70 protein-coding genes and 2 rRNA genes (1 of these 72 cut by a window edge) are annotated in these 83,508 nt (G+C 36.1%); 45 read left to right on the top strand and 27 right to left on the bottom strand.

What is annotated here, in order from left to right; genetic code table 11:
• The 8 genes from SP041_RS06595 to SP041_RS06560 form a co-directional block, all read left to right on the top strand.
• Positions 1-93: ribosomal RNA gene (locus SP041_RS06595) — 23S ribosomal RNA — on the top strand; the annotation flags it as partial.
• Positions 94-250: 157 nt separating this feature from the next.
• Positions 251-366 (top strand): 5S ribosomal RNA (gene rrf / locus SP041_RS06590).
• Positions 367-536: 170 nt separating this feature from the next.
• Positions 537-1,560 (top strand): IS630 family transposase gene (locus tag SP041_RS06585; protein ID WP_137297476.1). Its coding sequence is split into 2 segments (ribosomal slippage): positions 537-983 and positions 985-1,560, totalling 1,023 coding nucleotides; the frame shifts between segments, so codons are not numbered across the junction.
• Positions 1,561-2,315: 755 nt separating this feature from the next.
• A complete protein-coding gene (gene hemC, locus SP041_RS06580) occupies positions 2,316-3,242 on the top strand; it encodes a hydroxymethylbilane synthase (protein WP_025564781.1) in 927 nt (308 codons plus the stop codon).
• Positions 3,239-3,991 carry a uroporphyrinogen-III synthase gene (locus tag SP041_RS06575; protein WP_025564780.1) on the top strand — a complete coding sequence of 251 codons (753 nt, stop codon included), beginning with the start codon at positions 3,239-3,241 and terminating at the stop codon, positions 3,989-3,991. Before hemC ends, SP041_RS06575 begins: the two co-directional genes overlap by 4 nt.
• A 24-nt stretch (positions 3,992-4,015) precedes the next feature.
• On the top strand, positions 4,016-5,149 hold the full coding sequence (locus tag SP041_RS06570) for a uroporphyrinogen-III C-methyltransferase (protein WP_025564779.1): 1,134 nt from the start codon (positions 4,016-4,018) through the stop codon (positions 5,147-5,149).
• Between the two features lie 5 nt (positions 5,150-5,154).
• Positions 5,155-6,336 carry a heme biosynthesis HemY N-terminal domain-containing protein gene (locus tag SP041_RS06565; RefSeq protein WP_025564778.1) on the top strand — a complete coding sequence of 394 codons (1,182 nt, stop codon included), beginning with the start codon at positions 5,155-5,157 and terminating at the stop codon, positions 6,334-6,336.
• Positions 6,337-6,898: 562 nt separating this feature from the next.
• Positions 6,899-8,923, top strand: coding sequence for a permease (locus SP041_RS06560; protein ID WP_025563513.1), 2,025 nt, complete (start codon positions 6,899-6,901; stop codon positions 8,921-8,923).
• 51 nt (positions 8,924-8,974) lie between these two features.
• On the opposite strand, the gene SP041_RS06555 is transcribed toward SP041_RS06560, so the two are convergent.
• Positions 8,975-9,331 (bottom strand): glutathione S-transferase N-terminal domain-containing protein, encoded by a 357-nt coding sequence (locus SP041_RS06555; RefSeq protein WP_025563514.1) that lies wholly within the window; start codon positions 9,329-9,331, stop codon positions 8,975-8,977.
• A gap of 99 nt (positions 9,332-9,430) precedes the next feature.
• Between SP041_RS06555 and SP041_RS06550 the strand changes: the two genes are divergently transcribed.
• The 5 genes from SP041_RS06550 to SP041_RS06530 all read left to right on the top strand — a co-directional run bounded on the left by SP041_RS06550 (position 9,431) and on the right by SP041_RS06530 (position 14,559).
• Entirely contained in the window at positions 9,431-9,622 is a 192-nt protein-coding gene (locus SP041_RS06550) for a DUF1289 domain-containing protein (protein WP_025563515.1), read from the top strand.
• Between the two features lie 24 nt (positions 9,623-9,646).
• The gene (locus SP041_RS06545; RefSeq protein WP_025563516.1) at positions 9,647-10,456 is read left to right on the top strand and encodes a hypothetical protein; all 810 of its coding nucleotides are present in this window, start codon (positions 9,647-9,649) and stop codon (positions 10,454-10,456) included.
• Between the two features lie 255 nt (positions 10,457-10,711).
• On the top strand, positions 10,712-13,258 hold the full coding sequence (gene nirB, locus SP041_RS06540) for a nitrite reductase large subunit NirB (RefSeq protein ID WP_025563517.1): 2,547 nt from the start codon (positions 10,712-10,714) through the stop codon (positions 13,256-13,258).
• Positions 13,258-13,584, top strand: coding sequence for a nitrite reductase small subunit NirD (gene nirD, locus SP041_RS06535; protein ID WP_025563518.1), 327 nt, complete (start codon positions 13,258-13,260; stop codon positions 13,582-13,584). The genes nirB and nirD overlap by 1 nt, the downstream gene beginning before the upstream one ends.
• A 162-nt stretch (positions 13,585-13,746) precedes the next feature.
• Positions 13,747-14,559 carry a formate/nitrite transporter family protein gene (locus SP041_RS06530; protein WP_025563519.1) on the top strand — a complete coding sequence of 271 codons (813 nt, stop codon included), beginning with the start codon at positions 13,747-13,749 and terminating at the stop codon, positions 14,557-14,559.
• A 197-nt stretch (positions 14,560-14,756) separates the two neighbouring features.
• On the opposite strand, the gene SP041_RS06525 is transcribed toward SP041_RS06530, so the two are convergent.
• The 6 genes from SP041_RS06525 to SP041_RS06500 all read right to left on the bottom strand — a co-directional run bounded on the left by SP041_RS06525 (position 14,757) and on the right by SP041_RS06500 (position 23,031).
• Positions 14,757-15,746, bottom strand: a complete 990-nt coding sequence (locus SP041_RS06525; RefSeq protein ID WP_025563520.1) for a calcium/sodium antiporter — start codon at positions 15,744-15,746, stop codon at positions 14,757-14,759.
• 89 nt (positions 15,747-15,835) lie between these two features.
• The gene (gene rpoZ, locus SP041_RS06520) at positions 15,836-16,111 is read right to left on the bottom strand and encodes a DNA-directed RNA polymerase subunit omega (protein WP_025563521.1); all 276 of its coding nucleotides are present in this window, start codon (positions 16,109-16,111) and stop codon (positions 15,836-15,838) included.
• An 86-nt stretch (positions 16,112-16,197) separates the two neighbouring features.
• A complete protein-coding gene (gene gmk / locus SP041_RS06515; protein WP_025563522.1) occupies positions 16,198-16,824 on the bottom strand; it encodes a guanylate kinase in 627 nt (208 codons plus the stop codon).
• Positions 16,825-17,023: 199 nt separating this feature from the next.
• Positions 17,024-18,007 (bottom strand): two-component system response regulator, encoded by a 984-nt coding sequence (locus SP041_RS06510; protein WP_025563523.1) that lies wholly within the window; start codon positions 18,005-18,007, stop codon positions 17,024-17,026.
• 23 nt (positions 18,008-18,030) lie between these two features.
• The gene (locus SP041_RS06505; RefSeq protein ID WP_025563524.1) at positions 18,031-21,354 is read right to left on the bottom strand and encodes an MHYT domain-containing protein; all 3,324 of its coding nucleotides are present in this window, start codon (positions 21,352-21,354) and stop codon (positions 18,031-18,033) included.
• A 696-nt stretch (positions 21,355-22,050) separates the two neighbouring features.
• The gene (locus tag SP041_RS06500) at positions 22,051-23,031 is read right to left on the bottom strand and encodes a rhodanese-related sulfurtransferase (protein ID WP_025563465.1); all 981 of its coding nucleotides are present in this window, start codon (positions 23,029-23,031) and stop codon (positions 22,051-22,053) included.
• Between the two features lie 627 nt (positions 23,032-23,658).
• On the opposite strand from SP041_RS06500, the gene SP041_RS06495 reads away from it, so the two are divergent.
• Together SP041_RS06495 and SP041_RS06490 are read left to right on the top strand one after the other, a co-directional pair.
• Positions 23,659-24,672: an AraC family transcriptional regulator gene (locus SP041_RS06495; protein WP_025563466.1), complete on the top strand. Its 1,014-nt coding sequence runs from the start codon at positions 23,659-23,661 to the stop codon at positions 24,670-24,672.
• Positions 24,673-24,740: 68 nt separating this feature from the next.
• Positions 24,741-25,277 carry a lipocalin family protein gene (locus SP041_RS06490; protein WP_025563467.1) on the top strand — a complete coding sequence of 179 codons (537 nt, stop codon included), beginning with the start codon at positions 24,741-24,743 and terminating at the stop codon, positions 25,275-25,277.
• Between the two features lie 31 nt (positions 25,278-25,308).
• Here SP041_RS06490 and SP041_RS06485 read toward each other — a convergent pair whose 3' ends face one another.
• Positions 25,309-25,974: an HAD family phosphatase gene (locus SP041_RS06485; RefSeq protein ID WP_025563468.1), complete on the bottom strand. Its 666-nt coding sequence runs from the start codon at positions 25,972-25,974 to the stop codon at positions 25,309-25,311.
• 88 nt (positions 25,975-26,062) lie between these two features.
• Positions 26,063-26,932, bottom strand: a complete 870-nt coding sequence (locus SP041_RS06480) for an EamA family transporter (RefSeq protein WP_025563469.1) — start codon at positions 26,930-26,932, stop codon at positions 26,063-26,065.
• Between the two features lie 106 nt (positions 26,933-27,038).
• Here SP041_RS06480 and SP041_RS06475 point away from each other — a divergent pair, with 106 nt between their 5' ends.
• From SP041_RS06475 to SP041_RS06435, 9 genes are all read left to right on the top strand, one after another.
• Positions 27,039-28,448: a PLP-dependent aminotransferase family protein gene (locus tag SP041_RS06475; protein ID WP_025563470.1), complete on the top strand. Its 1,410-nt coding sequence runs from the start codon at positions 27,039-27,041 to the stop codon at positions 28,446-28,448.
• Positions 28,442-28,663, top strand: coding sequence for a DUF3820 family protein (locus SP041_RS06470; protein WP_025563471.1), 222 nt, complete (start codon positions 28,442-28,444; stop codon positions 28,661-28,663). The genes SP041_RS06475 and SP041_RS06470 overlap by 7 nt, the downstream gene beginning before the upstream one ends.
• 343 nt (positions 28,664-29,006) lie before the next feature.
• Positions 29,007-29,960 carry a DUF2860 domain-containing protein gene (locus SP041_RS06465; RefSeq protein ID WP_240791426.1) on the top strand — a complete coding sequence of 318 codons (954 nt, stop codon included), beginning with the start codon at positions 29,007-29,009 and terminating at the stop codon, positions 29,958-29,960.
• Between the two features lie 308 nt (positions 29,961-30,268).
• Positions 30,269-31,762 carry a sodium/proline symporter PutP gene (gene putP, locus SP041_RS06460; RefSeq protein ID WP_025563473.1) on the top strand — a complete coding sequence of 498 codons (1,494 nt, stop codon included), beginning with the start codon at positions 30,269-30,271 and terminating at the stop codon, positions 31,760-31,762.
• Between the two features lie 264 nt (positions 31,763-32,026).
• Complete coding sequence (locus SP041_RS06455; RefSeq protein WP_025563474.1) at positions 32,027-32,482, top strand: YHS domain-containing (seleno)protein; 456 nt, start codon at positions 32,027-32,029, stop codon at positions 32,480-32,482.
• A 2-nt stretch (positions 32,483-32,484) separates the two neighbouring features.
• The gene (locus SP041_RS06450) at positions 32,485-32,976 is read left to right on the top strand and encodes a hypothetical protein (protein ID WP_037048393.1); all 492 of its coding nucleotides are present in this window, start codon (positions 32,485-32,487) and stop codon (positions 32,974-32,976) included.
• 18 nt (positions 32,977-32,994) lie between these two features.
• On the top strand, positions 32,995-33,843 hold the full coding sequence (locus tag SP041_RS06445; RefSeq protein ID WP_025563476.1) for a hypothetical protein: 849 nt from the start codon (positions 32,995-32,997) through the stop codon (positions 33,841-33,843).
• On the top strand, positions 33,843-34,748 hold the full coding sequence (locus SP041_RS06440) for a cyanophycin synthetase (protein WP_025563477.1): 906 nt from the start codon (positions 33,843-33,845) through the stop codon (positions 34,746-34,748). Before SP041_RS06445 ends, SP041_RS06440 begins: the two co-directional genes overlap by 1 nt.
• Positions 34,749-35,939, top strand: a complete 1,191-nt coding sequence (locus SP041_RS06435) for an MFS transporter (protein ID WP_025563478.1) — start codon at positions 34,749-34,751, stop codon at positions 35,937-35,939.
• A gap of 93 nt (positions 35,940-36,032) precedes the next feature.
• On the opposite strand, the gene dapB is transcribed toward SP041_RS06435, so the two are convergent.
• The 3 genes from dapB to SP041_RS06420 all read right to left on the bottom strand — a co-directional run bounded on the left by dapB (position 36,033) and on the right by SP041_RS06420 (position 37,406).
• Positions 36,033-36,764 carry a 4-hydroxy-tetrahydrodipicolinate reductase gene (gene dapB / locus SP041_RS06430; RefSeq protein WP_025563479.1) on the bottom strand — a complete coding sequence of 244 codons (732 nt, stop codon included), beginning with the start codon at positions 36,762-36,764 and terminating at the stop codon, positions 36,033-36,035.
• A 19-nt stretch (positions 36,765-36,783) separates the two neighbouring features.
• Entirely contained in the window at positions 36,784-37,110 is a 327-nt protein-coding gene (locus SP041_RS06425) for a DUF2956 domain-containing protein (RefSeq protein ID WP_025563480.1), read from the bottom strand.
• Positions 37,111-37,190: 80 nt separating this feature from the next.
• Positions 37,191-37,406, bottom strand: coding sequence for a DUF1289 domain-containing protein (locus SP041_RS06420; RefSeq protein ID WP_025563481.1), 216 nt, complete (start codon positions 37,404-37,406; stop codon positions 37,191-37,193).
• Positions 37,407-37,598: 192 nt separating this feature from the next.
• Between SP041_RS06420 and SP041_RS06415 the strand changes: the two genes are divergently transcribed.
• The 3 genes from SP041_RS06415 (at position 37,599) to SP041_RS06405 (ending at position 43,316) form a co-directional block, all read left to right on the top strand.
• Positions 37,599-39,941, top strand: a complete 2,343-nt coding sequence (locus SP041_RS06415; RefSeq protein ID WP_025563482.1) for a fatty acid cis/trans isomerase — start codon at positions 37,599-37,601, stop codon at positions 39,939-39,941.
• 286 nt (positions 39,942-40,227) lie between these two features.
• A complete protein-coding gene (locus SP041_RS06410; RefSeq protein WP_025563483.1) occupies positions 40,228-42,117 on the top strand; it encodes a bifunctional diguanylate cyclase/phosphodiesterase in 1,890 nt (629 codons plus the stop codon).
• A 368-nt stretch (positions 42,118-42,485) separates the two neighbouring features.
• Positions 42,486-43,316: an HDOD domain-containing protein gene (locus tag SP041_RS06405; RefSeq protein WP_025563484.1), complete on the top strand. Its 831-nt coding sequence runs from the start codon at positions 42,486-42,488 to the stop codon at positions 43,314-43,316.
• A 48-nt stretch (positions 43,317-43,364) separates the two neighbouring features.
• Here the strand turns inward: SP041_RS06405 and SP041_RS06400 are convergent, their stop codons facing one another.
• On the bottom strand, positions 43,365-43,940 hold the full coding sequence (locus tag SP041_RS06400; RefSeq protein ID WP_025563485.1) for a GTP-binding protein: 576 nt from the start codon (positions 43,938-43,940) through the stop codon (positions 43,365-43,367).
• A gap of 84 nt (positions 43,941-44,024) precedes the next feature.
• On the opposite strand from SP041_RS06400, the gene SP041_RS06395 reads away from it, so the two are divergent.
• From SP041_RS06395 to SP041_RS06375, 5 genes are all read left to right on the top strand, one after another.
• Positions 44,025-44,888 (top strand): YicC/YloC family endoribonuclease, encoded by an 864-nt coding sequence (locus SP041_RS06395; RefSeq protein ID WP_025563486.1) that lies wholly within the window; start codon positions 44,025-44,027, stop codon positions 44,886-44,888.
• 197 nt (positions 44,889-45,085) lie between these two features.
• The gene (locus SP041_RS06390; protein WP_025563487.1) at positions 45,086-46,294 is read left to right on the top strand and encodes a site-specific integrase; all 1,209 of its coding nucleotides are present in this window, start codon (positions 45,086-45,088) and stop codon (positions 46,292-46,294) included.
• 474 nt (positions 46,295-46,768) lie between these two features.
• Positions 46,769-48,766 carry an ATP-binding protein gene (locus SP041_RS06385; RefSeq protein ID WP_025563488.1) on the top strand — a complete coding sequence of 666 codons (1,998 nt, stop codon included), beginning with the start codon at positions 46,769-46,771 and terminating at the stop codon, positions 48,764-48,766.
• Positions 48,767-48,770: 4 nt separating this feature from the next.
• Entirely contained in the window at positions 48,771-49,943 is a 1,173-nt protein-coding gene (locus tag SP041_RS06380) for a hypothetical protein (protein ID WP_025563489.1), read from the top strand.
• A 63-nt stretch (positions 49,944-50,006) separates the two neighbouring features.
• Entirely contained in the window at positions 50,007-50,279 is a 273-nt protein-coding gene (locus SP041_RS06375; RefSeq protein ID WP_025563490.1) for a hypothetical protein, read from the top strand.
• On the opposite strand, the gene SP041_RS06370 is transcribed toward SP041_RS06375, so the two are convergent.
• Positions 50,264-51,709: an MvaI/BcnI family restriction endonuclease gene (locus SP041_RS06370; RefSeq protein WP_025563491.1), complete on the bottom strand. Its 1,446-nt coding sequence runs from the start codon at positions 51,707-51,709 to the stop codon at positions 50,264-50,266. The two genes, SP041_RS06375 and SP041_RS06370, sit on opposite strands and share 16 nt — an antisense overlap.
• 401 nt (positions 51,710-52,110) lie before the next feature.
• On the opposite strand from SP041_RS06370, the gene dcm reads away from it, so the two are divergent.
• On the top strand, positions 52,111-53,688 hold the full coding sequence (gene dcm / locus SP041_RS06365) for a DNA (cytosine-5-)-methyltransferase (protein WP_025563492.1): 1,578 nt from the start codon (positions 52,111-52,113) through the stop codon (positions 53,686-53,688).
• A gap of 52 nt (positions 53,689-53,740) precedes the next feature.
• Here dcm and SP041_RS06360 read toward each other — a convergent pair whose 3' ends face one another.
• Positions 53,741-53,944, bottom strand: coding sequence for an AlpA family transcriptional regulator (locus SP041_RS06360; RefSeq protein ID WP_025563493.1), 204 nt, complete (start codon positions 53,942-53,944; stop codon positions 53,741-53,743).
• A gap of 151 nt (positions 53,945-54,095) precedes the next feature.
• Between SP041_RS06360 and radC the strand changes: the two genes are divergently transcribed.
• The 3 genes from radC to SP041_RS06345 all read left to right on the top strand — a co-directional run bounded on the left by radC (position 54,096) and on the right by SP041_RS06345 (position 55,691).
• Positions 54,096-54,578, top strand: a complete 483-nt coding sequence (radC, locus tag SP041_RS06355) for a DNA repair protein RadC (protein WP_025563494.1) — start codon at positions 54,096-54,098, stop codon at positions 54,576-54,578.
• The gene (locus SP041_RS06350; RefSeq protein ID WP_137297475.1) at positions 54,578-55,006 is read left to right on the top strand and encodes a DUF2787 family protein; all 429 of its coding nucleotides are present in this window, start codon (positions 54,578-54,580) and stop codon (positions 55,004-55,006) included. The genes radC and SP041_RS06350 overlap by 1 nt, the downstream gene beginning before the upstream one ends.
• A gap of 124 nt (positions 55,007-55,130) precedes the next feature.
• Complete coding sequence (locus SP041_RS06345) at positions 55,131-55,691, top strand: tyrosine-type recombinase/integrase (RefSeq protein WP_137297474.1); 561 nt, start codon at positions 55,131-55,133, stop codon at positions 55,689-55,691.
• A 411-nt stretch (positions 55,692-56,102) separates the two neighbouring features.
• Here SP041_RS06345 and SP041_RS06340 read toward each other — a convergent pair whose 3' ends face one another.
• Positions 56,103-56,594 (bottom strand): inovirus-type Gp2 protein, encoded by a 492-nt coding sequence (locus SP041_RS06340; RefSeq protein WP_137297473.1) that lies wholly within the window; start codon positions 56,592-56,594, stop codon positions 56,103-56,105.
• Positions 56,595-56,858: 264 nt separating this feature from the next.
• Between SP041_RS06340 and SP041_RS06335 the strand changes: the two genes are divergently transcribed.
• Complete coding sequence (locus SP041_RS06335; RefSeq protein WP_137297472.1) at positions 56,859-57,353, top strand: lecithin retinol acyltransferase family protein; 495 nt, start codon at positions 56,859-56,861, stop codon at positions 57,351-57,353.
• Positions 57,354-57,441: 88 nt separating this feature from the next.
• On the opposite strand, the gene SP041_RS06330 is transcribed toward SP041_RS06335, so the two are convergent.
• Together SP041_RS06330 and SP041_RS06325 are read right to left on the bottom strand one after the other, a co-directional pair.
• Positions 57,442-58,098, bottom strand: a complete 657-nt coding sequence (locus SP041_RS06330) for an inovirus Gp2 family protein (RefSeq protein WP_170968524.1) — start codon at positions 58,096-58,098, stop codon at positions 57,442-57,444.
• 303 nt (positions 58,099-58,401) lie between these two features.
• Positions 58,402-59,181, bottom strand: coding sequence for a hypothetical protein (locus tag SP041_RS06325; RefSeq protein WP_137297470.1), 780 nt, complete (start codon positions 59,179-59,181; stop codon positions 58,402-58,404).
• A gap of 295 nt (positions 59,182-59,476) precedes the next feature.
• Between SP041_RS06325 and SP041_RS06320 the strand changes: the two genes are divergently transcribed.
• Positions 59,477-60,328, top strand: coding sequence for a hypothetical protein (locus SP041_RS06320; protein WP_137297469.1), 852 nt, complete (start codon positions 59,477-59,479; stop codon positions 60,326-60,328).
• 959 nt (positions 60,329-61,287) lie between these two features.
• Here SP041_RS06320 and SP041_RS06315 read toward each other — a convergent pair.
• Positions 61,288-62,286, bottom strand: a complete 999-nt coding sequence (locus SP041_RS06315; protein WP_137297468.1) for an SEC-C domain-containing protein — start codon at positions 62,284-62,286, stop codon at positions 61,288-61,290.
• A 775-nt stretch (positions 62,287-63,061) separates the two neighbouring features.
• Between SP041_RS06315 and SP041_RS06310 the strand changes: the two genes are divergently transcribed.
• The 5 genes from SP041_RS06310 (at position 63,062) to SP041_RS06290 (ending at position 68,108) form a co-directional block, all read left to right on the top strand.
• Complete coding sequence (locus SP041_RS06310; RefSeq protein WP_137297467.1) at positions 63,062-63,367, top strand: PTS sugar transporter subunit IIB; 306 nt, start codon at positions 63,062-63,064, stop codon at positions 63,365-63,367.
• Positions 63,368-63,380: 13 nt separating this feature from the next.
• Positions 63,381-64,673: a PTS sugar transporter subunit IIC gene (locus SP041_RS06305; protein WP_137297466.1), complete on the top strand. Its 1,293-nt coding sequence runs from the start codon at positions 63,381-63,383 to the stop codon at positions 64,671-64,673.
• A gap of 92 nt (positions 64,674-64,765) precedes the next feature.
• Positions 64,766-65,059 carry a PTS lactose/cellobiose transporter subunit IIA gene (locus SP041_RS06300; RefSeq protein ID WP_240791425.1) on the top strand — a complete coding sequence of 98 codons (294 nt, stop codon included), beginning with the start codon at positions 64,766-64,768 and terminating at the stop codon, positions 65,057-65,059.
• 64 nt (positions 65,060-65,123) lie between these two features.
• Positions 65,124-66,527, top strand: coding sequence for a glycoside hydrolase family 1 protein (locus SP041_RS06295; RefSeq protein WP_137297464.1), 1,404 nt, complete (start codon positions 65,124-65,126; stop codon positions 66,525-66,527).
• 171 nt (positions 66,528-66,698) lie between these two features.
• Entirely contained in the window at positions 66,699-68,108 is a 1,410-nt protein-coding gene (locus SP041_RS06290; protein WP_137297463.1) for a glycoside hydrolase family 1 protein, read from the top strand.
• A 52-nt stretch (positions 68,109-68,160) separates the two neighbouring features.
• On the opposite strand, the gene SP041_RS06285 is transcribed toward SP041_RS06290, so the two are convergent.
• From SP041_RS06285 to poxB, 3 genes are all read right to left on the bottom strand, one after another.
• The gene (locus tag SP041_RS06285) at positions 68,161-69,174 is read right to left on the bottom strand and encodes a LacI family DNA-binding transcriptional regulator (protein ID WP_137297462.1); all 1,014 of its coding nucleotides are present in this window, start codon (positions 69,172-69,174) and stop codon (positions 68,161-68,163) included.
• A 540-nt stretch (positions 69,175-69,714) separates the two neighbouring features.
• On the bottom strand, positions 69,715-70,137 hold the full coding sequence (locus tag SP041_RS06280) for a DM13 domain-containing protein (protein WP_137297461.1): 423 nt from the start codon (positions 70,135-70,137) through the stop codon (positions 69,715-69,717).
• A 547-nt stretch (positions 70,138-70,684) separates the two neighbouring features.
• Entirely contained in the window at positions 70,685-72,409 is a 1,725-nt protein-coding gene (gene poxB, locus SP041_RS06275) for a ubiquinone-dependent pyruvate dehydrogenase (RefSeq protein ID WP_025562817.1), read from the bottom strand.
• A 542-nt stretch (positions 72,410-72,951) separates the two neighbouring features.
• Between poxB and SP041_RS06270 the strand changes: the two genes are divergently transcribed.
• Complete coding sequence (locus tag SP041_RS06270) at positions 72,952-75,084, top strand: MFS transporter (protein WP_081695322.1); 2,133 nt, start codon at positions 72,952-72,954, stop codon at positions 75,082-75,084.
• An 88-nt stretch (positions 75,085-75,172) separates the two neighbouring features.
• Here the strand turns inward: SP041_RS06270 and SP041_RS06265 are convergent, their stop codons facing one another.
• Together SP041_RS06265 and SP041_RS06260 are read right to left on the bottom strand one after the other, a co-directional pair.
• Positions 75,173-75,988: an FCD domain-containing protein gene (locus tag SP041_RS06265; RefSeq protein ID WP_025562814.1), complete on the bottom strand. Its 816-nt coding sequence runs from the start codon at positions 75,986-75,988 to the stop codon at positions 75,173-75,175.
• A gap of 228 nt (positions 75,989-76,216) precedes the next feature.
• Positions 76,217-77,677: a fructuronate reductase gene (locus SP041_RS06260; protein ID WP_025562813.1), complete on the bottom strand. Its 1,461-nt coding sequence runs from the start codon at positions 77,675-77,677 to the stop codon at positions 76,217-76,219.
• Between the two features lie 370 nt (positions 77,678-78,047).
• Between SP041_RS06260 and uxuA the strand changes: the two genes are divergently transcribed.
• Complete coding sequence (gene uxuA / locus SP041_RS06255) at positions 78,048-79,232, top strand: mannonate dehydratase (protein ID WP_025562812.1); 1,185 nt, start codon at positions 78,048-78,050, stop codon at positions 79,230-79,232.
• A 211-nt stretch (positions 79,233-79,443) separates the two neighbouring features.
• Here the strand turns inward: uxuA and SP041_RS06250 are convergent, their stop codons facing one another.
• From SP041_RS06250 to SP041_RS06240, 3 genes are all read right to left on the bottom strand, one after another.
• Positions 79,444-80,532, bottom strand: a complete 1,089-nt coding sequence (locus SP041_RS06250) for a class I mannose-6-phosphate isomerase (protein WP_025562811.1) — start codon at positions 80,530-80,532, stop codon at positions 79,444-79,446.
• Between the two features lie 877 nt (positions 80,533-81,409).
• Positions 81,410-82,456, bottom strand: a complete 1,047-nt coding sequence (locus SP041_RS06245; RefSeq protein WP_025562810.1) for a polysaccharide lyase family 7 protein — start codon at positions 82,454-82,456, stop codon at positions 81,410-81,412.
• A gap of 332 nt (positions 82,457-82,788) precedes the next feature.
• Positions 82,789-83,508, bottom strand: the 3' portion of a protein-coding gene (locus SP041_RS06240; protein ID WP_081695321.1) for an MATE family efflux transporter. 654 nt of this gene lie beyond the right edge of the window; only the last 720 of its 1,374 coding nucleotides appear in the window; the start codon falls outside the window, past its right edge — the gene reads right to left on this strand; the stop codon is at positions 82,789-82,791.

Below are 83,508 nucleotides of genomic sequence, written 5' to 3'. Positions count from 1 at the left end.
GGCCGTTGGAGACTACAACGTTGATAGGCAAGGTGTGTAAGTGCAGTAATGTATTGAGCTAACTTGTACTAATTACCCGTGAGGCTTAACCATACAACACCTAAGTGGTGTTGGTGTTTACCAAGACGAGAGTGGGCACTCTTTAAACTAGCGCTTGTGAAGTATATTTACATATATATAAGTTTGTAAGATGAAACAATTTCAGAATTAGAACATATCGACTATTAGCTTTTCTAATTTATTTTTTATGCTTGGCGATAATAGCGCTGTGGTACCACCTGATCCCATGCCGAACTCAGAAGTGAAACGCAGCTGCGCCGATGATAGTGTGAGGTCTCCTCATGTGAAAGTAGGTCATTGCCAAGCGCCTAATACGATAATCCCTGTTGACTGACGTCAGCAGGGATTTTTTCGTTTTAGCGGTTAAATGATTCGAGAGTAGAAACAGGAAGTAGGACGAGTTTACCGACAGGCAGGTTTATGATACCAATTCCGATAATTTTGTGATCTAATATGCCTTTAATAAAGGAGTTGTTATGGACCATGATTTCCCTAAATTAATTGCATCTACATCTAATGCAAGACTTCGTATGAGGCTTCTAGCCGTTTCACACTTTACTGAAGGCCTTAGTCGAACACAGATTGCTAAGTATTTAAAAGTGAGTCGCGTCAGTGTTAATAAATGGGTTAAAGCTTATTTAACTTATGGTCTTAATGGATTAAAAGAAAAGTCTCATTCCGGGAGACCATCTCGATTAACCCAGGAGCAGTTAAGGGAAATTAAAACATATGTAATTGATAACGCAGTAAAAAAAGGTGGAGGTCGTTTACAAGGGAATGATATAAAAGAATATATTGAAACCAACTTCAACGTCACTTATCAAAAAACTAATATCTATCATTTACTCCATGAACTAAACCTTAGTTGGATAACAACACGTTCAATGCACCCGAAACAATCAATTGAAGCACAGGAAACTTTTAAAAAAATTCCAAATAGAAACGATCCTTAAGATCCCAGGGCATATCAGCTTGGATAACGTCAATGTATGGTTCCAAGATGAAGCAAGATTTGGACAACGCAATACAACAACACGTATTTGGGCGGAAAAAGGCTCAAGACCTAGAGCAATTCAGCAACAACAATTTCAAAATGCTTATCTTTTTGGTGCGGTTTGTGTGAATACAGGTCAAACAGAAGCAATTGTTGCACCTGTTAGTAATATGGAAGTGATGACGAAGCACTTACAATTAATTTCAGATGCGACGCCAGTTGGTAAGCATTCAGTTATCATTATGGATCAGGCTAGCTGGCATCAAACTTATTTAGAAGAGCAATTTTCTAACCTCACTATCATTCATCTTCCACCTTATTCACCGGAGCTTAATCCAATTGAACAAGTGTGGAGTTGGTTACGACAGAATGAAATTGCAAATCGTTGTTTTAAAGACTACAACGACATTGTTGATAAATGCTGTATTGCTTGGAATCGATTTTGTGAAGATCAAAAACGAGTTATTTCACTTTGCTATCGTGATTGGACGAATCTGATAAGTTAATTATCGGAATTGGTATGAGTACTGGAGCGCTGCGTCGCCTTTGCATTGCCAAGCTTGCTATACTTTAAATACGCGACAATTCCTGTTGACTGACGTCAGCAGGGATTTTTTCGTTTTAGTGTTTAGAGCCTTGAAGTTAATGGGGTGAAATATAGCACTTGTTGAAAACCTTATTGGCTAGAAGAAAGTTTAGCTTTGACTTTGTGGCGCTTGCTTTAGGCTGCGGGGTTTTGGTGTGTGTACTTATACCAATGGAATTAAATAAGTGATCAGAAATTGCACTGGAAAAATTAACACTAATAAGGCGTGAGTTGTAGAAGATAGTTGTTCTCACTTCAAAACTCAGAACGTAGTTAGGGGGGATTTTAACCAGCAAGGATGATCACCTTATTAATTCTTTTGGTATTATACCTTACGTTAAACCATCTCTCCTGCTCAATATTTAGATCGCTTATTTAATGCAATTGGCATTAGAGTGTTCGAAACCTCTATGTGCTTTTAATTTTCTCATTATTTCTAATTCGACTTCTATAGATAAACACCTCTTTTTTTACCGCATTCTTTGCAATAATGTGATTATTTTTAGATTTGATTAGATTACGACTTTAATTAAATCTAAAGTGGTTTAAGGTTTTTCTTATATATATGTATTAAATTTATACTTTAATGTCAACTTTGACAGTTTCTATGATATTTGTATGGATCATTAATTTGTTTTTGTTAGCATTAATTATCCTTTTGTTAGAGAGAATACAATGTCTAAAAAAATAATCCGTATTGCAACTCGTCACAGCCCTTTAGCAATGTGGCAGGCTAATTTTGTTAAAGATGAGTTAATGAAGCACCATAAAGACTTAACTGTTGAATTATTACCAATGAAAACAAAAGGCGATATTCTTTTAGATACTCCTTTAGCAAAGGTAGGTGGTAAAGGCTTGTTCGTTAAAGAATTAGAAGTCGCTATTTTAGAAAAGCGTGCTGATATAGCCGTTCATTCTATGAAAGATGTACCTGTGGAATTTCCTGAAGGGTTAGGATTAAGCATTATTTGCGAACGTGAAGATCCACGTGATGCTTTTGTTTCTAATCATTTTAAGCAATTATCAGATCTACCTGAAGGTGCGGTTGTTGGTACTTGCAGTCTAAGACGCCAATGCCAAATCAGTGAATTACGTCCAGATATAAAAATTAAAGACTTACGTGGTAATGTAAATACACGTCTACGTAAATTAGATGATGGTGAATACGATGCTATTATTCTTGCAGCGGCTGGTTTAATTCGTTTAGAGATGGAATCACGTATTGCGAGTTTTATTGAACCAGAAGTAAGTTTACCTGCTGTAGGACAAGGTGCTGTCGGTATTGAATGTCGACTAGATGACGCTGAAACTATTGCTTTACTTGCTCCTTTGGAACATCGCGAAACACGTGTACGAGTAACCGCTGAACGCGCTATGAATTTAGCACTTGAAGGTGGTTGCCAAGTACCTATTGGTAGTTTTGCTTTAATGAACGGTGATCAGCTGTTTTTGCGTGGATTAGTGGGTAGTGTTGATGGTACTAATATCATCAGAAAAGAATTAATCGGTCATGTTGATCAAGCTCATGAGCTTGGTGAAACATTAGCACAGCAACTATTAAACGCTGGAGCAAAAGAAATTTTAAGTGAAGTTTATAAGTGATAATTGAACCACGATTGTTAGTGACTCGTTTTGCTCCACATGCAGAGCGACTTGCTAATAGTTTAAACGATAGTGGATGCTTCTCTATTGCACAGCCACTATTAACGGTGACTTCATTAGATGATCCTAAAACACTTAATACATTTTTATCTGGTTATTATGATTATGTTATCGCCGTAAGTGGTAATGCAGTTAGATATGCTCAACAGCAGATAAATATTGATTGGCCTAAAGCTTGTTATTTGGCAGTCGGTCAATCAACACAAAATATATTAAATGAAGTGACAGACCAAGATGTTTTATGCCCTTTAACTCGATTTGATAGTGAAGGTTTATTAGATCTTGATGTACTACAATCAATTAAAAATAAACGTGTTTTAATTTTACGTGGTGAAGGTGGGCGAGACTTACTTGAAACAACGTTAATTGAACGTGGTGCAAAAGTTGATTTCTTTCAAACATATAAACGTATCAAGATTGATCTTAATGGTCACGAATTAGTTAATAATTGGCAACAAGCGTCTATAAATGGTGCTATTATCAGTAGTGTGGAAATTTTAAATCAATTATTTATGCTTGTGCCAAAGGAATATACAAGTTGGATAGGTGAGTTAATATTTTATGTCCCAAGTGAACGTGTCGCTAAACAGGCGACACTATTAGGTGTTCAACATATTGTGTTGTTACCAAGCTTACATACAGATCAAATTGTGGAATTTTTTAAAGTAAATAATGGCAACTGTATATAGCCCATTAGTTTAAATAGGAATGTTATGACTGATACTAATACTGAAAATCAAAATATATCAACAACACCTGATTCAGAAGAAGATGTTGTTAATAAAAAGCGTAAAAAATCTTCTCGGCTATTAGTCATTATTGCTCTGATTTTTATTATCATATTATTATGTATTATAGGCTATGGCTTTTATTTTTATAAAAATAATGTCGTAAATAATACAACTTACCAACAAAAAATTGAAACATTAGCGAGCAAATTAGAATCCCAAGTCACACAACAAAATACTCAGTTCCTACAGAGTAAGTCATTAAATGACAACTTTAAAACACAAATTGAACGACTCAATATTCAATTATTAGATGCTCAAAATAAAAGCAAATTATACAGTTCAGATATGGAAGCCCTACAACGTAGTGTTGCTGAAACTAATATTCGTCATCCAAGCGATTGGATCTTGTCTGAAGTTGAATATTTAATTAATTTATCGGGTCGTAAACTTTGGTTAGAGCATGACCTTAAGTCAACTATTGCTTTATTAAGTACGGCAGATAAACGCATTGTTGAAATGGGTGATCCTAGTTTAAATCCTTTACGTCGAGCATTACTTGAAGATATTAATATGCTTGAAGCATTACCTCAACGTGATGTTGATGGGGTTATTTTGGCCTTATCTAGTTTAGAGCGTCGTATCGATAAATTGGTTGTAGCTGGCTTAGAAGTCCCTGAAATTAATCAGACTAAAGATAAAGAAGTATCTGATGATGTTGCTGACTGGGAAATGAATGTTGATAAATCTTGGAATTCATTTATTGAAAGCTTTATCGTTATTTCACACCGAGATAAACCTGTTGAAGCTTTACTCTCACCAGAACAATCTTGGTACTTAAAAGAAAACCTAAGAAATGCATTATCGAAAGCTGAATTTGCTGTGTATAGAGAACAGCAAGATATCTATGACTTAGCATTACAGAATGCATTGAAGTTGGTTGCTCTTTATTACGATATGGAAGATAAAAGTACACAGCAATTTTATACATCAGTTAAAAGATTAACTAAGCAAAACGTATCAATAGATTATCCAGATCAATTCAAGAGTGCGCCTTTACTTTCTAGTATTCTTAAACAACGCATTAGTAAGTCATTCACTATTGAAAATGCGGAGTAACGATTATGATTGGACTTTTAATTATTGTTATATTCTTACTCACCGGATTAATTTTTGCGCCTGAGTTAAGTGCGCATAAAGGCTATATTTTAGTTTCATTCGATAGCTACACGACTTATGAAACAACGATTATTAATGCCGCTTTTATTGCAATCTTATTCTATTTTTTATTGCTAGTTGTAGAGTGGGTTTTACGAAAACTACTATCGATGAGTAGTGTTACCCGTGGTTGGTTTGGGCAGCGAAAAACGCGTAAAGCACAAAAAAATAGCTTATTAGGTATGCTTGCTTTACTAGAAGGAAATACTAAACAAGCACAAAAATTATTATCTAAATCAGCTGACCGTAGTGAATCACCTGCATTGACTTATATTGCTGCAGCACGTGCTTCACATAAAAATGGTGAGTTTAATAAGCGTGATGATTACTTACAGCTCGCGAACGAACATCCAGGTTGTAAATTAGCTGTTGGATTAGTATCGGCGGAACTACAACTTGATGCTAAACAGTATGAAAATGCGTTAGCGACCATGACTGAATTAGATCAACGATTCCCTAAAAACAGACAAATATTACAACATTACTTAACGCTTTATCCTGCAATCAATGAATGGGGGAAACTAATCTCTCTACTTAATTCACAACGTAAACTGACTGGATTAAATGAACAGGAATTTGCAACGTTAGAGCTTCATGCTCATCAACAACTATTCCAAAAATTAGCTTCAGAAAGCGGGCAGCTGCTTAATGACTATTGGTATAAAGATGTTGCTCGTTGGATGCGTAAAGAACTGTCTTATCAACAAGCTGTATTGGAAGCTTTTGTTGATAACGGTCATGGGAAGTTGGCACAAGAGTTTTTACTGGATAAACTACAACGTCAATTTTCGTTACCATTATTACCTTATCTTCAAAAAATAAAAGTGACGGATTATTATCCTATTATTACTTTTCTTGAAAAGCAGTTAAAAAAATCAACACATGCTGATTATATCAATCAAGCATTAGCACATTTAAAACTAAAAGAAGGCAATCAAGATGCAGCTATTAAGCACCTTACGGAAAGCCTTAAGACGTTACCTAATGTTGCTGACTATCAGCTATTAGCTTCTCTATTAGAGCAGCAAGATAAAGTTGAAGAGGCTAACTTATATTATCGTGAAGGTTTGGTGTTTGCGGCAAAGTAAGTTTTTAGCTTGATGTTTTTTTTGATGCTTGGGTAATAAATCTATCATTAGAAATTATTTTATTTGAAAGTAAGCTTCGGCTTACTTTTTTATTTTTAATGCATTCCTATCAACCTCAGATCGATACTTTATTTAATACCAAAAGAATTAATAAGGTGATCATTCTTGCTGGTTAAAATCCCCCCTAACTGCGTTGTGAGTTTTGAAGTGAGAACAACTATCTCCTACAACTCACGCCTTATTAGTGTTAATTTTTCCTGCGCAATCTCTGATCACTTATTTAATTCCATTGGTATAACTATTACATGAGATTAATTAATGCAGTCGCATTACTCTAGAACGTTATGCACATCATTAGTTTTAAATTCATAGGACACTCTTCTCACTTCTACAGAATAAATCGAAAAGAGATATCTTTAGTCATCGGTATTGGTATGTTTTCTGAGTCATGAGATAAATAATTTTATGCTAACCATAGTTTAAATTATTTTTATCGTTATTTCTGATAGCCAGTTATTTTCAGATGTTATATTATAACATCTTTAAATTAATTGGTTTTTTTATGTTACTCATTTTAAGCATTTTGGCCTTATTCTTAGGCCCTGTTACTTACCGACTATTACAACGACAACCTGGTTGGTTAGATCTATTAGATGCTTTTATATTTGTTAGCATATCTGGCCTTGTACTCTTTCATATTCTCCCTGAATTATTATATGAAGGTGGTTTATTAGTTCTGGTCTTAACAGGCTTAGGGCTATTAACACCCTCTCTGATAGAAAAATACTTCCATAAAGCGGCTAATAAAGCGCATAACACAACCTTGTTTCTTGGTGTATTAGGGTTAGTACTACATGCTAGCCTTGATGGTACTGTGTTATTAGCAAATCAATCTGACCATACAGAATGGTTATTAGCATTAGGTGTTTTATTACATCGTTTTCCAGTTGGTTTGACTATCTGGTGGTTGTTACGCCCACAATATGGTGTCGTTTTACCCTTTATTGTATTAATTAGTATGGCAGCAGCCACTTTACTGGGGGCTTCTTATGCAGAGCTGTCTATGGCTCAATTAGATGGACAGTTACTTGCTTGGTTCCAAGCTTTTGTTATGGGCTCTATTATGCATGTTGTATTGCATAGACCTTATTTACAGCATCATAAAAAACATCAACAAGGTAATACAAAAGAACATAAATATGCTGCTGGTATCGGTAGTTTCTTCGGTTTAGTGGTTTTAGGGTTTGTATTGTTACCACATTGGCTTGGCTATATAGAACATAACCATGATCATGCTGTATCGAATGAGCATGAAGCTCACGAGTCTCACCTTCTTGTACAAGAAGTTGAACATGACGGGGTGCACTTAGAAAATCTTATTCATGATCATGATGCTGAAGAACATGCACAAGCTAATGAGCCGCAACATGTAGAAGAAGGGACAGGGCGCCATGAACATCTGCACGAGGATGAAGTCCATGACGAACATGAGCATGAAGATATACATCATAATCAAAGTATCGAAGAAAGCGAGGCGCTACATCAACAACACAATACAGCATTAACACTAGTTAACTTCGGTAAATTAGCTTTATACAGTGCACCTATGTTGTTATTTGCTTACTTGTTAAGTGGGTTAATGCATTACTTTAAACCGGCATTAAATGTGTTACCTGCCCAGGGAAATAAAGGTCACTTTAAAGATGCCATTAAAGGTGTTTTATATGGGCTTCCTTTACCTATTTGTTCACCTGCCGCGAGTAAAATGCACCAACAATTATTAAGCTTAGGAGCGAATCAAACTTTTGCGACTGCGTTCTTAATTGCGACTCCAATCATTGGTTTTGACGCTATTTTAATTTCTATACCGTTATTAGGTGAGCAATTAGTTCTACTGCGTATTGTATTTGCGGTTTTATTTGCTGCGATAATCGCATGGTTATTAGGAAGACACTTTAAAAATCCAATCTCTGCTGTTGTCGCACAAAGTTGTCAGGGTGGACATCCAACTTCACGCTTTATAACGGCGATAAAACAAGGTTATCAACACCAATTAGATCACACTGCACCTTGGGTTATTTTTGGTTGGGCGTTAGCGGCTACTTTATCTGCTACACCTGCTTGGGCTTTCTTTGAGCAAGCCTTATGGTTACAGGTGTTAGTGATGGTGCTTATCGCTTTCCCATTTGCATTATGTGCAACGGGAATGACACCTATTATTGCAGTGATGTTAATTGCGGGTTTATCGCCAGGAGCGGCCATTGCTTGTTTATTAATTGGACCAAGTATTAGTTTAGATTTATTAAAACAATTAAAGCTTCAACAAGGTTACTTTGCCGCTTTTGCTTTTGCGATGGTGATGCTGGTGACTGCTTTCTTAATTGGATTATCGTTAAATGAGTATATTGATGCTTTCCCATTGCCGTGGTTAGGTGAGTTAGATGCTGATTTTTCTTGGTGGCATTTTGTTAGTTTGGCCATTATTCTTGTTTTGTATTTTGCTTCATTATTACGTAGAGGCGCGCGTGCGTTTATTGCGGAGTTATTACCTAAAAGCTTATTAGAACATCGCCATCATCATCACTAAAAATATTAAAAGTACGCCAATCATATTGTTATGATTCGCGTACTCAAGTTATTAAGCGAATCTTTTATCTAGATAGCTAACAATGTCTGATGACTCATACATCCAAGTAACGGTGTTATTTTCTTCTATACGTAAACAAGGTACTTTTACGTGACCGCCTTGTTCAGCAAGTACCTTTTTGTGTTCAGGTTGTTGTGCATCGACTAATTCAATATTTAACGCATTACGTCGCATCGCACGTCGAACCTTGACGCAAAAAGGGCAAGCAGCAAATTGATATAATTGTAGGCTCTTTGTTTCTTGGTCAACTTTTTGTTGTAAATCGTCTTTGCGTTTTACTTTCTTAGGTGCAAAAATAAAGTTCAGTACTAAAATTAAACGGCCTAATAGCCAGCGAATTATTTTCATTTTTTTCTCTTTGTAATTGACTGTTGAGAGTAAAATTGTAACCGATCCAAGAGGTTCATAAAAGATGATTACCCCCCGAATATTAATTAAGGAAGATAAATGAGTACTCCTGCCTCTCCATGCGTTTCAAATTGCTGTTTAAATGAAGAAGATATCTGTTTAGGTTGTTTTCGTAGTTTGACTGAAATCACTGGCTGGTCACAAGCATCAGACTCAGGTAAGCAAGATATTGTTGTTAATACAAAAATACGCCGTGAGAAGATTAAAGCCTCTCAATCATTTCCATCGTAGTTAATATTTAAATAGGTTATGAGTATGAATCAGAACGATACGGTGAGTATATTGGGCAGCGGTTGGTTAGGTTTGCCATTAGCGAGTAGTTTACAGGTTGCAGGGAAAACGGTGCGCTTATCAACTCGAACGGCAAGCAAAGCGAAACAGTTAACTGATTTGAACTTTAAATCTTATGTGGTTGATATAGAAAGTAGCTTATATAACCTAGATGACCTCGATAATTTAAATAACGCCCAAGATTTTTTACAAGCTAATACACTTATTATCAATATTACTAGTAAGTCATTACCTGCATTTCAAAAACTTGTGGCTGAAATCGAAACAAGTCCCATTGAACACGTTTTATTTATTAGCTCTACTTCGGTTTATGGAAATAACCAAGGAATATGTAAAGAAAGTGACCTCTTAGAAACTGAAACTAATTTACGAAAAATAGAAAAGTTATTTACAGATAATGCACACTTTGATTGTTCAGTTATTCGCTTCGCTGGGTTAATTGGACGTAAGCGCCATCCCGGTAGATTCTTCGCTGGAGGTAAAAGTATTAAAGATGGTTATGCTAAGGTGAACCTAATTCATCAATTTGATTGCATTAAATTAATTGAAACTATTTTACAGCAACAAGCATGGGGTGAAGTGTTTAATGGTTGTGCTGATAATCATCCCACTAAAAAGTCATATTATACCAAAATGGCATTATCATTAGGATATCCAGAACCTGAGTGCCTTATTACAGAGCCAAGTGCCTCTAAAATAGTGTGCAATGAAAAAATAAAAACACAGCTAGGTTATCAATTTATTTATCCTGATATATTTAATATCATCTGTTAACTTCATTTCTTTTGATTCGCAAATAATATCTTCTTATGAGGCTGTATTAATAATGAAATTAATACAGCCTCACGCCTATATTACTTATCCCATACCATAAAAAGACCGCAAATAAAGTAGGGTTTATAGCATTTCTTAAAATAAACGTACTTATTTTAAGCGTTATGTGATTTCTATTGATATCTATCAAGTTCTGTTTGAAGGGGTAGGTTATCTTTCACTTGAATTTAGTTTTAGCTGGTGGATGAGGAAATTATGAGTAAACAAAAGTTAGTCATTATTGGTAATGGCATGGTCGGGCACCGTTTTATTGAAGAGTTTGTTGATAAAGGTGGTCTAGCGCATTTTGATATCGTTACTTTCTGTGAAGAGCCGCGTGTTGCATACGATCGCGTACATCTTTCTTCATACTTTTCTCATCATACTGCTGATGAATTGTCATTAGTAAAAGAAGGTTATTACCAAAAACATAATATCGAAGTGTTTGTTGGTGAACGTGCCTTAACCATTAATCGTGCTGAAAAAGTGATTCATTCTCAAACGGGTCGTGCCATCGTTTACGATAAGCTTATCATGGCGACAGGTTCTTATCCGTGGGTACCAACCATTAAAGGCAACGAAAGCAAAGATTGTTTTGTCTATCGTACTATTGAAGATTTAAATGCTATAGAAAGTACTGCTCGTCGTAGTAAAAGTGGTGCAGTTATCGGCGGTGGTTTATTAGGGCTAGAAGCTGCTGGAGCATTAAAAGCATTGGGAGTGGAAACACACGTTGTTGAATTTGCGCCTGTATTAATGGCTGAACAACTTGATCAACAAGGTGGTCAAATATTACGTAGTAAAATTGAAAGTATCGGCGTGAACGTACATACCGGTAAAAATACCAAAGAAATTATTGCATCAGGCGAGACAGCACGTAATACCATGCAATTTGCCGATGGTAGTGAATTAGAAGTCGATTTTATCGTTTTCTCTACTGGTGTTCGCCCGCAAGATAAATTAGCAAAACAATGTGGCCTAGCAACTGCGCCGCGTGGTGGTATTCAGATTAATGATCAATGTATTACGTCTGATCCAAATATCTTTGCCATTGGAGAATGTGCTTCTTGGAATGAAAAATTCTTTGGTTTAGTGGCACCGGGTTACAACATGGCAAAAGTAGCTGTAGATACATTATTAGGCAACGAAAATACATTTACTGGCGCAGACATGAGCGCAAAATTAAAACTGTTAGGTGTTGATGTTGGTAGCATTGGTGATGCGAATGGCCGTACACCAAACTGTCAAAGTTATGTGTATTTAGATGGCAGTAAATCAATCTATAAACGTCTTATTGTTTCAGAAGACGGTAAAAAATTATTAGGGGCTGTATTAGTTGGCGATAGCAGTAGCTACAGTGATTTATTGCAATATAAGCTAAATGATATTGAGTTACCAAAACACCCCGATGCACTTATTTTACCGAGTCATTCTGGTGCTGAAAAAGTGGGTTTAGGTGTAGATGCTTTACCTGAAACAGCCCAAGTTTGCTCATGTTTTGATGTTAAAAAATCAGATATCTCTGAAGCAGTCGCCGCTGGTCATACAACCATTGGTGCTGTCAAAATGGAAACCAAAGCAGGTACTGGCTGCGGTGGTTGTGTTCCGCTTATTACACAAATATTGAATGCAGAATTAAAAAAACAAGGCGTGGAAGTTAAAAACCATATTTGTGAACATTTTGAGTACTCTCGTCAAGAGCTGTTTCATTTGATTCGTGTTGGCGGCATTAAAACCTTTAAAACGTTATTAGATAAATACGGTAAAGGTTACGGTTGTGAAGTCTGTAAACCTACGGTGGGATCTATTTTAGCGTCTTGCTGGAATGATTTTGTGTTAACTCAAGACCATAACGGTTTACAAGATACCAACGATATTTTCTTAGGCAATATGCAAAAAGACGGAACTTATTCTGTTATTCCTCGCATGGCTGGTGGTGAAGTGACGCCAAAGGCATTAGGTGTCGTCGCTAAAGTAGCTGAACAATATGCACTTTATACCAAAATAACAGGTGCACAACGCATCGGTTTATTTGGCGCTCACAAAAGTGACTTACCTGATATTTGGCAACAACTAATCGATGCAGGTTTTGAAACGGGTCAAGCTTATGCAAAAGCATTGCGCATGGTTAAAACCTGTGTAGGAAGCACGTGGTGTCGTTTTGGTGTGCAAGATAGTGTTGGTCTTGGTGTTGAGCTTGAAAATCGTTACAAAGGCTTACGTACACCACACAAGATAAAATTTGGTGTATCAGGTTGTACTCGTGAATGTGCTGAAGCACAGGGTAAAGATGTCGGCATTATTGCAACAGACTCTGGTTGGAATCTTTACGTATGCGGTAATGGCGGTATGAAGCCACAACATGCATCATTATTAGCTTCTGATTTAGATAAAGAAACGTTAGTTAAATACTTAGACCGTTTCATGATGTTTTATGTACGTACAGCCGATAAGTTAACACGCACGTCAGTATGGTTACAGAATCTTGAAGGTGGGATTGAATACTTACAAGAAGTGATCATGAATGACAAATTAGGTATTAATGATCAGCTCGAAAGAGAGATGGCTGAAGCCATTAATAGCTTCCAATGTGAATGGACAACTGCGCTATCAGACCAACAGCAGTTATCGCGTTTCTCACACTTCATTAATAGTGATCAACAAGATGATAATGTTGTGTTCACGCCTGCACGTGGTCAAAAACGCCCAGCATTTATTGAAGAAAAAGCCCCAACTTACACTATTAACTTGGAGGAAATATAATGAGTAAATGGAACCAAGTTTGTGCATTAGGCAGTATTTACCCAGCAACAGGCGTTTGTGCCTTAATTGATGGTAAGCAAGTTGCTATCTTCCGTCCTCGTGATGATCAACAGATATTTGCAATGGATAATATGGACCCCTTTGCACGATCAAATGTCCTATCTCGCGGTATTCTTTGTGAGCATAAAGATCAGTTATGGGTTGCTTCACCATTAAAAAAACAACGTTTTAATTTAATTGATGGTTCATGTTTAGAAAGTGATCAAGTCTCAGTGGCGACTTATAAAACACGTGTTAAAGAGGGCAATATCGAGGTTCAATTATAAAAAATCCTAGCTATAAAAAACTTAGTTATTAAAGGTGCGACTGTAAAGATTACATAGCTTAAATGCTTCTTACTTATGATGGTACAACCCTTGTCCATAAAGTAAGTAAGGAGCCTTTCACTATTCAATTTTAACTTCAAACTTAACAATAGGGACTTAATTATGTCTTACATTAAACCAGCTGAATTTGTTCAAACCATGATCGATGCAGGCGAAAATAAAGTGTTCATGTCAACTCGAGACACTATTCTGCGAGGCATCATGGCTGGCGCTATTTTAGCTGTTGCGGTTGTTGTCGCCATTACCGCAGCTGTTCAAACAGGGTTACCGATTGTGGGCGCTTTAGTCTTTCCTGTTGGGTTTGTTGTGTTAAATCTAATGGGATTTGATTTATTAACGGCTGTTTTTGCATTAGCGCCATTAGCATTATTTGATAAACGAAAAGGGGTGACTAAAGCGGGGGTATTACGCAACTGGCTATTAGTTGGCTTAGGTAACTTGATTGGTGCAGTGAGCGTCGCCTTTCTAATAACCTTAACCTTTACTATGAATTTTAGTGTTGAACCAGGTGCGGTAGGGCAAGCTTTTATTAAAGCATCAACAGCCCGTTCACTTGGTTTCGCTGCGCACGGTATGGATGGTTGGATCACGGCTTTTGTGAAAGGTGTTTTATGTAATTGGTTTGTTTGTTTAGGTGTGGTTGGCGCAATGGTTTCAAAATCAGTGAGTGGTAAAACACTAGCAATGTGGTTCCCTATCTTTATCTTCTTTGCATTAGTGTTTGAGCATGCGGTTGTTAATATGTTCTTGTTCCCAATCGGTATGATGTTAGGCGCAGAATTTACTATTATGGACTGGTTAACATGGAATCAACTACCGGTTACTTTAGGCAATATAGTTGGTGGCTTGGTCTTTACTGGTATGACGCTGTACATTACGCATGCTAAAACAAAACCTGCACGTAACTTAGTATAATTTTTAAAGTCTGATCTTGAGCCTCTCATCATTTTTTAAATAAATACGACGAGAGGTTAAAGCGTTTCTTGGATTATGACTGTTTTGATCTGTTATCAAAAAAAATAAGGCCGTAAACTAATGGTCGTTTACGGCCTTATTTTTTATTAGGCATTTAAAAGTAATTAACTCAATTCTTACTCTTAATACACAAGTCGTTAGAGGGCAGTTGCCATCGTATCTTTATACAGCCAAAACATATAAGCAAGATATCCCGCTAATAATAAAGCTCCTTCAAGTCGACTTAATATTCCTGTTTTTCCTTTACGCCATGCAATAGAGAAAATGATTAAAACAACGGTTAAAGCAAGCATAACAGGGTAGTCACGTGTTAATACGGCTGCATCAAAACTTCCTGGGTTAATAAGGCCAGGTAATGCCATTACTCCGAGGATATTAAATATATTGGAGCCAATAATATTTCCTACGGCTAAATCAAATTCTCTTTTTCGTGCCGCTGCGATAGTCGTTGCAAGCTCAGGCAAACTTGTCCCGATTGCGACAACGGTTAAGCCGATAATTAAGTCACTGACTTTGAAGTATTCAGCAACCTCAACAGCACCCCATACTAATAAACGAGAAGAGCCTATCAGTACTAGAATACCAATGATTAACCATTTTAATGCGTGTCCTTTGCTTACTTCTTCAGGTAATTCGTCTAGAATTTCTTGCGCTAAACTATCTTCATTATGTTTTTTGGCTTCCCAGATAGTAAACCCTAACATCGCAAACATCATGGCAATTAGTAATAAGCCATTTAAAAAACTAAGGTATTGATCCCAAAGAAGGCAGTAACTCAATCCTAGAATGATTAATAGCAGAGGCATTTCGCGTTTAAGTAGCTTTGAATGTATGTGTAAGGGGTAAAATAAAGCCGTAAGGCCTAACATCAAGCCAACATTAGTAATGTTAGAGCCAATAGCATTACCAATTGAAAGGCCTGTATTGCCTTCTGCCGCAGCGATCGCTGACACTAACATTTCAGGTGCTGAGGTGCCTAAGCCGACAATGACAACGCCTACAATTAAGGGAGATATTGAAAAACTGCGTGCGGTATTTGATGCCCCTAATACAAACTTATCTGCACTCCAGATAAGTAAGGCGAAGCCAACCAAAATAGCAAGAGCGGGATATAATAGAGTAAACAAAATGTATTCCTGAATATTTTAAACTTATAAAAAAACGCTGAGCATTTTCATGGTCAGCGTTTTTTTAAATTGAGAAGGTTATTCGGTGTTTAACCACGACCTTCTGCAATTGCAGCAACAGCCGCTAATTCAGCCGCTTGCTTTTCATGTCTTTCTTGGCGATCTTGAATATCCATTAATTCATTAGTAATTAAATTTTCTTCAATTTCACGTAAAGCAATTACGGTTGGTTTGTCATTCTCTGGATCAACTAAAGGTGTTTTACCTCCAGTAGCAAGCTGGCGAGCTCGGCGAGAAGCCATTAAGATTAGATCAAAACGGTTGCCTACTACATTTACTGCATCTTCAACGGTTACTCGTGCCATTGCTGAACTCCAAAAATTAATTACATAAAAAAGGGCGGTTATTATATGTGCTAAATACGAATTGATCCAGCATCTTAGTATAGAGATTATACTTCTAATAACTCTCTGATTGTTTCGCGGTGTTTAATCGCTTGTTTTTCTTGCTCATTACGCAATGCGCGTACAATAGCAGAAAACTCTTGTGTAGCTGTATCAAAATCGTCATTGACGATTAAATAATCGTATTCATTATAGTGTGACATCTCTGATTGTGCTTTTTCCATGCGTTTAGCGATAACTTCCGCACTATCTTGTCCACGTTTGTTTAAACGCGCTTCTAATTCTGCTCGGCTTGGCGGCAAAATGAAAATACCTTTCGCATTTGGCATCACACTATGTACTTGACGAGCACCTTGCCAGTCAATATCTAACATCACATCAATACCTTGTGCTAAAGATTGCTCAATAGTCACACGAGAGGTACCGTAATAATTACCAAATACTTCAGCCCATTCAAAAAAAGCATTCTCAGCAATTAATTGTTTAAATTCAGCTTCAGTAACAAAGTGATAATGTTCACCATTCACTTCACCTGGTCTTGGTGAACGAGTTGTATGTGAAATTGATACTTGAGCAGGGTAATCTCGTTTTTCAGCAAGTAGTGCTGTGATTAAACTCGATTTTCCTGCGCCACTTGGGGCGGATACAATAAAAAGAGTGCCAACTTGGGACATAGTTAAATTTCCTGAAACAGTTTTTGTAAATCAAGTACAGGCTGGTGGAATTTTAAGCACTTGAATTTTTGTAAGCGCGGATTATCGCTTATTTTATGAATGAAGTCTTTTTAATGATCAACTATTTTTATAAAAAATGGGATTATTACTCACTGATATTTAATATATAAAATATCGTGTATTAATAACCCAATGAAGACTAATCTTTCCAGCGGTTTTTTATTTCGATAATTTTATCCAGTTGTGATTCAAATAAATCAACCAATTCTGGGTCAAAGTGTTTACTCTTTTGAGAGTGAATTAACTCTAATGCTTTTTGAACTGGCCATGCTTCTTTGTAAGGGCGCACACTGGTTAATGCATCAAAGACATCGGCAAGTGCAACTATGCGGCCTTCAATTGGGATATCAGTCCCTTTTAATTGATTAGGGTAACCTGTTCCATCCCATTTCTCATGGTGTGTCATTGCAACTATTTTAGCTAATTCAATTAAATCTGAATCGGATTCACCTAATATCTCAGCGCCTATTTCAGGATGCTTTTGCATTATTGAAAATTCTTCATCGGTTAGTTTTCCTGGTTTAAGCATGATGCTATCAGGAATACCAATTTTACCTATATCGTGCATCGGAGCGGCTAAAAATAATGCGTCTGCTTCTTTTGCTGAATGACCATAAGCTAAGGCAATGACTTTAGAGTAATGACTCATGCGCATAACGTGCATACCCGTTTCATTATCTTTGTATTCGGCTGCTCGACCTAATCGTTGAATGACTTGTAATCTAGTGCGCTTCAGTTCATCTATATCAACTAAAGACAAATGTGTTTTTACTCGTGCTTTTACGACGGCAGGGGTTACTGGCTTAGAAATATAATCGACCGCTCCTACATTAAGCCCTTTTGCTTCATCAACGGCATCATTTAAAGCAGTGACGAATATAACTGGAATTGTTTTATATACAGGATCTTGTTTAAGGTGTTCACACACTTCATACCCAGTCATTTCAGGCATCATGACATCGAGTAAAATTAAGTCTGGCTTTTCTTTTTCAATTAAACGTAATGCCTCAGCGCCGCTTTTAGCGAAAATGAGTTTATAAATGTCTTTTAAAATATTGTTTAAGACCTTTAAATTAATAGGTTCATCATCAACAATAAGTATTTTTTGTTTACTATTTGGCATCTAAATTACTCGTTTGCACTTATTTAAACAGCAGATTTTAGCGATTGAATAAGCACTTTAATATGGTTCAAAGCTAATTCAAAATCAAAGTCATTACATGCGGTAATGATAGATTTAATGTCTTTATTATAATCAGAACGAACAGTTTGTAATATATCTAACTGATCGTCATCAAATTCATTATTTTCAACAGAAATTTCAAGTTTTAATAGTGTTTCCAGTAACACTGCATGGGAAGTATTCTCTAGTTTCACTTCTTGATATGTTCTGGTACTCATTTTTTTAGTGCATTCAGTGATTGAATTAATTTCAAATTCAATACTCTCAAGCGATGCTAGTGCTTCTTTTTCTTTATGTTTACGACTTGCACTTTCTAACGAAGTTAATGCTAACATCAATCGGTTTAATGCGAGGTTTCCTGCTGCTCCTTTATATTTGTGGGCAGTACTTTCTATTGATTCCCATTCCGCATTTTTGATGAGTTGAGGTAGCGCTGAAATATTAGCTTTAGATTGGCTTAAAAATTGTATTATTTCACTAAATAACGTTGTTTTTGAACCCCATAAATCAATTCCTTTCTCAATATCAATCGATACTTGTTGTGTTGGTTTACTCTCATTCACATCAACTATTGCTTTGTTTAAGGTTAATACTCTCGCTATTTCATTTAATAATTGGCGAAGGTCAATTGGTTTGTTAGCAAAACCATCCATGCCAGATTCTTCAGCAGATTTTCTATCTTGGGGCAATACACTGGCTGTTAAAGCAATAATAGGTAGCCTAGGAAGTCCATTTTCTACTTCATATTCACGTCTTTTCTTTGAGGCTGTTAATCCATCCATAACTGGCATTTGAATATCCATTAGCACAATATCAAAACGCTCACTTTTCATTTTATGCAGAGCTTGTTCGCCATTTCTTGCAACCGCAAAAGAGTGATCATTACGTTTCAATATTAAACTCATCAAATCAATATTTTGTTCAATATCATCAACGATTAATATGCTGAGTTGTGGTAACTCAGTATAAATTTCTTTCAATTTTGATTGAGTAGGAGTATTAGCTAATTTAAGCGGAACACTGAATTCAAAAGTTGAGCCTTTACCTTTCTCACTTGTAGCAGAAATAGTTCCTCCCATGAGTTCAATTAACTGCTTACTAATGGTTGTTCCTAAACCAGTTCCACCAAAGCGACGACTCATTGACTCATCTGCTTGTGCAAAGGGTTCAAATACAGAGTCTAATTGAGTTTGCGTCATGCCAATACCAGTATCAGAAACAGCAAAGTGTAAAAAGCCTAATTGAGTATTTTTTATGGTAATGGTTACACTGCCTGCTTCTGTAAACTTGACTGAGTTACCTATGATATTTGTGAGCACTTGTCTTAATCTATCAGGCACGCCGTTATAGAAGCATTGTGCGTCTTTGTCTATATTAAGGTTAATTTGTAAACCTTTATGCTGTGCTTGTAGCCACAAAGTAGATACTACTGAATCGACTTCTTCTACTAAATAAAAATCACGGTATTCTAATTGGAATTTACCTTTGTCTAATTTTGCACTATCAAGTACATCATTAAGAATATGTAGAAGTGATTTTGCAGACTGATTAATCGTATTAAGTTGTTTTCTTTGATTATTATTTAGTTCTTCATCTAATAAAATATCACTAAAGCCGATAATAGCATTCATTGGGGTGCGGATTTCATGGCTCATGTTTGCTAAAAAGGCTGCGCGTGTTGTTGCGGCTTGTTCTGCTTTTTCTTTTGCTGAAATTAACGCTGATTCCATTTTTTTGCGATCACTAATATCCATAATGAAACCATCAAAGTATCTATCTTCAGGTGTTTCTCCTTGCACTGCTCTACCATAAGTGAGGACCCACTTCATATTTTTGTAGCGGTCAATAAGTCTCAGTTCAAGCTGGAAACCATCTTCATGATACAAATCAGTACCAAGAATCATTTGTATATCATCAGGATGTATAAAATCGGCAATGGTACGTTTAGGCGTAGGCAATAAAAAATCTTCGGCAGGGTAGCCCAACATCTTTTCTACTTCATCATTAATGAAGATGCTAGGCCAGCCTGGAGCATCTAAATTGCGGTAAGCAACGCCAGGAATGTTGGCAACTAAAGAACGAATTTTAGATTCTTTATTGCGTAGTGAACTTTCCATTGCTTTTCGCTCGCGTAAGTCAGAAATAAAAGCAACAAACATGTGCTCATTATTTAATTCTACATGCCCGATACCGAGGCGCACTGGGATTGTCACACCATCTTTAGTAAGCGCGTCTACTTCTCGGGCTTTGCCTATAATTTTAGCTTCTCTTGTTTGTAGATAATTATCAATAAACTGGTCATTACTCTGTTGATTAGGCATTGGCACGATCATTTTAACATTTTTGCCAATAAGCTCTTCAGACTGCCAACCTAATAGAACCGATACAGCACTATTGACGCTAATGATAATACCTTTTGAATCAATGGTTATAATGCCATCTATTGCCGTGTCCATTGTTGCGATTAAACGACGTTCATTATTCATCGCTTTTGCCGAAATATCTTTATGGCGAAAAATGATATTCGCGCCTAAAACGATGAAGATAAGGACAACGGTAATACCCGTGACACTTAACGCTAATATCGTGGAAATTTCACTTGTTTGCTCAGAAAGTTCCATACCTGGCGGTAATACAAAGCGAGTCGCAACCATGCCAACATAATGCATACCAGTAATAGCGGCACCCATGACGCAGCTTGAAATAGCTATTTTTATATTTTTGTTAAAGCGAGGATCACTATGCTTATCTAAACCAAAGCTGATCCATAACGCTAATATGGCAAGAACAACAGCCACTAAAATAGAAATGATAAACATAATAGGGTCGTATCGTAGCAACGGCGCCATTTCCATTGCTGCCATTCCAATATAATGCATCGCACCGATACCCGAACCAACTAGTATTCCTCCAAACACTAATTGACAACCCTTTATTTCTTTACGAGTTATTAAATTAAGTGTTACCCAAGATGCCGCAATAGAAGGAAAAACGGAGATTAGTGTCGTATCTATTTGATAGGTTATATTAGTACAAAGATCGAGTGCTAGCATGCCAATAAAGTGCATTGACCAAACACCACCACCTAAAACGATACTACCAATAATAAGAGATATTTTTTTACGTAGAGGTGCAGCATATTGTGCTTGATGAGCAACTTGAAAGCCCATAAAAGAAGCAAGAATAGCAATAGATATTGATAATAAAACAAGCCATGGATTGTACTTGGAGAGTACAAACAAGCTGGATTCATTATAATGAAAAATCTCTAGGATCTGTTCTAACATATATTAAGTACCGCTATTAAATTAAAAAGCATTCTGTTTTTATAAAAAGGATAAGTTATTTATGCAAATGTCATTAAATAGCAGATCGATATTCTTGATAAAAATAAGAGTTCATTGAAAATACATAAAAATGGGTGTTATTGGTTCATATTTTTTACTAAGAACTTACTTTTTTATTATTTGAATTGAGTTCTATTTTATTACTATCGGCGATCTTTCAATAAAGTTGAACTTTATTGAGCAGTTTTGATGTATTTTTATGGTTTATGATGAAATTGTTATTTATGTTTGTTGCCACTGTTGGTTTGTTTTCAATAAAGCCAATAATTTCATGGCTAGAGACTGTAGTAGTGGTTTGCTTATTAAGCAAAAATTCAAAATATTAATTTAATCTTAGTCTGATTTATCGCGATTAGACCGATAGTATTGTTGTTTTAAAGTGATGATACAGAAGGTAATATCTAAATCTAAGGAAGGTAATACCAATTACATTCAATAAGTGTTCTAAGTTTTTCGCAGGAAAAATGACTTAGTTTAAGGCGTAAATTGAGCTAAATGGTTGTTTCATTTACGAAGTTTACAACGAAAAAATAAGTTGTTTTAACAAGTAAAATAGATCAGTTAATGAGTGTGATTGGTATAGCATAAGCAGGAAGCTACCAACAGTTAAGGCTAACTGTTGGTATTATTTACAAGCTACACTTTTTCGCGTTGTTGTTCTTTTTGAGCTTGTTTTTTGGCTTTATTTTCTTCTAGTTGCGTTACCGCTTCCGAGCCAATGTGCGCTTGCCCACGTTCAAGTGATAAACGGATTTGTTTTTCACGTTCTAGGAAACGCTGTTTTTGCTCTTCAGATATACTGTCGTGACATTGATGGCAACTAACACCTTGCATGTACTTTTCTGACTTCTTATCTTCTTCAGTAATAGGTAAACGACAACCATGGCATTGGTCGTATTGACCTTTTTCTAATTGGTGGTTAACGGATACGCGATTATCAAAGACAAAACACTCACCTTTCCACATCGTTTCTTCTTCAGGCACTTCTTCAAGGTACTTAAGCACGCCACCTTCAAGGTGATAAACTTCATCAAAACCTTGTTCTTTCAAGTAAGCTGTTGATTTTTCACAACGAATACCACCAGTACAAAACATAGCTACTTTTTTATGCTTTGCAGGATCAAGGTTTTCTTTTACGTATTTTGGAAATTCACGGAAATTAGTTGTTTTTGGGTCAACTGCATTTTCAAAAGTACCAATACTGATTTCGTAATCGTTACGCGTATCAACCAATAAAACCTCAGGGTCGCTTATTAAGGCATTCCAATCTTTTGGTTTTACATAAGTGCCCACAACACGATTTGGGTCAATACCTTCGATACCCATCGTCACGATTTCTTTTTTAAGTTTTACTTTAGTACGGTAAAAAGGGTTTTCTGTATCAAATGAAAACTTCGCCGTTAGCTCAGCTAAACGAGGATCAAATTTTAACCAGTTGAGCACATTATCGATACCTTCTTGATCGCCTGCGATCGTACCGTTAATACCTTCACTTGCTAACAACAAAGTGCCTTTAACTTGGTTTGCATTTAATATATTAAGTAGTGGGGTTTGGATCTCTTCGTAATTTGCTAGATCAACAAACCTATATAAAGCACAAACAACAGTATTTGACATGTTTTTTTCCTCGTTCTACGAACTGAAACGTAAATTTAGCAACGCATTATACGAATAGAAATGCTATAAGCAATTTTTATATTGTTTTTATCCTATCAATCAATGTGCCTAGAAGCCTTGAGATTACTAGCTTCTTTGGGTTAACGTTTGAAACGTAACATGTTTTAAGATAACTCCTTGCCGCACTAAACACTTTTTTTGTGATGATATATTTTCAAGCATTCAATATTATTTATTCTTATTTAAGTTAATCAATCGATGGATTATTGATTCTTTTAAACAGTCACTCGTGTGTTATCAGTCTAATGATACGTTTTTGGCTACATTAATGAAAAAAGATAAACGCTTCTATTTTATAACCTATCCTTATCGATCAAGCTAAAGAGGGTTTTCTCCATTATTGTCTAATGCCTTGTTTTATTTGATATTAATAACTACTTTCAACTGTAAGGTGTTTTAAGCGATCAAAATGACAAAAATGAAAGTTAATGGTCAATTTTAAATTTAATTACCCTTTTTGAGGTATTAATCGATAGGGAATTAACAATTAATGTTTATACTGCTTTAGCGCTTAATACGCTTTTTACTTAAAAAGTAAATTCTGATTCATCAACATGGAGGGGTAAAATGCCAACGCGATTACATTTGATTAGAGCAAGTCACCTAAGTCCTGTTATTCAGTATATGCAAACTTTATCGATGCCAGTAGAGTCTTTGCTTGAGCAAGCAGAGTTAAGCCTAGATTTATTAATAGAACCTAACCAATTGATTCTAGAAAATAAAGTCTGGCACTTTTTAGAACTCGCTGCTGAGTTCAATAATATGCCGCACTTAGCGACATCTTTAACAGAGCAGAGCCATTTGTCACAATATGGTGAATTCACTGAGCAACTGTTAAAAGCAGAAAATCTTTATCAGGCCTTACAATTTTTAATCCAAGAAATTAGTTTGCACCATAATAATAACTATTTTTGGATCAAAGAAAGCGAACAGTGCATTTGGATTTGTCGTCCTCAACACCCTTATGTTAAAGATAACCAATGGCAAGTTGAACAACATGTAATGAGTTTAATTTGCATGCTAATCGAACATTATGCTGGCCCGGGTTGGATCCCAAAACAAATAAAGCTACAAGATAATCAAGCAATTGGAATAGAACAGTCTCGTTTTTTTAAAAACGCTGACATTATATTAGGGCAACCCTACTCTGCAATTGCAATCGATCATATCTTATTAAAGGAACGTTCATTAGAAACCAAGCTTTCTAAGCCGTCTGGCCTTGATTATATTCCAGACTCTTTTGTACAAGGTTTTAAGTTACTCCTAAGGCAAAATTACTTTGGGCAAGGATGGTTAGCTGAAAATATAGCTTCTATTTTAAATACGAGTGTTCGCACTTTAAAAAGAAAGTTACATGCTCAAGGCACTTCATTACGACAGGTGTTCGATGAAGTACGTTTTCAGCAAGCATGTGATTTGATTGAGCAAGATATACATGATTATGAGGTGTTAGCGAAAAAGCTTTCTTATACTCATGCCAATAATTTTGTACGCGCTTTCAAACGTTGGAGCGGCATTACGCCAAGAGAATATATACGCTTACGCAATGTAGAATTATTGAAAAAGAATGTGTCATGGTGAGCTTTATCTGAGACTAATACGTACTAAGCTATATAAATCTATGATGGCTTAATTATTAGGGGGTAAAAATGAAATTCTTATTATTAATCGCAGCAATTTTATTACAAACAGCTTGTACAGGCGTTCCAGATGGCATGAAAGCCGTTAAAAATTTTGAAAGTGAGCGTTACTTAGGGACTTGGTTTGAAATAGCACGTTTAGACCACTCCTTTGAACGTGGACTTGAACAAGTTTCAGCGACTTATTCAATGCGTGATGATGGCGGCATTAAAGTCGTTAACAAAGGATACTCTGCAGAAGATAAAGAATGGAAAGAAGCGGTTGGTAAAGCGTACTTTGTTGATGATAAAAACACTGGCCACTTAAAAGTGTCTTTCTTTGGCCCATTTTATGGTTCGTACATTATTTTTAAAATGGACCAAGTAAATTATCAGTATGCTTTCATTAGTAGCTATAACCACGAATATCTATGGTTGCTATCTCGTACGCCACAGATAAGTGATGAAGTGAAGCAAGACTTTATTAATACTGCCGCTGAATATGGTTTTTCAACCGATCAACTTATTTTTGTTGATCAAATGCCAACCAATACAGACACCAAATAAAGCAGCTATCATACAGCAGGTGCTTTCATCATTAATCAGCTTTTTTCTGGTGTTTAAGCTGAGTTAAAACAACATCAAGTGATGGTTGAATTTGATGGCCTAAAGCAATGATCTCCTGATCTGGTATGACTAGGTCAGGGACTTGGTAAACTTGCATTTTTGCTGCTAGCGCGGATAAAACCCCATTACTTGAATCTTCAAAAGCTAAGCATTGTTCTGCTGGAACATTTAAACGTTTTGCTGCTAACAAAAAAATCTCAGGGTGTGGTTTGCCATGAGTGACTTCGCAACCACTACTGATATGTTCAAAATAATGATCTATTTTAGCCAGTCTTAACTTAGTCGCTGCTAACTTATTGTGTGTTGAAGTCGCAACAGCCACGGGAATGTTTTGTGCTTTAAACCATTCTAGTAAATCAATGACGCCAGATTTTACTGGGATAGCGTGGTTTTCAACGACAGGCCAGTAACCATCCATCCAAGCTTTACGTAAAGGTGCATACTCAATGTACTGTGCATAATGAGACATAATTGCTTCTTCAATCCCTTTGGCATTGCGACCAATTATTTTCAAATAAGCACTTTTAACAAAAGGCAGTGATAGTTGTACACAAGCTTGTTCGAAAGCTTGCATACAAACACGTTCGGTATCTAGTAGTAGGCCATCCATATCAAAAATAGCAGCTTGGTAGGACATAAACTTCTCAATCAATAATTAACATTGCGAGCTAGTGTACCTACTTTTTATGATCTATAAAGTGAGTGATTATTAATGGTCTCTACTTTTAAATTTTCTTAAGTTTTCTAACATTAACAAAGCCAATTAAAATGCCACTGATCACACACAAACTTGCAACTAACTTAATTATTCCAACTTCTTCTTGATAAAAAAAAACACCTCCTAATAAACCAAAAATAGGAACGAGTAAGGTCAGTGGGGCCACAGTCGTTAGTGGATAGGTAACTAGTAGTCGGTTCCAAATCCAATAGCCCAATAAAGTTACCGGATAAGCTTGAAATAACACCGAGAAAATAACACGCTCATTAAACTGTGTTGATAATTGTACGAAAGCATCACTACCTGATTGAAAGTAGACGATTAAGAACAGAGGAATAGGCGCAAAAGCCATGGCCCATAAACTAAATGCAAAGACCTGTTTTGTACCTGCTTTTTTGACCGTAATACTCGCTAAACTCCACGATATAGCAGCGAATAAAATTAGCATGAATCCTAATTGCGTTACTGAACCATCTGTTACGGTTAAACTTAATAATAAACCTGCTAAAGCAATACCACTACCAATCACTTTATTGAGAGGAAGCGGCTCTTTTAATAAAAAACAACCTAAGAATAAACCAAATACCACGTTCATCTGTAATAGAACAGAGGCCATACCGGCACTTAACCCTGCTTGGATAGACCACGTAGCCATACCCCAAATACCAATCGCGAATAACCAGCCATAAACGATCAGGTACCACCATGAGACATCTGGTTTTTTGACAAAAAATATAGCGGGTAATGTTGCTAAAGTGAACCTTAATGCCGTTAATAACAAAGGATCAATTTCGTTTACGCCTAACTTGATCACTGAGAAATTTAACCCCCAGACAATCATGACTAAAATACCTAGTATCAAATCGTTCTTTTTCATTACTGACCCTTTAGTTTACATAATGTGTTCTTGCGCTTATGTGTATTATCAAACAAACTAAAAAAGATAACAGATACAAAAATTTAAAAATAAAGCGGTACAATTTATGCGTTATAAACAATTAGCTAAACAATGTGTGCAACAGATTGAATCTGGGCAACTTGCTGTAAACAGTAAAATGCCTTCATTGCGTAACTTTAAACAATTACATAATGTCAGCATGACAACGGCGTTAAATTGCTATCAATATTTAGAGTCTTTGGGATGGTTACTAGCAAAGCCACAGTCAGGGTATTACGTCGCTAAAAAATCATTGTTAGTTGAAAAACTGCAAACGCCTACTTTTATTCGCTTTCAAAGTGCTATTACACAGCCGCAATTACCTGCTTTGTATAATCCGTTTGTTGATCCCTGTCCATTTGGCATTGCACGTTACGATCCTAATTTAATGCCTGTGGATAAATTACAACAAAGCTTTCGGCGTGCAATGAAACAACAAGGCAATAGACTTAGTCATTATCCTAATCCACAAGGAGAAATAATATTACGTGATAACTTGAGTGAGCACTTTAAAACGGTTGATTTTCACTTTTCTGCTGCAGAGTGCGTGATCACACATGGTTGTTTAGATGCGATTAGAACAGCCATTGAAATCACCACAGAAGTCGGTGATGCTATTGCTATCAGTTCACCGTGTTTTTCTGGTTTATTAGAATTATTAGGTGTGATGGGGCGGCGTGTGGTTGAGATCCCTTCGGTTGTCGAGGGTATTGACCTTGAACAATTACAAAAGCAGATGCAATTAGGGGCGATAAAAGCAGGTTTGTTTTGTACTTCACACATGAACCCACAAGGAACGTCAATGAGTTCGCTGCAAAAGCAAAAACTTGTTGAATTAGCGACTCAGTATAAAATTCCCATTATTGAAGATGATGTCTATCTTGAGTTAGGTTATGAAAAGGTGATTCCATTACCTGCAAAACATTGGGATCGAGAGGGTTATATCCTATGGTGTGGTTCTATTTCTAAAACCATTGCTGCAGGCTATCGTTTAGGCTGGTGTTTACCAGGACGGTATTTACAGGCTTATTTACAACAACGTTTATTTGCAAATCAAGGTGTGACATCTCCACTACAGCTTGCTATTGCTGATTTTATTCAACGTGGTGATTATATCAATCACCTTAAAAAAGTACGTTTACACTTACATCAACAAACATTGCAGTTTATTGCTTATTTACAACAGCATTTACCCGTTAACAGTAAAATTAGTCAACCTGCTGGTGGTTTTGTTTTATGGATTGAGGTTGCTGATCTTAATACGTCTAAATTAAGAGAGCTTGGCATACAAAAGAAACTAGATATACGTGTGGGTAATAGCTTTAGTACGTTAGGTTTGTACCCACATTGCTTTAGATTGAATATTGGTTTTAGTATGACTGCTGCAGAGGTTAAATTACAATTAAGTCATTTAATTAAATTAGTTAAAATTTGTTCAGAGGATACAACATGTTAGATAACCCTAAAGCCCTTAGTGATGCGATTAACCAAACGATGCCATTTGGCAAATACGCAGGCCGAAAGCTGATCCATTTACCTGAACCTTATTTAGTGTGGTTTCATGGTAAAGGTTTTCCTGAAGGCAAATTAGGCGAACAATTAGCCTTGATGTATGAAGTTAAATTAAATGGGCTGGAGACAATGTTAGCACCATTAATTAAACCCTTTTAATGATGCAAAATAAAATAGAGTTAAAGGGAAAATGAAAGATTAGATGGCTTATTAAGTGCTGACACTTGTTTCTCGTCGTAAGGATTAGACTAACGTTAATGTTGATCTTCTTTATGACTAAAATCTACCTTATAAATAAAGAGATGAACTTTAAAGAATTCATTACGTACTAATATGATAATGATAAGACGTTTCATCGTATTATTCTGCCATCGCTACATTACATTCTATTAATTACATTATTTAACACTGAAATAGTGACCAAAAAACAATAGTGGTCAAAAAATAATAGGGACAAAAGATCATGTTAAAAGGAATAAGTTGTTTCACTGTAGGTATTTTCATGAGCTGCTCTATTGTTGCTCAACCGTTAAGTAAAGAAGCAGGGTGGGAGTTTACCTTAAGTGTAAATGTTGGTTACAGCGGTGGAGAGTCTCAATTTGATACGGACAGTGATAACGAGACCACTAATGATTTAAATAATAGTGGGCAATCGGAGTCTTCTGCATTGGCTTATCCATTAGGTCGAGCGCAATACACATTAGATAGTCTTAAAACTCAGTTTTTCTTAGGTAACAGCCGTGAACAAGTTTCAACAGCACAATTTCAATATGAGATTGGTGTTGTTCATCAATTCAATGATGACAGTCAGTTAACCTTTGCCGTTTTTCCTAAATTATCAATATTGAATGAAACTTGGGAAGACCCTTTCTTAGTGGGTAGTGACCGACAAACTACCGATGAAAAAGTGGGAGGAGGGCGAATTGCTGTAGAGAGAATTTTTGGTAGTCCATTGACGTTAAAGTATGCGATTGCCAGTAGTAGTATTGATAATGAACGCAGTGGACAAAGTCAATTAACTGATGCTGCTGAAATTGCTTCACTACAACGTGATAGCCTTTATCAAAGGGTCGATGTTGAAACCTTATTCCCAGTAGCAAAAGGTATATTGTTAAAACCTAACCTTCAATATACTCACCGTAATGCAGAGGGTAACGCTAATAGTTATGATCAATATACGGCACAACTGTCTATCTTGATTTTCCGTGATCGACATACTTTAATTACTACAATTAATGCAGGTACTCGTGTGTATCAGCAAATTAATCCCATTTTTGATGCTAAGCAAAATCTAAACCATACCGGTATTTTTTCTATTTATAGCTATAAAAGACCATTTGATTGGGATCGTTGGGTTTGGACTATGATGGCAGGATATAGCCAAGAAAATTCTGATATTAGTTTTTATGATACTAAGAGTTTTATTGTTTCTACTGGTTTGTTATATAAATTTTAAACAGAGTGTTTCTGATTGATTAATCGACTATTTTTGTTTGTAAATGGGCAGTTTTATAGATTATTTTGTTCTTTTTACGTTTAAATAATCATCGTACTGTCATTTTTTACTCGAGAATAAAGTGTGATCTGGATCGCACAAAAATTGTTAAAAGCAACCTAATCAAATTTAATCCTCTGTGAAATATCAATAGACTGGATTAGTAACTAGTGATTTTGTTAGGGTATTGTTAGGAACTGTGATTAAGGAATGATTGTGTTCTTATTAATACTAATTATCACAAGGCTGTGTTTAGGAGTTTAATTTTTATGATAGAACAAAATTTTGCGGTTATTGGGACTTTTATCCTTTATCTAGCAATGATGATGGGTATTGGCTATTGGGCTTTCAGAAAGACCGTTAATTCTTCGGATTATTTTTTAGGTGGACGTCAACTAGGACCTTGGCCAACAGCTATATCAGCAGGCGCATCTGATATGAGTGGGTGGCTATTACTTGGTTTACCTGGTTATGCACTGGTTGCTGGTTATGGATCGTTCTGGCTTGCTGGTGGTTTATTAGTCGGTAGTTGGTTAAATTGGATAATATGTTCGAAACGTTTACGTACTTATACCATTATTACTAATGACTCATTAACCTTACCTGATTATTTTGCTCGTCGTTTTGAAGATAAAAGCAAAATGTTACAAACTATTTCAGCTTTTTTTATCCTGTTATTTTTCCTTTTTTATACCAGTGCAGGATTAGTGGCTGGCGGTAAATTATTCCAAACTGTGTTTGACCTTAACTATCAGTTAGCCGTTATCATCGGTACTGTTTGTGTTGTGTCTTATACTTTATTTGGTGGTTTCTTAGCGGTATCTTGGACCGATTTAGTCCAAGGCTTATTAATGGCTGCTGCACTAATGTTAGTGCCGATTCTGGCTTTAGATGGTTCAATAAGTGATTTAACCACGTCATTAGCGGCTAAAAATCCAGAGTTATTAGATGCTTTTACTAATAATGATGGTACGCCAATGAGCGTTATTGCTATTATTTCATTACTTGCATGGGGTTTAGGTTACTTTGGACAGCCACATATTTTGGCGCGCTTCCAAGCTGCAAGCAGTAATAAATCATTAACAACAGCACGTCGTATCTCAGTAATTTGGACGATTCTTTCAATCATTGGTGCTATTTTTGTTGGGTTAATCGGTATCACTTATGTAGATTCTCACTTAGGTGGTGTGTTAGAAGATAGTGAAACTATCTTTATGATTTTAGTGAATGGTATGTTCCATCCTGTGATAGCTGGTATTTTATTAGCGGCAATTCTTGCTGCAATAATGAGTACGGCTGATTCGCAGTTACTTGTATCGTCTTCAGCGTTAGCAGAGGATTTTTACAAACAACATATTAATCCTGAAGCAAGTTCTGAAAAAGTCGTATTAGTGGGGCGTTTAGGGGTAGTTGGTTTATCACTGATTGCATTAGCACTTGCGTTTAACCCTGAGAGTTCAGTACTCGGCTTAGTATCGTATGCTTGGGCTGGTTTCGGTGCTGCATTTGGACCTGTTATTATATTAAGCTTGTACTGGTCTCGTATGACGCGTTATGGCGCTTTAGCAGGCATCCTTGTTGGTGGTGTGACTATCGTCGTTTGGAAACAATTAACTGGCGGCTGGTTTGATGTTTATGAAATTGTACCTGGCATTATATTCGCACTAATAGCGATTGTTGTTGTGAGCTTGTTAAGCAAAACACCAAGTCAGAGTATCTTAGCAAAACACCAAGAAATGAAAGATAAGCTATCAGTGTTATAACTCTGATTGTAGTTTTACCGTTATAACTTAGTTTTTAGCTGACTTCTAAAACCTCACTTGATTAATTAAGTGAGGTTTTTTTATGCCTTTTAAAAAATAATAATAAGCGTATTTTGCTGCCATATTGGCTCCTGCAGATACTTTGCATCTCCCTGTTTAAATAAAAAATATAAATAAATTTTTATTTTTTAACTAAACTAAGCAATAAAAAAGTATCTTTTGTGGTCTGTTAGATATATTAATTCAAAAATGGTGGAACTAAACATGAAAAAAATATTTTCTATTTTACAAGTTATCGCATTAATGAGCTTTGCAGTTTTTCAAAGTGCAAATGCTGCTGATGCGGTTTATACAAGTTACTTTAGCGATAAAGCCGCTGGTGGTTACGATGTTGTGGCTTACTTTACTGAAAATAAGCCAGTAGAAGGCAGCAGTAAATATCAATTAGAATATAACGGAGCAGACTGGTATTTTTCGAGTGAAGAGCATTTAACTTTGTTTAAAAATAACCCTGAAAAATATGCACCACAATACGGTGGTTACTGTGCATGGGCAATCGCAGGAAATGAAACAGCACCAGGTAAACCTGCATTTTGGACTGTTTATAATGATAAACTATACTTAAACTATGATCAGTCTGTCCAAGATACATGGGTTGCTGATAAAGACGGTTTTATTAAAAAAGCTGACCTTAATTGGTCTAAATTAGACAAGGAATAAAAATGAGAGTGTTACCTATTTTTAGTTGGGTTGTAGTGTTGTGGATAGCGAAGGTTTTTGTATTATCGTTGCCTTATAAGTTTACGTTACATCCAGATACACAACATATTTTTGGTACGATTGGTGTATGGATGCAAGGTTTATTTGGTAATCCAATTGGAACCTTATTCGCAAATTATGGTTCTTATGCTGTAGGGACTGTTGAGTTGATCACATCAATTGTTTTATTAATACCGGTTTTATTTTGGTTATTGAAGAAAATTGGTCTTTTACAATGTGCACCAAGCCGTAGTTTGATGCATGCAATTGGTGGTTTAATGGCTTTTGGCGTGATGACGGGTGCCGCTTTCTTTCACCTGTTTACACCATTAGGTATTGAAGTTATTCATGAAGGCCAAAGTGACGGCGGTAGTTTGTTTTATACTGCAGTGTCTATCGTAATATTAGGGTTCATCCTTTTTGTTACTAATTACCGTGACTATAAAAATAAATAAAATCAATAAGGTACAATTTTGCTAATACGTATACTGCTAGTGCTTTCTTATATTCTATGGTGTTGTCGATTTCTGATTGCACCTTGGAAGTACTTTCAATTAAATGCCAATTATTTCAATCAGCATCGACATATTTTTTCTAAGCTAGATATGGATCTGCTTATACCTGAAAAATGGCGTTTAATGCAGTTCGTTGATCAAGGTGACGAGCAAAATAATAAACAACCTGATGGTTATCCTGTGTTTCTAAAACCTGAATGGGGACAGAATTCACAGGGTGTTTGTCGTGTTGATAGTTTTGCAGCGCTACAAGAACATCGCCAACATCGCGCAGAAAAAAGCCCTCGTTATTTGATACAAGCTGCTGCAAAAGGGAAACGAGAGTTCGAAATATTCTATATCCCAGGAGCGACGGTGAATAAGTCTTCTGCGATTATTTCAGTGACTGAAACGTGTAATAATAGCGACGATCTCATGCCAGTAAATGGTATTTACAACAGCGATACTTATTATCAATCTTGTATGTCGGAATTGAATGCGGAACAAGTACAAAAAATCGAATCCTTATTCTCTACTATTGGTAATTTCAAAATTGCCCGTTTTTGCGCCAGAGCAGATTCCTTACAAGCTTTGCTTGATGAACAGTTTTCTATTGTAGAAATTAATGTGTATGTGCCTATGCCACTGGTATTGTTAACAAAAGAAATGAACTTAAAAGCAAAACTTAAATTTGTATTTTTAGGCATGAAACAATTAGCATTAGTGACTAAAGACATTCCTGCTTCACAGCCTGTTAAGTCTATTTTCTTTCAAAAATTACAATCAGCTCGGTTACTAAAATCGAATATAAAAAATGAGCCCTCTTAATGAATATTAAAAAAATAATATATGCTTGGATCAGTAAAAAATTTATGGGTGGTTGTAGTAACTACAATAGCTTAGAGGTCCGTAGAAGTTGTCGTAGTAAGGAACAAGCTCGCGACAAGTTTAAATCAGGGGGTATTCCTCATGCACAAGGTTTAATTTTTTTAAACCCTTTTGCTGCGATTCGCTTTGCTAAACAGCATGGTTTTCCTTTAGTTATTAAGCCTAATGTCAGCGGCTTTTCTCGTGGCAGCCATTTTCCTATTCGAGACTATAAAGCATTATGGAAAGCTATTTTCTTAGCGAAACTTTGGTGGCCATTTACGGTTGTTGAGGAATTCTTAGAAGGTAACAACTACCGTGTTGTTGTGGCGAATGGCGAAATTTTTTCTGTATTACAACGTTATGCACCCGCTGTAAAAGGCGATGGTACTTCAACAATTCGTGAATTGATGTTGAAAGAAAATACCATTCGTGAAGAAATGAAATTATACCCAGTTATTTATCCGTTAAAAGAAAGTGCACAAACAAAAGCCTTCTTAGCAAAACAAGGCTTAAATTTTGAGTCTGTTCCTACAGCAGAGCAACGAGTGACTTTATTTTATCGTATCTCTTTAGCGCCAGGTGGTGTGGTTGAAGTGATTAATAAACAGTTATTACCAGAAGCTAATAATGACTTGTTTAAAAATGTACTCAATTTATTTGATGCCAATATTCTAGGTATCGATGTGATCTTGGAGAAAGGAATTGAATTTGATTATCGCGATCAAAAATGTATTTTCCTTGAGGTGAATTCTCGCCCATATTTAAAAATGCATGCTTACCCACGTTACGGTAAAGCTGAAGATTTAAGTGATGACTTTAATCAATTAGATGCGTTAGATATTAAACAGTCTGATACTTTCTAGGTGTCAGGTTTAACACGTACCTTTTATCTTTTTACAGGGTTTCATTCTTTCTTATTAGGGTTACTGCCTTTATTTATTGCCGTTATTTTATGGGATAAAGGCCTAACCATTAGCCATATTGCTTATTTTATTGCGCTGACTGCCGCAGGGTTTGTTGTTGCATTATATTATTGGGATCGCCTTCGTGCTGCCCATCGTTGGCGTAAGTTAATAAGCTTATCGTTTATTTTTCAAAGTGTGTTTGTGTTGTTATTAGTGTGGGATAACCAACTCGCACTAGTGACAATTGGTGCGTTAATTAATGGCGCTGCAGGCTGTTTTTATTGGTCAACACAGCGCCTCTTATTTCAAGCCATTACTGAAGATAAAAATACCGGTAACACTTTTGGTAACTTCCAGATATTAGTCGTCTTTGCGTTAAAAATAGGTGTGTTAGTTGGCAGTTACCTTTTAGGCATGGAATATTTTATTGGCTTACTTGTACTGTCGTTATTACTGTCTTTGTTAGGGTTTAGTCTGGTTAATAACAGCTTGCAAGAGAAAAGTGAGTTATACGAACTAAAACAAGTACCTGCCTTTAGTTTAAAAAAAATCATTGGGTTTAAAGACTCACATCGTTCAATACTGATTTTTATTGTTGATGGCTTATTTTTGTTTTTAGAAAGTTATTTTTGGATGCTAACGATCTACATGCTGACACAGGAAAACGTGATGCAGTTAGGGTTGATTTTAATTGCACTCAGTATTTTATTAGCGTTGATTTTCTTTTTTATAAAAAAACAAATTGACCGCATTAATGTGCAGGTTATTTATAGCATTGCAGTCATTGGATATGCTTGTTCATGGCTGTTCCGAGCTCAGTTAAACCAAGAGTCGAGCACGGTTATGTTATACAGTGGTTTATTATTGATCGCTTTCTTGAGTAACTTTTTTAGACTGGCTTTCAATAAACGCTTTTATGATATTGCTCGTCGTGAACAACCGACACGTTACATTATTTGTAAAAGCTACTACTCACAATTTATGTTGATTCTATTCTTTAGTGTTATTGGATTTTTTACCGTATCGACAGGGCAAGCGTTACAACAATTACAGGTATTATATTACCTGTGTATCCCACTTGTTTTTATCTATTTTGTTTATGGCAATCAATTATTTAATCACTTGGCTTCTGATCCTTTAAAAGAATAACTAGTACTGTACATTAAGCTATAAACATTGATGCCGACATACAAAAGCGCCAGCAAGAAGCTGGCGTTTTATTAACTAGAACCTAACGAACTATTAATCCATTAAATATTCTAAACCGTAAACTAACTCAGAACGTTTCACGACTTCTTTACAGGCTAAACAAATACCAGGCATAAACGATTCACGATGTTGTGAATTATGCTCAATTTTTAGGGTTTCACTTAATCCACCAAAGAACACCGTTTGCTGAGCCACAACACCCGGTAAACGGATTGAATGCAATTTAACGCCATTTAATTCTGCGCCACGAGCACCTTCAATTAACTCTTTGTCACTACAAGGTGTTGCTGCTTTCGTGCGCGCTGCGGCAATTAACTCAGCGGTACGAATACCAGTGCCTGATGGGCTTTCTTCTTTCTGTGGGCTATGCGCTTCAATCACTTCTACGTCAGGTAAGTATTTTGCTGCTTGTACAGCAAATTGCATCATTAATACGGCACCTATTGAAAAGTTAGGTGCAATTAATCCACCTAGTTGTTTTTCTTTAGCAAGTGCTTGTAATTCTTCTACTTGTTGCTCTAAAAAACCACTGGTACCAATAACAGGGCATGCGCCAGCATTAAGAATAGTTTGTGTATTATTAAATCCAGCAGAGGCTGCAGTTAAATCAACAACAACCTGGGCGCCTGTTTGCTTTATTAAGGCCGCTAAATCGTCACCAAAATCACAAGCACCGACTAACTCTAACTCACTGTCATTATTAACGGCTTTAACGGCTTCTCCGCCCATACGACCTTTTGCGCCGTTTACAATTACTTTAACCATGTTTATTCCTTTACTTCATTTATAAATTTAAAAAATGGTAGCCAATAAATCCAATCCAGCTCAACACAAGTAGTGCCCAAGGTAGGAAGTGTTTTTTAGATTTATGCTCGTTAGTATTTATGTCTGATTCAATATCTACAACAGGCGCTTTCTTCTTTTTGGCTTTATCTGCATCTCGCTGTTTACTTTTTGCGAGTTTCTTATATTCAGCAATGCCTTTTTGAATACCTAATGTAATTAACCGGGTTTGCTCTTTCGTCTGCCCTGGTTTTTGCACTTTTTTTGCCATGGCTAACGCTTCATCTTGTGTTTCTTGCGATACCGTTTCTTTATGATGTTTAGCCATTTAACATTTTCCGTATTGTAGAGTGCTTATGTGCTTTTAGTTGAGTTTTAACTGCCTTATCGACTTTATTGTCCACAACCTTAACTCTGTTCTTGCGCCTTTTTCGAGCGTTTAATCGCTTTTCTATTGACATTTTCTAAAAATTTTTCAGGATCATCATATTTATATTTAACTAAATGCTCTACCAGTTGCTTGGTGATCAATTGTGTTTCAGTGATCTCTTCTCTGCTTCTGCCACAACCGCCACAGCGATCTTCATTACTCGTACAGTCACCTGTGCATGGGCTAAATTTCATTCGATGTATCCTGTCTCTTTCATACTAAATTATCTGATTATTGTACTAATTTTTTGCTTCCATGCATTTTTTAGCATCTATAATGGTTTATTTACTTATCTAAATACATCAAGCTGTATAGTAACTTAGATAATTGTTAACATTCGCATTAACAACTGAATATATATTCTAGCAATTTTAGAGAACAGCTTCATGACTTTTAAAGCATTAATTATATTACTATGCACTGTACTTATTAGTGCTTGCTCTGACACGGAAGATCAATTGAATGAAGATTATGGTAAAGACCAAGCTCGGCCTAGACAATTATCAGTAGATGACTTATTAGCACAAGAATATCGAGATCAAGTTATGCCGATTCTTGAGAAACGTTGTGTGGTTTGTCATGGTTGTTACGATGCACCTTGTCAGCTAAAGCTGTCTTCTCCTGAAGGTATTGATCGTGGTGCGAGTAAAGATCAAGTTTATAACGGGCAACGATTATTAGGTGCGAAACCTTCACGTTTGTTTATCGATGCACATGATACGGAGCAATGGCGTGAAAAAGGCTTTTCATCAGTCTTGAATGAGCGTGACCAAACTATGCTTGCTAATTTACAAGGCAGCATCATGTATAAGCTGCTGTTACAAAAAGAAAACAATCCTCAACTACAAGGCATCTTACCAGAAGAGTTTAATTATTCCTTAGATCGCCAAGATCAATGTCCAGACATTAATCAATTAGATGATTACCAAGAAGATTTCCCATTAGGTGGGATGCCTTACGGTTTACCTAACTTAAGCAATGATGAGTTCAAAACATTAGAAGCATGGATCGCGAAGGGCGCACCAATGTCAGAGCCATTACCTTTGTCCGAGGAAACGTCAAAATTAGTTGCCCATTGGGAACAAAAGCTAAATGGAGACTCGCTTAAAGAGCAATTAGTTGGTCGCTATATTTATGAGCACCTATTTATTGGCCATATTTATTTTGATGCATTGCCTATTAGCACTGACACGCCTCCTCGATTTTTTAAACTCGTGCGTTCATCAACACCACCAGGTGAGCCACTAAAAATAATCCCATCACGCCGTCCTTACGATGACCCTAAAGTAGATCGTGTTTACTATCGTTTAATGCTAGATCGTGCAACAACATTAGCTAAAACTAACTTACCTTATGTGTTTAATGAGCAGCGAGAACAGTTATGGGATACATTATTTTATAACGCTGATTTTACGATTGATACGTTACCTGGTTATAAAGACTTCAATCCTTTCGTCGTGTTTAAAGATATTCCAACCAGTGCGCGCTATCAATTTATGTTGAAAGAGGCTTATTTCACGATTAGCGGCTTTATTAAAGGGCCAGTTTGTCGTGGGCAAGTGGCTGTAAATGTTATCAATGATAAGTTCTGGGTATTTTTTGTAGAGCCTGACTCCACAAGCAATGCCGATGTGGATCATTTTGTTTACGAACAAGCCAATAATTTAAGACTACCGGCAGAATCAAGTAGTAATAATTTATCTGTTATCGAATGGCTTTCTTATGCAAAAGGCAGTCGTCAGTATGTGAAAGCAAAAAGTGATTATATTAAGCGCTTTATGAACCATGATACCGGTTTAAATTTTTCTAATATTTGGTCTGGTAATGAAAATGCGGCATTAACCGTTTTCAGACATATTGATAGTGCTACAGTCGTCAAAGGGGCATTAGGTAAGCAACCTAAAACTGCTTGGTTAATTGATTACCCAATTCTAGAGCGAATTCATTATCTATTAGTGGCGGGGTTTGATGTTTACGGCAATGTTGGACATCAAATAACGACCCGTTTATACATGGACTTCTTGCGTATTGAGTCAGAAACTAACTTTATCTCTTTTATACCGAATGAGTTTAGAAAGCCGGTACTCGCTAGTTGGTACTTAGGGGCAACTAAAGAGTTAAAAGAATATTTGAATGATAGGAACCTGATGCATGCTCGCCCATCTGGTATTAAATATCAAACGGAATTCCCAAAAGAAGAGTTACTAAATCGTTTAAAACACTATGTTTATACACAGCCTATGTTGAAAGCCAAAAACGAGCAATATCGAGTGCCAGAGCAAGATCTTGAGCTAAAGCGTTTGAATAACTTAGGTAACTCAGTGGTTGTGGCATTACCTCAAGTCTCTTTTGTTATTATTGAAGATAAAAAGAATGATGACAGGGCGTATACATTGATACGTGATAATGCGCATAAAAACGTTTCTTCCTTACTGAATGAAGCGGCAAATCGAAGTGTTTCTGAAGATACCGCTGAGATATACAAAGGCTTCTTAGGCACCTATCCAGGGATTATTTTTAAAGTGTCAGCCGCTGATAAAGGAGACTTTGTTAGTCTATTCTTGCAAGCTAATGACTCGCAAAAATTTCAAGAGTTAATCACTCGATATGGTGTAAGACGTAGTGATACTCAGTTTTGGGAAGTCAGCGATCATCTACATGATTTATACTTACAACAAGATCCAATTGAATATGGCTTATTTGATTATAATCGATTAATTAATCGATAGTTTATTAACTGAAAGGCAGCCTTTAGGATCAACAAATGATGCTGCTTTAAGTGATAAACAAGTTCTTCATTGCTTAAACCGTATGTTGAAAAGCGATAAGTAAACTAATAAAGTTAGCTCATGAAGTTAATCAATAACATAAGTAAAAAATTAGAAGCACATTAGAAACATAGTACCTTCGCACTTTTAACTCTATATGAGTATGAAATGAGAAGGTACACTATTTAAAGCTTTGTAATTTAAGTAAACTGCTAGTATCAATGGACTGACCCTTTAAGTAACAAATATGACAATGAAAAAAAATAGCTTTAACGACAAGCGGTTAGCCTTTGTTAGCTCTTATTTTGGCTCTGCTATTATTATCAATACAATCGTTTCCTGCGTTGTTGTGTTCAGTGGCATTAACCATAGTGGTGCCACAGAGAAGCTATATTGGTTTGCCATCTTAACGTTCATCTCACTTCTTCGTCTTGTTAATCATTTTTATGTCAGTGATAACAATAAAAACAAATACAATTTTTATTTTATTGGTGTTTTATTAACAGCTTTTACATGGGGGCTTTTCCCTATTTTGTTTTTTGAACAAATGTTGATGCAGGAAAAATTTATATCGCTAGTGGTATTTAGTTCACTCGCTGGCGGTGGTGTCAATGTGTTAGCGTCAGATATCCGATCTTCTATTTCCTATATCACTTTTTTACTCGTTCCTTTTAGTGTTCTCTTGTTATTTCAGCCGATTGGCGATGAACAAATGTTAGGTGTATTAGGCCTCGTATTATGGTTTATTCTTTGTTTTGTAACCGCTGTACGTACCGCTAAAGATGTTAAATCATCAATAATGAATGAGTTAAAATTAGATCTTTTCATTGATGATTTAGAAAAAGAAGTACAATTACGCACCGATAAAATCATCCTATTAGAGCAGAGAGATAACTTAACGCAGCTATTTAATCGAGAAAGCTTTGTCTCTAATGTTGCATTAGATTTAGCTGAAAGTAATCATGATATCAAAGCGATTCTATTCTTAGACATGGATTATTTTAAAGTTATTAATGATAAATATGGTCATGACTTTGGGGATTTTGTATTAGCAGAAACAGGTCGTCGATTAGTTGGATCAGAAAAAAATAATGGCTTTATTGCTTGTCGATGGGGCGGTGATGAATTCATTTTCTACACACGGCAGGACTCTAAAGAACATTTGTTTGATTGTATTCATCGGTTGGTTGATGAATTGACCAAGCCTGTTAACAACATGCACTATCAGGTAAAACCTTCTTTTAAAATTGGACTGTATTTTACACATGATGCATTCAATCTTACTCAAGCAATAAAATATGCCGACGTTGCTATGTATGAAGGCAAAAAAAGTCGTAATGGTATTTCTGTGTTTGATGAGCGCATGTATGCTTCTCTAAAAAGAGAGGAAACATTACGTAGTTCTATTACAGACTGTGTTGAAAAAGGTAACTTTCATCTTTGTTATCAACCTATTGTCGACATAGCCGCTAATAAAATAACCTCATTTGAAGTGTTACTCAGATGGCAATTTAACGATGAATTTATTCCGCCATCTGAATTTATCGATATCGCAGAAAGATACGGAAAAATTAACTTCTTAGGTGAGTTTGTTCTAGAACAAGCGATTCAAAGTTTGAGACAGTTAAATGAATTAGATAGCACACTTGCGCTCTCAATTAACGTCTCTGTACTGCAATTAGAAAATCATAATTTCTTAACCCTTTTAACTGGTTTAATAGGAAAGTATGCTATTGAGGCAAGTAACGTGCACTTAGAAATAACCGAAACGGTGATGATTAAAAACTTAGAGTATTTATCTAAAGTTATTACGCAAATAAAGAATACTGGCGTACATATCTCGATTGATGACTTTGGGACAGGTTTCTCTTCAATCTCTGTGTTAAAAGAATTGTCTGTTGATTATATTAAAATTGATAAGTCTTATATTGATAATATTTGTGATCGCTCAAAAGATGAAAGTATCGTCTCCGCAGTCACTAAAATGTCGCATATGATTGGTTGTAAAGTGATAGCCGAAGGCGTTGAAAAGAAAGAACAGTTAACAATTTTAGAAAAGTTAAGTGTTGATAAATACCAAGGCTTTTTATTTAGTAAACCAATTCTATTTTCAGAGGCGGTTAAATTAATCAGTTAACTTATACAATTGATTTAACCTCAGTTCTGAATAAGTAAAGCAACATCACTATTTCCACGGGTTTCTGCGTTAAATTATTTCTCAATAACCCGTAATTGCTTCAATAATTCGCCTTTCATTAACCAGAATTGAGGTTATTTATTGTCGACCTATTTTTTGTTTAATTGTTAGGGCGATCTTATACCTTTTCCATTATTAAGCTTTTGACATGTTTAGGTGCTGATATTAATTACCTTTTTATAGGGTATCTAACGAATAACACTATCGTCTAAATGAACTAAATAATACCTATTAAGAGTTAATGTTTGATTTTATCTCTATTTCCGATTATTTTGTCTGATTAATTATTCAATGGACAAAATATCGACATGGAGTTAACCGCCCAACTTTTTAAAGATGTAAAAAAATTACCCGTTTTACCGTATATATTACTCGAGTTAATGGATTCATTTTCAAATGAAGAAACTCGTGTAGAAGAAATAGCAGAGAAGGTCGCACAAGATCAGTCGATTAGCGCAAAAGTCATTCGTATGGCTAATTCAGTGACTTACCGTAGAGGTAAAGAAGTCGAGTCAATCGAAGAAGCGGTGATCCGTTTAGGCTTTAATCAAGTAAGAAGTATTGTAGTTGCTGCATCTTTCTCTAATGTTTTTCCTGATATTACTGGATTTGATAAAGATAAATTTTGGGAAGAAACATTCATAACCGCCAGTATTGCAAAAAATTTAGCGAAACATACCACTACTAATAATGAAACGGCCTTCACCTGCGCCATGATGCATAATATTGGTGAATTATTATTACAAACAATTAAGCCAGTTGAGTGCGAATTAATTAGAGAAGCAATAGATTCTGGCCATCCTCGTTTATATGCGCAACGTGACTTTTTCGGTTTTGATTACACCGAAGTAGGGGCGGCACTCGCTAAACATTGGAACTTTTCATCGACTTTTTGTGATGCGATTGAACAACAACTTGATCCTCTATCTTATGATAATCCTTCACAAGCCGCTATTTTGATCCGCTTGTCAGTCTTTATGCGTTTTGCATGGTCGCTAGGGTTACCGCCTGAAGTCATTATTCAACGCTTTCCTGAACCACTAACTAATGCCATTAAGTTAGATAAAGAAGGCGTATTAGCCACTTTCACTAACATGATAGAGGAAGGCCAAGATTTAGCTCGTATGATCAAAGGGTAATTGATAAATAACCATTAATTATTTTAAGTAAATATTGCCCCGTCTTATTTAATCGTTCGCATTCAATAGGCGGGAGTCTTGTTTATTTCCCTGTAAAATCGTTAATGGTTTAGCAAAGCGATCAGCCATGACTTCTGCTTGTTTAACACCTTCACCTGAATAAATTAACAACGTATCAGATTGTTGTATTAATTGTAGATAGCTTTCATGCTCGGAAAATGTAACATCATTTAAATGCGCTGTATTTAATAAGCATTGAGTAGGAGTGATATTAATAATCGGTTGATAAAACTGACCTGTTAATAACGTCTTAATATTGTCTAAATGTCCGGCTCCAGCAGGCTCAATAAAAATACGATCGGGTTTGTTATCCCTAATCATCTCATTTAAGGCAACGCGGAAAGGTAAACCTGCAGTACAACATAAACATCCACCTAATACTGTTTTAACCGCTATGTTTTGTGCTTTCAGTTGATCAATTGGATAACTTTGCTGTCCCACTTCATTAACTAAAATGACCCAACGTTCATTAATTGGTTTGTTAGCGGTTAATTGTTTAATAAAGTGTGTTTTCCCTGCTCCTAAAAAACCAGCGATTAGGTGGCAGCTTATTTTTTGTTGCATTAAATCGACTCCAAAATGAAGCGCATCGTAGCATGTTTAGTGGTTAGTCAGTTATACTCTGAATTCAAATTTAAAGGGGAAAATATGATTTACAGCATGACGGCGTTTGCACGCAAACAATTAAAAGGTGATTGGGGTACTGCAGTTTGGGAAATTCGCTCAGTGAACCAGCGTTATCTTGAAACATATTTTCGCTTACCAGAACAATTTCGTGGTTTAGAAACTAAATTAAAAGAAACATTCCGACAACGTTTAGAGCGCGGAAAAATCGAATGTAGTTTACGCTTTGAAACAAACTCAGAAAGCAGCTCATCATTAAGCATGAATAAAGAGTTAGCTGCCCAATTGATGCAAAATGCACAATGGGTTGTTGAACAAATGGGCTCGGGTTCAGTAAACCCTGTAGATATCTTAAAATGGCCGGGCGTGATGCAAGCACCAGAGCAAGATGCTGACGCGGTTAGTGCAGAATTAATGGCTGGTTTTCAAACAACTTTAAACGAGTTTGTTGAAGCGCGTGCCGCAGAAGGTGCAAACCTAGCAGTATTTATCGACCAACGTTTGGTAAGCATTGGCGAACAAGCCGCTAAAGTCCGTGACTTTATGCCTGAGGTACACGCTTGGCAAAAAGCACGCATTCTAAAAAAATTCGAAGATGCTAAAGTTGATTTAGACAGCACACGTGTTGAACAAGAGCTGGTATTGTTAGCACAAAAATCAGACGTAGCAGAAGAATTAGATCGTCTAGATTCACATATATCAGAAGCGCGTAATGTGCTTAAAAAAGGTGGCGCAGTAGGTCGCCGTTTAGACTTCATGATGCAAGAGTTTAACCGTGAAGCCAACACCCTAGGCTCTAAAGCAATTAACACAGACATCACCGCTGCAGCGGTAGAGTGTAAAGTGTTGATTGAGCAAATGAGAGAACAGGTACAGAATATCGAATAATGTTCGCTTGAGTTTTTCGTTGTTCTTTGTTCGTTGTTTTTACTGGGTTTGTGTTGTTTTGTTGTCCGTCATAGTTCGTGTTGATATGGTGGGTTCCAAGTCTTGGTGGTGGGTTTGTTGGTGGGTATGTTATACTTTGGTTGATCGTGGGTGGTGGGTGACTGTCATCCCTCTATTTAACTGGAGTGGACGCACTAATGGGCAAGCTAACAGCAAAAGAAGTAGAAGCTAAAGCAAAGGGTAAGATTGGACGATTCGCAGATGGGGACGGCTTGTATTTTGTTGTCCCTAAATCTGGTAAGCCACATTGGATGCTAAGATTTACCTCCAATAAAAAACGTAAAGAGATGACCTTAGCGAAGTATACAGATCTGTCTCTTGCAGATGCACGAGTTACTGCATCACTTAAAATGCAACAACTCCGTCAAGGCGTTGATCCCCTCTTAGAAAAGCGTCGTACCGAACAAGGTACAATTAAAACCGTTGATGATCTTTTTGTTGATTGGCAAGAAGGTAATATAAAACGTTTAAAACATCCCTCAATTCCTGCACGTGTTTATCGCAAAGATATTTCTCCTATTATTGGCGAAATTAAACTTGATAGTATTAATGCCCGAGATATCAGACGAGTAATAACTTCCATTAATGATTCAGGCCGTCCAGCGATTTCTAATGATGCATTAGGCTACTGCAAACAACTTTTTAATCACGGCATAAAGTTAGACCTGCTAGGCGCTAACCCAGCAAGTGCATTTACTGTAACGGATGCTGGTGGCATCGAGAAAAGTAAAGATAGAGCGTTAAGCATTATTGAACTTAAATTCTTCTTTGAAAAGGCGCGAGAGAATCGTGATAGCTTTAGTCGAGATAATTATTTAGCGTGTGCATTACTAGTAGTGTTGGGTGTTAGGAAAGGGGAATTAACTGAGGCGTTATGGGAGGAGTTTGACTTGGAAGAGGGTAAGTGGAGGCTTCCTAAGGAACGTAGTAAGTCAGGTGTTGGCATTGTTATGCCGTTATCAGAATCTGTCTTAGAATGGCTTAAAGAGCTTCAGATAAGAGCCTGTGGGTCTGATCATGTTTTTCCTAGCCGTAGAAGAAGCAAACGCCCTTGTATGGGTAAAGATACGCTTAATCGTGCTATTACCAAGTTGTTTGGCCATGAGGCTGGTAAGAAGAAACAACCACCTAACCAAATGGGTGAAATGGAGCATTTTACAGTGCATGATTTACGTCGAACCTGTCGGAGTCTATTAGCATCACAAGGAACGCCCGGTCATGTAGCCGAGCGTTGCTTAAATCATAAGTTAAAAGGTGTTGAAGGTATTTATGATAGGTATGATTATTTTGATGAGAGGGAAGAAGAATTAGAAAAGTTATCTATAAAACTAAGTACGTTCATTTGATGATTGTCAAAATTTTATGATTCATTAGAAAACCAAAAAATTGAAGTTAGTTCACATATAAAAATCACAGTTAAAATAGCATGGTGATTTTATTGAAATTTATAAAAGTCCATAGGCAATAAAAACATAGGTTTAACGCGTGTTGTTGAGATGTGTGAGATATTTTGTTTTACATAAATGTTTTACAATCGCACTATATATTTTTTGAAATTAACAGCACATAAATAGTTAGCTGATATAAAAGTTAAACAGATTTAATAATAGTTTTTCTTAAATAAAAGTGATCTTATTTTTTAATTTTCAGTTGAATGCTATGTACACCAATAATATCAGCTTCAGAACGGAGCTTCTATAATACGTGATGATTAAAGGACACAATAATGTCCTTAGATACATAAGTAAGAAATGCAGTGCCATTTGTAGGGTAAGTTTGGGGCTGTCCTTATGAAATAAACTATACAGTAGAGTGATGAAATGGATTTAAAGGCAGAGATCGAACTAGAAAATAAATTGATACAGAATATATCTGATGGAAAAGTTGAGAAAACTAAGCTTGAAACAGATGATAAAGTATTAGCAAGAGTAACTGATGGTATTTATCGGTTGCCGGGTTCTGCCCTTAGGGAACTAATATCGAATGCTTATGATGCCGATGCTGAAAATGTATTTGTTGAGACTGATGCTCCAAGGTTTAACTCCATCACAATAAGAGATGATGGTAATGGTATGTCGATAGGTACTTTAGTCAATATGTTACGACATATTGGTGGGAGTGCAAAACGCACTGAAAAAGGTAAAGAGTTAAAAGTGACTGATGACAAAGATAATTCTTTGAGTCTTAATAAAAAACGAAAATTAATTGGGAAAATTGGTATTGGTCTCTTCAGTGTGGCACAACTTACAAGGGACTTTGAAATTGTTACTAAACAAGCCGGTAATGATTTTTACTTAAAAGCTAAAGTTCAACTATTTAACTTCTCCGATGATGCAGATAAACATGACTCGTCATCAAATGAAGAGCGAGGAAAAAGCTTTCAAACTGGTAGTGTTAGAATATGGAAGGAAGTAACAGAAAATATATCCGCGCATGGCACTGATATTTTACTTTTCAATATTAAGCAAAGTGCAAAGGAGCAGTTGAAAAGTGTTGATGTTTGGGGACAAACTGAAAATGAAACAGATGCTGAAGCAGGTATCGAAGAAGATAGTTTTATGGATTCATCAAAAGCAACTCTTCCAGACTTTCATATTGGATATTTAACAAATAAAAAAGGTATTCAAGAGTATGACGGAAAATTTGCAATGTTGCCTTCTCTACCTTGGGAAGTGGAAGATAAACCGAATGTTAAGTTTTTAAAGCTTTATGACGCTATTTTAGATAAAACAAAAAACGCAGTAAGTCCCAAATTAAATTTAGTATTAGATAATTACCTCAATATGATATGGACTTTAGGTCTTTCAATTCCTCTGGATTATGTCGAAAAACATCCTTTTAGCCTAACGCTGAATGACTTGGCTGATGTTTACAGCTTGAGTAACAAGAAAAAAGGTCAGGCAGAAAGTTTGCTCAAACATTTAAAACCAAATGTACCTTTTGGTACAACATTAGGATTTAATTCACAAAACTCTAAACCTGACTTTAATGTTTGTGTTGATGGTATAAAGTTATTTAGACCGTTGAAATTCACCAATCTTCCCAAATCTAAAGCACTTGTAAAAAAGCCAATTTTATTCTTAGGTAAATATAAACCCGATTTATCTAAAGTTGATATTAAAGAAAGTGGTGGAGAGCTAGAGTTTGAAGCTTATTGTTTATGGACACCGAAAGTCAGCCCAAAAGACCACAACGGTAGTTTAATTAGAATACATAATGCGTCTGGTATTTCATTCGATGAAACATTTATGAAGCATCAAGTGGCTGAGCATACGATCAAAAGTCAATTGACAGTCGAAATATTTGTTTCTAAAGGGTTAGATTCTGCTCTTAATATTGATCGAGAGTCCTTTAATATTGCTCACCCTCATTACCAAATTGTAATGCGTTGGTTACATAGTGCGATTAGGCAAGTGGTTAATAAATATAAACTGATTAAAAAGGACTTGCGAAGTAAGTCGATAGAAGAAGGAAATGATGATTTTTCGAGACAGATAAAAAAAATTGTTTCATCTTCGGTTGAATCCAATTCAAAAGACCCATTGGAGCTATCCAGACTTGTGGTGTTAAATGAGAATGGAGAAAATATAAATGAGAATGATATTACTCATGCTGAGAGTTATGTTATATCAAAGAAAAACTTTGATGAATTTATTCCAAGTCGGAACCAAAATTCAATAAAAAATAAGAAACTAATGAAAAAGTCTGAAGCACTACTTCAAGTTCTTGATGGTTATGGTTTGCTAGATAATTTGACTGTTAATACTCAAGAAAACTTACTTCTAGATATTGTTCAAATTTTAAGTCTAGAGGAGTAATTTCATGGAGGATATTTTTTCGTCAGACGACGACTTATATAATTTATCAGAGGTCACTGGCAAGGTTGATGAGGAGATGGAAAACCCATTTAAACCTTGGCATAAACCAAGAAAACAATATATTAGGGAAAAGCAGTGGTTTGATCCCTTAAAAAGAATAGCCAAAAGCAATAAATACAATACTGTAAATACTATCAATTACTTCGGTCTTCCAGGTGGAGATCTTTTGGATGTTACTTATATTAGTCAAAGATTATTAGCGCATGCGGAACTTAAAAATAAACTTTTTCTTATACACGGATTTACTAATGATGAATCTGAGTTTAAAAAAGCACAGTCAGGTTTATCTCAACTATTGGATGTTGCAAACGTATGTAGCAACTCGAAGATTGAAAACTTTGAATTTGAAGCGTTAAGTAAAGAAAACTCTGAGGCTTGGAAAAGAATAATGAGTGTTGGGCATTATCATTTCGTCAACTTAGATTTCTGCGACTGTATTTTAAATGATAGAACACTCCCTGCTATATACAGATTACTTGACTATCAAACAAAGAGAGTCATAGGCACACCTTGGTTGCTGTGTATAACGACAAGGTTAAATAAATCAGGTGTAACAACTGCTCTACTTGAAAAGTTTGATATTGTTTTAGAAGAAGTCAAATCAAATCAGGATTTAGTAGCTGTAATTGAGGATGCTTTTAATGAATCCTTACTAACGGTTGAAAAATTAAGTGACTTGAATGAGTCTCAAAAGAGTTTAATAAATGAGTTACTCCAAGTTTGTTTGATTTTTTGGTTAGTAAATGAAGCGATTAAGAAAAATTGCACTATCGAGCTTAAAAGTAGCTATAAATATTCTGTCAATTTACATAATAGAGAACAAGATATGCATTCATTTGTATTTTCGCTAGAAAGAAAAGATATTGTCGCTCCAGATACATTAGGCCTAATTTCTCAGAGCGAAAATGTAGGCCTCACAGAAGAGAAAATAGCAAAATTAAAAGAAAATTCCATAAGTAAGTTAGGGCGAAGCATGAATTTAGATGAGCATTTAGAGGGCGATAATGAAATGTTAAATGAATTTGCTGACAACATGATGGAACTGTTAAGCAAATGTGGCTATGACGTTTCTACTTATAAACAAGTCATGAGCCAGGACTTTGGTTATTCCTTTTAAGCTTACCGCTAATAAAATTTGACTATTTGGGTGTGTTATTAATAAGTTAAGGAATCAGAAGTTGTGAATATACCTTCAGATGTGCAGCTAAAAAAGATTAGTAAGTTTAAAAGAATGTCATGGGAAAAATTTACGGTTCCATTCTTGATGGAAGACCAATCTAATTTAGAGGCATTTTTGTATAGTACATTATTATTTAAATTTCCTCACAATGAGAGGAAAGCGTTGTTAAATGAGTTAGAAAAAAAGGCTCTGGATACTGAGGAAAAACTTTCTTTTAAATCACTAAGGCCTAGTACTGTTATACAGACGTCACATTACTATATTAAAGAGTAGGTAATAGGCTTTGGAAATAGCAACTCCAGATCACGTTTGTTGATCTTGAACAACGGACCTTTTTCACTGACTCGATTATTTTGACCATTACGTTTTATTAAGTGATCCATTGTCACCACTCCTGATTGTATAAGAGGTAAAAGTTGACTAAGGATTGGTGATTTAGTGTGGGTCACTTTAAGTAGTTGGAACTGCTCTACACCATTAACGACTTCACTTTTAGCTTCTACCCAGAAAGTCTCGGCATGTTTTTCTTTCAGCCTTTTCCGTAACAAAGCACCGGGCCATACTGCAACGAGATCTGTTTTGTTATACCACTCTTGTAATTGGTCCTTGGTTTGGTCGTAAATAAAGCTAAGGCCTTGGGGATTTTCTCTCTGCGTAGTGATAGTACAATACAATTTAAAGTCATCGTCACGTTCATAACCGTATTTATTAAGAATTTCAGCGCTCTTTTTACAAGGACTAATACTCCAATCTGCAACTTGTGCAAACAGTGTTGTACGAGTCTTGTTACCACGGCCTGATTTTAATTCGATACCTTTATAGTCTGGTAGTTTGCTTGAGTTAGCTGCTATTCCAAGCTTTTCTTCTAATGTAAACCCAATTGCTGTATCACCTATGCGAAGAGCTGAAAATGGTGATTTAGCGAGTTCTTTTAGCTTATCTAATAATTCTTTTGCAATCGTATTGTGTTGTGTGACAAAGCTTTCTAGGAAGGTTTTAATATGGGATTTGTCATTACTTAATGATTCTTCAATAACGACAATACTTAGGTTAATAAGATAAGTCGCATCATCTTTAATTATTATTGCGACTTGATCACCGGGAGTAGAGTAAGAAGGTAGTTTTCTAAACCATATTCTTGGATCACCTTGCTTTGTTTTTGGTCTATATAAACTGGCTTTTGATTTAGTGACTTCATCATCACTTAATAGGTAAGCATCTTTCATTACTTTATATTCTGGGCCTTGGCCTTGCTCCCAGTAATAGTGAAAGCCTTCTAACTCAAAATGAACCCTAACTTGTTGTGTCGCATCTAGTATCGACTTTTTTAAGCCTGTTATCGTTGGCTCAAATACAGAAAACTCGATACCTAGCTTGGTAAGCTGTCGCTTATTGTTTGCGACTCTCTTTTTAATACCTTCGGCTAACTCTGCTTCTCGTTCTTGATCAAGCATTTTGTAATCATCATCACTCATTTCAACATCATCATATTCGACGAATGTTATCGAAGGTTGAGGAGTTGGGGCTTTGGCTTGCTCGTTATTTTTCAGCTCTTCTTGAAATGATTTCCAATCAGAAAAACCATGTTCATTACTTATCAGTAAAAGGGCTTCAGAGTGTGAAATATTGCATTCTTTTTTTAGCTTTTTAGCGCGTTGCTTGACTCGGCTGATTGTTGGTTGAGTTGTATTGTGGTTTGTCATTAGGTAATACCCAAATTATTTCTGCGTAGAAATATAGAAACATTGGGTACGCTGAGGCGTTTGTTTTAAGAGGCTCCCCTTTAAAGCCTGAATTGACAAAAGCATGGGGGACGCAGAATGAAAACCACCTATACAAATGTCTAGGTAGATAAATTACAGAGGAGTTGTCTTGTTAGAGTTATGCTCAACTGCAAAGCACCAACAATATTGTTGGTTTATCTACAGAGAGGACCGGAAGGGGTCTTTACTTATAAAGGTTGGCTTCTCTCAGAAGCCTTTAAGAACAATACATTACATTGTTTATAAGTGTCAACGGTATTGCGGTTAAAAATTAACCCTGGACTTTTGATCGTAGTTTGAATAGAATCCACCCTGTAAAATTATAATTATCGAGGTTGTGTGTGAATCATATTGAGCTATTTTCTGGTTGTGGTGGACTTTCTTTAGGCTTAGAGCAAAGCGGCTTTGAGTTAACGATGGCCAATGAGCTTTCACCAATGGCGGCAGAGTCATTTGCATACAACTTCTTTAATGAAAATTTAGAAGAGTTAGCAGATAAAGGGGAGACAGCTCAACATACACTTTGGTTGAATAGTAATTTTTCTGAGTTAAAGCCCCGTTTACGTGAAAACCCTTTCACCTTTCCTGCTTATGGTATTGATGCTAATAGTGATATACCTAATGACGGCTTAGATCTAAAAGGTAAGCTAGTTGTTGGCAGTATCGTTGAATTAAATCGTCTATTAGACTCTGATGAAAACTTAGTAGCACAATTGCGAACTTCTTTTGGTTCACAACGAGGCCTTGATTTAGTTTCCGGTGGTCCACCATGTCAAAGCTTTAGCATGGCTGGATTACGTCAAATGGATAATGAAAAAAACACTCTTCCTTGGGAATTTGCAAAGTTTGTTCAACATACGCAGCCTAAAATTGCGATGCTTGAGAATGTAACTGGAATTCTACGCGCTTTTAAAGATGCTGAAGGCAATAGCTTCCATGCATGGTATGAAGTAGCAAAAGTGTTTGCTTCAATTGGTTATGTACCTCTTTGCTTGCATATCAATGCACGCTTAGCTGGTATTGCACAAAATCGCCCACGATTCATTATGATGGCAGTTAGATTTGATCATTATGAGAATATAGCTCAGGAATTTGAGGTGGGTAGTGCTAACGATCAGTTGTTTACTCCTTCACTTAAGTTCTATCAATTAGTACGAGAATTAGGCGAGTCATTACCATTTGGTCATCTTGATTACTTTGATGCAACCAAACCTATTCACAGTAAGTTATTTGAAGAGTCGTTTTTATCTAATTTAGCAAATGGTGAAACAGTAACTGTTCAAGATGCATTGGATGATTTAAAACAAACGCACCCATCAGAGCCTTCTAACTTTATCAATACGCTTAACTCGACATTTGAAGCGTTACCAAGAAGAAATTCTTTGTCAAACCATGAGTTTCGTAAAAATGGGGAAGTTGTTCAACGTCGTTTTAGGTTGTATCAGGTTCTTCAGGCTATTGGTGAACGTCCAATAACACAGGCGGTATTTACCGTTTTAAAAGGTAATGAGACAAAATTATCTGATGATGTATGGAACATATGCCGTCAACATAAATACCTTCAGGTTGATGGTGAGTTATGTGCATTCGACTCCAAGCAAGAATTTATAGAGTACCTTCGTGCTCACCCAACAAAGAAACAAACGCAGAAAGCTTTAGTAGCCGATGCACCAGCGCCTGCTGCTTTGTCTATCCCAGATGATGCTTGTCACTATGATGAACATGAGCTTAGAGTGTTAACTGTTCGAGAAATGGCAAGGATTCAATCCTTCCCTGATGATTTTGTCTTTCGCTCAAAGGTTACAACAGGAGGCAAGATGCGTAGGTTTGAAGTGCCACAGTACACTCAAGTGGGTAATGCTGTTCCGCCATTATTGGGGCTAAGATTGGGGCAGTGTTTGTCTAGGCTATTAACCTAAGTTGAAAGACATAAAGATAAGAAGCTTGTAGCCTCTTGTCTTTATGTTCTATTTATTCTGTTACCTTTAACACTGATTCATCACGCTGTTCAATCTTATCAAATATCCATTCTTGTACTTCACCCTCTACCCATGCTACTGATTTGCCTATTTGTGTAACAGGCTTAGGGAATACCCCTTCTTTCATATATTTGTAAACGCTTGAACGGCCTAGTGCTGTTTGGTTCATTACTTCTGTTAGTTTAATTAATCGCATTTGATTTTCCTTATCTCGTGTATGTGCTCATTTGATAAGGGGCTATGTAAAAATTTACTGGTGACTCTGCGTCTGAAAGGTCGATTAAAAATACTTTCAGATATATTTCATTTATGTGCATAACCAAACCACCAGCTAAAAGGAGCTATATATGCACACTAAAACAAACCAGAGCTATCGATTCTCAAAACCTATGACAGAACATCAGATACTTGAGAAAGCCGCTGAGATTGTCGCTACTAAGTTTATTAGTAGCGAGGGCGATGCATTTACTAATGTAGGGAACACTAAGGATTTTTTATCGTTTAAATTAGCTAACTATGAGAGAGAGGTGTTTGCAGTGATGTTGTTGAATACACAACACCAGCTAATTGAATATAGAGAGCTGTTCTTTGGCACTATTGATAGTGCTTCTGTTCATCCTCGTGAAGTGGTGAAAGTCGCACTTGAGGTTAACGCGAGTGCCATTATCTTTGCTCATAACCATCCTTCAGGGATAGCAGAGCCCTCAGAGTCTGATAAGCGCATAACAAAGCGCCTCACGGACGCTTTAGGATTAATTGACGTTAGAGTGTTAGATCATGTTGTAGTTGGTCGCACGCCTGTGTCATTCGCTGATAGAGGGTTAATCTGATGAATATTAAACTTAATAAAAGCTCGTTAAATGTTTCATCTAAATTACTCAAGCAATTAAATAAGCAGATTGAACTTAATGGCGTAACTGATGAAGATTCTGAAATAACAATTAATTTTAGAGATCTTTCTTATAGTGCCAAGGAAGGGGGATATCACCCTGTAGAAATATCTATGAGGAAAGATCTATTTACATCTAATTGGGATTTGTTGTATATCACCGACTTTGCTTTTTACGGACTCCATTATCCGGAGTTATGTATGGAGTTTGATTTCAACTTTGAGTTAAAAGCATTTTTCATGATTAATTGTGGGAGCAGGTCATTATCTGATTCAGAAGTAAAGGGATTTTATAAACTGTGGCAAACCAGTTTTATAAGCTCTCTGGAAAGTGATGTTTTTGATGAAATTGAGGTTAGTTCTTATTGATATAAGTCCAGCTTCCCAAATTAGTCTTTTGGGAAGTTGCGAAGCCTATTAAATAGGACTCTACCTTTTAAATCCCCTCTGAAGTTCCCAAAATGACACCCTACCGTTAAAAAGGAAGCTGACAATGTCAGAAGTTCAAGCAGTTAAAAACCTTGATACCGTTAAGTTAATTAGTCACCTGTTAGAAAGGACCTATAGCAAGCAAATGTCCGATGTTTGGAATATAGGGTTAAATCTAGCTCTACGAATATCTGACTTATTAGCGATTCGATTTGAAGATATTCATGATGATAGGTTAAGGGTTAAAGAATCTAAAACTGGAAAGTTAGCGAATATAAAGCTTAATCAAAAAGCCTTATCTGCTATTAGGCAAATACAATCCGAGCATCCTGACCATATTTACTTATTTCAATCGTATCGAAATCAACAAGCACTCAATAGCATACCTAGGCCCTTATCAAGAAGGGCCGTAAGTCAAGCGTTCGCAATGATTGGTACTGAAGTACAGGTCTCGTTAGGCACACACTCAATGCGTAAGACCCGTGGTTACCATCTTTATCAAAACACTAAAGATATTGCCCGAGTAATGAAAATGCTTCGTCATAGTAGTGAAGGGGTCACGTTGCGTTATATTGGAATAACGCAGGATGATATTGATAAGGATTTTGTTGAGTTGGAAATTTGATAGTGTCATTTTAATGTGAGTCGATATTTTTGTGTTTAGACTATCCCCTCCAAGGAGCCAGTGCATTGCACTGGCTCCTTGCTTTACTTTATGGCGTAAATTAACCGGGTTCTTTTGTTAGTGTGCTTTTTTTGTTAAGGAGTCTAGCTATATTTCTCTTTTATGGAGTTTTGGAATTTGTTAATAGGTCGAAGGTCCTTTTACTTTTCTTTCTTCATTTCTTTTTTTCGATTAGTTGCACTATTTATCTATTTTCTCAATTTTATTTTAGGCTATCTATTTTTCTGCCAGTTTGGATATGTATCTTAATGGTTGATGCTTATTAAATGATTATTATGCTGAATCTATACATTGATGCTATTTAGCTGATTGCTCTGTTATGGAGTAATTTCTTTCTTGCTCTAGTTTAGCTTATTGGTAACTCATTAATGGATGAACGTCTCTTATTTTATTATTCAATACATGAATTGGATTCGTTGGAAAGATTACTTTCCCTATTAGTTTATTAGCATTACCGTCTATTGCGGCGGCCCATGCTTTTTCTATATTTGAAATGAGGCTCAATCCTGTTGTACCGTGATTACTGATATCAGGATACGCAGCTCTGTTGAGTAAGAGTGTCACTCTATTCTTCTTTTTATTCCACACTTGTTGATGGTAGGTGAGCGCAGGCTCATTCACGTGTTCTTTATTCACCACTTCTTGAAACGCTTTATAAAACTGAGTTGATATATCGCTATTAATATCATTTATTCCGTTAGTGGTTGATAAATCTAAGTGTATCAATAACGTTTGGTCAAACTGTACGAGTGCTAGTTGTACTTGTTGCTGCAATGCACTTTGATATTCCTCTGGAGTAAAGCATATTGAAGGCTCTGGTGTCGCTAGTTTATATTGTTTCATTTTGTATCTCCTGTGTTTAGTACAAGATGACTTCCTCTGTGAAAAATAACCGGAATTGGCCCTGATTATAAAAAGGCTTAGATATATTTTATCTGTGTGGATAACCCAATCACCAGCTAAGAAGCCATCTATGCACGCCTATAACCTAATCACTTATCTGCATGACGGTTATTCAAATCTAATATGCAACGGCATTGTAGTGGTCAAGTAAAATCACCTTTAAACAAGTGACGCTGTCTAACACATTTATCTACAGGAAATAAAATGAATACTTCATCGTTATTATTGTTTTCCCCATTGTTTGGTCTTGCACAAAGCCTATCCAGTAATCTATTTAGAAAAACCAATGGGCCTATACGCGGCAGTCTCGTGTATTGCGATCTTGCCTTTGGGTATGCCGAGCATTCTGGTATCTATATTGGGAACGACAAGATTGTACATAAGACAGGAAAAGGAAAAGTTGAGATAGTTTCATCTAGGCAGTTTGTAGACAACACAACTGCAGTCACTATTTATGTCAGCTGTGATAGTGACGGTCAAGCGATAGGAGGTGAAGATATCGCACTTGTAGCAGAGGCTGAAGTAGGCCGTATAAGTCAGTACAAGTTACTCGGTGAAAACTGTCATCAATTCTGTAGTTATTGCCTAACAGGTGATTTCTATAATCAAACCTCTTTATTACTTTCTTTGAAAAGAGAAGCTAATGACTACCTTGGTGCAACACACTGGAGGGCCTGGGACCTTCTTAATCGACCTTAAGATAATTCGACAAGGTTAACTATCAACCAATCCAACGTATAAGGAGAGCGGCTAAACGTCCCCCTAAAACGTTGGGCTCATCAATCTATTAACTTATACTACAGCCAAATGAACGACCTGCTCTATTAAATACTTTTGTATCAACTTTAGCTAAATAGCTTATGCGATAAAACAAAGCGTTTAATTCATCTTGATATGAGTTCCTGTTCTTGTTGACTGAATAAGTATTGTTCTTAGGGAAATGAGCGAGCCCATCTATATCATCAATATGATAACGAAGTGCTCTTGCCCACGCTTTTTTGATACGTGCAGCCATATTTCCAGATAGAGCTTTATAATCGCCAAGTGCGTTATAGGCATGCCCATTGAAAAAGAGAACAACATGGTAATGATAATTTAATGCTTCATTTTTCTCCTTTACCCAAATGTACCGTAAGTTACAAGAATGCACCCGCTTCACTTCTCTTTTTTTTTTATTAAGATCAGCAGATATTTGTGCCTTAAGAGAAGCAAAGAAATTACTAATCAGACTTTGTCCAACAACTTCAATATTAAGAGGGATGCATAAGTCAATTCTAATAGCTGTTGTACGGGGATATTCATCTAAAGCAAAACCAATAACATGATAGGCCTTGTCTAAGTACTCTGTAATCAGTCCATTATCAAAGTTCTGAACAGGCATATTTTCAAATGAACTTCTACGGTGAATGGATAAGTTACGATTTGATGGTAGGCGGTCTTTCATTTTAACACTCCTTATGATTTTTCTCATAAGAAGTACATGCTGGTTATTTATTACTGGTTTTATCTTCTTTTCTATTCAAATACTCATACTGCCATACTGAGAGTACTGGCTAAACACTATACCCCTATAATGATCTCTAGTTAGTCTTTAGGACTAACAGATAAGGATGATATGAATACTTAATATAACTATAACCTACACGTTTTTACTAAGAATAAGATTCGAAGTTAGACTGTAACCCTCGTGCTCTATGAACTTCATTCCTTTAAATTACTGCAAAGCGGCTCTGGAGATATATTGTTTTCATTCAAAATTTAATAATAAGTAAATATGCTCTTTAACTTTATCATGTGTCCCTTTTGCTCTTAATATATTAAGAAGCTTATTTTTTAGCTCAGCCATATGACTTAGATACGAAAAATATTCTTCAATAGGATTTTCATAACGCGCTATAAGGTCTTTAGTTTTTAAGTTTCTAAGTGTTTTCTTAATATTTTCAATTTCTATAAGCATCTTATCTTTATTCCCTTCATGAAACTCATCATAAAACGTTAAGAAGAAATCAGGTTTAATTAGGATAATACCAGGTAAAGAAAGGCCATTATATTTTTGAGTGATTAATGTTGCTAAGTTCAGTTTATTCAATTCAGCTAATGTTTCAGATACCCTTCTTGTGCTCATCCCCAGAAGACTTGAAAGCTGATTAATTGTTAGTACAACCCCTAGTATTTCTCGTTTTATTTTTCGCGACAAAAAAATAGCAATCGTAATTAACGCCTCTCTCTTTTCTGCTCGATATGCTTTTTTTTCAAAGTAACTAATTATCTTCTGAGTATTAACCTTGATAGTGTAACGAGTAAACCTAAAGTTAGTTTGTGATAAGCAGACTTCAGGCAAAAACAAAACGTCATGTACATTTGGATCGTCGATTTCACTTTCGCTTAAACATGCTAACAACCCATCTGGGCTATCGCCTTTTTCTCGCTTTATACTTTTCGCAATTAAACATTCACCTTTATTATTAAATAGAAAATATTTAAATTCATTACTTTTTTTGTTAGATACTATATTTATAGAATTCATTTATTAAAACAACCAAATTAAACCATCGGATTCCTTTTATAATAAACGTAATCCGTCGTTAATGTGTAATTAAATTTACAATAATTTTATTATTAATATCAATAACACACTAAAAAACATTATCAAAAACATTAATTAAAATGCCATTTAAAACATCACATAAATAACTACTTTAATAAATTATAAAATAACAACTAAAACATTAATTAAAATATTAAAATTAATAATATCTAAAATAATTTTTTAAATGTACATTATTACCTATTTAGATATACTTTTATAACAAGGAATTGCAATGAATAGTGCAGGTAGTGAATCAACAATATTCAATGAAATACTAGATGACTTATCCTCAAATGAAGATAACCATAAAATTGAAGAAGCAATGAAGTTAATACAAAAAAAGTTAAAAGCATTGAAGAAAAATGACAAACAACGCTGCTCATGGACATATGAGTATATTAAATCTGAAAAAGGTTTAACTAATAATGACTTTCCCAACGCCAAACAAATCCGTTTTCCAAGACGACCTACCTCTAGAGATGAAAATAAAAAAACTGATTACGATAATATCTTTTATTCTTTTAGGTATTCACTTAAAAAGATGTGTGGAACCCCAGATTACGATTTAAATATATTTGTTCGTTACATAGAAACAATGAATGCGAAGTGGAGGCAGCACAAACTAAGAGTTAAACGCCAGGAAGACAATTCTAAAAAAAATAGTTATTACTTTATAGATAAATCAATAGTGAAGCTTGTTGATAGGTATTCCAATAGTGAGGGTATAGATAGAAATAAAGCAGTTGAATTACTTTTAACTAGCTCAATAAAACAAAAAGACCTCCCAAAAGATAGAATTATTGTTGATATTAAATTTAAAAGAGAGCTTCAAGATGTAAAAGAAAATAATGAAGACCTACAAAATACCATCACTGATTTACAATCTAAATTAGAGACTCAAATAAAACAGATTGAAGAATTAACAAAAAAATACGATGATTTATTGTCTACTCATACTAATCATACCGAGGAGTTAAAAGAAGCGGAAACAATTGATATGAAATCAACTGATGAACCAAAAGAAACAGAAAAGTTAAAAGATAAGGTGCTCAATAATAATCAACCATCGAATAGATATCTCTAGCTTATCTTATATTTTCTGGATGTTAGGCTTTATAAATTATGACGTCTAAATACGCCTAACGCCAGAAACAAGGAGTAACCTAAACGTACAACAAGTTTAAATCACACTTCATCTTTGTTAAATAACTCATACAATCTATCAATTACCGGATGAAGAGTTATTGCATTTCAAAAAAGGCTATAGAGCCACTAATTTTATTATTACTTTTATAAGTCATCATTCAGTTGGTAACGGCCTAGATTTAGGCTTATTAGATGAACCTACAAGAAATAAAAGATCTTATTGATATTCGTTATGAAAATATAAAAAAATACATAGTGGTGGTTTAAATGGTGGTTAATATGGGTTGTTTTCATTTATTTTTATGTAATGTATTGATATTTATTGTTTTTATTTACTAATCATTATTCAGGTACAGAACATAGAATAGCATTTTGCATTAAGCCGTTATTAAAACGTTATAACGGCTTAAAAATTCATTAAATAAAAACTTAAAACTTCACGCTTAATAGCACTGTACACCGTTAAATACCGCAAGCTATACAGGTTCATCGATTCCAAACCTTTATTTACAGTTCTATGCATTATTATGTGATTGGCATTAAAAGCGGTAAAAGAACCTGCGCTAAATCTCTTGATGTTTATGCCCGACGTTACCAACCTAAAAAACGATAAAGTTAATTGGTTCTCAGGGAGCTTTAGATAACGCTAATGCGTTAGTGTTGCCGTTGTATTATGAATCTAATATAGTTTTTTATAAATATATAATTTATGCAGAAAGTACAGTGAGTCTAGGAAGCCTCTTTTTATTAATGCTTTAAGAAATAATGTTTTGTGAGCATTGGCCGCGTCAACTCTGTAAAGTATGAGGGCAGCCAACTCATGATTTCATATCTATATATTTATAGCATGAGACGACCAAATTGGCAGTTGGTTAATCTTCTTTAATATTCCAAAAGCTATACACTAAACTGAAAGGTTTGTGTTAATAATGGTTGTATTTCTACTTTTTGAGGTGTTTCATCCCTATTAAATCCTTGTTTTTGATCCGTGATAATAAACCCCCAAAATTGTAAAAAACGGTCAATAAAGCGTGATGTAATCAAAAGGCTGAGTAACTGTTCTTCTGTAAAGTAAGGATCTTGAGATATCTCTGCCAATAAATCTGGAAATGCGACCTTGAGTTCTTTGAGTAGTTGATTAACGCAAGAGTGGTTCTGTAAGCGCCAAAGCATAAACACCCAGAAGGCTCCTAAATGAATCTCTTGTTCCCAATTATCTAAATATCCCCAATTGTATTGGTAGATTGCTGTTTCGAGCATCGGTTTAAAGAAGGCTTGAATGCCTTGCTCTTGGTATGTTTTTTGTACTGATTTTTTAATATGGTAGTGACCATTTCGTCGATAAATTAACTCTGCTATTTCAGCTAAAATTCGAGTGTAATGAAGCGCATTAAATTTATTTTCATTTACCCCTGCGTAGTCACTGATACTTTCGTGGATGTTAAATTTAGCAACTGCAAATTGTGGTAATAAAGTACTCGCTTTTTTTACTAATTTTACAGGCAAGTTGCCAGTTGCTGTTGCTTTAAACGAGCCGTTATTTTGCATGGCTTCATCTAAGATTATCTTTAAATAACTCATCACAGGACTGCTTGATAAATCATTTGGTGTGTTGATGGTAATATCGGTTAATTCATTAAATGGTGCGTATATCCAATTAGCTAATTGCGAGGGAGAAAGGCTACAAAAATCGATATTAGGTCGATTATTATGCTCATGTGCTTTATGTTCAGCAACGACATGTAATTCATCGAGTGTTAAATTAGGATTCGTAGCCGCAATATTTGATAAATCATCTAGAGCTTCTGCTTGTTGTTTGGATTTATTGTCCATACAACAACGTTTATACTTCTTACCACTGCCACATGGGCAGATTTCATTTCGTCCTAGCTTCATATCAAAGCACTCTTTTTTAAAAGTTGATTAAACATTAAAAGTTTCTTATTTTATGGTTTACTTCTATTTTTTCAGTCTGAAAAAAGTCTATCACATCAAACACAAGTTGATAATTAAGTACGATACCATCATGTAAAAAAGATAATAAATCATCTGTTGAGAGGAAAACTAAACCTAGAGAGGTTAATGTTCTCCTTCTTTATCAAGTCTCTTTTAACTTCTAGAAAGCATTTAATTCTTATGTTTAGCGATAGGTTACCAGTAAAGTAACTTACATAGCGGTTCATTAATATAATAATTAGTACTCCCTACTTTCTTTGTTTGTTTAAAAAGCTTATCGGGAATATCTTGTTTTATGTTTGTCATTAATATCTTCATTTGGGTGATGATCGAAATTTTTACACTTGTTGGTTTTTATATGCATAGATTCCTCATTTATTGCTAGCGGTATCAATATCGAAAATCTGCGATCACAACAGGTTATTGTTGCTTGTCAGTTGTAGTCTAGGGGCTTGGTACTGATGGCTTGTGATAACGTATTTTATTACTTTTCTTTGCTTTATTAAAACAAGCACACCTTACTTAGTCTTATCTGTGATCTACCTTTTAAAATGCTTATAAATTGAGCGAAACTAATTATTAATAGTAATTAAAAGAACTTAATCACAAAAATGTAACCGCTTTCTGTAACCGGTTACATTTTAGTATTAGATTAAGATGTAGATATAAATATCTGATAGTTTTTTAATTATTCAATCCATAAAAGGTAAATCTTATGACTAAAATTCTACTTTGCTGTGCTGCTGGTATGTCAACCAGTATGGTTGTTAAAAAGATGCGTGAATCTGCTACTAATAAAGGCATTGAAGTTCAAATTGATGCTATCGGTTTGGAAGAGTTTGATTCACATCTTGCGGAATATGATTGTTTTTTATTGGGGCCTCAAATCAAATATAAATTAAATGATTTTAAGATTAAGGCTGATCAAGCAGGTAAGCCGATCGCCGTAATTAACCAAATGGATTACGGCATGATGAAAGGCGAAAAAATCTTAGCTGATGCATTAGCGATGATTAATTAAAGAGGGCTATACAATGTCTAACAAATTTTTTGAATTTTTAGAAAATACGTTAACGCCGATCGCAGGTAAGTTCGCTGCTCAAAGGCATATTTGTGCTATTCGTGACGGATTTATAGGTGCAATGCCTTTTATGATTGTAGGTTCCTTTCTCCTCGTATTTGCTTTCCCACCATTTTCCCCAGAAACCACTTTTGGTTTTGGTCAATGGTGGCTAGGGTTATCTAAGCAGTACTTTGGTGAGATAATGACGCCTTTCCATATGACGATGGGCATTATGTCCTGTTATATCTGTACTTGTATCGCTTACAACTTAGCAAAAACCTACAAACTCGATGGTTTATCAATAGGTATGTTAGCGTTAATGACGTTTCTATTAATTTCTGCACCGATGGAAGAGGGAGTACTTCCTGCCTCATATCTAGGAGGTACAGGGATATTTACTGCCATTATCATCTCAATTTTAGTAACAGAATTAGCTTATTTCCTTCATCGAAAAAACATTGGCTTTAAAATGCCAGAGCAAGTACCAGATAAGATTCGTGAGTCATTTAATTTATTAATTCCTGCATTGATTATCATCTTAACCATTTATCCAATTAATTTATTAGTACAGCATGAATTCAACTTGATTATCCCAGGTGCAATCATGGCAGTGTTCCAACCTTTAATCTCTGCATCTGACACACTTCCGGCTATTTTGTTAGCGGTATTAGTCGCACACGTACTTTGGTTTACAGGCATTCATGGAGCTGCGATTGTTGGCGGTATTATGGCACCGTTCTTCCTTTCTAACTTAGGTGCAAACCAAGAAGCATTAGCGGCTGGTATGGAGTTGCCACATATTTTTATAGAATCATTCTGGTCTTTCTTTGTGACCTTGGGCGGCTCTGGGGCAACATTTGGTTTGGTATTGATGTATTTACGCAGTAAATCAGCTCACCTAAAAGCCATTGGTAAATTAAGCTTAGTACCTTCCATATTTAACATTAATGAGCCGATTATCTTTGGTACGCCATTTGTGATGAACCCAACTATGTTTATTCCGTTTGTTTGTATTCCAATGGTCAATGCGACTATCGCTTATTGTGCAGCAAGCTGGGATTTAATTGGTAAAACGATTTCATTAGTACCTTGGACTGCTCCTGCGCCAATCGGTGCTGCGTGGGGTGCAGGTTGGCAGATTAATAATGCCATTTTGGTATTCATTCTTATCGGGATCAATATGGTGCTTTATTACCCATTCTTCAAAATTTACGAGAAACAGCTTATTGCTGAAGAAACAAAAGAAAGTGAAGCAAACGCATAAGTGTTAATCGTACATTCTCAATTTTATATTATTAAGGAGCTACTGCCCTGTAGCTCCTTAATAAGTCGCGGGGTTTTATGATGGATTTAGAAATGACGGTGATGGAGTTAATCATCAATGCCGGTGAATCAAAAAGTTTAGCAATGCAGGCCTTGATGTCAGCAAAGAAAGGCGAATGGGCTGAGGTTGATAGTTTGCTCGCGGAGTCGACAGAAGCGTCAAAACGAGCACATAAAGTACAAACAGAACTAATTGGTTTGGATGAAGGCGAAGGTAAGGTACCAGTGAATTTGATTATGGTACATGCCCAGGACCATATTATGACAGCTATGTTAGCGCGTGAATTAATTGAAGAGATTATAGATATTCATCGCAAATTAAAGTGATTGTTTATGTGGATCGTAACAGCACAGTTATTAATAGTTAAGTATTAAATGATGAGGAGTGAACATGCAAAGCAGACATCTTAACGGTTTTCCAAATGATTTTTTCTGGGGTGGTTCTACTTCAGCTTATCAAGTTGAAGGTGCATGGGACGAAGATGGCAAAGGCCCATCAGTAATTGATATGGGCAGAGTTGTGGAAGGCACAACAGATTTTAAAGTGGCCAGTGATCATTACCATCGTTATAAAGAAGATATCGCATTATTTGCAGAATTAGGTTTGAAAGCGTATCGATTTTCTATCGCTTGGACACGAATATTCCCAAGTGGTGAAGGAGAAGTAAACTCAAAAGGCATTGATTTCTATAATAATTTGATTGATGAATTAATTACTAATGGTATTGAGCCAATTGCCACTATGTATCATTTTGATTTGCCTTATGCTTTGCAAGAAAAAGGCGGATGGTCGAATCGAGCAACGGTGGAAGCGTTTGCAACTTACAGTAGAACCTTGTTTGAAGCCTTTGGAGATCGCGTTAAATATTGGCTGACAATTAACGAACAAAATATGATGATTTTGCACGGCGATGCATTAGGTACTAAACATGTAGATGCAAATAATCCGATGAAAGACCTGTATCAACAAAACCACCATATGCTGGTGGCTCAGGCAAAAGCAATGTCGCTTTGTCATCAATTATTACCACAAGCAAAAATTGGCCCAGCGCCTAATATCTCAGTTATCTATCCTGCTTCATGCAAGCCTGAAGATATATTAGCTGCGAATACCTTTTCTGCTTTGCGCAACTGGTTGTATTTGGATATGGCAGTTTATGGTCGTTATAACTCAACGGCATGGCACTTTTTAGAAGAGCGAGATGCGACACCAACTATTACATCTGGTGATATGGAAATACTGGCTAAGGCAAAACCAGACTTTATTGCTTTTAATTATTACAACTCGCAAACCGTCGCACAAAGTGCAGGTGATGAAAGTGATATCAACTCTACGGGCGATCAACAAATCACTATCGGAGAGATTGGGGCTTACAAAGGCGTTGAAAATAAGCATTTAGTTAAAAATGAATTTGGATGGGAAATAGATCCAGTGGGTTTTCGTACTACGATGCGTGAAATTTACGAACGCTACGCATTACCATTGATTATTACCGAAAATGGTTTAGGTGCTTTCGATAAGGTGGAAGCAAACGGTGAGATCAATGACGATTACCGTATTACCTATTTACAGCAACATATTGAGCAAGTGCAGTTAGCGATTAGTGATGGTGTTGAAGTCTTTGGTTATAGCCCTTGGTCAGCAATTGATTTAATCAGTACGCATCAAGGTTGTTCAAAACGTTATGGCTTTATTCATGTTGACCGCGGAGAGTTTGATCTTAAAGCTTTAAAACGCAGCAAGAAGAAAAGCTTTTACTGGTATCAATCATTGATTGAAAAGAATGGCTTATAAGTAAGTCATTCTTATTAATCTACACGGTGAGCGTTTATAACTCCATTGCTTCTCATCGTTTATTGAATTTTTAATACCAATAGCATTCAGTCCTCTATTTTATGCAAAGTAAGCTTTAAACAGCAAAGTAGCATAATGGCTGACTGTGATTGGTATCACTAGGAATCTATTATGAAGTTTGCACATGATTTTTTATTTGGTGCTGCCACCGCTTCTTATCAAATTGAAGGGGCATGGGATCAAGATGGTAAAGGTCCAACTAATTGGGACGAGTTTACAAAAATACCAGGGAAAACCTTTGAAGGCACAAATGGTGACGTTGCCATTGACCATTATAACCGCTACCAAGAAGATATCGCTTTAATGGCTGAAATGGGCTTAGAGTCGTACCGTTTTTCTATCTCTTGGGCGCGAATTTTACCGACGGGTACCGGAGAGATTAATCAAAAAGGCATTGATTTTTATAACAATATTATCAATGAATGCTTAAAGTATGGCATTGTGCCTTTTGTGACGCTTTACCACTGGGACTTACCGTTACCTCTAGAGAGAAAGGGTGCATGGCTCAACAGAGAAACGGGTGAAGCCTATCTTAATTTTTCCCTAATTTGTTTTGAAGCATTTGGCGACCGTGTCAAAAACTTTATCACTTTTAATGAAACCTTCGTATTTTGTAATTTAGGTTATTTAGCGGGTGCACATCCACCAGGCATTCAGAATGACCCTAAAAAATATTTCCAAGCCATTCATAATGTTTTCTATACGCATGCACAGACTGTCATCGCTTATAAAAAGTTGAATCAATTTGGTGAAATTGGGTTAAGTCATGTCTTCAGTCCAGCTTTTAGTGTGGATGACAGTGAAGAGAATCATTTTGCCACAGAGCATGCTAACCAATTTAATTTAAACTGGTTTTATGATCCGATTTTACTAGGTAAGTATCCTGAATACGTTGTTAACCAATTAACGGCAGAAGGTAATGTGCCTGATTGGACTGAAGCTGAATTAGCAATAATAGCAGAAGCTGCACCACTCAATGATTTTATGGGACTTAATTATTATCAACCAATGCGTGTTGAAAAAATTCAAGGTGACGTTAAAGAACATGTTATCACCCGCGAAAATTCAACAGGTTCGCCAGGTAACCCAAGTTATGATGGTGTGTACCGTACGGTTAAAATGGCTGATAAAAAATATACTAAGTGGGATTGGGAAATTTCGTCTCAAGGTTTTATCGATGGTTTAGATAACCTGAAAGCACTTTATGGTGATATTAAACTGTATATTACTGAAAATGGTTTAGGTGATGAAGACCCGATTATTGAGGGTGAAGTCTGCGACATTCCGCGTATTCGCTATATTGAAGAGCATTTAAGCGCAGTGAAAACGGCAATAAGCCGTGGCATACACATTAAAGGTTATTACGCTTGGTCAGCAATTGATTTATTAAGCTGGTTAAATGGCTATAAAAAACAATATGGCTTTATTTATGTGGACCATAAAAATGATTTAAGACGTGAGAAAAAAGCGTCATTTCATTGGTATAAAAGTGTGATTGCTAACCGTGGCGAAGATCTTTAAAAAAAACATATTTTGTTTATCAGCCTATTATCAGGGAAGATAGTAGGCCTTTTTAACTGCTTAAAACCGACCTAACCGGCATGACTGATTCTCTTTCAATGAGTTGCCCTTTATATTGGTAAGAATGCGTTGCTTTGGTTTCATCACACAAAGTAATCGCTAACTCTACGGCTTGCTTGGTCATATCTGCAATAGGTAATTTTACCGTGGTTAGTCTTGGCGTGAAGAATTCTGATACAGGATCGTTGTCTATGCCAATAATGGATACTTGCTCTGGGACTTGTATACCTGCTTCAGTCAAGGCCCTTAATGCTCCTAATGCCATACAATCATTAAAAGCGATAACCGCTGTAAACTGAATACCTTCTTGGATAAATTCTTTACAGGCTTGGTAACCACTTTTCATATCGTAGACGCCATGTTTGACCAGCTTCTCATCAAAATTGACACCAAGTTGCGCTAAAGAATGCTTGTAACCATTAAGTCGTGCTATCCCCGTTGGGTTCATCATATGACCTGTAATACAAGCGATTTGGCGATGTCCATTGTCTAATAAATGACTCATCATTAATTTAATAGCGTCTTCTTGTTGAAAAGATACAGAATGGAAAAGTTGCTCAGGTAAATCTCGATTAATAACAACAATAGGAATGGTTAATTGTTGATGTAAACGCTGAATATGATCATCTGTTAGGGTACGGCTATAAAGTACCACTGCATCGCATTGTGCCTCTAGTTGCATGATAACTTCATATTCATAATCAGGATCATTATGACCATCAGTAACAATCAGCTGTTTTTTAGAAAATTCAGCGCTGGCTGCGGCTTGTTTGAGTAGTAAACCGAAGTGAATACCATCAAAGTCAGATACAACCAGTCCAATGGTGTGAGTTTTATTGGTTGCTAAGGCTTGTGCTAATCGATTCGGTCTATAACCTAAAGATTGCATGGCAGAAAATACTTTTTCTCGAGTTGATTCTTTAACTTGTCCTGTGCCGTTGATTACTCTCGACACCGTTGCTTTAGACACATTTGCTAATTTACATACGTCCAGAATAGTACTCATTTATCTTCCTACTTTACACCGATAATAATGGATAACGCTTAGGTTTAAATGTGAATAATACAGTATAAGTATTTTCAATGTAACCGGTTACTTTTTTATAATTGAAATGTGATTTAATGCGAAAAGACAAGAAGGGAAGGGGGTGAGTGGGATAAAAGAAGCTTATGGAGCCTGTATTTATTGTTAAATCTAACGATGACATAACCTACGTAGTGTTATGTATTATTAGAATAAGCTTTGATTGATATTGTTTGTTTAACGGGCAGTGAAACAAGCCCCATGATTGGGGCTTTATATTAATTTATGAGTGAGTTATCGGTAGGTTAAGTTTGTTATTAAGGTGACTAGTTAGTTTTTATAACTGAGGGGTTGGGAATGCTTGGGAGCGAGGCTAAATAGTATGTATTTTTAACGTTAAGATTAAGTTACTTCCCAATAATGATTGACTCAATGAGTGGGAAATAACTTAGTTTGTCTGCTAGGTGTCACTGATCATGGTTGAAGTAATTTCAGCGTTATTTTTCTTCAATAAATGAAGAATTAAAGCGGTGATACACCCCATAATTTACTATATTCCTTGCAATGGAACACTAACGTTTTATATTTGCTAAGGTCTACATCAGCAGGTATTTCTATGCGACTTTCACCTTCAAAGCTGCTAATTATTTTAATAAAAACACTACCGTCAGTCGCATTATCGCCATTCACTGCTGAACTCGCTTTCGGTGATAAAAATATTTCTACATCTGGACCTTTTGTTGCTTTGAAATTATTTGCTAATTCAATATAGTGCTTTCCATTTTCTTCTACGATTTTCCAATCGCCAGCTAATGATTTTTTACCCCAAGATGAAAATCCTGCGCTTAGTTGTCCGCTTGTAATGACACCATCAGCAGCAACAGCATGTTGTATTCCACCAAGTGAAACTATAAGCAGGGATAATACGAGAACAATTTTCTTCATAATAAGTTTCCTGTGTTTTATTTAGGCATAGGTGTTAATTAGTAAACAACTTTTTTATAACACGAGCAAAGTGCGATAAGAAAGTTTTATCATAATAGTTTAAATAAGTGGATGTGTCATAAGACTCGATTGATTTAGATAAAAGATTACGAATAATTTTATTTATAACTTAACTTCAATTCTGGTTAATGAAAGCGAAATTATATTTAAAATCATAAGGTTATATTTTTTATTAGTCAGTGCCGTTAGTTTTGCGTAGTTCAAGGCGAATTATTGAAATAATAACGGGTTATTGAGAGATAATTTAACGTAGGAATCCGCAGAAATAGCGGGGTTGTATCGCTTTGCTTATCCAGAACTGAGGCAACTTAAGATAATAATAATGTCTGTTATTTATCAGAGGTCTCTAGATATGAAAGTTTATACTTTTACTTCTTAACGCCATTATCTCTTAAAGATGATTAGTCATGACACGCGGTATTCGATAATAAAGTGGATAGCGAGTTTATAGCTGCTTGATCCACTCTATCATTTACCGTTAAAGGTATTAACGAAGCCAGTTTGTTTTACTGAGTTCGACTATTTCATTACCTTTGCCATTAATTAACGCTTTCATCATGTAAACGCTAAAGCCTTTGGCTTGTTCAAATTTAATTTGTGGTGGCATGGCGAGTTCTTGTTTTGCTGTTTCTACTTCAAGTACTACGGGGCCAGGATGTGCCATCATTTCAGCCATGGCTTGTGGTAATTTTTCTGGATCGCTAACGTTAATGCCTTTTAAACCACAGGCCTCTGCAATTTTTGCAAAGCTTGGATTATCTAAGTCGGTATCATCTGACAAGTAGCCGCTGGCTTTCATTTCCATGGCCACAAATCCTAATGAACGATTATTATAAACAACGATTTTAATCGGTAGGTTGAGTTGTTTTAGGGATAAGAGGTCACCCATTAACATTGAAAAACCACCATCGCCGCACATTGCTATTACTTGTCGGTTACGGTCTAGAGATTGTGCGCCCATTGCTTGTGATAAGGCATTTGCCATTGAACCATGATTAAATGATCCAATTAAGCGACGTTTGCCATTCATGGTGAGGTAACGTGCCGCCCACACTGTTGGTGTGCCAACATCACAGGTAAAGATAGCATCGTCAGCGGCTTGCTCGTCGAGTAAACGAGTTAGGTATTGCGGATGGATTAAATTATGCGATGTTTTACCACTCGCCAATAAATCTAAGTCTTTTCTCGCTTCTTTATAATTCTTTACACATTTTTTTAAATGAGAGTCAGCACGATCTTCTTTAATATGCTCGAGAAGTGAAGCAACGGTGTTTTTAGTATCGCCCATCACACCAAAATCTATTTGTACATGTCGTCCTAGTGATGCGGGTTGATTATCTATTTGTAAGATAGTGCTTTTTTCAGGGTAGAAAGCGCGGTAAGGGAAGCTAGTACCTATCATCAATAACGTGTCAGCTTCTTGCATGGCATGGTAACCCGATGAGAAACCGATAAAGCCGGTCATGCCAACATCATAAGGATTATCGTATTCAAGGAATTCTTTACCGCGCATCGCGTGAACGATTGGGGCTTGTAGTTTAGCTGCTAAGGCAACCACTTCATCATGTGCCTCTTTACAGCCTGCACCGCATAATAAGGTGACTTTTTTACTGCTGTTTAAGTGAGTTGCTAGCGTTTTTATATCGGCTACGTCAGGTGTATAAGTTGCAAGCTTAGGTACGTTCCATTTGGCTTGGGCAGTTTCAGGCATCGCTTTTAGTGCCACATCTCCGGGTAGAACAAGTACGCTAACATCATTGTGTAAAATAGCTTGGCGCATTGCTGTTTCTAGCATGTAAGGCATTTGTTCTGGATTAGAGACTAACTCACAATAAACACTACATTCTTTAAATAATTCCTGCGGGTGAGTTTCTTGGAAATAATTCGAGCCAATCTCAGAGGAGGGTATATGGGCTGCGATCGCGAGTACGGGGACTTTATTACGATGACAATCGAACAAACCATTGATTAAGTGTAAATTACCAGGTCCGCATGAGCCTGCACAAACAGCGAGTTCTCCTGATACATGTGCTTCTGAACCAGCGGCAAAGGCGGCGGCTTCTTCATGGCGTGTTCCTAACCATTCTATTGTGCCCATTTTTCGTAAACTATCACTTATTCCGTTGAGTGAATCGCCAGTTACTCCCCAAATTCGCTTTACACCAGCTTGTTCAAGGGTTTGAGTAATAAAACTTGCGATACTTTGACTCATATTAAGATGCTCCTCAGTATTAAATTTGTCTATACAATATATTGTGAGTGGTAGAGAAAATGATAAACATAAACGCTACATAATTATCATCCTCTTGAGAGGGGCTTTTCACAATGGTAGTGACGATATCCTTTGTAATGCTTTGTTATAAAAATAGGTGTTGATATTCGTTGAGGGAATAAAGAGGGCTGTAAAGCGAGATCTGGAACACAAAATTCTTATTTTAAAACTGATTAGATGGGTTATTGCTGTTTGTTTAAATGCTTCAACATAAAAAATAATAGCGTTGTTACAAAAGGTTTTTATCAGTTCAAATGATGTTTTTTTAGTTGGAAAATTTAAATGGTGTTATAAAGCATTAATATAATGCTGGTGGACTCATGTTTGTCTTTTTTGTTGCCTATTTTTCCTTTATATTTAACTTTCTTGTCGATTGTTTGAACAATCGGTGACCTATTTCCTTTCTTCTGAAAAGTACCGTTCGTTAGTATCTGTTTAGGAGCAATAAAGCCGCTAAAAAATAAGAGAATTGCCCCGTGATAATGACGATTAAACCTTTTTTTCTTCTGCTAATAAGCTGTTTTTTATTAATGACAGGTTATGGCTTGAGCAATATCTTATTGCCTGTGCGTATGCAGAATGATGGTATTAGTGTTGATAATATTGGTCTCGTATTATCGATGTTGTCAGTGGGGTTTTTAGCCGGTTCATATTACAGCCGTAAGTTGTTGCAACGAGTCGGGCACATTAGAATATTTGCGATGTGCGGTAGCTTAACGTCTGTGGCTATTTTAGTTTCTGGCCTTTTCCCTGACCCTTATGTGCTTGGTCTTATGCGTGTGCTGACTGGTTTTTGTATTGCTTGTACCAATGCAACGCTTGATAGTTGGTTAAGCTTTAGTGCGACGGAAAAAAATAGAGGACGAATACTTTCTATTAATCAGATGGTATTAATGAGCGCATTATTTTCAGGGCAGTTTTTGCTCAGTGTTGCGCCTATTGATGGCATGGTTTTATTTGTTATCTCAGGTGTTTTATTCAGCTTGGCGATCACGCCTATTGTGATCAGTAAGCAACAAGGGCCGATTATTGAAGACAGTGAGTCGATGTCTTTGATTACCATCGCAAAACTATCGCCTCTTGGTGTAGTAAGTTGTTTTTACTGTGGTTTGCTCTACGCAGGTTTACTGAATATGTTACCTATTTTTGCTAATGACCACGGTATTCAGAATCTTAATTTATCGATCTTTATGGGGTCTGCGATTTTAGGTGCCATCATATTCCAATATCCTATTGCTTATCTTTCAGATAATTTTGATCGTCGAAAAATCATGTTGGGCATGGTCTCAACGATTATCTTAGCTTCCTTAAGTATTCCGTTTTTAATGGCACTAGATATGTTTAATTTAACGCTATTTGCCATCGCAGTGATCACCGGAGTTGCGGCTTGTTTGTATCCGATGAGTATGTCGGAAACTTTTGATAAAGTATTAAAAACACAAATTTTATCGGCGATGTCCTCACTATTAGTTATTTATGCCTTTGGTAGTATTTTAGGGCCGTATCTAGCTTCCTTAACCATGAAGTGGTTCGGCAGCGAAGCGTTGTTTTCTTTTATGATTATCGGCGCGAGCACTTTGCTGGTGTTTATTCTTATCCGTATGAAACAACGCCCTGCATTGCCGCAACAAGATCAAGATAACTTCGTCATGCAGACGCCTTCTGGTGCTGTCTCTGTGCTTGATCCACGTACCGACTATATTGAGCCAGTATTTAAACAAAGTGCAGAAGTGGATGTGGCGATTAGCCTTGCTACTAAGAACCCAGCTATTGCCGTTAATATGGCTAAAGCGTTGGCATTAAAAGACCCTCAAAATGCATCACACTTAGCGGCGGCTTTAAGTACCATTGATGAAATTAATATTGGTAAATTATATGCGGCGATTACAACTGCTGCGCCTGATATGGCTGTACATATAGCTGAAGCATTAACCACTGCCTCTCCTGAACAAGCTGAAGAATTAGTGGATTGGATAACTAATGACCATCCTGAACAATTAACCAGTATTATTGTTGCGATTGCGAACTCAATGCCAGACAATGGTATTGGTGTGATGGAGTTTGCCGCTGAGAATATGTCAGGCAATGATCCTGAAGAACTATTGAAAATGACAGAGCAATACATGAATGAGTTTTCTGATTCTTTAGATGAAATGCGTCCGGTAGATAGAAGCGCTGCAGAATCTGAACAGACGGCAACTGAGCTATATAATCGTTTAAGTGACGTATCACCTGAGCATTCTGCTGAGATTGCATTAACGGTATCAGAAGCATTGCCTGAATCTTCTAATATGGTTGCAGAAGCCTACGTGAGCAACCTGATTGAAGGTGAAAATGAACAACAAGATAATGCGGATTCAGCTGAAAATATTGAAGATGCAGTTAACGACTATTTATCTCAAGTGGTAGAAAGTATGCCTGAATATGCAGTTGATGTTGCCAGTACCTTTATTGATTCTGTACCTGAAGTGGCTTCTGAAATGGTTGAGTTATTACAAGATACAGAAGCTGTTGATAGCAGTGATTTAAGTACTTCGATTGATGATAAACCCGAAGAAAGCACCATTCAAGAACAATTATTAGATGCGATTGAAACGCAGAAATTGGATAGTTAAGCGCTTTATTTTTTTAAGTTAAAGTTTATTCATCTTGAATTCAAGCCTTGAATAAGGTCTTTAATAAACCATTAAGAGATTGATTTAACTACTTTCCTAAAGGGTAAGAATCAAATAAGTAACCATCGAAATTTTCATCTTCTACGTCAGATAATGAAAGTAAGGTGGTTTTTACATTCTCTAAATGATCCCACATCGCTTTTTTAGCGGTTACTGCATCTTTCTTCTGTAACGCAGCTAAGATTAAGGCGTGGTCATTTAACCATGTTTGTCGGTAATCTTTAGTATCAATATGTGCATGTAATTGTGCCCACATTAAACTTTCTTCTCGTATTCTCCACATCAATTTGACCATATCCACTAGAAAAGTATTCTTTGTCGCTTCTGCAATCAAGATATGAAAATCACGATCGTATTCTTCGTTACTATCACCTGTTTCTAATGCTTCTTTTTCTTTTTCAAGCACTTTACGCATTGCGCTGATTTCAGATTTAGTGATTTGATGCGCCGCAAACTCTACGATATTACTTTCTATTAATTGACGAGCCTGTAATAGCTCAAAAGGCCCGATATCGGTACCTGTTAAACCTGAAAAGGCAGATAACATTGTTGAATCAATTAAATTGTTCGTGTCATTTTGAGGGGTATTATCAGGCTGTGGTAAGTTGATAACATAAACGCCAGAGCCTTTACGCACTTCTACTAAACCTTCTATTTCTAACATAATGATAGCTTCACGAATAACTGTGCGACTAACACCATAGGATTCAGCAATATCACGCTCTGTCGGTAAGCGATCTCCTACCTTATAGATGTTCTGAGATAATTTGTCTCTTAACTCAGTACCAATGACCACATAACGTCGAGTGTTAGGAGACTGTGATTGAGCATGATTAATAGACATCTTAATAGTTTCTCAGTTAATTAAATTTAAAGTGGAATATTGTATAGAAAAACCAAGATAACTCTATCTATTTCAATATTGAGAGATATAAATGATAGCTTGGTTTATTTGATTTTTTACTTTTAAAATGACTTTAGCTAATCCGTAAAATGATTCAAATAAGGCATTAACATACCTGTAAATTCAAACTATTTAGCTATCTAAACTTATATTAAACGTTAATTTTTCTTATAGCGTAGTAACCGCATGACGCGCACCTTGTGTGTTAATAAGTATATAAGCATTAGTTAAATTACTGATAAACTCTGAGTTCAATAATAAAGAGGGGTCAAAAATACTTTCAATTGAAAGAAAGGCTTTAACGCGTTCTGTTGGGTCAATATGATTCGCATTAATGGCACAAAACGTTTTAGCTAATGGATCTTTTACATCAATGGCGTTACCTCGCTCATCAATGCCTTTTACATAGCGCATCCAGCCTGCTATGGCGATTGCGATCCATTTATAATCGCTACCATTTTCTAAATGAAATTTGAGTGACGCGCCAAATCGTTGTGGTATTTTTTGACTACCATCCATCGCTATTTGCCATGTTTGGTGTTTTAACGATGGATTAGCAAAGCGCAGAATCAATGAAGAGGCATAGTCTTCTAAATCAGTCCCTTCTGGCATCTTTAGCGTAACAGCCTGTGCTTTTAACATCATATCAAAGGCTGCATTTCGGTATGCTTGGTTGGTCATTGCATCTGAAATGTGGGTATAGCCGCCAAGGTAACCTAAATAAGCAAGAAATGAATGTGTGCCGTTAAGCATTCTTAATTTCATTTCTTCAAATGGGACAACATCCTTAACAAATTCAGCCCCTGCTACATTCCAGTCAGGTCTGCCTTGAATAAAGTTATCTTCAATAACCCATTGGCGGAAAGGTTCACAAGCAACGGCACAAGGATCGTTGGTACCGGCTAGCTTTGCTATTTCAATGAGTGTTTCGGGTGTTACTGCGGGTACGATGCGATCTACCATAGTACAAGGGAAGCTTGTGTTATCTTCTATCCATTGTGCAAGTTGTGTATCTAATAATGTGGCAAAACCTAATACAGCTGCTTTAGCTACGTGACCATTTTCTTGTACATTATCACATGACATAACAGAAAAACCTTTGAGCCCTCGCTGCTTACGTAAGCGCAGTGCCTCAACAATATAACCAATCGCTGAATTAGGTTCACTTGGGTTTTCTAAGTCATGGATAATAAGTGAGTTAGTTGGGTCTAGCTGACCTGTTGAATGGTCTACACAGTAGCCTTTTTCTGTAATCGTCATAGAGACAATGGCGACTTGCTCTTCAGCCATTTTTTCAATGATCGCCTGTTTACTATCAAGCTTAGGATGGAGAGATTCTTTGATCGAGCCGACCATTTTAATGATATTTTCATTAGCGCCTTTTTCAGCGACTAAATAGCGATGATTTTGTAAACGGAGTTTTTTAACGATTTCACTACCACTAAATAAGTTAACTTCGCAAATACCCCAGTCAGATTGTGTTTTCTCAAGCATTTCATTGGTATATAAAGCTTGATGAGCACGATGAAAGGCACCAAATCCAATATGCACAATACGTGTTTTTAACGTAGCTTGGTTAACTTGGCTATCGATAATGGTTGTTTTTAAAGGTGGCTTTGTGATTGACATAATTTCTCCAGGATTCATCAACATAAGTAACAAATCATCTATTTGACTGAACTAAGGTTTTATTATTAATGTTCGTTATTAGGTATTTAATTTAAGTAATAAGCTCTACGGTTACATTAAAACACTTCAATATTAGATCATAAGTGGTAGAGCAATACCGCCCTTATTGGTATGCAATCTATATTATTTTGTTTATTTGGTAAACCAATGTGTGTTTTTATATTGCGAAACTCACTACTATCCCTTATATTTAATGGGTAAATGGTCTTTTAATTGGAATTCCAATTTTATTTTTCATTAATTTAAGCAATAAATATAAGCTAATATTAACGTAGAAATGAATATGGAAATGAATGTAGAGAGGTAAGTAATGGAACAAACTTGGCGTTGGTATGGACCAAACGATCCCGTTTCTTTGGATGATATTAAGCAAGCTGGCGCGACGGGTATTGTGAATGCCTTGCACCATATTAAAAATGGCGAAGTATGGACCGTTGAAGAAATTCTAAAGCGTAAAGCCATTATCGAAGCGAAAGGCTTAACTTGGTCTGTTGTTGAGAGTGTTCCAGTTCATGAAGAAATTAAAACCCAAACGGGTAACTTTCAACAGTGGATAGACAATTATAAGCAAACTATTGAAAATCTTGCTAAAAGTGGGATTGATACCGTGTGTTATAACTTTATGCCGGTATTAGATTGGACACGTACCGATCTTGCTTTTGAGATGGAAGATGGTTCTCGTGCTTTACGTTTTGATCAAATTGCTTTTGCTGCATTTGAAATTCATATCTTAAAAAGACCTGGTGCAGAGTCCGCTTACAGTCCTGAAGAGATTGCACAGGCGCAAGTTTACTTTAATAACATGACTCAAGCGGATATTGATAAATTAACCTCTAATATAATCGCAGGCTTACCCGGCGCAGAAGAAGGTTATACGTTAACTGAATTTCAGGCGCAATTAGACCGTTATAATGGCATTAGTAAAGATAAGTTACGCGAACATTTAGCTTACTTTTTAAAGTCTTTAATGCCTGTTTGTGATGCTACTGGTTTAAAAATGGCGGTACATCCTGACGATCCACCACGTCCTATTCTGGGTTTACCGCGTATTGTTTCAACAATTGAAGATATTGAATGGTTAACTACTGAGATTCCAAGCCAACAAAATGGCTTAACTATGTGCACGGGTTCTTACGGTGTGCGTGGCGATAATGATTTAGTTAATATGATTAAACAGTACGGAAGCCGTATTTATTTTACTCATTTACGTTCTACTATGCGTGAAGAGAACCCGATGAGCTTCCATGAAGCGGCACACCTTAATGGTGATGTTGATATGTACAATGTTGTTATGGCGATCCTTGAAGAAGAGCACCGTAGAGAGAATAACGGTGAAGGTCGTGCTATTCCAATGCGTCCTGATCATGGACATCAAATGTTGGATGATTTACGCAAAGAAACGAACCCTGGGTATTCTGCAATTGGTAGATTAAAAGGATTGGCAGAGATTAGAGGTTTAGAAATGGGGTTAAAACGTAGCTTTTTTAAGACGTAGCTTTTTTAAGATCATTACATACGTTATTTTCTATTGTAACTTGACCGAGCATTTAAAAGCTCGGTTTTTTATGTCTTTATATTTATCTAACGCTCTCTTTTATTTTAATTAAAACATTGATAATAAATAAATTATCTTGTTTTTGACTCTATTGTTAAATACTTTTATAGCGGTTTCTCCCCCCACTCGAGGTGGGAGAGAAATAAATGATTTATTCATCGCTTAAAGGTGGATAACACTCGATAATTTCTACGCCATCACTTGAAGTAATAGTAAATTCATCAAGGCCGTAAGGGCAGAAGAAAGTATCATATTGCGATAGCGTCAAAGACTCTGTTCCCGTTTTTATAGTACATGAGCCTTTAGTGATAACACCAATAAAGAACTCATCTTCTACTTTCTGGACATTCCCTTTAATTGTCGATTTACAGATTCTAAATCGATCAGTCGCTTGACTACCCACTAAAGACTCTTTGTAAGAATGATCATTATATTGAGTTACTTTCTGTGCTTTTTGTTGAAAATGCTCTTTGATATATTCAGGCGTATATTGAGTGTAATCAAATACATCTAAACAAAAATCTAAGCCTTTTTTCATAAACCGTGCTTCTTCAGGTAAGGTATAACCAGACTTTTCAAACTCAAATCTTACAGCCCAATCAGAAGGCTCCATCACTTCAATCATCAAAATACCTTCGCCAATGGCATGAGGCATGCCGCCAGGAATAAAAAAACAATCGTTGGGTTTAACGGGGATTTTCTTAAAGCAGGACTCTATTTTTTCCATATCCTGATTTTCAATCATCTCTTTAAAATCTTCACGGCTAGGCGGATTTTGAAAACCTAAATAAATATAAGGGTCTGAGACATCTTCTCTGATATCAAGTATATAATAAGCTTCTGCTTTGCCCGAGTTTGAGTTTAAGTGTTGTTTTGCAAACTCAGCCGTTGGATGTGCTTGAAAGTGTAATCTTACCGAAGAGTCTAAGTACTTTACCAATACCATTGGGTTTTTAGTGTATTTCTTAGCATGCTTCGGCCCTAAAAAATAATCAGGGTCTGATTGAATTAACGCTGCAAAGTCAGTACCTTGAGAGGATATTAACGCTGTTGATATCCCTTCGATATGTGATTCTCTGTCTGGGTTTACTGCCTGAACGGTAGAGGCTATCCATTCTTCAGGAAAATGAGAATCAGTCGGCTCTTCCACATTTTGTAGGCCATCAAGTGTTTTCCCTCCAACATAAGAACGCCATACCCTATTAGGTGCGAAAGTGATTAATTGTCCTTTGTAATGCATAAGATGCTCTCCTAATTAAGCCTTACCTATTTATTCAGTTTTTTATAAATGCAAGCAACAACGCCATATTAACTGTTTGATTTTAAATGTTATTTTTATAGTTAAGACTCTTTTAGTTTACACATGGTTAATGAAAGTCTTGATATTAAATTATTATACTTAAATTGGTGTACCAAATGTTGTTTTTTTAAAGTGGTTTTTAGCAGTTGTGAACTAGACTGGTATTATTTTTTAATTGGGATGCCAATTCTAAGGTTTGCTCAATAAAAAATTTGAATACAGGGTAAAATATTTGGCGATATCAACTCTCTCAGCAAAGCAGTAAACATACCGATTTTTATAGTTTTTACCTTAGCACATGCTTTAGTTGGCAGCGTTTTTAGTAAAAATAGCCTTTGTGTAACGTTCAAAGCATTAAAGACAGGTACATCTATTAAAGGTATTGACCTTGGGCGCATGCTTTAGCTTGCAATGTTTTTAGTAAAACTAGTCTTTGTGTAAAGTTCAAAGCATTAAAGGCAGATGTATCTATTAATGGTGTTGACCTTGGGGCGCATGCTTTAGCTTGCAGTGTTTTTAGTCAAACTAGCCTTTGTGTAAAGTTCAAAGCATTAAAGGCAGATGCATCTATCAATGGTGTTGACCTTGGGCGCATGCTTTAGCTTACAGTGTTTTTAGTCAAACTAACTTCACTGGTAATTTAAAACACTAGGATTGACGTTATTCATTGGTATATTTGGTTTGGAGGCGGATGCTTTATTTCTATGTTTACGTGTCATTAAAAATATAAAAAACCGCTTATTTCATTGAAATAAGCGGTTTATGTCGGATATTTTTAACTTAATAGGGTTATGTAATATAACGCTATAATAGCTGTTTATTTACCGTTTAATTTAAGTGCAGAGAAGCTTACGCTATTGTAATCGCCGTTCTTTTTATCGACTGCGAAGTCACCTGTACCAGCACAACCAGGTCCCCAAACAGGGTGTGTATCGTTTACACTACACTGTCCGTATGCACCCGCTTTGAAGTAGAAAGCGTCTTGTGCGTAACCCGTTGGAGAGTCTTTTTCGTCAACACCTTTGCTTAGGTCAATATTATAAGTCACTGTTTTGTGACGCGCAGTTTCAAAAGTAAGGTGCATAATATCGCCCTTAACATCTACAACGTAGCTAAATTCTTCACCTAATGCGATACCTGCTTCACCTGGTGCTGCAAGGTTATCCCATGTGTTACCCCATATTGGATAAGCAATATCTGCACGGTTTGGATCTTTTTTAGCTAGGTTACGTTCGTAGTTCCAGAAAACTGATCCATATTTTTGATCTGGGAATTTTTTAAAGAATATTTTTAGTGGTTCGTTACCGTGTCCGAATCCTGTTTTTGCTTTGATTTGGTCATCGTATTTTTTAGCATGAATTTGACCTACAACCACTGAGTGAGCAGCTGGTCTTTCTGGGAATTTTGCATTAACAGATACGTGGTTAACTTTTAATGTTGCAGATAACGTTCCGCCGACTTTACTGTAGTCAGCCGCTTTAAGGTTACTTGCAAGTGCAAAGTTATTTTTTGGTGCTGCAGTGTCAATATCGAATTTAGCGCCACGAGGCATTTGACGTAACTCTGAACGAGCATTTTTAGAGTTTTTAGTGGTGACCGCTTCATTTTGCACTTCAAAAACCATGTTACCGTCTTTGTCTAAGAAGAAAAAATCTTCGTGCGAGTAACTCATCATTGCAACGCCTTCGATTTCGTCAACTTTACCATCTTTGTTGATATCTGAAGGAATAGTGATTTTCCAATTTGTCATATCAAATTTGTCTGCAGGTACAGGATACGATACGCCATTGTTAGCAATATCTGCTAAAGCGATAGTAGGTAGAGTGAGTAATAGTGAACCAGCAATAACAAGTGTTTTTTTCATTTTATAATCCCCTTTATGTATTATTGTCACACATAATAATCAGGCGTAATTTGAAAGAAAGTTAAGTTGATGGGATGTGTTTGATTGATCACATACTAAAAATCAGATCTTATGGTTAGATCAAATATTTGAGATATCTGTGTCAGAATTTTGAGATGTTGATCGGCTTATTTTTGTTTGTTACGCTATTAATCAGTTTATAGACTACTAAATCATATTTTAATTTATTGGCGTTTAAATAATGCCGTTTTATCGAATAAATCATGGCAGAGCATACGAATGCAAAAGTAATCCTCAGTTGTGCATAATCTAATTACAATCATGCGTTAAGGTCAGTCATACATTAATTTTTGTGCTTTTTCTAAATCAAATTCTTTTAATGATTTTCTTGCTAACTGCCTGAATGGAATGGCTTTTACAACTTCTTCAAAAGGTTGTATTGCAAAAGCCCAGAAAATTGAAGCATCTAATCCTAAAACGATGAAAGCACATAATGGGATAGAAATAATCCATTGCCCGGTGAAGTTGATTTTAAATACCGCCGTTGTTTTGCCCACTGCACGTAAGATATTGCCATGAACAGTATTATAGCCCCGTACAATAGGTAAAAAGATATAAAGTGGCGCGATCACTGCTAAAGCTTGATAGGTGGTGTCATCCAGTTCAGGGTAAATATCAGCCATAAACAAGCTCATGATAGCAAAAAGCACTGCACATATCGCTGAAATGATGACAGCAATATCAATACTGGTATCTACATTTTTGGTTAAGTCATCCATCTTTTTAGAGCCAATAGCTTGGCTGATAGTGATGGCAGAAGAATGAGACCATGCCGCTATAAACTGTGTACCCGCTCTGATCCAAGGCATGACTAATGTTATTGCTACATAAGCATTAATATCTAATTGTGAATATAATAATTGATAGATGGTAGCACCAATTAATAGAATGGTGACGTTGGCTGCAATCGGAAAAATTTCAATAAAGTGTGAGCGTATATTACGCAGCATTGAAATGTCTCGGCGTGGCGTAGTTAGCATTAAGTCTGGGTC

This window comes from Psychromonas sp. SP041 (assembly GCF_000470315.2).
GTDB lineage: Bacteria > Pseudomonadota > Gammaproteobacteria > Enterobacterales > Psychromonadaceae > Psychromonas.
This window is presented reverse-complemented; position numbering and strand designations above follow the sequence as displayed.

Excerpts from the sequence above, each read along its gene's own strand:
- hemC (WP_025564781.1), top strand. The coding sequence starts at position 2,316 with ATGTCTAAAAAAATAATCCGTATTGCAACTCGTCACAGCCCTTTAGCA.
- SP041_RS06570 (WP_025564779.1), top strand. The coding sequence starts at position 4,016 with ATGACTGATACTAATACTGAAAATCAAAATATATCAACAACACCTGAT.
- SP041_RS06565 (WP_025564778.1), top strand. The coding sequence starts at position 5,155 with ATGATTGGACTTTTAATTATTGTTATATTCTTACTCACCGGATTAATT.
- SP041_RS06560 (WP_025563513.1), top strand. The coding sequence starts at position 6,899 with ATGTTACTCATTTTAAGCATTTTGGCCTTATTCTTAGGCCCTGTTACT.
- SP041_RS06555 (WP_025563514.1), bottom strand. The coding sequence starts at position 9,331 with ATGAAAATAATTCGCTGGCTATTAGGCCGTTTAATTTTAGTACTGAAC.
- SP041_RS06550 (WP_025563515.1), top strand. The coding sequence starts at position 9,431 with ATGAGTACTCCTGCCTCTCCATGCGTTTCAAATTGCTGTTTAAATGAA.
- SP041_RS06545 (WP_025563516.1), top strand. The coding sequence starts at position 9,647 with ATGAATCAGAACGATACGGTGAGTATATTGGGCAGCGGTTGGTTAGGT.
- nirB (WP_025563517.1), top strand. The coding sequence starts at position 10,712 with ATGAGTAAACAAAAGTTAGTCATTATTGGTAATGGCATGGTCGGGCAC.
- nirD (WP_025563518.1), top strand. The coding sequence starts at position 13,258 with ATGAGTAAATGGAACCAAGTTTGTGCATTAGGCAGTATTTACCCAGCA.
- SP041_RS06530 (WP_025563519.1), top strand. The coding sequence starts at position 13,747 with ATGTCTTACATTAAACCAGCTGAATTTGTTCAAACCATGATCGATGCA.
- rpoZ (WP_025563521.1), bottom strand. The coding sequence starts at position 16,111 with ATGGCACGAGTAACCGTTGAAGATGCAGTAAATGTAGTAGGCAACCGT.
- gmk (WP_025563522.1), bottom strand. The coding sequence starts at position 16,824 with ATGTCCCAAGTTGGCACTCTTTTTATTGTATCCGCCCCAAGTGGCGCA.
- SP041_RS06510 (WP_025563523.1), bottom strand. The coding sequence starts at position 18,007 with ATGCCAAATAGTAAACAAAAAATACTTATTGTTGATGATGAACCTATT.
- SP041_RS06505 (WP_025563524.1), bottom strand. The coding sequence starts at position 21,354 with ATGTTAGAACAGATCCTAGAGATTTTTCATTATAATGAATCCAGCTTG.
- SP041_RS06500 (WP_025563465.1), bottom strand. The coding sequence starts at position 23,031 with ATGTCAAATACTGTTGTTTGTGCTTTATATAGGTTTGTTGATCTAGCA.
- SP041_RS06495 (WP_025563466.1), top strand. The coding sequence starts at position 23,659 with ATGCCAACGCGATTACATTTGATTAGAGCAAGTCACCTAAGTCCTGTT.
- SP041_RS06490 (WP_025563467.1), top strand. The coding sequence starts at position 24,741 with ATGAAATTCTTATTATTAATCGCAGCAATTTTATTACAAACAGCTTGT.
- SP041_RS06485 (WP_025563468.1), bottom strand. The coding sequence starts at position 25,974 with ATGTCCTACCAAGCTGCTATTTTTGATATGGATGGCCTACTACTAGAT.
- SP041_RS06480 (WP_025563469.1), bottom strand. The coding sequence starts at position 26,932 with ATGAAAAAGAACGATTTGATACTAGGTATTTTAGTCATGATTGTCTGG.
- SP041_RS06475 (WP_025563470.1), top strand. The coding sequence starts at position 27,039 with ATGCGTTATAAACAATTAGCTAAACAATGTGTGCAACAGATTGAATCT.
- SP041_RS06470 (WP_025563471.1), top strand. The coding sequence starts at position 28,442 with ATGTTAGATAACCCTAAAGCCCTTAGTGATGCGATTAACCAAACGATG.
- SP041_RS06465 (WP_240791426.1), top strand. The coding sequence starts at position 29,007 with ATGAGCTGCTCTATTGTTGCTCAACCGTTAAGTAAAGAAGCAGGGTGG.
- putP (WP_025563473.1), top strand. The coding sequence starts at position 30,269 with ATGATAGAACAAAATTTTGCGGTTATTGGGACTTTTATCCTTTATCTA.
- SP041_RS06455 (WP_025563474.1), top strand. The coding sequence starts at position 32,027 with ATGAAAAAAATATTTTCTATTTTACAAGTTATCGCATTAATGAGCTTT.
- SP041_RS06450 (WP_037048393.1), top strand. The coding sequence starts at position 32,485 with ATGAGAGTGTTACCTATTTTTAGTTGGGTTGTAGTGTTGTGGATAGCG.
- SP041_RS06440 (WP_025563477.1), top strand. The coding sequence starts at position 33,843 with ATGAATATTAAAAAAATAATATATGCTTGGATCAGTAAAAAATTTATG.
- dapB (WP_025563479.1), bottom strand. The coding sequence starts at position 36,764 with ATGGTTAAAGTAATTGTAAACGGCGCAAAAGGTCGTATGGGCGGAGAA.
- SP041_RS06425 (WP_025563480.1), bottom strand. The coding sequence starts at position 37,110 with ATGGCTAAACATCATAAAGAAACGGTATCGCAAGAAACACAAGATGAA.
- SP041_RS06420 (WP_025563481.1), bottom strand. The coding sequence starts at position 37,406 with ATGAAATTTAGCCCATGCACAGGTGACTGTACGAGTAATGAAGATCGC.
- SP041_RS06415 (WP_025563482.1), top strand. The coding sequence starts at position 37,599 with ATGACTTTTAAAGCATTAATTATATTACTATGCACTGTACTTATTAGT.
- SP041_RS06410 (WP_025563483.1), top strand. The coding sequence starts at position 40,228 with ATGACAATGAAAAAAAATAGCTTTAACGACAAGCGGTTAGCCTTTGTT.
- SP041_RS06405 (WP_025563484.1), top strand. The coding sequence starts at position 42,486 with ATGGAGTTAACCGCCCAACTTTTTAAAGATGTAAAAAAATTACCCGTT.
- SP041_RS06400 (WP_025563485.1), bottom strand. The coding sequence starts at position 43,940 with ATGCAACAAAAAATAAGCTGCCACCTAATCGCTGGTTTTTTAGGAGCA.
- SP041_RS06395 (WP_025563486.1), top strand. The coding sequence starts at position 44,025 with ATGATTTACAGCATGACGGCGTTTGCACGCAAACAATTAAAAGGTGAT.
- SP041_RS06390 (WP_025563487.1), top strand. The coding sequence starts at position 45,086 with ATGGGCAAGCTAACAGCAAAAGAAGTAGAAGCTAAAGCAAAGGGTAAG.
- SP041_RS06385 (WP_025563488.1), top strand. The coding sequence starts at position 46,769 with ATGGATTTAAAGGCAGAGATCGAACTAGAAAATAAATTGATACAGAAT.
- SP041_RS06380 (WP_025563489.1), top strand. The coding sequence starts at position 48,771 with ATGGAGGATATTTTTTCGTCAGACGACGACTTATATAATTTATCAGAG.
- SP041_RS06370 (WP_025563491.1), bottom strand. The coding sequence starts at position 51,709 with ATGACAAACCACAATACAACTCAACCAACAATCAGCCGAGTCAAGCAA.
- SP041_RS06360 (WP_025563493.1), bottom strand. The coding sequence starts at position 53,944 with ATGCGATTAATTAAACTAACAGAAGTAATGAACCAAACAGCACTAGGC.
- radC (WP_025563494.1), top strand. The coding sequence starts at position 54,096 with ATGCACACTAAAACAAACCAGAGCTATCGATTCTCAAAACCTATGACA.
- SP041_RS06350 (WP_137297475.1), top strand. The coding sequence starts at position 54,578 with ATGAATATTAAACTTAATAAAAGCTCGTTAAATGTTTCATCTAAATTA.
- SP041_RS06345 (WP_137297474.1), top strand. The coding sequence starts at position 55,131 with ATGTCAGAAGTTCAAGCAGTTAAAAACCTTGATACCGTTAAGTTAATT.
- SP041_RS06340 (WP_137297473.1), bottom strand. The coding sequence starts at position 56,594 with ATGAAACAATATAAACTAGCGACACCAGAGCCTTCAATATGCTTTACT.
- SP041_RS06335 (WP_137297472.1), top strand. The coding sequence starts at position 56,859 with ATGAATACTTCATCGTTATTATTGTTTTCCCCATTGTTTGGTCTTGCA.
- SP041_RS06330 (WP_170968524.1), bottom strand. The coding sequence starts at position 58,098 with ATGAAAGACCGCCTACCATCAAATCGTAACTTATCCATTCACCGTAGA.
- SP041_RS06325 (WP_137297470.1), bottom strand. The coding sequence starts at position 59,181 with ATGAATTCTATAAATATAGTATCTAACAAAAAAAGTAATGAATTTAAA.
- SP041_RS06320 (WP_137297469.1), top strand. The coding sequence starts at position 59,477 with ATGAATAGTGCAGGTAGTGAATCAACAATATTCAATGAAATACTAGAT.
- SP041_RS06315 (WP_137297468.1), bottom strand. The coding sequence starts at position 62,286 with ATGAAGCTAGGACGAAATGAAATCTGCCCATGTGGCAGTGGTAAGAAG.
- SP041_RS06310 (WP_137297467.1), top strand. The coding sequence starts at position 63,062 with ATGACTAAAATTCTACTTTGCTGTGCTGCTGGTATGTCAACCAGTATG.
- SP041_RS06305 (WP_137297466.1), top strand. The coding sequence starts at position 63,381 with ATGTCTAACAAATTTTTTGAATTTTTAGAAAATACGTTAACGCCGATC.
- SP041_RS06300 (WP_240791425.1), top strand. The coding sequence starts at position 64,766 with ATGACGGTGATGGAGTTAATCATCAATGCCGGTGAATCAAAAAGTTTA.
- SP041_RS06295 (WP_137297464.1), top strand. The coding sequence starts at position 65,124 with ATGCAAAGCAGACATCTTAACGGTTTTCCAAATGATTTTTTCTGGGGT.
- SP041_RS06290 (WP_137297463.1), top strand. The coding sequence starts at position 66,699 with ATGAAGTTTGCACATGATTTTTTATTTGGTGCTGCCACCGCTTCTTAT.
- SP041_RS06285 (WP_137297462.1), bottom strand. The coding sequence starts at position 69,174 with ATGAGTACTATTCTGGACGTATGTAAATTAGCAAATGTGTCTAAAGCA.
- SP041_RS06280 (WP_137297461.1), bottom strand. The coding sequence starts at position 70,137 with ATGAAGAAAATTGTTCTCGTATTATCCCTGCTTATAGTTTCACTTGGT.
- poxB (WP_025562817.1), bottom strand. The coding sequence starts at position 72,409 with ATGAGTCAAAGTATCGCAAGTTTTATTACTCAAACCCTTGAACAAGCT.
- SP041_RS06270 (WP_081695322.1), top strand. The coding sequence starts at position 72,952 with ATGACGATTAAACCTTTTTTTCTTCTGCTAATAAGCTGTTTTTTATTA.
- SP041_RS06265 (WP_025562814.1), bottom strand. The coding sequence starts at position 75,988 with ATGTCTATTAATCATGCTCAATCACAGTCTCCTAACACTCGACGTTAT.
- SP041_RS06260 (WP_025562813.1), bottom strand. The coding sequence starts at position 77,677 with ATGTCAATCACAAAGCCACCTTTAAAAACAACCATTATCGATAGCCAA.
- uxuA (WP_025562812.1), top strand. The coding sequence starts at position 78,048 with ATGGAACAAACTTGGCGTTGGTATGGACCAAACGATCCCGTTTCTTTG.
- SP041_RS06250 (WP_025562811.1), bottom strand. The coding sequence starts at position 80,532 with ATGCATTACAAAGGACAATTAATCACTTTCGCACCTAATAGGGTATGG.
- SP041_RS06245 (WP_025562810.1), bottom strand. The coding sequence starts at position 82,456 with ATGAAAAAAACACTTGTTATTGCTGGTTCACTATTACTCACTCTACCT.